General features: G+C 61.7%; 99 protein-coding genes and 1 pseudogene (1 of these 100 only partly in view). 32 read left to right on the top strand and 68 right to left on the bottom strand.

Going from position 1 to position 115343, the window contains the following annotated elements; genetic code table 11:
• Together V1283_RS13610 and V1283_RS13605 are read left to right on the top strand one after the other, a co-directional pair.
• A protein-coding gene (locus V1283_RS13610; RefSeq protein ID WP_334386992.1) for an ABC-F family ATP-binding cassette domain-containing protein crosses the window boundary here: on the top strand, window positions 1–1348 show its 3' portion. The gene continues 467 nt to the left of window position 1, outside the view; the window shows 1348 of its 1815 coding nt (coding positions 468–1815); its start codon lies off the left edge, out of view; it ends in the stop codon at window positions 1346–1348.
• 109 nt (window positions 1349–1457) lie between these two features.
• On the top strand, window positions 1458–2540 hold the full coding sequence (locus V1283_RS13605; protein ID WP_334386991.1) for a D-TA family PLP-dependent enzyme: 1083 nt from the start codon (window positions 1458–1460) through the stop codon (window positions 2538–2540).
• Between the two features lie 89 nt (window positions 2541–2629).
• Here the strand turns inward: V1283_RS13605 and V1283_RS13600 are convergent, their stop codons facing one another.
• The 8 genes from V1283_RS13600 to V1283_RS13565 form a co-directional block, all read right to left on the bottom strand.
• Window positions 2630–3865 (bottom strand): TIGR03862 family flavoprotein, encoded by a 1236-nt coding sequence (locus V1283_RS13600; RefSeq protein ID WP_334386990.1) that lies wholly within the window; start codon window positions 3863–3865, stop codon window positions 2630–2632.
• A gap of 123 nt (window positions 3866–3988) precedes the next feature.
• Window positions 3989–4906: an SDR family NAD(P)-dependent oxidoreductase gene (locus V1283_RS13595; protein ID WP_334386989.1), complete on the bottom strand. Its 918-nt coding sequence runs from the start codon at window positions 4904–4906 to the stop codon at window positions 3989–3991.
• A 234-nt stretch (window positions 4907–5140) separates the two neighbouring features.
• Window positions 5141–5620, bottom strand: coding sequence for a MaoC family dehydratase (locus V1283_RS13590; protein WP_334386988.1), 480 nt, complete (start codon window positions 5618–5620; stop codon window positions 5141–5143).
• A 3-nt stretch (window positions 5621–5623) separates the two neighbouring features.
• The gene (locus V1283_RS13585; RefSeq protein ID WP_334386987.1) at window positions 5624–7354 is read right to left on the bottom strand and encodes an AMP-binding protein; all 1731 of its coding nucleotides are present in this window, start codon (window positions 7352–7354) and stop codon (window positions 5624–5626) included.
• A 10-nt stretch (window positions 7355–7364) separates the two neighbouring features.
• Window positions 7365–8252: a 3-hydroxyisobutyrate dehydrogenase gene (gene mmsB, locus V1283_RS13580; protein WP_334386986.1), complete on the bottom strand. Its 888-nt coding sequence runs from the start codon at window positions 8250–8252 to the stop codon at window positions 7365–7367.
• Window positions 8253–8285: 33 nt separating this feature from the next.
• The gene (locus V1283_RS13575; RefSeq protein ID WP_334386985.1) at window positions 8286–9368 is read right to left on the bottom strand and encodes an enoyl-CoA hydratase/isomerase family protein; all 1083 of its coding nucleotides are present in this window, start codon (window positions 9366–9368) and stop codon (window positions 8286–8288) included.
• The gene (locus V1283_RS13570) at window positions 9365–10510 is read right to left on the bottom strand and encodes an isobutyryl-CoA dehydrogenase (RefSeq protein WP_334386984.1); all 1146 of its coding nucleotides are present in this window, start codon (window positions 10508–10510) and stop codon (window positions 9365–9367) included. Before V1283_RS13570 ends, V1283_RS13575 begins: the two co-directional genes overlap by 4 nt.
• Before the next feature lie 26 nt (window positions 10511–10536).
• The gene (locus V1283_RS13565) at window positions 10537–12033 is read right to left on the bottom strand and encodes a CoA-acylating methylmalonate-semialdehyde dehydrogenase (RefSeq protein WP_334386983.1); all 1497 of its coding nucleotides are present in this window, start codon (window positions 12031–12033) and stop codon (window positions 10537–10539) included.
• 101 nt (window positions 12034–12134) lie between these two features.
• Here V1283_RS13565 and V1283_RS13560 point away from each other — a divergent pair, with 101 nt between their 5' ends.
• Complete coding sequence (locus tag V1283_RS13560; protein WP_334386982.1) at window positions 12135–13076, top strand: LysR family transcriptional regulator; 942 nt, start codon at window positions 12135–12137, stop codon at window positions 13074–13076.
• Window positions 13077–13103: 27 nt separating this feature from the next.
• Here V1283_RS13560 and V1283_RS13555 read toward each other — a convergent pair whose 3' ends face one another.
• Entirely contained in the window at window positions 13104–14273 is a 1170-nt protein-coding gene (locus tag V1283_RS13555; RefSeq protein ID WP_334386981.1) for an acyl-CoA dehydrogenase family protein, read from the bottom strand.
• 94 nt (window positions 14274–14367) lie between these two features.
• Here V1283_RS13555 and V1283_RS13550 point away from each other — a divergent pair, with 94 nt between their 5' ends.
• Window positions 14368–15273, top strand: coding sequence for a LysR substrate-binding domain-containing protein (locus tag V1283_RS13550; RefSeq protein WP_334386980.1), 906 nt, complete (start codon window positions 14368–14370; stop codon window positions 15271–15273).
• 46 nt (window positions 15274–15319) lie between these two features.
• On the opposite strand, the gene V1283_RS13545 is transcribed toward V1283_RS13550, so the two are convergent.
• Window positions 15320–15940 carry a TetR/AcrR family transcriptional regulator gene (locus V1283_RS13545; RefSeq protein WP_334386979.1) on the bottom strand — a complete coding sequence of 207 codons (621 nt, stop codon included), beginning with the start codon at window positions 15938–15940 and terminating at the stop codon, window positions 15320–15322.
• Window positions 15941–16001: 61 nt separating this feature from the next.
• The gene (locus tag V1283_RS13540) at window positions 16002–16556 is read right to left on the bottom strand and encodes a PaaI family thioesterase (protein WP_334386978.1); all 555 of its coding nucleotides are present in this window, start codon (window positions 16554–16556) and stop codon (window positions 16002–16004) included.
• A 91-nt stretch (window positions 16557–16647) separates the two neighbouring features.
• Between V1283_RS13540 and V1283_RS13535 the strand changes: the two genes are divergently transcribed.
• The 5 genes from V1283_RS13535 to V1283_RS13515 all read left to right on the top strand — a co-directional run bounded on the left by V1283_RS13535 (window position 16648) and on the right by V1283_RS13515 (window position 23385).
• The gene (locus V1283_RS13535) at window positions 16648–18969 is read left to right on the top strand and encodes a molybdopterin-dependent oxidoreductase (RefSeq protein WP_334386977.1); all 2322 of its coding nucleotides are present in this window, start codon (window positions 16648–16650) and stop codon (window positions 18967–18969) included.
• Window positions 18970–19161: 192 nt separating this feature from the next.
• Window positions 19162–19932, top strand: a complete 771-nt coding sequence (locus V1283_RS13530; protein WP_334386976.1) for an enoyl-CoA hydratase — start codon at window positions 19162–19164, stop codon at window positions 19930–19932.
• A 12-nt stretch (window positions 19933–19944) separates the two neighbouring features.
• Window positions 19945–21636, top strand: coding sequence for an FAD-dependent monooxygenase (locus V1283_RS13525; protein WP_334386975.1), 1692 nt, complete (start codon window positions 19945–19947; stop codon window positions 21634–21636).
• Window positions 21633–21818, top strand: a complete 186-nt coding sequence (locus V1283_RS13520; protein WP_334386974.1) for a hypothetical protein — start codon at window positions 21633–21635, stop codon at window positions 21816–21818. The genes V1283_RS13525 and V1283_RS13520 overlap by 4 nt, the downstream gene beginning before the upstream one ends.
• Before the next feature lie 286 nt (window positions 21819–22104).
• The gene (locus V1283_RS13515) at window positions 22105–23385 is read left to right on the top strand and encodes an MFS transporter (RefSeq protein ID WP_334386973.1); all 1281 of its coding nucleotides are present in this window, start codon (window positions 22105–22107) and stop codon (window positions 23383–23385) included.
• Window positions 23386–23479: 94 nt separating this feature from the next.
• Here the strand turns inward: V1283_RS13515 and V1283_RS13510 are convergent, their stop codons facing one another.
• Both V1283_RS13510 and V1283_RS13505 read right to left on the bottom strand, forming a co-directional pair.
• Complete coding sequence (locus tag V1283_RS13510; RefSeq protein ID WP_334386972.1) at window positions 23480–25039, bottom strand: acyl-CoA carboxylase subunit beta; 1560 nt, start codon at window positions 25037–25039, stop codon at window positions 23480–23482.
• Entirely contained in the window at window positions 24969–25943 is a 975-nt protein-coding gene (locus V1283_RS13505) for an IclR family transcriptional regulator (RefSeq protein WP_334386971.1), read from the bottom strand. Before V1283_RS13505 ends, V1283_RS13510 begins: the two co-directional genes overlap by 71 nt.
• Before the next feature lie 133 nt (window positions 25944–26076).
• Between V1283_RS13505 and V1283_RS13500 the strand changes: the two genes are divergently transcribed.
• From V1283_RS13500 to glsA, 4 genes are all read left to right on the top strand, one after another.
• Window positions 26077–26298, top strand: a complete 222-nt coding sequence (locus V1283_RS13500; RefSeq protein WP_214487217.1) for an acetyl-CoA carboxylase biotin carboxyl carrier protein subunit — start codon at window positions 26077–26079, stop codon at window positions 26296–26298.
• Window positions 26299–26469: 171 nt separating this feature from the next.
• Window positions 26470–27633 (top strand): TAXI family TRAP transporter solute-binding subunit, encoded by a 1164-nt coding sequence (locus V1283_RS13495; RefSeq protein ID WP_334386970.1) that lies wholly within the window; start codon window positions 26470–26472, stop codon window positions 27631–27633.
• A gap of 51 nt (window positions 27634–27684) precedes the next feature.
• A complete protein-coding gene (locus tag V1283_RS13490; protein WP_334386969.1) occupies window positions 27685–29748 on the top strand; it encodes a TRAP transporter permease in 2064 nt (687 codons plus the stop codon).
• A 22-nt stretch (window positions 29749–29770) separates the two neighbouring features.
• Window positions 29771–31630, top strand: a complete 1860-nt coding sequence (glsA, locus tag V1283_RS13485) for a glutaminase A (RefSeq protein ID WP_334386968.1) — start codon at window positions 29771–29773, stop codon at window positions 31628–31630.
• 156 nt (window positions 31631–31786) lie between these two features.
• Here glsA and V1283_RS13480 read toward each other — a convergent pair whose 3' ends face one another.
• On the bottom strand, window positions 31787–34117 hold the full coding sequence (locus V1283_RS13480) for a Tex family protein (RefSeq protein WP_334386967.1): 2331 nt from the start codon (window positions 34115–34117) through the stop codon (window positions 31787–31789).
• Between the two features lie 226 nt (window positions 34118–34343).
• Here V1283_RS13480 and V1283_RS13475 point away from each other — a divergent pair, with 226 nt between their 5' ends.
• Window positions 34344–35600 carry an Hsp70 family protein gene (locus tag V1283_RS13475; protein ID WP_334386966.1) on the top strand — a complete coding sequence of 419 codons (1257 nt, stop codon included), beginning with the start codon at window positions 34344–34346 and terminating at the stop codon, window positions 35598–35600.
• A 2-nt stretch (window positions 35601–35602) separates the two neighbouring features.
• On the opposite strand, the gene V1283_RS13470 is transcribed toward V1283_RS13475, so the two are convergent.
• From V1283_RS13470 to V1283_RS13400, 15 genes are all read right to left on the bottom strand, one after another.
• Window positions 35603–36058: a YybH family protein gene (locus tag V1283_RS13470; protein ID WP_334386965.1), complete on the bottom strand. Its 456-nt coding sequence runs from the start codon at window positions 36056–36058 to the stop codon at window positions 35603–35605.
• 30 nt (window positions 36059–36088) lie between these two features.
• Window positions 36089–36616 (bottom strand): carboxymuconolactone decarboxylase family protein, encoded by a 528-nt coding sequence (locus V1283_RS13465; RefSeq protein ID WP_334386964.1) that lies wholly within the window; start codon window positions 36614–36616, stop codon window positions 36089–36091.
• A gap of 526 nt (window positions 36617–37142) precedes the next feature.
• Window positions 37143–37499, bottom strand: a complete 357-nt coding sequence (locus V1283_RS13460; RefSeq protein ID WP_334386963.1) for a Zn-ribbon domain-containing OB-fold protein — start codon at window positions 37497–37499, stop codon at window positions 37143–37145.
• Window positions 37496–38632 (bottom strand): thiolase family protein, encoded by a 1137-nt coding sequence (locus tag V1283_RS13455; RefSeq protein WP_334386962.1) that lies wholly within the window; start codon window positions 38630–38632, stop codon window positions 37496–37498. Before V1283_RS13455 ends, V1283_RS13460 begins: the two co-directional genes overlap by 4 nt.
• A gap of 136 nt (window positions 38633–38768) precedes the next feature.
• A complete protein-coding gene (locus V1283_RS13450) occupies window positions 38769–39935 on the bottom strand; it encodes an acyl-CoA dehydrogenase family protein (RefSeq protein ID WP_334386961.1) in 1167 nt (388 codons plus the stop codon).
• 11 nt (window positions 39936–39946) lie between these two features.
• The gene (locus V1283_RS13445) at window positions 39947–41149 is read right to left on the bottom strand and encodes a CaiB/BaiF CoA transferase family protein (RefSeq protein ID WP_334386960.1); all 1203 of its coding nucleotides are present in this window, start codon (window positions 41147–41149) and stop codon (window positions 39947–39949) included.
• Between the two features lie 123 nt (window positions 41150–41272).
• Window positions 41273–41473, bottom strand: coding sequence for a hypothetical protein (locus tag V1283_RS13440; protein ID WP_334386959.1), 201 nt, complete (start codon window positions 41471–41473; stop codon window positions 41273–41275).
• A 147-nt stretch (window positions 41474–41620) separates the two neighbouring features.
• Window positions 41621–42790 (bottom strand): acetyl-CoA acetyltransferase, encoded by a 1170-nt coding sequence (locus V1283_RS13435; RefSeq protein WP_334386958.1) that lies wholly within the window; start codon window positions 42788–42790, stop codon window positions 41621–41623.
• A 38-nt stretch (window positions 42791–42828) separates the two neighbouring features.
• On the bottom strand, window positions 42829–43485 hold the full coding sequence (gene eda / locus V1283_RS13430; RefSeq protein ID WP_334386957.1) for a bifunctional 4-hydroxy-2-oxoglutarate aldolase/2-dehydro-3-deoxy-phosphogluconate aldolase: 657 nt from the start codon (window positions 43483–43485) through the stop codon (window positions 42829–42831).
• The gene (locus tag V1283_RS13425) at window positions 43482–44426 is read right to left on the bottom strand and encodes a sugar kinase (protein ID WP_334386956.1); all 945 of its coding nucleotides are present in this window, start codon (window positions 44424–44426) and stop codon (window positions 43482–43484) included. The genes eda and V1283_RS13425 overlap by 4 nt, the downstream gene beginning before the upstream one ends.
• A gap of 33 nt (window positions 44427–44459) precedes the next feature.
• Window positions 44460–45446, bottom strand: a complete 987-nt coding sequence (gene denD, locus V1283_RS13420) for a D-erythronate dehydrogenase (protein WP_334386955.1) — start codon at window positions 45444–45446, stop codon at window positions 44460–44462.
• 108 nt (window positions 45447–45554) lie between these two features.
• Window positions 45555–46490 (bottom strand): carbohydrate ABC transporter permease, encoded by a 936-nt coding sequence (locus V1283_RS13415; RefSeq protein ID WP_334386954.1) that lies wholly within the window; start codon window positions 46488–46490, stop codon window positions 45555–45557.
• Entirely contained in the window at window positions 46483–47442 is a 960-nt protein-coding gene (locus tag V1283_RS13410) for a carbohydrate ABC transporter permease (protein ID WP_334386953.1), read from the bottom strand. The genes V1283_RS13415 and V1283_RS13410 overlap by 8 nt, the downstream gene beginning before the upstream one ends.
• A gap of 66 nt (window positions 47443–47508) precedes the next feature.
• Window positions 47509–48828 carry an ABC transporter substrate-binding protein gene (locus tag V1283_RS13405; protein WP_334386952.1) on the bottom strand — a complete coding sequence of 440 codons (1320 nt, stop codon included), beginning with the start codon at window positions 48826–48828 and terminating at the stop codon, window positions 47509–47511.
• A gap of 41 nt (window positions 48829–48869) precedes the next feature.
• Entirely contained in the window at window positions 48870–49937 is a 1068-nt protein-coding gene (locus V1283_RS13400; RefSeq protein WP_334386951.1) for an ABC transporter ATP-binding protein, read from the bottom strand.
• A 195-nt stretch (window positions 49938–50132) separates the two neighbouring features.
• Between V1283_RS13400 and V1283_RS13395 the strand changes: the two genes are divergently transcribed.
• The 8 genes from V1283_RS13395 to V1283_RS13360 all read left to right on the top strand — a co-directional run bounded on the left by V1283_RS13395 (window position 50133) and on the right by V1283_RS13360 (window position 57768).
• The gene (locus tag V1283_RS13395; protein ID WP_334386950.1) at window positions 50133–51164 is read left to right on the top strand and encodes a LacI family DNA-binding transcriptional regulator; all 1032 of its coding nucleotides are present in this window, start codon (window positions 50133–50135) and stop codon (window positions 51162–51164) included.
• 184 nt (window positions 51165–51348) lie between these two features.
• Entirely contained in the window at window positions 51349–53169 is a 1821-nt protein-coding gene (locus V1283_RS13390; RefSeq protein WP_334386949.1) for an IlvD/Edd family dehydratase, read from the top strand.
• Window positions 53170–53285: 116 nt separating this feature from the next.
• The gene (locus tag V1283_RS13385; protein ID WP_334386948.1) at window positions 53286–53993 is read left to right on the top strand and encodes an SDR family oxidoreductase; all 708 of its coding nucleotides are present in this window, start codon (window positions 53286–53288) and stop codon (window positions 53991–53993) included.
• A 26-nt stretch (window positions 53994–54019) separates the two neighbouring features.
• Window positions 54020–54766: an SDR family NAD(P)-dependent oxidoreductase gene (locus V1283_RS13380; RefSeq protein WP_334386947.1), complete on the top strand. Its 747-nt coding sequence runs from the start codon at window positions 54020–54022 to the stop codon at window positions 54764–54766.
• A 7-nt stretch (window positions 54767–54773) separates the two neighbouring features.
• On the top strand, window positions 54774–55166 hold the full coding sequence (locus V1283_RS13375; protein WP_334386946.1) for a GFA family protein: 393 nt from the start codon (window positions 54774–54776) through the stop codon (window positions 55164–55166).
• Between the two features lie 50 nt (window positions 55167–55216).
• Complete coding sequence (locus V1283_RS13370) at window positions 55217–55897, top strand: site-2 protease family protein (RefSeq protein ID WP_334386945.1); 681 nt, start codon at window positions 55217–55219, stop codon at window positions 55895–55897.
• Between the two features lie 65 nt (window positions 55898–55962).
• Entirely contained in the window at window positions 55963–56373 is a 411-nt protein-coding gene (locus V1283_RS13365) for a hypothetical protein (RefSeq protein WP_334393047.1), read from the top strand.
• 174 nt (window positions 56374–56547) lie between these two features.
• On the top strand, window positions 56548–57768 hold the full coding sequence (locus V1283_RS13360) for an ABC transporter substrate-binding protein (RefSeq protein ID WP_334386944.1): 1221 nt from the start codon (window positions 56548–56550) through the stop codon (window positions 57766–57768).
• A 100-nt stretch (window positions 57769–57868) separates the two neighbouring features.
• Here the strand turns inward: V1283_RS13360 and V1283_RS13355 are convergent, their stop codons facing one another.
• The 7 genes from V1283_RS13355 to V1283_RS13325 all read right to left on the bottom strand — a co-directional run bounded on the left by V1283_RS13355 (window position 57869) and on the right by V1283_RS13325 (window position 64498).
• The gene (locus V1283_RS13355; protein WP_334386943.1) at window positions 57869–58615 is read right to left on the bottom strand and encodes a TonB family protein; all 747 of its coding nucleotides are present in this window, start codon (window positions 58613–58615) and stop codon (window positions 57869–57871) included.
• Between the two features lie 17 nt (window positions 58616–58632).
• Window positions 58633–59103: a TonB system transport protein ExbD gene (gene exbD / locus V1283_RS13350; RefSeq protein ID WP_334386942.1), complete on the bottom strand. Its 471-nt coding sequence runs from the start codon at window positions 59101–59103 to the stop codon at window positions 58633–58635.
• A gap of 3 nt (window positions 59104–59106) precedes the next feature.
• Entirely contained in the window at window positions 59107–60117 is a 1011-nt protein-coding gene (exbB, locus tag V1283_RS13345; protein ID WP_334386941.1) for a tonB-system energizer ExbB, read from the bottom strand.
• Complete coding sequence (locus tag V1283_RS13340) at window positions 60114–60803, bottom strand: Fe2+-dependent dioxygenase (RefSeq protein WP_334386940.1); 690 nt, start codon at window positions 60801–60803, stop codon at window positions 60114–60116. Before V1283_RS13340 ends, exbB begins: the two co-directional genes overlap by 4 nt.
• Window positions 60804–60828: 25 nt before the next feature.
• Entirely contained in the window at window positions 60829–63396 is a 2568-nt protein-coding gene (locus V1283_RS13335) for a TonB-dependent receptor (RefSeq protein WP_334386939.1), read from the bottom strand.
• Window positions 63397–63668: 272 nt separating this feature from the next.
• Window positions 63669–63908: a hypothetical protein gene (locus V1283_RS13330; RefSeq protein WP_334386938.1), complete on the bottom strand. Its 240-nt coding sequence runs from the start codon at window positions 63906–63908 to the stop codon at window positions 63669–63671.
• 128 nt (window positions 63909–64036) lie between these two features.
• Window positions 64037–64498, bottom strand: coding sequence for a MarR family winged helix-turn-helix transcriptional regulator (locus tag V1283_RS13325; RefSeq protein ID WP_334386937.1), 462 nt, complete (start codon window positions 64496–64498; stop codon window positions 64037–64039).
• Between the two features lie 164 nt (window positions 64499–64662).
• Here V1283_RS13325 and V1283_RS13320 point away from each other — a divergent pair, with 164 nt between their 5' ends.
• Both V1283_RS13320 and V1283_RS13315 read left to right on the top strand, forming a co-directional pair.
• Window positions 64663–65838: an efflux RND transporter periplasmic adaptor subunit gene (locus tag V1283_RS13320; protein ID WP_334386936.1), complete on the top strand. Its 1176-nt coding sequence runs from the start codon at window positions 64663–64665 to the stop codon at window positions 65836–65838.
• Window positions 65835–68981 carry a multidrug efflux RND transporter permease subunit gene (locus tag V1283_RS13315; RefSeq protein WP_334386935.1) on the top strand — a complete coding sequence of 1049 codons (3147 nt, stop codon included), beginning with the start codon at window positions 65835–65837 and terminating at the stop codon, window positions 68979–68981. Before V1283_RS13320 ends, V1283_RS13315 begins: the two co-directional genes overlap by 4 nt.
• Window positions 68982–69078: 97 nt before the next feature.
• On the opposite strand, the gene V1283_RS13310 is transcribed toward V1283_RS13315, so the two are convergent.
• The gene (locus V1283_RS13310; RefSeq protein WP_334386934.1) at window positions 69079–71367 is read right to left on the bottom strand and encodes an arylsulfatase; all 2289 of its coding nucleotides are present in this window, start codon (window positions 71365–71367) and stop codon (window positions 69079–69081) included.
• Window positions 71368–71506: 139 nt separating this feature from the next.
• Here V1283_RS13310 and V1283_RS13305 point away from each other — a divergent pair, with 139 nt between their 5' ends.
• Complete coding sequence (locus tag V1283_RS13305; protein WP_334386933.1) at window positions 71507–72181, top strand: TetR/AcrR family transcriptional regulator; 675 nt, start codon at window positions 71507–71509, stop codon at window positions 72179–72181.
• A gap of 95 nt (window positions 72182–72276) precedes the next feature.
• On the opposite strand, the gene V1283_RS13300 is transcribed toward V1283_RS13305, so the two are convergent.
• The 9 genes from V1283_RS13300 to V1283_RS13260 form a co-directional block, all read right to left on the bottom strand.
• Complete coding sequence (locus V1283_RS13300) at window positions 72277–72996, bottom strand: ABC transporter ATP-binding protein (RefSeq protein WP_334386932.1); 720 nt, start codon at window positions 72994–72996, stop codon at window positions 72277–72279.
• Entirely contained in the window at window positions 72993–73760 is a 768-nt protein-coding gene (locus V1283_RS13295; protein ID WP_334386931.1) for an ABC transporter ATP-binding protein, read from the bottom strand. The genes V1283_RS13300 and V1283_RS13295 overlap by 4 nt, the downstream gene beginning before the upstream one ends.
• Window positions 73750–74733, bottom strand: coding sequence for a branched-chain amino acid ABC transporter permease (locus tag V1283_RS13290; RefSeq protein WP_334386930.1), 984 nt, complete (start codon window positions 74731–74733; stop codon window positions 73750–73752). The genes V1283_RS13295 and V1283_RS13290 overlap by 11 nt, the downstream gene beginning before the upstream one ends.
• Window positions 74733–75596 carry a branched-chain amino acid ABC transporter permease gene (locus V1283_RS13285; RefSeq protein WP_334386929.1) on the bottom strand — a complete coding sequence of 288 codons (864 nt, stop codon included), beginning with the start codon at window positions 75594–75596 and terminating at the stop codon, window positions 74733–74735. Before V1283_RS13285 ends, V1283_RS13290 begins: the two co-directional genes overlap by 1 nt.
• 84 nt (window positions 75597–75680) lie before the next feature.
• Window positions 75681–76937, bottom strand: coding sequence for an ABC transporter substrate-binding protein (locus V1283_RS13280; RefSeq protein ID WP_334386928.1), 1257 nt, complete (start codon window positions 76935–76937; stop codon window positions 75681–75683).
• A gap of 1407 nt (window positions 76938–78344) precedes the next feature.
• The gene (locus tag V1283_RS13275; RefSeq protein ID WP_334386927.1) at window positions 78345–78827 is read right to left on the bottom strand and encodes a PepSY domain-containing protein; all 483 of its coding nucleotides are present in this window, start codon (window positions 78825–78827) and stop codon (window positions 78345–78347) included.
• A gap of 466 nt (window positions 78828–79293) precedes the next feature.
• On the bottom strand, window positions 79294–80181 hold the full coding sequence (locus tag V1283_RS13270) for a thiamine pyrophosphate-dependent enzyme (RefSeq protein ID WP_334386926.1): 888 nt from the start codon (window positions 80179–80181) through the stop codon (window positions 79294–79296).
• Window positions 80182–80307: 126 nt separating this feature from the next.
• On the bottom strand, window positions 80308–82005 hold the full coding sequence (locus V1283_RS13265; protein WP_334386925.1) for a 2-oxoacid:acceptor oxidoreductase family protein: 1698 nt from the start codon (window positions 82003–82005) through the stop codon (window positions 80308–80310).
• A 24-nt stretch (window positions 82006–82029) separates the two neighbouring features.
• Window positions 82030–82584: a flavodoxin domain-containing protein gene (locus tag V1283_RS13260; protein WP_334386924.1), complete on the bottom strand. Its 555-nt coding sequence runs from the start codon at window positions 82582–82584 to the stop codon at window positions 82030–82032.
• A 172-nt stretch (window positions 82585–82756) separates the two neighbouring features.
• On the opposite strand from V1283_RS13260, the pseudogene V1283_RS13255 reads away from it, so the two are divergent.
• Both V1283_RS13255 and V1283_RS13250 read left to right on the top strand, forming a co-directional pair.
• A pseudogene (locus V1283_RS13255) lies at window positions 82757–82894 on the top strand (helix-turn-helix domain-containing protein); the annotation flags it as partial.
• A 167-nt stretch (window positions 82895–83061) separates the two neighbouring features.
• The gene (locus V1283_RS13250; RefSeq protein WP_334386923.1) at window positions 83062–83400 is read left to right on the top strand and encodes a LysR substrate-binding domain-containing protein; all 339 of its coding nucleotides are present in this window, start codon (window positions 83062–83064) and stop codon (window positions 83398–83400) included.
• A gap of 54 nt (window positions 83401–83454) precedes the next feature.
• On the opposite strand, the gene V1283_RS13245 is transcribed toward V1283_RS13250, so the two are convergent.
• From V1283_RS13245 to V1283_RS13175, 15 genes are all read right to left on the bottom strand, one after another.
• A complete protein-coding gene (locus V1283_RS13245; protein ID WP_334386922.1) occupies window positions 83455–84165 on the bottom strand; it encodes a sensor histidine kinase in 711 nt (236 codons plus the stop codon).
• Window positions 84166–84286: 121 nt separating this feature from the next.
• Entirely contained in the window at window positions 84287–84412 is a 126-nt protein-coding gene (locus V1283_RS13240) for a hypothetical protein (protein WP_334386921.1), read from the bottom strand.
• Between the two features lie 1016 nt (window positions 84413–85428).
• Entirely contained in the window at window positions 85429–86904 is a 1476-nt protein-coding gene (locus V1283_RS13235; RefSeq protein ID WP_334386920.1) for a catalase, read from the bottom strand.
• Window positions 86905–87078: 174 nt separating this feature from the next.
• The gene (locus tag V1283_RS13230) at window positions 87079–87657 is read right to left on the bottom strand and encodes an NADPH-dependent FMN reductase (RefSeq protein ID WP_334386919.1); all 579 of its coding nucleotides are present in this window, start codon (window positions 87655–87657) and stop codon (window positions 87079–87081) included.
• 88 nt (window positions 87658–87745) lie between these two features.
• Window positions 87746–89038: a c-type cytochrome gene (locus V1283_RS13225; RefSeq protein ID WP_334386918.1), complete on the bottom strand. Its 1293-nt coding sequence runs from the start codon at window positions 89036–89038 to the stop codon at window positions 87746–87748.
• Window positions 89035–91185, bottom strand: coding sequence for a xanthine dehydrogenase family protein molybdopterin-binding subunit (locus V1283_RS13220; RefSeq protein WP_334386917.1), 2151 nt, complete (start codon window positions 91183–91185; stop codon window positions 89035–89037). The genes V1283_RS13225 and V1283_RS13220 overlap by 4 nt, the downstream gene beginning before the upstream one ends.
• On the bottom strand, window positions 91182–91634 hold the full coding sequence (locus tag V1283_RS13215; protein ID WP_334386916.1) for a (2Fe-2S)-binding protein: 453 nt from the start codon (window positions 91632–91634) through the stop codon (window positions 91182–91184). The genes V1283_RS13220 and V1283_RS13215 overlap by 4 nt, the downstream gene beginning before the upstream one ends.
• Before the next feature lie 48 nt (window positions 91635–91682).
• Window positions 91683–92909, bottom strand: a complete 1227-nt coding sequence (locus tag V1283_RS13210) for a CaiB/BaiF CoA transferase family protein (protein WP_334386915.1) — start codon at window positions 92907–92909, stop codon at window positions 91683–91685.
• Window positions 92910–92919: 10 nt separating this feature from the next.
• Window positions 92920–93855, bottom strand: coding sequence for an alpha/beta fold hydrolase (locus V1283_RS13205; RefSeq protein ID WP_334386914.1), 936 nt, complete (start codon window positions 93853–93855; stop codon window positions 92920–92922).
• Between the two features lie 29 nt (window positions 93856–93884).
• A complete protein-coding gene (locus V1283_RS13200; protein WP_334386913.1) occupies window positions 93885–94730 on the bottom strand; it encodes an enoyl-CoA hydratase-related protein in 846 nt (281 codons plus the stop codon).
• Window positions 94731–94764: 34 nt separating this feature from the next.
• Entirely contained in the window at window positions 94765–96003 is a 1239-nt protein-coding gene (locus tag V1283_RS13195; RefSeq protein WP_334386912.1) for an acyl-CoA dehydrogenase family protein, read from the bottom strand.
• A gap of 86 nt (window positions 96004–96089) precedes the next feature.
• Window positions 96090–97058 carry a 3-hydroxyacyl-CoA dehydrogenase NAD-binding domain-containing protein gene (locus V1283_RS13190; RefSeq protein WP_334386911.1) on the bottom strand — a complete coding sequence of 323 codons (969 nt, stop codon included), beginning with the start codon at window positions 97056–97058 and terminating at the stop codon, window positions 96090–96092.
• A gap of 21 nt (window positions 97059–97079) precedes the next feature.
• Complete coding sequence (locus V1283_RS13185; RefSeq protein WP_334386910.1) at window positions 97080–97898, bottom strand: 3-hydroxyacyl-CoA dehydrogenase; 819 nt, start codon at window positions 97896–97898, stop codon at window positions 97080–97082.
• A 636-nt stretch (window positions 97899–98534) separates the two neighbouring features.
• Entirely contained in the window at window positions 98535–99440 is a 906-nt protein-coding gene (locus tag V1283_RS13180; RefSeq protein WP_334386909.1) for a helix-turn-helix domain-containing protein, read from the bottom strand.
• A gap of 359 nt (window positions 99441–99799) precedes the next feature.
• Window positions 99800–101221 (bottom strand): aldehyde dehydrogenase family protein, encoded by a 1422-nt coding sequence (locus V1283_RS13175; RefSeq protein WP_334386908.1) that lies wholly within the window; start codon window positions 101219–101221, stop codon window positions 99800–99802.
• Between the two features lie 146 nt (window positions 101222–101367).
• Here V1283_RS13175 and V1283_RS13170 point away from each other — a divergent pair, with 146 nt between their 5' ends.
• Both V1283_RS13170 and V1283_RS13165 read left to right on the top strand, forming a co-directional pair.
• Complete coding sequence (locus tag V1283_RS13170; RefSeq protein ID WP_334386907.1) at window positions 101368–102219, top strand: LysR family transcriptional regulator; 852 nt, start codon at window positions 101368–101370, stop codon at window positions 102217–102219.
• A 126-nt stretch (window positions 102220–102345) separates the two neighbouring features.
• Entirely contained in the window at window positions 102346–103431 is a 1086-nt protein-coding gene (locus tag V1283_RS13165; RefSeq protein WP_334386906.1) for an IS5 family transposase, read from the top strand.
• A gap of 669 nt (window positions 103432–104100) precedes the next feature.
• Here the strand turns inward: V1283_RS13165 and V1283_RS13160 are convergent.
• The 6 genes from V1283_RS13160 to V1283_RS13135 form a co-directional block, all read right to left on the bottom strand.
• The gene (locus tag V1283_RS13160; protein ID WP_334386905.1) at window positions 104101–105594 is read right to left on the bottom strand and encodes an ATP-dependent helicase; all 1494 of its coding nucleotides are present in this window, start codon (window positions 105592–105594) and stop codon (window positions 104101–104103) included.
• A complete protein-coding gene (locus V1283_RS13155; RefSeq protein WP_334386904.1) occupies window positions 105591–106973 on the bottom strand; it encodes an ATP-dependent nuclease in 1383 nt (460 codons plus the stop codon). Before V1283_RS13155 ends, V1283_RS13160 begins: the two co-directional genes overlap by 4 nt.
• A gap of 185 nt (window positions 106974–107158) precedes the next feature.
• Window positions 107159–108291 (bottom strand): IS3 family transposase gene (locus tag V1283_RS13150; RefSeq protein ID WP_334386903.1). Its coding sequence is split into 2 segments (ribosomal slippage): window positions 107159–108036 and window positions 108036–108291, totalling 1134 coding nucleotides; the frame shifts between segments, so codons are not numbered across the junction.
• Window positions 108292–108356: 65 nt separating this feature from the next.
• On the bottom strand, window positions 108357–108638 hold the full coding sequence (locus tag V1283_RS13145; RefSeq protein ID WP_334386902.1) for an AAA family ATPase: 282 nt from the start codon (window positions 108636–108638) through the stop codon (window positions 108357–108359).
• A gap of 218 nt (window positions 108639–108856) precedes the next feature.
• Window positions 108857–109084 carry a hypothetical protein gene (locus V1283_RS13140; RefSeq protein ID WP_334386901.1) on the bottom strand — a complete coding sequence of 76 codons (228 nt, stop codon included), beginning with the start codon at window positions 109082–109084 and terminating at the stop codon, window positions 108857–108859.
• A gap of 33 nt (window positions 109085–109117) precedes the next feature.
• Window positions 109118–109690, bottom strand: coding sequence for a site-specific integrase (locus tag V1283_RS13135; RefSeq protein ID WP_334386900.1), 573 nt, complete (start codon window positions 109688–109690; stop codon window positions 109118–109120).
• A 418-nt stretch (window positions 109691–110108) separates the two neighbouring features.
• Between V1283_RS13135 and V1283_RS13130 the strand changes: the two genes are divergently transcribed.
• From V1283_RS13130 to V1283_RS13120, 3 genes are all read left to right on the top strand, one after another.
• On the top strand, window positions 110109–111434 hold the full coding sequence (locus tag V1283_RS13130; RefSeq protein ID WP_334386899.1) for a hypothetical protein: 1326 nt from the start codon (window positions 110109–110111) through the stop codon (window positions 111432–111434).
• A gap of 10 nt (window positions 111435–111444) precedes the next feature.
• Window positions 111445–112434, top strand: a complete 990-nt coding sequence (locus V1283_RS13125; RefSeq protein ID WP_334386898.1) for a hypothetical protein — start codon at window positions 111445–111447, stop codon at window positions 112432–112434.
• A 117-nt stretch (window positions 112435–112551) separates the two neighbouring features.
• A complete protein-coding gene (locus tag V1283_RS13120; protein WP_334386897.1) occupies window positions 112552–113022 on the top strand; it encodes a hypothetical protein in 471 nt (156 codons plus the stop codon).
• Window positions 113023–113157: 135 nt separating this feature from the next.
• Here the strand turns inward: V1283_RS13120 and V1283_RS13115 are convergent, their stop codons facing one another.
• Window positions 113158–113793 (bottom strand): hypothetical protein, encoded by a 636-nt coding sequence (locus V1283_RS13115; RefSeq protein WP_334386896.1) that lies wholly within the window; start codon window positions 113791–113793, stop codon window positions 113158–113160.
• Between the last annotated feature and the right edge of the window lie 1550 nt (window positions 113794–115343).

Below are 115343 nucleotides of genomic sequence, written 5' to 3'. Positions count from 1 at the left end.
ATGGCTGGAAGGCGAACTGGAAAGCCGCCGTTGCCCGCTTGTTATCATCAGCCATGATCGCCGTTTCCTCTCCAACCTGTCGCGCGCGACCGCCTGGCTCGACCGCGGCCAGATCCGGCAGATCGACCGCGGTTTTTCGGCGTTCGAGGCCTGGCGCGACGAGGTGCTGGCGGAAGAAGAACGCGATCAGCACAAGCTCGACCGCAAGATCGTCAACGAGGAACACTGGCTACGCTACGGCGTCTCCGGCCGCCGCAAGCGCAACGTCAAGCGGCTCGGCAATCTGCACGCACTGCGCGACCAGCGCCGCAATTATCGCGGCGCGACCGGCAACGCCAATCTCGCCGCCGCCGAAGCCGATAAATCCGGCAAGCTTGTCATCGAGGCCAAGAACCTCGCCAAGGCCTTTGGCGAGCGCAAGATCGTCGAGGGCTTCTCGACCCGCGTTCAGCGCGGCGACCGGATCGGCATTGTAGGCCCAAATGGCGCCGGCAAGACAACGCTGGTTCATCTCCTGATCGGCAACGATCCGCCTGATAGCGGCACCATCCGGCTCGGCGCCAATATCGAGATGGCGACGCTGGACCAGCACCGCGAAAGCCTCGATCCCAAATCAACGCTGGCCGAGGCGCTCACCGGCGGGCGCGGCGACCATGTCATGGTCGGCGGCCGGCCGAAGCACGTCGTCAGCTACATGAAGGACTTTCTGTTCGCACAGGAACAGATGCGCACGCCGCTCGAAGTGCTCTCCGGCGGCGAGCGCGGCCGACTGATGCTGGCGCGCGCGCTGGCAAAGCCGTCCAACCTGCTGGTGCTGGACGAGCCGACCAACGATCTCGATCTCGAAACCCTCGACGTGCTCGAGGAAATGCTCGGCGACTACGAGGGCACCGTGATCCTGATCAGCCACGACCGCGACTTTCTCGACCGCGTCGTCACGTCCGTGATTGTGCCCGAAGGCAACGGCCGCTGGATCGAATATGCCGGCGGCTACACCGACATGCTGGCGCAGCGCGGCGAGGATCTCGCGCGCGAGGCACCACAGGCGTCGGCGGCCGTCGAAGAGAAGAGAGAAACCAAGGCTACCGCGCCCTCCGCAGCGCCAAAGCGGCGGCTGAACTTCAGCGAGAAGCATGCGCTGGAAACCCTGCCGAAGACGATGGCGAAACTGCAGGCCGAGATTGCCAAACAGCAGAAGCTGCTTGACGATCCCGACCTCTACGCCAAGGATCGCAAGAAATTCGACGCGGCCTCGGCTGCGATCGCAAAGGCGCAGGAAGAACTCGCGGCCGCAGAGGATCGGTGGCTGGAGCTTGAAGTGCTGCGGGAAGAGATAGAGCAGGCATAGGCATTTCAACGTCATTGCGAGGAGCGAAGCAATCCATCCATCCGTTATGCCGAAGCATGGATTGCTTCGCTTCGCTCGAAATGACGAAAGCACGACTGGAGCCAACTTGATGACCACCCTCCTCGCCGCCAAAATCGCCCGCGAATACGGCACGCCCTGCGCCGTGATCGACATGGACCGTGTCGAGCGCAACATCGCGCGCATCCAGGTGGCCTGCGATACCGCAGGCGTCGCCAACCGGCCGCATATCAAGACCCACAAGAGCCCTTTGCTGGCTCAGATGCAGGTCGCGGCCGGCGCGAAGGGCATCACCTGCCAGAAGATCGGCGAGGCCGAAGTGATGGCGGAAGCCGGCATCGACGACATCCTCATCAGCTACAACCTGATCGGCGAGGAAAAAATGGCCCGCCTCGCCGCGCTGCAGGCCAAGGCCAACATGACGGTCGCCGCCGACAATTCGACCGTGATTGCGGGACTGCCGCAGGCGGCCGCAGCTTCGGGCCGTCCGCTGTCGGTCGTGGTCGAATGCGACACGGGGCGCAAGCGCGCCGGCGTCGAGACCCCCGGCGAGGCCATTGCCCTCGCCCGCGAGATCGCTGGCTCCAAGGGGCTGAAGTTTGCGGGCTTCATGCTGTACCCGACCGAGACCGGCTGGACCGAGGCGCAGAAGTTCTTTGACGAAGCGCTGGCCGGCGTTCGCGCGCACGGGCTCGATGCGACGATGGTTTCGACCGGCGGTTCGCCCAACCTGAAGAATCTTGGAAAACTCAAGGGCGCGACCGAGCATCGGCCCGGCACCTATATCTACAACGACCGCATGCAGGTCGCGGCCGGCGTCGCCAGCTGGGACGATTGCGCGCTCAACATCTATTCCACCGTGGTCAGCCGCGCCGGTCCGGACCGTGGCATCCTCGACGCCGGCTCCAAGACGCTGACATCCGATACCGGCGGCGGGTTGGAGGGCCATGGGCTGATTTTGGAGCATCCCGAGGCAAAAATTGCGCGCTTTGCGGAAGAGCACGGCTTCCTCGATCTCGCCCGCAGCAACACGCGGCCCGTCGTCGGCGACGTCGTGCGGATCGTGCCGAACCATGTCTGCGTCGTCGTCAACATGATGGACGAAGTGGTGATGGTGCGGGGCGACGAAATCATCGGCACGCTGCCAGTGGCGGCGCGGGGGAAGCTGCGCTAACGGTTTGTAGGGTGGGCAAAGGCGCTTTGCGCCGCGCCCACCATCAAGGGCGGCGCAAGCAGTGGTGGGCACGCTTCGCTTTGTCCACCCTACGATTTCGAGAGCCACTTCAACACGCCGCGCCCCGCGGCTGCTCCAGTCGCGAACGACGCCTGCAGGAGATAGCCGCCGGTTGGCGCCTCCCAATCCAGCATCTCGCCGGCGGCAAACACGCCGTGCACGCGGCGGAGCATGAAGTCGCTGTCGAGTTCGCTGAACGCTATTCCGCCCGCGGTCGAGATCGCGCGGGCGATCGGCGCGACACCGGTTAGTTCGATCGGGACCGCGTTGATGAGCTTTGCGAGATCGGCCGGCGACATCGATGCCAGCGAAGCGCCGGATGCCCGGGCTGCTTCCTGCAGCAAGCCGATCGCCACCGGAGAGAGATTCACGGCCTTGCGCAGAAAGTTGGACAGGGATTGCTTTCCCTTGGGCGCTGACACTTTCACGGTGAGGTCATCGATGTCGAGATCGGGCCGCAGCGTGACGTGCAGTATTGCCGACCCCGGCTTGTCGATCGCCTCGCGCAACTCGGCGGACAGCGCGTAGATCGCACCACCCTCGATGCCCGAGCGCGTCACGATGGCCTCGCCACGAACATTGTGCGAGCCAAAGTTCAACGCGATGCCCTTGAGCGGCTGGCCCTGAAATCTGTCTCGAAATATGTCCGACCAGCTTACCGCAAAGCCGCAATTGGCCGGCCTGAGCCGGGATATCTGCACACCTTTCGCGGCGAGCGTATCGACCCAGGCCCCATCGGAGCCCAACCGCGGCCAGCTAGCGCCGCCAAGGGCCAGCACGACAGCGCTCGGCTTGATAGCGCGCGCGCCGACCGGCGTTTCGAAGCAGAGGCAGTCCTGCTCATCCCAGCCAATCCAGCGGTGACGTAGCGCCAATTTTACGCCCATCGAGTCCAGCCGCCGCAGCCACGCCCTCAGCAAGGGCGATGCCTTGAAGGCCTTTGGAAATACCCGGCCGCTGGAACCGACAAACGTTTCCTGTCCCAGCGCTTCGCTCCAGTCGCGCAAGCCGCTCGGCGGAAACGCCTCGATGGCAGCCTTCAGATGCGGCATCGCCTCGCGGTAGCGGGCAAGAAAAGTGGGCAGCGGCTCGCTATGCGTGAGGTTTAGCCCGCCTCGCCCGGCCATCAGGAACTTGCGGCCGGCGGATGGCATCGCGTCATAGACGGTGACATGTGCGCCACTTTCCGCGAGTACTTCAGCCGCTGTCAGGCCGGCGGGGCCAGCGCCGATGACGACGACTCGAGCTTTGGCTTGGTGCGACATCAACAAAGGTCTACGTCATTCCGGGGCACGCGTCTTCGCGTGAACCCGGAATCTCGAGATTCCACAATGTGCAATTGCACATTGGGGTTCGATGCTTTGCATCGCCCCGGAATGACAACAAAGTCAGAGCTTGATCCCCGCCCTGGCCGCAGCCTGCGCGACATATTTCTGCGTCTGCTCGAACGCGCCCTGCAGCGCCTTGGCCTTCGACACGTCGTCGATCTCGGCAAAATGCGCCGCAATCGCATCCGGCGTCCAGTCGGACTGGGCCAGGTTGATGCCCTCGGTCTCGATGATCTTGATCACCGCGAATGAACCCGCGCCCGCGCCCATGATGGTGCGGGTCGGCGCATCCTCGCTGAGCAGGAATTCCACCGCGGGCGTAATCGCCTCGGGGCGCATCAAGGCCAGCGCCTGTGGTGGCAGCAGCTCTTCGGTCATCCGGGTCGCCGCGGTCGGCGAGATCGTGTTGACGCGGATGTTGTTCTTGCGGCCTTCCTCGGCCAGCACGTTCATCAGGCCGACCATGCCGGCTTTGGCGGCGCCGTAATTGGCCTGGCCGAAATTGCCGAACAGGCCCGACGACGAGGTGGTGACGACGATGCGGCCGTAATTGCGCTCGCGCATGCCGGCCCACACCGCCTTGCAGCAGTAAAAAGTGCCGACCAGATGGACGTCGAGCACCTTTGCGAAATCGGCGACTTCCATTTTTGTAAACGACTTGTCGCGCAGGATACCGGCGTTGGCGCACAACAGATCGACGCTTCCCCATTCCCTGGTGGCGCGCTCGACCATGGCGGTGACCTGTTCGAAGTTCGAAACATCCGCGCCGTCGGCCATGGCCGTGCCGCCCGCTTTGCGAATTTCCTCGACCACGGTTTCGGCAGGGGTCAGCGACCCGCCGGTGCCATCGCGCGCACCGCCGAAATCGTTGACCACCACCTTGGCGCCGCGGCTTGCCAGCCCCAGCGCATGCGCCCGTCCAAGACCATTGCCCGCGCCGGTGACGATTGCGACGCGTCCGTCAAACCTGATTGCCATGAGTGGGATTCCTGGTTCTTCTTCCTTCTCCCCTTGTGGGAGAAGGTGGCGCAAAGCGCCGGATGAGGGGTTGTCTCGGCTGACGTGCTTGCGGAGAGAACCCCTCACCCGTCGCCGAACTGCGTTCGGCGCCACCCTCTCCCACAAGGGGGGAGGGGAACACCGAGCCCGCGATTGACAGGTTTTGAGCAGCGATGGATTGCCGGGTCAAGCCCGGCAACGGCGAACGAGAGGTCAGTTAAAGTAAATTAATCCGATCCAGTCGGCGACCAAAGCGGGCTTTTCCTCGCCCTCGATCTCGACGGTGACGTTGGTACGCGACTGCAGCTCCTTTGGCTTGCGCAGCTTGGCTTCCATCAGCGTGAAGCGGCCGCGGACGCGCGAGCCGGCGCGCACCGGCGAGAGGAAGCGCAGCTTGTCAAAGCCGTAATTGACACCCATCGCCGTGCCTTCGATGACTGGCATCACCTCGTAGGACATGATGCTCATCAGCGACATCGTCAGAAAGCCGTGCGCGATCGTGTTGCCGAACGCGGTTTCCTTTTTCGCGCGCTCCGGATCGACATGGATGAACTGATGATCCTCGATCACGTCGGCATAGACGTTGATCCGGCTCTGGTCGATCAGGTGCCAGGACGACACCCCGATCTCCTTGCCGACCATGGCCTGATACGCCTCAAACGAGACCGGCGGCTTCTTCCAGACTTCATTCATTCGCTAACTCTCCAGCCCGGCGGTCCGCACCTTCTGCAGCTCCGGGAATTCTTCTTCGCGGAATTCCGATCCGCGCAGCGCATCGCCTCTGACATTATCATGCTCGAGGCGACGCAACTGGACGCGGCGGATCTTTCCGGAGATCGTCTTCGGCAACTCCGTCACCAGCTCGATCTTGCGGATGCGCTTGAACGGCGCGAGCCTTGTGTGCAGGTGCCTGAAGATCGAGAGCGCGGTTTCCGGCGAACGTTCCACACCCGACACCAGCAGTACATAGGCCTTCGGGATCGCGAGCCGGATCGGATCCGGGCTCGGCACGACGGCCGCTTCGGCCACCGATTCATGCTCCAGCAACACGCTTTCCAGCTCGAACGGGCTGATGCGGTAGTCGGAGGACTTGAAGACGTCATCCGAGCGGCCGACGAAGGTGAGATAGCCCTCGTCGTCGGCAAACACGACGTCGCCGCTGCGATAGAGATCGCCATCCGCGCCGCTCAGCTTGCCATCCTCGCCCTGATAGCCCTGCATCAGGCCCGCCGGCCGATCGGCGCCGAGCACCAGCGTCACCTCGCCTTCCTTGGTGACGTGGCCGTCATTGTCGGTGATCTGCACGCGGTAGCCGGGCAGCGGGCGGCCCATCGAACCGACCTTGACCTTCTGGCCCGGCGAATTGCCGGCGAGCGCGGTGGTTTCGGTTTGGCCGTAACCGTCGCGGATGGTCAGGCCCCACGCCGCCTTCACCTGATCGATCACTTCGGGATTGAGCGGCTCGCCCGCACCGCAGACCTCTCGCAGGCTGACCTTGAAATCCGCAAGCCGCTCCTGAATGAACAGCCGCCACACCGTCGGCGGCGCGCACAGCGTGGTGACGCCGCAGCGGCCAACGGTCGCGAGCAGCGACTTGGCATCGAAGCGCGGCTGGTTGACGACGAAAACGGTGGCGCCGGCATTCCACGGCGCGAAGAGGCAGCTCCAGGCGTGCTTGGCCCAGCCCGGCGAGGAAATATTCAGATGCACGTCGCCCGGCTGCAGCCCGAGCCAGAACATCGTCGACAGCGCCCCGACGGGATAGCTGCGCTGGCTGTGCCGCACCAGTTTTGGTTTTGCGGTCGTGCCCGAGGTGAAATAGAGCAGCATCGGATCGTCGGCGTTGGTCGGACCGTCAGGCGCAAAGGAATCCGAGGCGCTCGCTGCCTGTTCGAACGGCAGCCAGCCCTCATGGGCTGCCGATGCACCGACCACGATACGCACCAGATTGTCGCTGCCGAGGCCTGCAAACTTCGCGACCTGATCCTGCGAAGCCACCACCACCCTCGCCTTGCCGCGATCGAGCCGGTCGCGCAATTCGTCGGCGGTCAGAAGCGTGGTGGCGGGGATCACGACCACGCCAAGCTTCATCGCCGCCAGCATGGTCTCCCACAGCGGCACGACATTGCCGAGCAGCAGCAACAGATGATCGCCGCGCCTCAGCCCCTGCGCACGCAGGAAGTTCGCGACCTGATTGGAACGGGCCGAGAGTGCCGCAAAGGAAAGTTTTGTCTCTTTGTGGCCGGCATCGACGATCCAGAGTGCCGCACGGTCCCGGCTGTCGGGATTGCGGGCAAGTTCGGCATCGAACCAGTCCAGCGCCCAGTTGAACGGGGCCGGGTCCGGCCAGCGAAATCCCTTTACGGCCGCATCGTAATCGGTGCGGTGCTTGAGCAGAAAGGCGCGCGCGTCCTGAAAACTCGTCATCAGGTCTCCGTTATTTCCCGGCAAGGCTCCTAACGTGCTGGATAATACCGGAAAAATCCACCCCGCCATGGCCGGCAGCGTCGAACGCCTTGTAGATCTCCTGCGCGTGTTTGCCCAGCGGCGTCACCGCGCCGGCGGCGTTGGCCGCATCCTGCGCCAGCGTCAGGTCCTTCACCATCAAATTGGACGCAAAGCCGGGCTTGTAGCCGTTGTTCGCCGGCGAAGCCGGAACCGGGCCCGGCACCGGGCAGTAGGACGTCAGCGCCCAGCATTGGCCGGAAGAGGTGGAGGCGACGTCGAACAGCGCCTGATGCGACAGGCCCAATTTCTCCGCGAGCGCAAAGGCCTCGCCGACCCCGATCATGGAAATGCCCAAAATCATGTTGTTGCAGATCTTGGCCGCCTGCCCCGCGCCGGCGCCGCCGCAATGCACGATCTTCTTGCCCATGTTCTCCAGCACGGGCTCGGCCGCCGCAAAGGCCTTGTCCTCGCCGCCGCACATGAAAGTGAGCGTTGCGCCCTTGGCGCCGCCGGTTCCGCCCGACACGGGAGCGTCGACCGAGAGTGCGCCATGCTTGGCAGCGAGCGCATGCGCCTGCTTGGCGCTTTCGACGTCAATGGTCGAGCAATCGATAATCAGCGTACCCTTGGTCATCGCCGGGATCACCTCGTTCCAGACCGACAGAACATGCTTGCCCGCCGGCAGCATGGTGATGACGGCGTCAGCGCCCTTGACGGATGCGACCGAACTCTCGGCGATCGCGGCGCCGTCCGCCTTGGCCTGATCGCGCGAGGCCGCCACCAGATCGAACGCGGTGACCTTGTGGCCGGCCTTGACCAGATTGGCCGCCATCGGCCCGCCCATGTTGCCGAGGCCAATGAATGCGATATTTGCCATCTCGAATCCTCCGCTAAGACTTTTCTGTTTTGATCAGGGAAATTTCAGTTCGTCCGCGCCGATCTCGGCGAAATACGGCGCGACCATTTGCGGCGTCACGTCTTCGATCCGCGGGGGCGACCATTTTGGATTGCGGTCCTTGTCGATGACCGCAGCGCGCACGCCCTCGCGAAAATCGTCGCTGGCGAAGACTTCCAGCGCGGCGCGATATTCCCGCACCAGGCATTCCTCCAGCGACTTCGACGTTCGCGCCAGCCGCAACAGCTTCAGCGTCACCACCATGCCGCGCGGCGACTTCTCGTTCAGCGTCTTCAATGTCGCCTGCGCAAAGTCGGAACTATCGCGCTGCAATGCCCCGACGATGTCTTCCATGCGATCGTGGGAAAACAACGCATCGATCTTCGCCTGCATCGCCGCAACCGGCCCGGCCGTCTCCCCGCTCGAAAAGCCGTCAACCAGCCTCCTGATGTCAGCCGATGTTGCGCCGGACGCGACTTTCGTCAGCGCCTCGCGCAAGGCCGGCAGCTTTGAGGACGACACTACCGCGTCGGCAAACTTTGCATGGATCGCGTCCGGGCCGTTCATGGTCTGCCCGGTCAATCCAAAATAAGTGCCGATCTCGCCCGGCGAATGCGACAGCAGCCAGGTGCCGCCGACATCCGGAAAGAAGCCGAGGCCGACTTCGGGCATCGCGAGCTTCGTCTTCTCGGTCACGACACGATGGCTAGAGTGCGCCGACAACCCGACGCCGCCGCCCATCACGATGCCATCCATCAAGGCGACATACGGCTTCGGGAATTTCTTGATCCGGGCGTTGAGGATGTATTCCTCGCGCCACAGGATCTTGCCGAGATCGCCCTTGACCTTCGAGCTTTCCCAGAGTGCGCGGATGTCGCCACCGGCGCAAAGGCCGCGCTCGCCCGCGCCTTCCAGAAGGATCACGGCTACCGCAGGATCGGCCTCGAACGCATCGAGCGCCCTGTCGACGTCGCGAAACATCTCCAGCGTCACGGCATTGATCGCCTTGGGACGATTGAGTCTGATGACGCCGCAGGCGCCTTCGCGCTGCGCGATAAGGTCACCTTCGATCAGCGCGGCTGCGGCAGTCGCCGTCATCGCGCGCCCTCGATCAGCTTGCGCGACACGATCAGCCGCATGATCTCGTTGGTCCCTTCCAGGATCTGGTGCACGCGCAGATCGCGCACGATCTTCTCGATGCCGTATTCGCTGAGGTAACCGTAGCCGCCGTGCAGCTGCAGCGCCTGGTTGGCGACCTCGAAGCCGACGTCTGTGCCAAAACGCTTGGCCATCGCGCACAGCATAGTGGCGTCCGCATCCTTGCGGTCGAGAGCTGCGGCGGCACGCCAGACAAAGGTTCGCGCCGCCTCCAGTTCGGTTGCCATGTCGGCGAGGCGAAACTGCAGCGCCTGGAATTCATCGAGGCGCTTGCCGAAGGCTTTGCGTTCCTTCATGTAGGCCAGCGATTTTTCCAGCGCGCTTTGCGCGCCGCCGAGCGAACAGGCCGCGATATTGATGCGGCCGCCATCGAGCCCGGCCATCGCGATCTTGAAGCCGATGCCCTCGTCGCCCAGACGGTTTTCGACCGGCACGCGGGCGTTCTCAAAAATCACCGCACGGGTCGGCTGCGCGTTCCAGCCCATTTTGCGCTCATTGGCGCCGAACGAAACGCCCGGCGTCTTGCCATCGATGACGAGCGTTGAAACTCCGCCGGGCCCGTCACCACCGGTGCGCACCATCGCCACCAGCAGGTCGGTGCCACCGGCTCCTGAAATGAACTGCTTCTGGCCGTTCAAGACGTAATGATCGCCCTCACGCACCGCGCGGGTCCGCAGCGCCGCCGCATCCGAGCCTGCGCCCGGCTCGGTGAGGCAGTAGCTTGCGATCAGATCCATCGTGCAAAGCTTCGGCAACCACTTTTGCCGCTGGGTGTCGTTGCCATAGGCATCGATCATCCACGACGCCATGTTGTGGATCGAGATGAAAGCCGACACGGTCGGGCACCCTGTCGCCAGGGCCTCGAAGATCAGCGCCGCGTCGAAGCGGGTCATCGCCGATCCGCCGACGTCGTCCTTGATGTAGATGCCGCCCATTCCGAGCGTGGCAGCTTCCCGCATCACGTCGACCGGGAAATGCTTCTCCTCGTCCCAGCGCAGCGCATGCGGCGCGATCTTCTCCGCGGCGAATTCGCGCGCCATGTCGCGAACCGCCATTTGGTCCTCATTGAGAGCGAACTGCATCTCCGCGCGCCCCGGGCTGTGACGCGTCAGTTCATCGTCGGAATCGAGAACTCCGCGCCCTCCTTGACGCCGGACGGCCAGCGCGAGGTGACCGTCTTGGTCTTGGTGTAGAAGCGGATCGAATCCGGGCCGTGCTGATTGAGATCGCCGAAGCCGGACTTCTTCCAGCCGCCGAAGGTGTAGTACGCGATCGGCACCGGGATCGGCACGTTGATGCCGACCATGCCGACATTCACCTTGGCGGCAAAGTCGCGTGCGGCGTCGCCGTCGCGGGTGAAGATCGCGACACCGTTGCCGTAGTCATGGTCCGACGGCAGCGCCAGCGCTTCCTTGTAATCGTGGGCACGCACCACTGACAGCACCGGGCCAAAGATCTCTTCCTTGTAAATTCGCATGTCCTTGGTGACGTTGTCGAACAGCGAACCGCCGAGATAGAATCCCTTCTCGTAGCCCTGCATCTTGAAGCCACGGCCGTCGACAGCGAGCGTCGCGCCTTCCTTGATACCGATATCGATATAGCTCTTCACCTTCTCGACCGCTTCGCGCGTCACCAGCGGGCCGTAATCGGCGGACGGATCGACCGAGGTGCCGATCTTGAGCGACTCCACGCGCGGGATCAGCTTTTCCATCAGGCGGTCGGCGGCCGTCTTGCCGACAGGCACCGCGACCGAAATTGCCATGCAACGCTCGCCGGCCGAGCCGTAGCCGGCGCCGATCAGCGCATCGACGGTCTGGTCCATGTCGGCGTCGGGCATCACGATGGCGTGGTTCTTGGCGCCGCCAAAACACTGGCAGCGCTTGCCCGTTTGCGCGGCGCGCTCGTAGATGTACTGCGCGATCGGCGTCGAGCCGACAAAGCCGATCGCCTTGATGTCGGGATCGTCGAGAATGGCGTCGACGGCTTCCTTGTCGCCGTTGACGACGTTGAGCACGCCGGGCGGCAGCCCCGCCTCGATCATCAATTGGGCCAGCATCATCGGCACGCCGGGATCGCGCTCCGAGGGTTTCAGGATGAAGGCATTGCCGCAGGCGATCGCGGGCGCGAATTTCCACATCGGAATCATGGCCGGGAAATTGAACGGCGTGATGCCGGCGACAACGCCCAAGGGTTGCCGCATCGAATAAATGTCGATGCCGGGGCCGGCGCCTTCGGTGTACTCGCCTTTCATCAAATGCGGAATGCCGCAGGCGAATTCGACGACTTCGAGGCCGCGCTGGATGTCGCCCTTGGCGTCGGGAACGGTCTTGCCGTGTTCGCGCGCCAGCACATCGGCCAGCTTGTCGTAGTCGCGCTGCGCTAGTTCGAGGAATTTCATCATCACGCGCGCACGGCGCTGCGGATTGGTGTTGGCCCACTCGGCCTGGGCGTCCCTGGCGTTCTCGACGGCAGCGCGAACCTCGGCCTTGGACGCGAGCGCCACCTTGGCCTGGACGTCGCCCGTCATCGGCTCGAAAACGTCGGCCGTCCGCCCGGACGTGCCCTTGACCTCTTTGCCACCGATGAAATGTCCGATTGAGCGCATGAATTTTCTCCCTGAAGTCTCGGCTGGATCCCTTTGGAGCCCTTTTTGACCTGCATTTCTTAGGATACAAGTCCGATATATTGCACCTTAGATGTGCGGAAATGCTGGATCAAGGCACCAAGACCATCGACTGGGATGACTTCCGTTTCGTGCTGGCGATCGTCCGCGGCGGATCGGTTTCCGCTGCCGCCAAGCAGCTTGCGGTCGATCATGCCACCGTAATCCGGCGTGTCGACCGCCTGGAACGGCATCTGTCAGCAAAACTGTTTGATCGCCGTAAGACCGGCTACCTCCTGACCGAAGCCGGCCAGCGCGTCGCCGACAGCGCGGAGGCGATGGAATCCACCATTGTCGCCAATCAGGAGGCGGTTGGCGGCTCGCGCGCCCAGCTCACCGGCACGGTCCGGATCGGCGCACCCGACGGGTTCGGCAGCCACTTTCTGGCCTCGCGGCTTCTGAAATTCACCGAGCGGTATCCCGATCTCGATTTGCAGCTCGTCGCCACCGCTAGGCTGTTCAGCCTGTCGAAGCGCGAGGCAGATATTGCGATAAGCCTGACGATGCCGAAGGAAGGCCGGATCGTCGGCCGCAAGCTGCTCGACTACAGCCTCGGGCTTTACGCCGCGCCCGCCTATCTCGACCGCGCGCCAAAGATCACAAGCCGTGGCGACCTGCCCGGGCATCGCTTCGTCGGCTATATCGAAGAACTGCTGTTCACGCCGGAACTGGACTACCTGCCGCAGGTCTCACCAAAAATCTCCGCCAAATTCCGCAGCGCCAATCTGATCGCGCAGCTCAACGCCACCATTGCCGGTTTTGGCATTGCCGTGCTGCCGCATTTCATGGCGACGGCGCATCCGGAACTACGGCCGGTATTGCCGGACGAAATCAGGATTTCGCGCACCTTCTGGATGCTGATGCACGCCGACAGCAAGGATCTGGCGCGAATTCGCGCGGTCGCCGATTACATCCACGAGACGGTGGAGCGCGAACGCGCGCTGTTTGGGGGACGCTTGGCCGGGCCTGCCTCATCCTCAGCGTGACGCGGGCGGACCTCTCCACAGTCATTCTCAAATACGCGGGGTGCCTGCTTCCAGTCCCAGCGTCAGGCGCCCGGCGACGGTATAGCTGTTCGGACTCATTGCCACATGCTTGGTGGCGGCATGGACGTCACGAACCGAGCGTTCCAGCGTACCGGTTTCGAAGATGGCCGCGGTACCGGCATCGGCCGCGATCGCATCGACAATCCGGACCGCGGTTTCGGCTGCGTTGGAGCAAGCGGCACGAAAGAAGGCGCGCGCCTGCAAAAGGCGATCGCCTCCGACGTCGGTCGCCGCCATGAGCTCCGCCATGGCGTCAACCAGATACGCGCGCGCGGCTCGCAGCACTGTCTCTGCACGCCCCACCATGCCTTGAACCGCCTCGCGGTCACGCATCAGCATGGTGCTGCCCTGGCGTGCTTTCTTCCCGGCAAGCTCGATGAAAGTATCGATCGCTCCCCGCGCGATCCCAAGCGGAACGACAGAAACGGTCCAGGCAAATGCCGACAGGCCAGGCAGGCGGTAGAGCAGCGCCGGGTGCGTCGGCTTGAGATCGGTCAGAGGATGCGTGTGGTCAATCGGCACAAACGTGTCGTGGACCTCGAAATCGCAGCTGCCGGTGCCTCGCAGGCCGGACACGAACCAGGTGTCGTGAATCTGGACCTCCGACTTGGCGAAATAGCAGCAGACCGGCGGCTCATCCCGGCCGTCAGCGGTCTTGACACCAGCCAGTCCCATGAACCGGGTCGCGTGATGAGATCCGCTGCCGAAGGGCCAGCGCCCGCTGACGCGATAGCCTCCCTCCGCACGTTCCGCTGTCCCGATCGCCCCGGTTGCGCTGACGATGAACGCGTGCGGGTCGGCGAACCAGTCGCGGGCCACCCTCTCCGGCAAGTAGCCACCGATCCGGCTCATCCCGCCGCCATTCCCGACCAGCCAGCCAAGCGAGCCGTCAAGTGCGGAGGCGGCCTCGACAACGGTCATGAAATCGAACGGCGATAGCTCCGGTCCTCCCAGTGTCTTCGGCAGGTACAGCCGGAAAAGCCCCGCCTTGGCCAGCGCCCCGAATACCTGATCGGGTATCCTTCGCTGTTCGTCGAAAGCATGTCGCTGTTGCCTGATGAGCGGCGCCAGCTGCTCGATGGCCGCCAGATATTCCGAGACACCGCCTTGAGCTGTCACGAGCACGCGCGTCTCCATTATTTCTTCCGCCGGCATCCTAGAGAGCAGAGTTTGGTGCGGCAAATTCGAAGAATTCAGGTGCAGATGAAATCAATTCATCTAGAATGCCGACATGCGCAAATTGCCGCCGCTCACCGAACTGCGTGCGTTTGAGGCAGCCGCTCGCCATCTCAGTTTCAGGCTGGCCGCTGCCGAGCTGGGCGTCACTCCGACCGCGATCAGCCATCAGTTGAAATTGCTGGAGCGTCACTGCGGGCAATCCTTGTTTCGACGCCGGCCGCGGCCGCTGGCACTCACGCGGGCGGGCCAACAGCTCTTTCCCGTTGTTCGCGACGGCTTCGAGACTTTCGCCGAGGCGTTGAGCAAGATACGCAGCGGCGGCGCCAGCGGACGGCTGAGCTTGACGGCGACCAATGCTTTCACCGCACGATGGCTCGTGCCGCGGTTGCCCAATTGGCGTGAAATTTATCCGCGGCTGAAACTCGACATCATTGGTACCGACGCGGTGATCGATCTCGAGGCTGGCGATGCCGATGTTGCAATCCGCTACGCCCGCAAACCTCCGACGGTCGGCCCCTCCTTCGAGCTGTTTCGCGACGAGTTTTACGCCGTAGCGAGCCCCAAGCTGGTTGGCGATTTGCGGCGATCGCTCAGTCCAGCGGAGCTCGGCCGGCTTCCTCTGATCGAAGCCGAGTGGCCGCCAGCCGATTCCGATGCGCCGCGATGGCAACGCTGGCTGCGTGTGGCCAGTCGTCGCCATCGATCTGTGCCAGACACTGCCACGCTTCCCAGCCTAAGCTTTCGCGAGGAGTTGCACGCCATCGAAGCCGCCATTGCGGGCCAGGGCATCGCAATCTGCAGTAATATCCTGGTGAGGCCAGAGCTGGCGAGCGGCGCCCTTGTGCCCGTTTCCCGGATCAAGCTGCCGGGCTACGGCTTCTACATCGTACATCGCGCGGAGCACCCGAAGATGGATTTGATCAAGTCGTTCATCAACTGGGCCCGGGCGGCCGGCTAGCCGGCGCGATGACGCCGCGGCGAACGCAACCCGGTACGATCTACGATCAATTCACCTTCGCTCGCGCCTTCGTTGCAACCGGCTTCGTGGCCGCCGCTCGTCCCAGCACCGCCTCGCGGCCGGAGGCGAGAATTTCGTCGGAAAGTTCACCGCTGCCCGCAACGCGCGACATCACCAGGGTACCCATCATGGTCGCCAGCGCGCCCATCGCCTGCTTGCGGGCCGTCTTTCGCGGCACATCCGGAATCTGATCGGCCATCACATCGATCAACTGTTCCAGCTTGGCGGAAAAGGCCCTGCGGGTCTTTGCGCTTTCGCGGGCAATCTCGGCGCCGAGCGTGGGAACCGCGCAACCGCGGCCGGGATCGTCGCGGTGCACCGCGGAGACGTAGGAATCGACGATCGTCGACAGCCGCTTTTCCGGCGGCGTTTCAGCGGCGAGCTTGCGCCAATGCTCGACCGCGCGATCCATCGCATAGCCAAAGGCCTCGATCACCAGCGCCTCGCGGGAATCGAAATGGGCATAGAAGCCGCCATGGGTCAGGCCAGCCTCTTTCATCAGATCGGCGACGCCGATACCATGTGCGCCCTTTTCGCGAAGCCGCACCGAGGCCTTCTTGACGATCCGCGCGTGGGTCTCCTGCTTGTGCTCTTTCGAATAACGCATCGACCATCCCATTAAATGTCTGCAGTCATATAATAGCAGTTGCGCGGGCGAAAAGCTGCATCTATTTCGCTTTTTCACCGCCGATCATCGTAAATGTCGCAGTCGCGTGCACTGCAAGATTGCCCGCGCCGTCGCGGACGAAGCCTTCGGCATAGCTGGTCTGACGGCCGAGTTTTACCACTTTGCCTTCCGCCGAGATTTTGCCGGATCGCACCGACAGCGGCCGCAGATAGGTCAGCTTGAGGTCGAGCGTGACCGAGGTCTGCCCGGCCGGCTGCATGGTGGCAATGGCGCAACCCATGGCGGTATCCAGCAGCGCCGCGGCGGTCGCGCCGTGAAGCAGGCCGATGGTATTTTCCAGGCTCTCGTCCGGATCGAGTTCCATCACGATTCGGCCGGCTTCCGCGATGCGCATCTCAAGGCCGATCAATCGGGCCATCGGCGGCGGTGGCAGGATGCCGTCGCGGATCGCGCACATGATCTCCAGCCCGGACTTGCCTGCGGCCGCCTTCGCCACCGGACCCGGCGCCTGCCACTCCACCACCCGATGCCGCCGCGTGTCGAAGGAAAACAGATCGGGAATTTCCGGGGCTCGTTGGGCGCTGCCCGCCGTCATGATCGCTCTCCTTTGACGGCCCGTGGCGGCCGGTTGATTGAATGATAGTCATCATATATACTGATCCGGTCCAACAATGGAAGAGATGGCCATGCCGAGTCCCGACTGGCGGAAGACCGCCTGTAATCTCTGCTATGTCAATTGCGGCCTCGAAGTGCTGGTCGAAAATGACCGCATCTCGAAAGTGCGCGGCGACCGCGACAACCCGAAATCCAAAGGTTATCTCTGCAACAAGGCCGCACGCATTCCCTTCTATGCACATCACCGTGATCGCCTGACCACGCCGCTGCGCCGGCGCGCCGATGGCGGCTTCGACGCGATTGACTGGGACACCGCGATTACCGAGATCGCCGCAAAATTGCACGACGTGGTCGATCGCCATGGCGGCAAGAGCCTTGCGCTCTATGGCGGCGGTGGCCAGGGCAATCATGCCGGCGGCGCCTATGCCACGGCGCTCCTGCGCGCGCTCGGCTCCCGCCATGTCTTCAACGCGCTGTCGCAGGAGAAGACCGGTGATTTCTGGGTCAACGGCCACATGTTCGGCAGCCAGACCTGCCACACCGCCGAGGACGTGCACCACTGCGACCTGCTGTTCGTGATCGGCGCCAATCCCTGGATCGCCCACGGCTTTCCCAATGCGCGCGACCATCTCAACGACATCCGCAAGGATCCAAGCCGCAAGATGATCGTGATCGATCCCCGCCGTTCCGAGACCGCCGAGCGCGCCGATCTGCATCTCGCGGGCCGTCCCGGCACTGATGCCTTCCTGCTGAGCGCGATCCTCGCGCGGCTGATCCGGCGCGACGCGGTGGACCACGCATTCATCGAGCAGCACACCAGAGGCTATGCGGAGGTCAGGGACGCGCTGCTGCGGATTCCGGTCGAACAATGGGCCGATGCCGCCGACATCCCGCTCCAGCAGATCGAGCAATGCGTCGACATGATCGTTGCGGCGAAAGCGATGACCGTCCGCGTCGAGCTCGGCATTCAGCAGGGCGTCAACTCGACGCTCAATTCGTATCTCGAAAAATTGCTGATCATGCTGACCGGCAGTTTTGGCCGCAAAGGCACCAACCAGCTGCACAGCTGGCTGGTACCGCTGTGGGGTAACTCGCCGAACCAGCGCTTTGCCGCTGCCGATATCGAGGTGATCGGCGGACTGTTGCCGCCCAATCTGTTTCCTGATGCGGTGCTGTCCGATCATCTCGACCGCCTGCGCGCGGCATGGATCGACAGTTCCAATCCCGCCAATACCGCCTCGAACACCGCGCGGGTCGAAACCGCGCTACGCGCGCTCGACCTCGTCGTTGTGGTCGACGTGGCCATGACCGAGACGGCGCGGCTGGCGCATTACGTACTGCCGGCCTCTTCGCAATATGAGAAGACCGAATTCACGCTCTTCAACTTCGAATTCCCGAGAAACTATTTCCATGTGCGCGCCGGCGTGGTCGCGCCCCTTGAGGGCACTCTGCCGGAGCCGGAAATCTATACGCGACTGAGCCGCGCGCTCGGCCTCCTGCCCGGCGATAACGCGCTGGCGCCTTTGCGCGAAGCCGCCTTCCGTTCCCGGCCGGCCTTCGCCGCGGAACTGCGCGCCTTCATGGGCGCCAATCCGCAGCTGGCAGCGCTCGGCGCGCTCGTGCTCTATAACACGCTGGGCGCCACCCTGCCCGACGGCACGGCCGCCGCCGCGCCCTTGTGGCAGGCCGCGCATCTCTGCGCAAAACGTTCGCCCCAGGCTGTGCGCCGCGCGCTCGATGCGGGCCGTGACGTTCCGGACGAGATGCTCGGCGAAGTGCTGTTCGACGCCATCGTGGGATCGCGCAACGGCGCCGCCTTCACCGAGCACGATTACGACGAGGTATGGTCGCTGGTCTCGCATCCCGACCGCAAGGTTCACCTTTCGATCGCGCCGATGCTGGAATGGCTCGGCAAACTCGATCCAACGAACGCCATCCCTCGCGGCGACTATCCCTTCGTGCTCGCCGCCGGACAGCGGCGCATGTTCAACGCCAACCAGATCTTTCGCGATCCCGCCTGGCGCCGCGACGATCCCGATGGCGCGCTGCTCATCAGCGCCGCCGATCTGGCATCGCTCGGCGCGGAAGACGGCGAATGGATCGCGGTGCAATCCGCCGGCGGCCGCGTGGTCGCGCGCTGCAAGCGCGACGACAGCATGCGCAGCGGCCAGCTTGCGCTGCCGCACGGCTACGGCCAGGACTATCCGGCCGCCGACGGCGAACGGCTGAACAACGGCCCTCGCGTCAATGTGCTGACCGAGAGCGGGAACCGCGATCCTATCGCCGGCACGCCGTACCACAAGCACGTCCCGGTGCGGCTGGAGCGGCTGGCGGCAGCGGAAGCCGCGGCCTATGAGGCGGCCTCGCGGCGAATCCATCGCGCGCCAGCCTAGAGCCCCGTTCCGATTCCATCGGAACGGGGCTCTAGATTTTTGATTTGACGCGTTTTCTTAGCGCGAACCGGTCTCCACTTCGCTGGAAAACGCTGCAGGGAACTCTGCGCCCGCGACCCTTGACAAGACCAGTCCTTGCCAAGGAAGTGGCACTCTCAGCGCACGCCCGCCCAAGGGAGCCACAACGACAACATGGAAATGCTCAATTCCCATTGCGGCATCGACCGCGACGGCAGAGGTGTCGTTCGCCTCTCGATCTGCAATGCAGGCACCCTCAACATCCTCTCCTCCGCCGTCACCGATGGTGTGCGCGAAGGGTTCGAGAAGCTCGCCGGCGACAGGGACATCCGCGCGGTCATCCTGGCCGGCCAGAGCGAGAAGAGCATGATCGGCGGCGCCGACATCAAGGAGATGGCGAAGCTCGACCATAAATCTGCGGAGGCCTTCATCACGCGGCTGCGCGACCTCTGCGAAGCCGTGCGTAATTTTCCGGCGCCGGTGATCGCGCGGCTGCCCGGCTGGTGCCTCGGCGGCGGACTGGAAGTCGCCGCCGCCTGCGATTTCCGGATTGCGGCCCATGATGCCAAGTTCGGCATGCCGGAGGTGCGTGTCGGCATCCCCTCGGTGATCCACGCCGCCCTGCTGCCGCGGCTGATCGGCTGGGGCCGCGCCCGCTGGCTGGTGATGACGGCGGAGAACATCGACGCGCCCACCGCGCTCGCCTGGGGGCTGGTCGATGTCGTGGCGAAGGAAGGCGGACTCGATGCCGCGGTCGAGCATACGGTCAACGCGCTGCTCGAATGCGGGCCCGAAGCGCTGCGCGCGCAAAAGGCGCTGCTGCGGCAATGGGAGGAACTGCCGCTGACCGAATCCGTCAACTTAAGCGTCGGCGTGTTCGGAAAGTCCTTCCTGACCGGCGAGCCGCAGCCGCTGATGCAGGGGTTTCTCGACCGCAAGAAATAGACGGAGGGAGACATGAGACCTGCCGGCAAGGGAGAGCTGGAATCGCTCTATTTCGACTATCCGCGGTTTGCTGCGCGTCGCGTTGCGGAACTCGACGGCGCCGCGGCAAGGCATCCGGTATTGATCGTGGGCGCCGGCCCGATCGGCATGACGGCGGCGCTGGTGCTGGCGCGGTACGGCATCAAGAGCGTGCTGATCGAACGCAAGGACACATTTAATGACGGCAGCCGCGCGATCTGCATCGCGCGGCCCAGCATGCACATTCTGGAGCGGGTCGGCGCGGTCGCGCCGTTTGTCGAAAAGGCGCTCGGCTGGCGGTTCGGCCGCAGCTACTATCGCGGCGAGCAGATTTTCCGGCTGGAGATGCCGCAACCGCCGGGCGAAAAATACCTGCCGATGTACAATCTGCAGCAGCAGTACATCGAAAAATTCCTGCACGATGCGGTCGCGACCAGCGACCTCATCGACATGCGCTGGCAGAGCGAGTTGTCGGCCATCGAGCTCCACAACGATGGCGTATCGGCTCGGATTTCATCGCCGGAGGGCGATTACCGGCTCGACGCCGACTATGTGCTCGCCGCCGATGGGGCGCGCTCGCCGATCCGCTCCATGCTCGGACTGCGGTTGAAAGGCGACAATTATGAAGGCCGGTATGTGATCGCGGATATCCGCATGGATCACGATTTTCCGACCGAGCGCCGCGCCTTTTTCGAGCCGGCCGGCAATCCCGGCGGCACGGTGCTGATCCACAAGCAGCCGGACGATATCTGGCGCGTGGATTACCAGCTCCGCGAAGGCGAAAGCGAACAAGATGCCTTGAAAGAGGAAAATCTCCGGGCGCGCGTCGGCGCCATCCTTGCCGATGTCGGCCACACCAAACCATGGGAGCTGGAATGGTGGAGCGTCTACTCCGCCAACACGCTCTGCCTCGATGACTACCGGCACGGCCGCGTGTTCTTCATCGGCGATGCCGCGCATATCGTGCCGATCTTCGGTGTGCGCGGGCTTAACAATGGCCTGGCGGATGCCGAGAACATCGGCTGGAAGCTGGCGCTCGTGCTCCATGGCAAGGCGAACGAGCGGCTGCTCGACAGCTATTCGCCGGAGCGGCGCGGCGCCACGCTCGATGTCTTCGCCAACGCCACCAAGAGCACGCGCTTCATGACGCCGCCGACCCGCGGATGGCGATTGGCGCGCGAGGCCGCGCTGTCGCTCAGTTTGAAGCACGCATTTCCGCGCGGGCTCGCCAACCCGCGGCAGATGCAGCCCTATACCTATTCGGAAAGCCCGCTGACGCCCTACGCCGAACGCAATGCTGAATTTGCCGGCGGCGCCCCTTGCGGCAACGTCGCGCCGAACGCCAGGCTCATCGACGGCAGCTATCTATTGGATCGCGCCGGCAGCGGCATGACGGCGATCCTGTTCTGCGAAGGGCAACCCACCCGCGAACAGGCAGCGCTGCTCGCGCAGCTGGGCCGAATCGACAAGCGCTTCGTTCCGGTGCTGGTCTCGTCAGGCGGTTCGGCCTCCGACGCGAAAACCATCGCGGACCGGGATGGCGAAATCGCCCGCCTGTTCGCGGCAGCGCCCGGCACGCTCTATCTGTTGCGGCCCGACCTGCACATTGCCGGGCGATGGAAGGCCGTCGTTCCCGGCGAGATCCTGAAAACCGCAGGCCTTTGCCTGGGAAGCGAGACGCCATGAGCGCCATGCCGTTCGAAGACTTCGAGACCGCCTATGAGACGCTGGCGACCGCGATCGATCAGGCGGGACCTGCGCGCGAAGCGCTGTTCCTGACCCGGCTTGCGCTGGTGCTCGCCCAAAAACTCGGCGACGTCGCGGCCTTCAGGACGGCCATCGAGACCGCGCTCGATGGGCTGGAATAGCGACCTTTCGCGACAATTTTTACCTCAGGGCGCCGATCGATCAATTGCTCTCATGCGAAAGGCAAGAATTTCTCATGGGATGATCGATTGCGGTTTTTTGCAGTGCGTAATATTACAGGTGTAATCTAAATTCCGTAGTTGATCCGCACGCGCATCGGTCCTGGCGCCGGCACTCCTCCGTCATGTCCTGAAATGAGGGAAGTATGACATTCAAGTCAGACTTCCAACACGTCAGAATGCCTAAGCCAAACCGGCGAATCTTCCCTCTGGAATCTTCTGAGGCTCAATGATCTCGAACTGGCTGTCAGCCACCCTCGCCCGCCGCAACATCCATTACGGTTGGGTGATGGTCGCCGTGACCTTCCTCACCGCCCTGATTTCCGCCGGCACGGTCGGCGCGCCCGGCGTCTTCATCGTACCCCTGCAGAAGGAATTCGGCTGGACCACGGCGGAGATTTCCTCGGCGCTGTCGATCCGCTTCATCCTGTTCGGGCTGATGGCCCCCTTCGCCGCCGCGCTGATGAACCGCTACGGCCTGCGCAATGTGACGCTGTTGGCGCTGCTGATCGTCGTATCCGGTCTCGTCGCATCGCTGGCGATGACGCAGGTCTGGCAGCTGATGCTGCTGTGGGGCGTGGTGATCGGGCTCGGCACCGGCATGACGGCGCTGGTGCTGGGCGCCACGATCGCCGCGCGATGGTTTGCGGCGCGGCGCGGTCTTGTGGTCGGCATCCTCACCGCGAGCGTTGCGACCGGGCAGCTTGCCTTCCTGCCGCTATTGGCGAGCCTCACCGATCGCTATGGCTGGCGGATCGCGCTGGCGCTGGTCTGCGTGATGCTGGGCGTCGCCGCCTTCGCCGTGCTGATGGTCATGCGTGACCGGCCGAGCGATGTTGGCTTGCGGCCGTTCGGCGACGAAGGCACCGAACCGCTGCCGGCGCCACCGCCGAACACCATGCCGATCATGGCGGCCGCGCTCGGCACCCTGCGCGACGCCTCGAAGTCGGGCGTGTTCTGGATCCTGTTCGCCACTTTCTTCATCTGCGGCGCCAGCACCAACGGCCTGATCCAGGTGCATCTGATCCCGATGTGCCTCGATTTCGGCATTCCGCAGGTGCAGGCGGCAAGCCTGCTCGCGGCGATGGGCATTTTCGATTTCGTGGGCACCATCGCCTCCGGCTGGCTGTCGGACCGTTACGACAACCGCTGGCTCCTGTTCTGGTATTACGGGTTGCGCGGCCTGTCGCTGTTGTTCCTGCCGTTCACCGATTTCTCGTTCTACGGCCTGTCGCTGTTTGCGATGTTCTATGGCCTGGACTGGATCGCAACGGTGCCGCCGACCGTGCGGCTCACTGCACAACGCTTCGGCCCCGAGCGCGCCAATCTGGTGTTCGGCTGGATTTTTGCCGGCCATCAGTTGGGTGCGGGTGTCGCGGCGTTCGGTGCTGGCCTGTCGCGGACGCTTCTTGCGACCTACCTGCCGGCCTTTTTCGTTGCAGGCGCGCTCTGCGTGGTGGCGGCGCTGATCGTGCTGGCGATCTCGCGGCCGAAGCCGGTCGCGGCGTGATCTAGCCTGTCATTCCGGGATGGTGCGTTAGCACCAGACCCGGAATCTCGAGATTCCGGGTTCGATGCTTCGCATCGCCCCGGAATGACGTTAGTCACGGCCGTGTCGACATGTTCGTTGGCGGCCCCACATTCCGAATCGGTTCCGCCAGCCGCGCGAACTCGCACAACAGCGAACGCGTCTTGCGGGGATCGATCACCTCCTCGACCCAGAACTTTTCAGCCGAGCGGAACGGCGAGCGCAGCTTGTTGAGGCGATCCTCGATCTCTTTCAGCTTCAAGGCCGGATCATCCGCGGCGTCGATGTCGGCGCGGTAGGCCGCCTCGATGCCGCCTTCCAGCGGCAGCGAGCCCCAATAGGCCGACGGCCAGGCGTAGCGCATCGAATAGCGGTTGGCCGGCTGGTGCACGACACCGGCCACGCCGAACGCGTTGCGTACGATGATGGTGCACCAGGGCACGGTCGACTGGTTGACCGCCGCCATCGCGCGCACGCCGTGACGGATGGTCGCCGACTTCTCAGCCTCGAGCCCGATCATGAAGCCGGGGCAATCCATTAGGTAGACGACGGGAAGATGGAAGGTTTCCGCAAAATCGACCCAGCGCACCACCTTCTGGCAGGCCTCCGCCGTCCACGACCCGCCATAGTGGAAGGGATCGCTCGCCAAGAGCAGCACTGCGCGGCCTTCGAGCCGGGCAAGCCCGGTGATAACAGGGCGGCCGAAATTGGCGTTGACCTCGAAGAACGAGCCCTTGTCGACGACGGCGTCGATGATCGGACGCATCTTGTAGACCTGGCGGCGATTGCGCGGCACCGCCTTCAACAGCGATTCTTCCGCGCGCTCGGGATCGTCGGTGCAGGGTGTGGTCGGCGGCACGTCGTACACCGATGACGGCAGATAGGACAGAAAACGCCTGGCGCGCTCGAACGCCTCCTCCTCGCTGTCGACGGCATCGTCGACGCCGCCGGCGCGGGTCTGGATCTCGGCGCCGCCAAGTTCCTGCTTCGTCAGGTCCTGGCCGAGGCGCTTCACGACCGGGGGACCTGCGACAAACATCGCGGAATTCCGGGTCATGACTGAATAATGGCTGGCGGCAAGCCGCGCCGCGCCAAGGCCCGCGACCGAACCGAGCCCGAGGGCCACCACGGGCACGCGTGCCATGTTCGCGATCGTGAACCAGTACCAGCGTGTGCCGCCAACCCCGCCGGGCAGATTGGCAGCCCCGCGCGTCTCGATCGTCTTCACCGAGCCGCCGCCGCCCGAACCTTCGATCACACGGATGATCGGCAGGCGAAAATCATGCGCCATCTCCTCGGCCATCAGCGGCTTGGCGGAAATCGAGGCGTCAGCCGAACCGCCGCGCACGGTGAAATCGTCGCCGACCACCACCACGGTGCGGCCATCGATCTTGCCGCGGCCGAACACGCAGTTGGCCGGCGTCAATTGCTTGAGTTCGCTGTTTTCGTCGTATTCGGCGCTACCGGAAATCGCGCCGATCTCATGGAAGGAATTCTTGTCGATCAGTCCGTCGATGCGCTCACGAACCGTGAGCCGGCCCTGGTCATGCTGACGCCTGACCTTGTCAACGCCTCCCATCTCGCGCGCGAACGCTTCGCGCCGAGCGAGCTCGTCGAGCTCCGGCTTCCAGTTCATTCGTATCCTCCGTCTTGATGATCTTGTTGTTATGGGTCGATACCGGTAGCGGCTTTCTTTCGATGCGGTTGGTGAAGATGTCGCCCTCGGCGCCTTCGAGCAGGCTGCCGAGCGCCGCACCGAGCTGGAGCATCTGCGGCGCCACTTCCCTGTGCAACCGCTTCTCATCGAACATCGCCGAAAGAAGACCGATCGTCGCAACAACGAAGGTCTGATATTGCGGCGACCACACCGGCACCGCGCAACCGTTGATATGCGGGCTCCAGGTGCCACAGCCGACGACATAGCCGTGTTCGCGCAAATGGCGACGGTTGTCGTCGATGCGCGATTTCAACAATCCCGAGTTTCCCGGGATCTCGCGCTCCATTTCGGCGATCAAGGCGTCGCCGATTTCGGTATCGAGGGCTGCCGTGTAGGCAAAGCCGGCCGCGGTGCTCGTCATCGAGATGCGGCTGCCGGTGCCTTCGTGCAGGCCGAGCGCATTCGCTGCCCGCGCGAATTCGAGATAGACCAGATGGAAGCGATCGGGAATCACGAAGCCAACAGTGCCCGGCAATTGATCGGCGACGTCCTGCAACCGCAGCCTGATCAGGTTGCGAAGCTGCAGCCCCTTCATCATCGAGGTGCTCATCGCCACCGCGCTTGGACCGATACGGTATTTCTGGTCGCGCGGCAGATAGACGAGCTGGCCCATCCGCGTCAGCGTGTGCGTGAGCCGCGATACCGTTGAGCGCGGCAGACCACAGCGGCTGGAAATTTCCAGATTGCCCAGTCGCGCTTCATGACCCTCGAAGCAGCGCAAGACGTCGAACGCTCGCGACACCACCTGGATCACATCACCCTCGCCTGCGAGATCGCTGGCGAGCATTCCCTGCTTGCTAAGCCGTTCCGAGCGTCTTCCCATGTTTTATGGCTCCATTCCGCCCTGCGGAATAAAATTCCACTTGCAGAACAAACTACCTCAGGCAATCTGCGGCCACAACAAAAAGCCGTTCACGAGGACACCAGTCCGTCAGACGGTCCCCGGGAGAGCGGAAATGCCAGACATCAAGATCGTCACCGAAGTCGCCGGCCGCGTGTGCGCGCTGCCCGTCACAACCGGCGGCAATGTCGGCGACGGCGACGAGATCGCTTTCGTCGAAGCAATGAAGATGGAAATTCCGGTCACGTCGACGACGGCAGGAAGGATCAAGGCCATCCTGGTCAAGCTCGACGACGTCATCGCTGAAGGACAGGTCGTTGCGATCATCGAAGCTTAACCGGATCACGTTATAGCCTTGCTTGATAGACTTGCTTGCGATGAATTCCGCGACAATCTGTCCAGCTTAGATGTTGACGTATGCGCACCTAACGTTGCCATCACAAGCAGCCAATGACATGATCAACGCCAACGAGTGAATTCGCGTCGCGAACCATCTGAGGGGAAAACTATGATTCATCGGTTGAAGGCGGTTGCGCCAATCGCCCTTGCCGGCATTTCGCTGCTGGCCTTACCGGCGGCATCCGCCGAAGACGTAAAACTGCCGCCGACCATGGTCGTCACCGCCTATGACACCGGCACCGCAGGCTTCAACATCGCCGTCGGCGTCGGCAAGATGATGAAGGACAAATACGGCACCGATGTCCGCGTACTGCCGGCCGGCAACGACGTGGCGCGACTGGCGCCGCTGCGCGCCAAGCGCGCGGCCATGTCCGCGATGGGTTCCGGCACCTATTTCGCCCAGGAAGGCGTGTTCGAGTTCGGGACCAAGGAATGGGGTCCGCAACCCCTGCAGCTCGTGCTGTCCGTGGTCGATTGCAACGCCGGCTCGCTCGGCGTCGCCCGCGATACCGGCGTGACCGAGATCAAACAGCTCAAAGGCAAGCGCGTGGGCTTCGTGGTCGGCTCGCCGGCACTGAACCAGAATGCGCTCGCGGTCCTGGCCTTCGGCGACCTCAAGCAAAGCGACGTCAAGGTCGTCGAGTTCTCGAGCTATGGTGCGATGTGGAAGGGCATGGTCAACAACGATGTCGATGCCGCCTTCGCCACCACCATCACCGGCCCGGCGAAAGAACTCGAGACATCGCCGCGCGGCATCATCTGGCCGCCGCTGCCTCCCGGCGACAAGGCCGGGTGGGAACGGGTAAAAAAGGTTGGCTCGTTCTTCTTCCCTCACGTCGCGACCTGCGGCGCCGGCATCTCCAAGGACAAGCCGGTCGAGCTCGGCAACTACCCCTACCCGATCTTTACGTCCTATGGATCGCTGCCCGCCGACGAGGTCTACGCCATCACCAAGGCGATGATCACGGGCTACGACGCTTATAAGGATTCCGCACCGGGCGCGACCGGTCTTGCGGTCGATCGGCAGACCAAGAACTGGGTGGTCCCGGTGCACCCGGGCGCCGCGAGGGCGATGAAGGAAGCCGGTCAGTGGACCGACGCACAGGAAGCCTACAACAAGGAATTGCTGAAGCGCCAGGAAGTGCTGGCCGCGGCATGGGCAGGTTACAGCAAGAACAGCCCGCCTTCGGATGACAAGGCGTTTCTTGACGGCTGGATGAAGGCGCGCGCTGCGGCGCTGAGCAAGGCCAACATGCCGAACGGGTTTGAATAGCACCGCCGCTATTCACTCGGATCGAATGCGAACACCGTCTCGGGGGAAATAATGTCACCTTCTGCGAGCGATAGCGTAATCGCGCCGGCACAACGAATTGAGTTCGACGATCCGCATGCCAACATGCAGGAAGCCGAAGTCACGCGCGTGCGCTCGTTGCGCGGGGCGTGGCGTTGGGCGCTGGTGGTTGCGACCGCAGTAACCATCCTGCTGTGCATCAACCAGCAATTCTCGCTGCGCTTCTTCATCGGCTACACCCAGCTCAACACCGAGTATTTCTACCTCCTGATCGCGCTGATGCTGCCGTTCACGTTCCTGATCTTTCCGGGAACCGAGAACGCGCCGCTGGATCGAATTCCCTGGTATGACATCCTGCTTTTTGTCGCCACTTTCGCCTGCGCCATTCTCCTGATGCGCAGCGTCCGCAAGGCGGCCGAGGCCGGCTGGGAATTTGGCGGCGCGCCGACGAACGTGATCGTGGCCGGCGTCATCATGTGGGTGGTGCTGATGGAGGCGTTGCGGCGCACCGGCGGCTGGAGCCTGCTGCTGAGCGTACTGCCGTTTACGGTGTATCCGTTGTTTGCCGACGCGAAATGGCTGGGGCCGTTTCGCGGCACCGAATCGACACTCGAACAGGCGACCTCCTATCACGTGCTGTCGGGCGAAAGCCTGCTCGGCATTCCGATCCAGGCCTTCGCCGACACCGTGATCGGCTTTCTGGTGTTCGGCACCGCGCTGATGATGACGGGCGCCGGAAAATTCTTCATCAATATCGCCTTTGCGCTGTGCGGCACCTTCCGGGGCGGCGCGGCAAAAGTCTGCATCTTCGCCTCCGGCCTGCTCGGCATGATGTCCGGCTCAATCATCTCCAACGTGCTGACTGCCGGCACCATGACCATTCCCGTCATGAAGAAGAGCGGCTTCCGCGCTTCCTATGCCGGCGCGATCGAGGCCTGCGCCTCGACCGGCGCGGTGCTGGCGCCGCCGGTGATGGGCGCGACCGCGTTCGTGATCGCCCAGTTCCTCAACATCAGCTACGCCGATGTCGCCATGGCCGCGATCATTCCGGCCGTGCTGTATTATGTCGGCCTGTTCATGCAGGTGGATTCCTATGCCGCACGCCACGGTCTGAAGGGCATTCCGCGCGCCGAGCTGCCGAAGGTCTGGGACACCATCAAGGAAGGTTGGTACTACATCTTCGTCATCGCGCTGCTGATCGTGATGCTGCTGTATTTCAAGCGCGAGAGCCACGCGCCGTTTTACGCGACCGCGCTGCTGCTGGTGCTGAACCAGGTGTTCTCCAAGGAAACGCGCTGGACGCTTGCGACCATCAGCAAGTTCCTCGAGGTCAACGGCCGCACCTTCGTCGAACTGGTCGGCATCCTGGCCGGCTGCGGCCTCCTGATCGGCGCGTTTTCGATGACCGGCGTCGTCTCCAGCCTCGCCAACGACCTGTTGCGCATCGCCGGCGACAATCCGTTCCTGCTGCTCGGCATGTGCGCATTCACCAGCCTCATTCTCGGGCTCGGGCTGACCACGACCGCCTGCTACATCTTCCTTGCCATTCTGGTGGCGCCGGCTTTGGAAAAGCTCGGCCTCAACCGCATGGCCGTGCACATGTTCATCTTCTACTGGGGCATGCTGTCCTCGATCACGCCGCCGGTTGCGATCGCTTCCTTTGCCGCGGCCGGCATCGCCGGCTCGCCGGCGATGAAGACGGGATGGGAATCGATGTGGGTCGGCAGCATCATCTATTTCATTCCGTTCTTCTTCGTGCTGAACCCGGCGCTGGTGCTACAGGGAGACAGCCCGTATCTGGAAGGGCTCGGACTGATGGCGCTGGCGGGCTTTGGCACACTGTTCATCTGCGGCGGCATCCAGGGCTATCAGGCGTTTGTCGGCGATCTCAGAGGCACAGGCGCGCTGGAGTGGCCGCTGCGGGTATTGCTCGTAATCGGGGGATTCGTGGTGGCGACGCCCGGTGGCGGCATCATGCCGCTGTCGCAATGGCAGGTCACCTCTCTTGGATTGGCGATCCTGATCCCGACCGTCCTGCTCTCGCTCTTCCTGATACGGCGCCAGACCCTGGTGCCGGACCAGTTGCGCGCACCCTGATTGCGTTGCACAACAGGAGGCGATGAAACAATCGCCTCCTCCGCTTAACGCCGGCCCCACTGCCTGGACCAGCTCGAAGCCGCCCTTGCTGCGGTTCCTGAATGCGTGCCACGCCGATTTCACGATGGAAACCAGCGGCGCGGTGGCCGATTACATCCCCGAACTCGGCAAGGCCGATCCTGCCCATTTTGGCATCAGCCTCGCCACCCTTGACGGCCATGTCTATGAGGTCGGCGACACCCAGATCCCGTTCACCATCCAGTCGATGTCAAAACCGTTCGTGTTCGCGCTGGCGCTGGACACGCTCGGTGCGCCACGGGTCGAAAGCGCGATCGGCGTCGAACCGTCGGGCGATCCCTTCAACTCGATTCGCCTCAACGCCGAAAACCATCCCTTCAACCCGATGGTCAATGCCGGCGCGATCGCCTGCTCCGGCCTGATCCACGAGGCCAAGGGCGAGGCCGCATTCGACTATATCAGGCAGGCGCTGGGCCGGTTTGCCGGGCGCGAGCTCGACGTCGACGACGCCGTTTTTGCCTCCGAAAGCACGACCGGCGACCGCAATCGGGCGATCGGCTATTTGCTGCGCACCAACGCCGTGATCAAGGACAATGTGGCGTCCGTGCTGGAGGTCTATTTCCGGCAATGCGCCATCCTGGTGACGGCGCGCGATATCGCGGTCATGGCGGCCACCCTGGCCAATCGCGGCATCAATCCCGTGACCGGCGAACAGGTGCTCACGCCTTACGCCATCTCGCGCACGCTCTCCGTCATGACCAGTTCCGGCATGTACGATTACGCCGGCGAATGGATCTACCGGATCGGCATTCCCGCCAAGAGCGGCGTCGGCGGCGGCATCCTCGCGGCACTGCCGGCGCGGCTCGGGCTCGGCAGCTATTCGCCGAAACTCGACAAGCACGGCAACAGCGTACGCGGCATCAAGGTCTGCGAGGCGCTGTCATCGCACTACGACCTGCATATGCTCAACCGCAGCGACGACGCCCGCAACAGCATCATCGCCGATTACGACATCGGCAACAGCCCGTCACGGCGCGTGCGGCGTGCGCAGGAACAGAACATCCTCGCCGCCCACCACGAGGACGTTCGCGTGATCGAACTGGTGGGCACGCTGTCGTTCTCCAACGTCGATTACGTCTCGCGCCAGCTCGCGGCCAAGCCGCGGCCGCAGCTCGTCATCTTCGACCTGCGCCGCGTCACGGCCATGACCCGTGCCGGCACCCGCCTGCTCGCCGAGGAATTCCGCGAACTGGCGGCCCATCATGTCACCGTGGTCCTGTCCGGCATCAGGCGGTCGTCTCCGGAATGGAAGATGATCGGGAAATGGACGGAAGGCCTCAGCAACATCCGCAACTACTATTTGCTCGATGCCGCCATCGAATGGGCGGAAGACCAGGTGGTCTATCGCTACGGTGGCGCGATCGACTTCTTCGAGGCGACCGAACTTTCAGAACAGGCGCTGCTGGCGGGACTGACGGACGAGGAGCTGACCGATCTCGCCTCGCTCGCTTCGATCCGGACCTATCAGGCGAGCGAAAAGATCATCGCGTCCGGCGATCCTGCAACTTCCGTGTTCTTTCTCAGGAGCGGCGTGGTGCATGTCACCCTGCCCGACGGCATACGCCTGGCGACGCTGACGGCCGGAATGCCGTTCGGCGAGATGGCGCTGTTGGAGCCACACCGCTCCGCCGACGTGTTCGCCGACATGGCCGCGACCTCGTACGAAATCCCGCTCCGCGATTTCGAACGCTTCCGAAAGCAGCATCCGCGCGCCGGCGAGCGGATCATGCGCAATCTCGCGCAATTGCTGGCCGATCGCCTGATCCTGGCGAATGCCAAGCTGAATTTGCTGACGCCGAGTTAGTCGCGGGCCACATGGTTCGAGACGCACGGCGTCGCCGTGCTCCTCACCATGAGGGTCAAAGAACCGTATCCCGGATTCGTCCCCTGCCAGAGCTCATCCTGAAGAGCATCACAAAGCGATGCGTCTCGAAGCATAAAGCCCCGACGCCTGCTCTGCCTAACCCGCCTTGCCCCGTCCGTTCTTTTCGGCCGCACGGCGCAGGGCCTCGGCCAATGCGCCGCCCTGATCCTGCGCCTTAGGCGCAGACGACGTCATCGAGGCCTTCGAATATTCTCGCATCTTGGTTTCCGACAGCTTGGGGCCCTTGGCGCCGACCTCGTCATCCAGCCGCAGCGTCAGCGCGATGCGCTTGCGGGCGACCTCGACCTCCAGCACCTTGACCTTGACGATGTCGCCCGGCTTCACCACCTCGCGCGGGTCCTTGATAAAGGTTTTTGACATCGCCGAGATGTGCACCAGGCCGTCCTGGTGCACGCCGATATCGACGAAGGCGCCGAACGCCGCGACGTTCGTCACCGTGCCTTCCAGGATCATGCCGCGCTTGAGGTCCTTGATCTCCTCGACGCCTTCCTTGAACACCGCGGCCTTGAACGCCGGGCGCGGATCGCGGCCGGGCTTTTCCAGCTCGCGCAGGATGTCGGTCACCGTGGGCAGACCAAACGTGTCGTCGACAAAGGCCTGCGGCTTCAACTGACGCACGATCTCGGCATTGCCGATCAGCGCCTTGATGTCGCTCTTGGCTGCGGTGAGTATCCGCCGCACCACAGGATAGGCTTCCGGATGCACACCGGACGAATCAAGCGGGTCTTCACCACCGTTGATGCGCAGGAATCCTGCGCATTGCTCGAATGCTTTCGGTCCCAGCCGCGGCACTTCCTTCAAGGCCTTGCGCGATTTGAACGGCCCGTTGGCGTCGCGATGCTGCACGATGCTTTGCGCCAGCCCCGCGCCGATACCCGACACCCGCGCCAGCAGCGGCGCGGAAGCCGTGTTGGCATCGACGCCGACGGCGTTGACGCAGTCTTCGACCACGGCATCGAGCGAGCGCGCCAATTTGGTTTCGCCGAGGTCATGCTGATATTGCCCGACGCCGATCGCCTTCGGGTCGATCTTGACCAGTTCGGCCAGCGGATCCTGCAGGCGCCGCGCGATCGACACCGCGCCGCGCAAGGTGACGTCGAGCTCCGGCAATTCCTCGGACGCAAAGGCCGAGGCGGAGTAGACCGACGCGCCCGCTTCGGACACCACGATCTTCGACATCTTCAGGTCCGGCAGCAGCTTGACCAGTTCGGTCGCCAGCTTGTCGGTCTCGCGCGAGGCGGTGCCGTTGCCGATCGCAATCAGGTCGACGCGGTGCGCGACCGCGAGCTTGCCCAGCGTCGCCAGCGTCGCGTCCCACTGCCGTTGCGGTTCGTGCGGATAGACCGTGCTCGTCGCCACCACCTTGCCGGTGGCGTCGACGACGGCGACCTTGACGCCGGAGCGGTAGCCGGGATCGAGCCCCATGGTCACGCGCGCGCCGGCCGGCGCCGCCAGCAGCAGGTCGCGCAAATTCGAGGCGAACACCCGCACGCCCTCGGTCTCCGCCGCCGTCCACAACCGCATCCGCAAATCGATGTTGAGATGCACCTGGATCTTGGTTTTCCACGCCCAGCGCGCTGTCTCCATCAGCCAGCGGTCGCCTGGCCGGCCCTGATCGGTGATGGCGAAGCGCTGCATGATTTTCAGTTCATACGCGCTCGGCACGTTGGCGACCGGGACTAGCGCATCGGGCAGCATCTGCAGCTCGAGGATTTCTTCCTTCTCGCCCCGAAACAGCGCGAGAATGCGGTGCGAGGGCAGCTTGTGCAGGGCTCCGTTGTAGTCGAAATAGTCCTTGAACTTCTCGCCTTCGGTCTTCTTGCCCTTGCGCACGGTCGATGTCATCACCCCGTTCGACCACATTTCTTCGCGCAAGCGCCCGATCAGATCGGCATCCTCGGCAAAGCGCTCCACCAGGATCGCACGCGCGCCTTCGAGCGCCGCGGCGACGTCCGCCACCTGCTTCTCGGCGTCGACGAAGCTCGCGGCCACGGCCTGCGGATCGTTCTGCGGTTGCGTCAGCAACAGCTCGGATAATGGTTCGAGCCCGGCTTCCTTGGCGATTTCGGCCTTGGTGCGGCGCTTCGGCTTGAACGGCAGGTAGATGTCTTCCAGACGCCCCTTGCTGTCGGCCGCCATGATCGCCGCTTCCAGCGCGGCGTCGAGCTTGCCCTGCTCGCGCACCGAGTTGAGGATGGTGACCCGGCGCTCCTCGAGTTCGCGCAAATAAGTCAGCCGCTCTTCCAGTGTGCGCAATTGCGCGTCGTCGAGCCCGCCGGTGATTTCCTTGCGATAGCGCGCCACGAACGGCACGGTGGCGCCGCCGTCGAGCAATTCGACTGTCGCCGAGATCTGCTGTTCGCGAACGCCGAGTTCTTCCGCGATCTGTCGATTGATATTTGCCACGCGACCTCTTTCCAAAGCCGTTTTGCGGCGGGAGGACCAGCCGCGAGGACGGAGCTTATGGACCATCTCGGATTGATTTGCCAACCCGCCGCACGAAACAAATTGATCTGTGGATGGCCTTAACCGAGCAAATCAATATGTGCGAACAACCAATTGGGATGACACGAGATAAAGGTGGATCGATGGCGTTGTAGTGTGTAAACGGACGCTCCCCTTGGGAGCATCCATGTCCGTCTGCGGCCTTGATTTCGGAACGTCGAACACGACGCTTGGCACCATCGAAGGCCGGGCGCCGATTCTGGTGGCGCTGGAGGCGGCCCAGACCACTATACCCAGCGCGATGTTCTACGAGACCGACGGCGGCGTCTTGATCGGCCGCAGGGCCGTGGAAGCCTATGTTGAAGGCGCGCCCGGACGCCTGATGCGAAGCCTCAAGTCAGTGCTCGGAACCTCGCTGATCGACGAAACCACCCGGCTCGGACGCGCACGGGTCAGCTTTCGCGACGTGATCGCCTATTACCTCGGCGCGGTCAAACGCCGCGCGGAACAGGCCACCGGCCATGAACTGCGTAACGTTGTCCACGGCCGGCCGGTGCACTTCGTCGACAATGCGCCGGACGCCGATCGCAAGGCGGAGGATACCTTAAGGACAATTGCGCGGGGGATCGGTTTTGACGAGGTCACGTTTCAGTTCGAACCGATCGCCGCGGCCCTGGACTATGAGCGACAGATCACATCGGAGGAAGTCGCACTGATCGCCGATATCGGCGGCGGCACCTCCGACTTTTCGATCGTGCGCCTGGGGCCCGGCCGCCACGACAAGGCCGATCGCGCCGCCGATATTCTCGCCAATGACGGCGTTCGCATCGGCGGCACCGATTTCGACCGTCAGCTCAGCCTCGGCGTGATCATGCCGCTGTTCGGATTCCGCAGCGCCATGAAGCGTCCCGGGCTTGACGTGCCGTCGAGCTATTTTCACGACCTCGCGACCTGGTCGAGCATCAACCGCATGTATGAGCCCCGCGTGATGGCCGATATCCGCCAGGTCCGGCAGGAGGCCCGCGAGCCGGAACTTCTCGACCGGCTGATACGCGTGGTGCACGAACAGCGCGGCCATACGCTGGCGATGGAAGTCGAAGAGGCCAAGATCGCCCTGTCCGAGAAGCGCCGGGCGGACATTCCGCTGGAGTGGGTTACCCCCGGTCTCGGTGCTGATATCAGCCGCCCCGATCTCGTCAGCCATACAAAGCAGTTGGCCGATCGCATCGCGGCGCGTATCAACAACTGCCTTGTCCAAGCAGGGCTGGCCGCCGGCGATATCGACGCCGTGTTCCTGACCGGCGGCTCCGTGAAGCTCGCCCACGTCCGGACGGCGATTACCAAAGCCGTACCGTCGGCCCGCATCGTCGAGGGTGACATTTTCGGCGCTGTCGGCAAAGGATTGACGCTGGAGGCGCTGCGACGATACGGGCCGCGAGACTGAGATCATCTCACAAGGGTTGTTGTAAGTCTGGCAGATGGCTCGTGTTGCGATTCCAGCCGGTTAGCGTGGCGGTGGACGAGACGCCACTCGCCTGCTTCGCGGCGGAAAACATGCGTAACCCGGTTGGACCACCCCGTTGTGCCGTCTACGCTTGCGACGCGCTGCCCCTCGAAGGTCTCGATGTCGGTAACATAGAACATCTCCGGCGTGATGATCGTCGAGATATTCTCGTGACGTACGCTTCCGCCTTTGAACTGGGCGCCGGCCCAGTCCCAACGGAGCGAAACCGCCTCCCATCCCTTTTCGTAACCGCCCCACCCATAGAAGCTGGTTGCCTCGGACGTGTGCGAATAAAGATCCTTGATTGCCGAGACGTCACCGTTCGCGACCATGGCCATCGCCGCATGCAACCGAGCGATGGCTGCACGTACCGAAGATTCGAGTTCCTCGTCGATCACGATATCACTCTGACCCACGCGACAAATCCGTCAGCCCACCACTTCCGTTACCGGCTGCAGGTCGATGGCAAACGTCTCCAGGAACTTCGACGTCATGATGTAGAAGCCGACCGAAAGCTGCAGTTCGACCAATGCAGCCGTGGTCAATTTGGCGGCAATGGCGTTGAACGTCGCGTCAGTCGGCTTGTGAAGTTTGACGATCTCGTCGGTGAAGGCGAGCGCGGCGCGCTGCACATCATTGAAGCAGGTCGCCACCTGCCAGTGCTCCAGCGCCTCGTTCTGCTCGTCGGTGACGCCGACGTTCTTGCCGATCCGCTTGTGGGCGACGATTTCGTAGGGCGCCTCGCAGAGAATGCCGGTGCGGGTGATGGCGAGTTCGCGCACAATCGGGTCGAGTTCGCCCTTGTGCCTGATGGCACCGCCGAGTCGGCAGTATTGTTCGAGATAGCTCGGCGAATGCGCCATCATCCGGAAGATGTTCGCATTGCGGTTTTTGCCCAGCAATTCGCGGGTGCGCTCGTTGTGCTTGGCGGGATCGCTGTATTCGACGCGGGCCATTGATCACCTTGGGGTTTGGAGATTTTCTGATTTGTTGACAGGGAGATCATGCACCGCAGCAGAAAGCTGATCAACTGTCGAAAGGTCGCTGCCTCAGGTTCGGGCCTGCGCCCAAGCCGCTAGACTCGCGCCAAAAAACTCCCTCTCTCGTGCACAAACCGGCTACGAGCGAGCCAAATTGCCGCCTCAATGCTGGTCGATTCTCGGGACTGTCGATATTCGCTGAGTGGGGACTCAAAAGAGCGAATACTCGTCGCGGGGCGTTCCGAGTAAAAACCAACCGAGCCATCAAGCCTTTGCGGGCATTGATGACTCATGCCCAAGTCTAGGGAGTTAGGCATGAAGGAAGCCACCAAAAAGGCGGCCTCGGAAGCGCTTGCGCAGATGATGGCGGTAACAGCAATGCTCGTTATCGCCAGCGTCGTGTTCTACTGGCACTGAATGTTGACGCGTCGAAGCACTCAGATTTCACCTGTTCCGCGTAATTCTGGGTTGCTTCGTAGCGTGAGCATTTTGCGTCTGAGATTCATGTTTTCTCGAAATACGGAACCAGCCTTCCCGCAAACGGCCGATAGCTTACGGTGACCTTGTCACCGATCGCGAGATCGCTGTCGCCGTGGGCCATCATGCGAAAGCCCTCCGCCGCATCGACCAGCACGATATTGTAGGGAACATGCGCGCGCGTCTCTGGCGTCGCGGCGCGACAAACCAGCGAGGTCGCGTAGACCATCGCGGTTCCACTGGCACGCTTCTCCATCGGATCCGGCGCACCGCAGGCGGCGCAGAAACGGCGATGGAAATATTGCGCGGCTCCGCACGCGCCGCAGGATTGATAGACGATGCCCTCGGCGCCCTTGGTCCAGTCGGCGAGTTTGTCGGTCATCGCACCCGCTCCAGAAACATGCTGACGTGCGACGACAGCACGCCACCGTCGCCATGCAACAGCGCGACCGAGGCATCGCGGACCTGCCGGGGTCCGGCGCGCTCCGTCATCTGCAAATGCGTTTCCACCAGATGCGCCATCGCGCCGCCGACGCCGCAATGGCCGTAGCTCAAAAGCCCGCCATGGGTGTTGAGGGGCATAGCCCCCTCGCGGCCAAAATGCCCTGCGCGCACCCGCGCGGCCGCCTCGCCGCGCCCGGCAAGGCCGAGGTCTTCCAGCAGCATGGCCAGCGTGACGGTGAAGCTGTCGTAGACCGCGGCGTAACGCACGTCCGATATCGCGACGCCCGACGCGGCCTTCGCCTTGGCGATCGCAATCTCGGCGCCGAGTTTGCTCAATGCGGGCGCGGCTGTGACGTGCTGATGGGTGTGCGCCTGCGCGCAGCCGCGCACGCGAATGCCAGTCGCGGAGGTCGGCTCGCGGCTGATCACGAACGCCGCGCCGCCGTCGGACACCGGGCAGCAATCCAGCAGCTTGAGCGGCATCGCCACTGGTTTTGAAGCCATCACGTCGGCGACGGTGATGGGTTCATGGAACTGTGCGCCGGGATGGGTCAAGGCGTGGGCGCGCATCAACACCGCGAATTCGGCGAGATCTTCCTGGGTGACGCCATATTCATGCATGTAGCGCGACGTGACGAGGCCGTAATAGGCAGGGATCGTCGGCCCCAAGGTCACCTCGTAATCGGGGTGACCGACCTGCGCCAGCGCCTGGATCGAGGCGTCGCGGCTCTGCCCGGTGAGACGGTTTTCGCCGCCGACCACCAGCACATGCTTTGCCACGCCGGCGTCGACCAGATGATGCGCCAGCATGGTCATGGCGAGCCCGGTAGCGCCGCCGACCTGTACGGCGTGGGCATAGGATGGCTGAATGCCGAAATGCTCGGCGAACACGGTGGCCAGCATGATGTGCGGCGACACCGTCGAATAGCCGCAGAGAATGCCGTCGATCTCGGATCGCTTCAGCCCGGCATCGGCAATCGCAAGCTCGGCCGCCTTGCTCATGAGATCGAGCGAGGACGATCCTTCATGCTTGCCGTAGGACGTCAACCCGACGCCGGTGATAAAGCTCATGACAATACCCTCACCGTCATTCCGGGGCGCGTCGAAGACGCGAACCCGGAATCTCGAGGTTCCGCAATGTGCAATTGCACATTGGGGTTCGATGCTTCGCATCGCCCCGGAACGACGTTAGATCGCCTTCGCATCCTCAATACGACTTCGGCAGACCGAGCACCTTCTCGGCGATGAAACTGAGAATGAGCTGCGGGCTGATCGGCGCGATGCGCGGGATCAGGGATTCCCGCAGATAACGCTCGACATGATATTCCTTGGCGTAACCAAAGCCGCCATGCGTCATGACAGCCTGCTCGCAGGCGTGGAAGCCGGCTTCCGCGGCGAGATACTTTGCAGCATTGGCCGCCGGGCCGCATGGCATGCCCTGATCGTATTGCCAGCCCGCGCGCAGCACCATCATCCACGCGGCTTCCAGCTCCATCCAGTTCTTCGCCAGCGGATGCTGGATGCCCTGATTCATGCCGATCGGGCGGTTGAAGACGATGCGGTTCTTGGCGTAGGCCGACGCCCTCGACAGCGCGATCTGGCCGAGGCCCACCGCTTCCGCCGCGATCAGGATGCGCTCGGGATTCATGCCGTGCAGGATATATTCGAAGCCGCGGCCTTCCTCGCCCAGGCGATCCTCGACGGGGATTTCGAAGTTCTCGAAGAACAATTCGTTGGAATCGACGGGCTTGCGACCCATCTTTTCGATCTCATGCACGGTGACGCGCTGCTTGTCGAAATCAGTATAGAACAGGCTCAAGCCCTGCGTCGGCGTCTTCACCTCTTCCAGCGGCGTGGTGCGCGCCAGCAGCAGAATCTTGCTGGCGACCTGCGCGGTCGAAATCCAGACCTTCTGGCCATTGACGACGTATTTGTCGCCCTTGCGCACCGCGCGAGTTTTCAACTGCGTGGTGTTGAGCCCGGTGTTGGGTTCGGTCACCGCAAAGCAGGACTTGTCGCGACCGTCGATGATCGGCGGCAACATGCGGGTGCACTGTTCCTTGGTACCAAAGACAACAACGGGGTTGAGCCCGAACACGTTCATATGCACGGCTGACGCGCCGGACATGCCGGCGCCCGACTCCGCAATCGTCCGCATCATGATCGCGGCGTCGGTGATACCGAGCCCGGATCCGCCATATTCCTCGGGGATGCAGATGCCGAGCCAGCCGGCGTCCGCCAGCGCACGGTGGAAGTCAGCCGGATAGCCGCCCTCCTTGTCCTTCTTCAGCCAATAGGCATCGTCGAAACGCGAACAGATTTTTCCGACCGCGTCGCGGATCGATTCCTGGTTGGCCGACAGCGCAAAATCCATCTATCCCGTCCTTACGTGTTTGACGCGGGCCTGGTGACGCCATCGCGAACCAGCGCTGCGATCTCATCCGGCGAAAGCCCGGCTTCGCGGAGGATTTCCGCGCTGTGCTCGCTCAGGCGCGGCGCCAGCCGCTTCGTTTCGACCGGCGTTTCGGAAAATCGGACGGAAGGCCTCATGTTGCGGATGCGGCCCTCGGTCGGATGATCGACGACCGGGAAGAAATTTGTCGCGGCGATGTGGGGATCGCCGAGCAGGCTTTCGAGATCATGCATCGGCATCACGGGCACATCCGCCTTCTCCAGGATAGCGGTCCACTCGGCCGTGGTCTTGGTCTCGAGGATGCGTGCCAGTTCGGCGTAGACCACGTCGATATTGATGGCGCGGCCGGCGAAGGTCGCAAATTTCGGGTGGACGCGAAGGTCGTCACGGCCGGTGGCATCGAAGAAATTCTGCCACTGCTTGTCGTTGTAGACGATCACGCAGATATAGCCGTCCGAGGTCTTGTACGGCCGCCGGTCGGGCGACAGATGACGGGCGTAGCCGCCCTTGTCGAGCGGCGGCTCGTAGGTGAGACCGCCCATGTGGTCGCCCATCACGAAGCCCGCCATGGTCTCGAACATCGGGATATCGACGCGCTGACCGCGGCCGGTGCGGTCGCGGTCGACCAGGCTGGCACAGATCGCGCCCACCGCGGTGAGCCCGACGATACGGTCGACGAGCGCGTTGGGAACATAGCGCGGCACGCCGTCGGCGGTCTGCGCCATCAGCGCCGGCAGAGCCGTCGCGCCCTGGATCAGATCGTCATAGGCGGGTTTTGCCGCATAGGGCCCGTCCTGGCCGAAGCCGAACACGCCGGCATAGATCAGGCGCGGATTGACGTTCGACACCACGTCATAGCCGAGGTTCAGCCGCGCCATCGCCTGCGGGCGCACATTATAGACCAGCACGTCGGCGGACTTGATCAGTCGCAGCACGGCCTCGCGCCCGGCGGGCTTCTTCAGATCGAGGCAGATCGAGCGCTTGTTGCGGTTGGTGTTGAGGAACACCGGCCCCATGCCGGGATGACGGGTCGGCCCGATCTGCCGCGTCACATCGCCATCGTGCGATTCAACCTTGATGACATCGGCGCCGTAATCGCCGAGCATCTGGGTGGCGTAGGGCCCCATCAGCACGGTCGTCATGTCGATGACCTTGATGCCCTCTAAAGGTCCCATGGATCAGCCTGCTCCCCGCTATGCGGGCCATCTGGCCTCGCATTGTTGTGAGAACCAAGTAACGGCAGGCACTTGCGAAGATCAAGGCGCGCCCAGCGTATGGGCGTATGCGCGCGATGGCGGCTATTTCTTCGGCCTGGCGTCGCGTTCCCGAGTCAGGCGCTCCAGCTCTTCGTTCTGCTGGCTGAGGCGGTCGGCGATGCGGGACTCGTTCCGTTCGCCGGAAGCAGCAGCAGCCTGTTCGATCAACTGACGGATGTTGTCTTCCAGAATCCTGATCCGATCGTTGAGTTCTGCCAATGACAACGAACTCTCGTTGCTCATGATGCGCGCTCCGGAAATGGCTACCGCAGGCTAGCAAGATATGTAGGCCGGGCAAAGCGAAGCGTGCCCACCAGCTTCATCGACGGCAATAAATGGTGGGCACGGCGCAAATGCGCCTTTGCCCACCCTACGATAGCACTTTTGCGGCTACTTCGCAGGCTCCAGCACGGAAACGTAATTCGCCACCGCCGCGCCGCCCATGTTGAAGATACCGGCGAGCTTGGCGTTCTTGAGCTGCATGCCCTCGGGCGCCTGGCCGACGAGCTGCATCGCGCTCATCACGTGCATGGAGACGCCGGTGGCGCCGATCGGATGGCCCTTGGACTTGAGGCCACCGGACGGGTTGACCGGCAGCTTGCCGTCCTTCTGGGTCCAGCCTTCCTTGATGGCGCGGGCGCCCTGCCCGCGCGGCGTCAGGCCCATCGCTTCATACTCGATCAGTTCGGCGACGGTGAAGCAGTCGTGGGTTTCGACAAAGGAGAGGTCGGAGAGCTGCACGCCCCCCTGCGCCAGCGCGCGCTGCCAGGCCACCGTGCAGCCTTCGAACTGCAGAATGTCGCGCTTGGACATCGGCAGGAAATCCTGCGCGTGCGCGGTGGCGCGGAAGTTCACCGCCTTGCCCATGGTCTTCGCGGTTTCCGAATCCGTCAGCACCAGCGCCGCCGCGCCATCCGACACCAGCGAACAGTCGGTGCGCTTCAGGGGGCCAGCAACGTAGGGGTTTTTCTCGCTCTCGGCGCGGCAGAATTCAAAGCCAAAATCCTTGCGCATCTGCGCATAGGGGTTGGCGACGCCGTTCTTGTGGTTCTTGGCGGCGATCATCGCCAGCGCGTCCGACTGGTCGCCATATTTCTGGAAATAGCTTTGCGCGATCTTTCCGAACACGCCGGCAAAGCCGCCGACGGTGTCGCCATCCTCGGGCAGATAGGAGGCCTTGAGGAGGTACTTCCCGATCTCCGGGCCCGGCGTCCGCGTCATCTGCTCGACCCCGACCACCAGCACGATTTTTGCCGCCCCCGCGGCAATCGCCCGGATGCCCTGATGCACCGCCGCCGAACCGGTGGCGCAGGCATTCTCGACCCGCGTGGTCGGCTTGAAGCGCAGTTTGGGGTCGGCCTGCAGCACCAGCGAGGCCGTAAAATCCTGCGGCGAGAAGCCGGCGTTGAAATGCCCAAGCACGATCTCGTCGACGTCTTCGGCGGAAATACCGGCATCGGCCAGCGCATCGGTCGCGACCTTCACCACCAGGCTCTCGACGGTTTCCGCGTCGAACTTGCCGAATGGCGTGTGCGCCCACCCCACGATGCTGGCTGTCATGGTCGTTCTCCCTGTTCCGGTTCGGGTCGGTTTGTAACCTATCTTGGTGCCGCTTTCAGCGATTTCATCGCCCGCTCGCACATGGCGGTTATGCCGGCCCAGTTGCCGGACCTGATATCGGCGGCTGGACACAGCCAGGAACCGCCCACCGCCACCACATTCGGCTCGGCCAGCCAGGTCGCGGCATTGGCCTCGCCGATGCCGCCGGTCGGGCACACCCTGATATTCGGAAACGGGCCGGCCAACGCCCGAAGTGCCTTGATACCGCCGGCCTGCTCGGCCGGAAAGAATTTCACGAGATCGAAGCCGGCCGCCAGCGCCTGCATCAGCTCGGAAGCTGTCGCGATCCCCGGCGCGAACGGCAGGTCGCTTGCTGCGGCAGCCTTCAAGAGCTCCGGCGTCGCGCCGGGGCTGATGCCGAATTTGGCTCCGAGCGCCGTCGCCCTCGCCAGATCGTCGGCGTTCAAAATCGTGCCGATGCCGACAATGGCTTCCGGCACCTCCGCGATCATGGCCTTGGCGGCGTCTGCGGCGACCGGCGTTCGCAGGGTAACCTCCAGCACGTGCACCCCGCCGGCGACCAGCGCGCGGGCCAGCGGTACCGCATCCTCCACCCGCTCGATGGTGAGCACGGGGATCACCGTGGCGGATTTGAAGATGGCGGCGAGTTGTTCCTGCCTTGTGGCTGCGGTCATGGCGATGCCTTGCGAGAATTGATGTGGTTCGGGATGAGGCCGGGCGGCATCTCCGCGCGCGGGATGATTGCGCCGGGATGACATACCACAACGCCGGCCAGACGATGCCCGGCACGGGCCGCCTCGATCGGATCGGCGCCCACGAGACGCGCGGCCACGTAGGCGGCCGCAAAACTGTCACCAGCCGCCGTCGTATCGACGATGGGCGCCTCCACCGGCTTCGCCTTGATCGGATAAGGAACGCCTTCCAGGCGCACGATGCTCGCCGGCTCCGAAAGCTTCAACACGACCTCGGGCCCGGGAATCCGCGCCAGCAAGGTTTCGTTGGATACGCCCGGATAGAGCGGCAGCAAATCCTCGGTGGAAGCCAGCACTATATCTGCCGCGGCAAAGGCCTCCTGAAAGACGGCACGCGCGACGTCGAGATCGGGCCAGCCGCGGGCGCGGAAATTGGTGTCGAAAGCGAAACGTGCCCCATTTTCGCGCGCGTGCCTGAGAGCCGCGAACAGCCGCGCTCTTCCCTCCGCGCCGTACAGCGAGAGCGTGATCGCCGACAGATAGATCACGTCATAGCCAGCCAGCGCATCGAGGATCTCCGGCGTCTGCGGCAAATCCATCAGGCTGCGCGCGGCGGCGCTGTCGCGCCAGTGAAAGAAGCGGCGCTCGCCCTGGTCGTCGGTCTGGATCATGTAGAGGCCCGGAAGCTTGCCCGGCAACCGCGCCACCCGGCTGATCCCGACCCCCTCCGCCGCCCAGCCTGCGATCATCTCATCGCTGAGGCTGTCGTCGCCGAGCGCGGTGACATAATCGGCGCCGACGCCGAGCCGGGCGAGATAGACGGCGGTGTTGAGCGTATCGCCGCCATAGCCACGCGAAAACAGGCCACCATCAGCCTGCTTCAGCTCGACCATGCATTCGCCGATGCAGGCTACCTTGCTCATGACCGCATCCGCGTGAAGAAACGTGAAGCCACGTTAGCCTGCGAACTTGCCGCCAAGCTCATCCTCGATGTGAATCCGGATGATGTCGTCAAACGTCTTCTCGGCGGTGGTGAAGCCGAGCTTGAGCGCGCGGTCGGCGACGAAGTCGCGCGGCCAGCCGGAGACGATGCCGATGATGGTTGGATCTGGCACCCGCTTGATACGCGCGGTGACGTTCTTGCCGGCGACGCGGTCGAGGGCTGCGATCTGTTCGCCGACGGTCACCGACATGCCGGGCATGCTCAGGTTGCGCCGCGGCCCCATCGCGTCGAGGTCCATGGTGCCGGCGTGGACCAGAAAGCCGACCGCCGATTTCGGCGAGGCGTGCCAGTGCCGCACGTCCTCGGAGACCGGCAGCACGGCCTCCTCACCCGCCAGCGGCTCGCGGATGATGTTGGAGAAGAAGCCGGAAGCCGCCTTGTTCGGCTTGCCCGGGCGCACGCAGATCGTCGGTAGACGGATCGAGATGCCGTCGAGCAGGCCCTTGCGGGTGTAATCGTTGATCAGCAGTTCGCAGATCGACTTCTGCGTGCCGTAGCTCGTTAGCGGCGTATGGAAGAATTCGTCGCCGATCTTTTCCGGGAATGGCGCGCCGAACACCGCGATCGAGGAGGTAAACACCAGGCGCGGCTTGTAGCCGCCGCTGGCGTGGCGGATGGCATCGATCAGATATCGCGTGCCGTCGAGATTGATCCGGTAGCCCTTGTCGAACTCGGCCTCGGCCTCGCCGGACACGATGGCGGCGAGATGAAAGATCACCTCCGGCCGGCCAGCTATCAGCGGGCCCGCCGCGCCCGCATCGGCGAAATCGGAGGCTACGACCTCGATCGGGATCGACGCATTGGCGGGCTTGGCTGGCGTCACCAAGTCCTGCAACGTCATGCGGGTGATGTCGTGCTTGCCGAGGCGGCCGTCGCGCAGCAGCCGCTCGGTCAGCTTGCGGCCCACCATGCCGGCGGCGCCCAGAATCAGAATGTGCAAGACCCGTCTCCTTTTGAACCCTTTTATAGCGTTTTCAGGCGAAGTGGGAATCGGTTCGCGTGAAGAAAACGCGTCAAGAGATAATGTCCGACACGGGCCTCAAAGCGCTCACTCCTTCACGGCTCCCGTCATGGCCGACACATAATGCTCGACGAAGAAGGCGTAAAGGATGACCAGTGGCAGCGAGCCAGCGAGCGCACCCGCCATCAGCGAGCCCCAGCGATAGACGTCGCCATCGACGAACTCGTTGACGATCGCGACCGGCACCGTCTTGTTGGAGGTGGATTGCAGGAACGTCAGCGCGTAGATGAACTCGTTCCAGCAAAGCGTGAAGCAGAAGATAAACGCCGAGATCAAGCCGGGGACCGCCAGCGGAAGCACGATCTTGATCAAAATCTGCCAGCGGCTGGCGCCATCGATCAGGGCGCACTCTTCCAGTTCGAACGGGATGGTCTTGAAGTAGCCCATCAAGAGCCAGGTCGAGAACGGGATGAGGATGGTCGGATAGGTCAGGATCAGCGCCATCGGCGAGTCGAACAGGCCGTACTGGAACACGACGGTCGCAAGCGGAATGAACAGGATCGAGGGCGGCACCAGATAGGAAAGGAAGATCAGGCCGCCGACCCAATGCGCGCCACGATAGCGCAACCGCACGATGGCATAGGCTGCCAGCACGCTGGCGAAAATCGACAGGACGGTGGCCCCGACCGCGACATACATCGTGTTCCAAAGCCAGTGCGGATAGTAGCTCTCGAACAGCAACTTGTGGATATGCTTGAAGGTCGGATTCCAGGTCCAGAACGGATTATATGTCTCGAGGTCGATCAGTTGCTCGTCCGGTTTGATCGCCGTCAGTCCCATCCAGTAGAACGGAAACAGCAGAACGAACACGATGATCGACAGCGGCAGATAGAGCGTCACCATCCGGCGCGGCACCGACTGCAGATAGCTCATGCCCTCGCTGTGATCGTCCTTGGCAACGGTCGGCGCCGAGCCATGCAGGACGGCCTTGAGATCGATCCGCGAGGTGGGAAGATCAGTCATTGTTTTCACCCTGCTGCCACTTGCGACGCTGCAGCCCGAACCAGGAAACCATGATCGCGGCGAGCAGGAACGGGATCATCGCGCTCGAGATCGCCGCGCCCTCGCCGAGCTGGCCGGCAATGATGGCGCGCTGATACGACAATGTCGCCATCAGGTGCGTTGCGTTGACCGGACCACCCCGCGTCATCGCCCAGATCAACTGGAAGTCGGTGAAGGTGAACAGCACGGAGAACGTCATCACGACCGCAATGATTGGCGTCAGCAACGGATAGGTGATGAAGCGGAACATCTCCCACTTCGACGCGCCATCAAGCGTCGCGGCTTCGTAGAGCGACGGTTGCACGGTCTGCAGGCCGGCGAGCAGCGTGATGGCGACGAATGGCACGCCGCGCCAGATGTTGGCGAAGATCACGCAGATGCGGGCCCAGGTCGAATCGCCGAGAAAATTGATGTTCTGGGTGATCAGGCCGAGATGCTTCAGCGACCATGAGATGATCGAGAACTGCGAATCGAAAATCCACCAGAACGCCAGCGCCGACAACACGGTCGGCACGATGAAGGGAATCAGCACCAGCGCCCGCAGCATCGCCTTGAACGGCATGTTCTCGTTCAACAGCAGCGCCAGATAGAGGCCGATCGCAAACTTGATCGCACTTGCGATGAAAGTGTAGAGCAGCGTGTTGAAGACCGAGAGCCAGAAGATGGAATCATCCCACAGCCATTCGTAATTCTCGACCCCGATGAATGTGCCGGGCCGGCCGATCTTGGCGTCGGTGAACGAAATCCAGATGCCCAGCCCCAGCGGATAGGCCAGGAAGAAGATCAGGAACCCCATCGCCGGCAGCATGAACCAGAAACCGAGCCAGTTGCGGTTGGTCTTGATCTGGTCCCACGTGGTGGCTTCGCGGATCTGCGGCTTGGCTATCCGTGGTTGGAGCGCGATGTCAGCCATGGGTGGTGTCCCGAATTAACTGTTGTTGGAGCGGACGGCGATCGACCGCCGTCCGCTCCGGTTCCATCAACGATAGATGCGCTTCAACTGCCGTTCGGCTTCGGCCATGGCGGTCTTGGCATCCTTGGCGCCGGTGCAGTAGTTGGCAAACATATCGACCACGATGAAGTCGGCAATCGCGGTCGCCGCCTTTTCACCGACCTTGCCGATGCCTGACGCCGGAAGCGCGCGCTTGCTGGCCTGAGCAAACACCGCGTTCTTCGGATCCGCCGTCCATACCGGTGCCGAGTCGTAGGCATTGAGCGTTTGGGTCAGATAGCCGCGCGCGCCCGAAAGCCACTTCTCGTAGTTTTCCTTTTCCAGCATGAACGCGACAAAGGCCTTCGCGGCGTTCGGATACTTCGTGAAGTTGAACGCCAGGATCGGAACCGCGAGCTGCAGTTCAGTCGGTTTTCCGACCGGGCCGACCGGCCACAGCGCGTGATAGGTATCCTCGGTAAGATCCTTCATCTTCGGATCGTCTTTGGCGGCGACATAGATCGAGATACCGTTGGCGGTGCAGTAGAGCTCACCTGCCAGGAACGCCTTGTTGTTGGAGCCGTCATTCCAGGACGCGGTGCCGGGAATGAATGCGTCGGAAAGCTCCTTGCAATATTCCAGCGCCTTCTGCGTTTCCGGCGAGTTGATGATGACTTTGTCGTCCTTGTCGACGGTATAGGCGCCATGCCCCCAAAGCACCCAGTGCAGCCATCCGTTGGCGTCGCCGGTGGCATGACCGAGCGCGAAGCCCGCCGGAGTGTTGTTCGCCTTCAACGCCTTGCACATCGCGAGGAAGCCCGGGAAGTCCTTGGGGAATTCCTTGAATCCGGCCTTGTCGACCGCCGACTTGCGGTAAGTCATGTAGCCGCCGATGGTGGCGACGGGGATGCCGAGCCAGTCATTGCCCAGCATACAGGTCTTGGCGGCAGCATCGGTCCATCCGCCGTATTTCTTGCCGAGATAGTCGGCGACGTCGTTCATCTTGAGAACTTTGGTCGGGAACAACTGCGGCAACGTGTGCAGACCCCAGGCGAGATCGATGCCCGAGCCGGTGTTGGCGGCAACGGACGCCTTCGGCTGCACGTCCTCGAAGGATTCGGAGAAAACGTTCATTTCGGTGCCGGTCGCGGTCTTGAAGGCAGCGACCATGGCGTTGAACGCGTCGTCTTCCGCCGGCACGAAGCGCTTCCAGCGCATCACGGTCAGCTTGGCGCCGGGCTCGGCCTTCCACGGCGAGGCTTGTGCCCAGGCCTTTGCAAAGTCGAACAACGCCGGCCCCGTAAGCGCACCGGTTGCCGCAAGCGCGGTGCCGCCCTTAAGCAGGGTACGGCGGGTAAAATCCTGCATAGTCCATCCTCCCGTTGATTTATAATTTTGACGTTATTTTTTTAGGCGTTCAGTCGTTTCCCGGTCTGCTCGTCGAACAGATGCACGAGCGCCGGGTCTGGCTTCAGCCGGACCTTGTCGCCCGGGTTGAATTGATGACGTTCGCGAAATACCGCGACGACCTGCTCGCCGCCGAGCTTGGCGAACACTTGCGTTTCCGAGCCAGTCGGCTCGACCACGACGATCTCGGCTTCGGCGCCGTCATCGGCGATGGTGAAATGTTCGGGACGGACGCCATACACGGCGGGCCGCCCTTCCGAATTGGCCGGCGCCGACTTTAGCGGCAGCTTGACGCCATTCGGTCCCTCAAAGCCGGCGCTGCCGTTCGACTTCACCTGGCCCTTGAGGAAGTTCATCGCCGGCGAGCCGATGAAGCCCGCCACGAACTGGTTGGCCGGGCTGTCGTAGAGTTCGAGCGGGGTGCCCATCTGCTCGACAACGCCGTCATGCATCACCACGATCTTGTCGGCCATGGTCATGGCTTCGATCTGGTCGTGCGTGACGTAGACGGTGGTGGTCTTCAGCCGTTGATGCAGTTCCTTGATTTCGGTGCGCATCGCGACGCGCAGCTTGGCGTCGAGGTTGGAAAGCGGCTCGTCGAACAAAAACACCTGCGGATCGCGCACAATGGCGCGACCCATGGCGACGCGCTGGCGCTGGCCGCCCGACAATTGCCGGGGATAGCGCTCGAGCAGCGGCGTCAGCGCCAGGATTTCGGCGGCGCGCTTCACCCCGTTGGAGATTTCGTCAGCCTTCGCGCCGCGCAGCTTGAGCGAGAAGCCCATATTGTCGGCGACGGTCATGTGCGGATAGAGCGCGTAGTTCTGGAACACCATCGCAATGTCGCGCTCTTTCGGCTGGACATTGTTGACGACGCGATCGCCGATCGAAATCGTGCCTGAGGTGATGTTTTCGAGGCCGGCAAGCATCCGCAGCAAGGTCGACTTGCCGCAGCCGGAGGGGCCGACCAGCACGACAAACTCGCCATCGTCGATCGGAATCGACACGCCGTGCAAAACTTCAAAATTGCCGAACGACTTTCGCACGTCGCGAATCTGTACCGACGACATCGAACTCTCTCCCCTCATTTTTTCTGTTTTTGGCGCCACAGGTGGACGGCGGCGCCCTGCTGTCTTTTTCGACTCTAATGCCGGAAGCCGAATTCAACGGTCATTATCATCTGCAGTTTGTCGGCTTTTAGCAATCCGATGGTAGCGCTGTCAATAATTGTTCAAACGTCTAATCCGTTGTGATATGAGCGCAGGATGGGACGAAAACAGACAAAGTCTGGCAAAATCCGCCTCACCGAGGTCGCCAAGCTCGCCGGCGTCAGCCCAATCACAGCATCGCGTTTTTTCAGGAACCCCGAAGCGCTGTCGGTGAGCAAGCGGGAGCGCGTCGATAGCGCCGTCAAGGAACTGGGTTACGTCCCCAATCTCGCCGCGCGCGCGCTGGCCTCGCACCGCACCGAAGTCATCGGCGTCGTCATCCCCTCCCTCACCAACAACGTATTCGCCGATGTGTTGCGAGGCATCTACGATTCTTCCGAAGGCAGCCGCTACACCATTCAGCTTGCCAATACCCGCTACAGCATCCTGCAGGAGGAAAAGCTGCTGCGCCTGTTCCGGGCGCAGAAGCCCGCGGGATTGATTGTCACCGGCATCAACCAGACCGCGGAATCGCGCACCATCCTGGAGTCCATGAATTGCCCGGTCACGCAGATCATGGAGATCGGCGATAGTCCGGTCGACATGATGGTTGGCTTCTCGCATTACGACGCAGCTTTTGCGGCAATTTCGCACATCCTCGAACAAGGACGCCGCCGCATCGGATTTCTCGGCGCGCGAATGGATCCTCGCGTGCAGCGGCGGTTCGAAGGGTATCGGGATGCCATGAAAGCGGCCTCGCTGTTCGACCCTACCCTCGTCGTCACCACTTCCGTGCCGACCACCGTGACACTTGGCGGGACGCTGTTCGCGGATCTTCTTGCGCAGAGGCCCGACATCGACGCCGTGTTCTGCGTCAACGACGATCTTGCGCTCGGCGTCCTGTTCGAATGCCAGCGCCGGCAGATAGCCGTTCCCCGCGATCTGGCCATTGTCGGCTTCAACGACCTGGAATTCACCGCCTCCGCGGTCCCCGCGCTCACCAGCGTGCGCACCAATCGCTATGAAATGGGCCGGCATGCTGTCACCATGGTGATCGACGCGATCGAAGGCCGTCGTCCGCAGGAGCCGGTTATCGACCTCGGTTTTCAGTTGATGGTCCGCGAAAGTTCGATGCCGCAAAGCATGTGATGATCGCCATCTCCGGAAGGGATCGCGTGCGGACAGAAAATGGTAGCGCTATCTTTTGAGCCGAATTAGGATCGGATGGCTCAGACGGGAGAAGGCAAGCGCGTTGCAGCGGATGAAATTCTTGGCATGGTGCATCGCTGCCGTGATTTAAGCCGCCCATGAGTTTGCAGTGCGGGAGGACCCAATGAAAAACGATGACAACAAGACTGCCACCAATGGCAAGGGCCGGAAGCTACGTTCCCTCGAGTGGTTCAACAACCCGCATAACCCGGGAATGACGGCGCTCTATCTCGAGCGCTATCTGAATTACGGCCTGACCCGAGAGGAATTGCAATCCGGCAAGCCGATCATCGGCATCGCCCAGACCGGCAACGACCTGTCGCCGTGCAACCGCCACCACCTCGAACTGGCGCACCGGGTGCGCGAAGGCATCCGCGCGGCCGGCGGCATCGCCATGGAATTTCCGACGCATCCGATCCAGGAAACCGGCAAGCGGCCGACCGCGGCGCTCGACCGCAACCTCGCCTATCTCGGCCTCGTCGAAATCCTGTTCGGCTATCCGCTCGATGGCGTGGTGCTCACCACCGGCTGCGACAAGACGACGCCCGCCTGCCTGATGGCGGCGGCGACCGTCAATCTGCCCGCGATCGTGCTCTCGGGCGGCCCGATGCTGAACGGCTGGTTCAACGGCGAGCGCACCGGTTCGGGCACCATCGTCTGGAAAGCCCGCGAGCGGCTTGCCGCCGGCGAGATCGACTACAACGAGTTCATCGAAATCGTGGCCTCCTCGGCCCCGTCGGTCGGCCATTGCAACACCATGGGCACCGCCTCGACCATGAATTCGCTTGCGGAAGCGCTCGGCATGTCGCTGCCGGGCTGTGCGGCGATCCCGGCGCCCTATCGCGAGCGCGGCCAGATCGCCTACGAGACGGGAAAGCGGATCGTGGAGATGGTCTGGGAGGATCTCAAACCTTCCGACATCCTGACCCGCAAGGCGTTCGAGAACTGCATCGTGGTGAATTCGGCGATCGGCGGCTCGACCAACGCGCCGATCCACATCAACGCGCTGGCGCGGCATATCGGCGTCGAGCTCTCGATCGACGACTGGCAGAAACACGGCCATGACATCCCGCTATTGGTGAACATGCAGCCGGCCGGCTTCTATCTTGGCGAGGAATATCACCGCGCCGGCGGCGTGCCGGCGGTGGTGCGCGAATTGATGGCGCACAAGCGCATCCATGAGGACGCCGCGACGGTCAACGGCCGCTCCATGGGCGAGAACTGCCGCGAGGCGCCCAAGCCCGACGGCGATGTGATCTGGAGCTACGACAAGCCGCTGGTAAAGGATGCCGGCTTCCTGGTGCTGCGCGGCAATCTGTTTGATTCCGCAATCATGAAGACCAGCGTGATCTCCAAGGAATTCCGCGACCGCTATTTGATCAATCCCAAAGACCTGAATGCGTTCGAAGGACGCGCCATCGTGTTCGAGGGGCCTGAGGATTATCACAACCGGATCGACGATCCCTCGCTCAACATCGACGAGCACTGCGTGCTGTTCATCCGCGGCGCCGGGCCGATCGGCTATCCCGGCGGCGCCGAGGTGGTGAACATGCAGCCGCCGGCGGCGCTGATCAAACGCGGTATCCTCTCGCTGCCCTGCATCGGCGACGGAAGGCAGTCCGGCACCTCGGGTTCACCCTCGATCCTCAACGCCTCGCCGGAGGCCGCCGCCGACGGCGGGCTTGCGATCCTGAGGACCGGCGACAAGGTCCGCATCGACCTCAACAAGGGCGACGCCAATATCCTGATCACGAGCGACGAATTGAAGAAGCGTCGCGCCGAGTTGAAGGCCAAGGGCGGCTTCGCCTACCCCGCCAACCAGACGCCGTGGCAGGAGCTCTATCGCTCGACCGTCGGCCAGCAGGCCACCGGTGCCTGCATGGAGCTCGCCACGCGCTATCAGAATATTGCGGGCACGGTCGGCGTGGCGCGGGACAATCATTAGCTGATTGCCGTCATTGCGAGCGCAGCGAAGCAATCCACCGTGCCGCATCGCGAGAATGGATTGCTTGGTCGCTTCGCTCCTCGCAATGACGAGAGGGAAACAAGGAGAAGAAAAAAATGTCAGATCGGCTGAAGGGAAAGCGCGCCGTTGTCACCGCCGCGGCGGCGGGCATCGGGCGTGCATGCGCAATCGCATTCGCGCGCGAAGGCGCCACGGTGATCGCCACCGACATCAATGAAAGCGGCATCGCCGAGACGGCACGGCTCGACGTTCGCAGCACCGCCGAGGTCGACGCCTTCGCCAAGCGCATTGGAAAGATCGACATCCTGCTCAACGCGGCGGGCTTCGTGCACCACGGAACCATCCTGGACTGTTCGGAACAAGACTGGGACTTCTCGTTCGACCTCAACGTCAAATCCATGCACCGGACCATCAGGGCGTTTCTGCCGGCGATGCTGGCGGGCGGAGGCGGCAGCATCGTCAACATCTCGTCCTGCGCGGCGTTGAGGCCACCGGCCAACCGTTATGTCTACAGTGCGTCCAAGGCTGCGGTTTCACTGCTCACGCGCGCGATTGCGCTCGACTTCATCACTCAGGGCATCCGCTGCAACAGCATCTGCCCCGGCACCGTGGAGACACCCTCGATGCTCGACCGCGCCGCGGCCGTCGGCCCGCAGGGCAAAGAGATGTTCGTCGCCCGCCAGAAGATGGGGCGGCTGGGCACCGCAGACGAAATCGCGGCCATGGCGGTCTATCTTGCGAGCGACGAAGCCGCGTTCACCACCGGCGTCGACCTCGTCGTCGATGGCGGCTACATGCTCTGACGTCCACGCAATCAAAGGCTTCCAGCATGAACAAGATCGATTTGAATGGGCGTTGCGCCGTCGTCACCGGCGGCGCGCAGGGTTTTGGGCGCGCGATTGCCGAGCGCTTCGTCGCATCGGGTGCGAAGGTCGCGATCTGGGATCACGACCTTCCATTTGCCGAAAAGACCGCCAGGGAAATCGGTCCGGCGGTCTCCGCCTTCAAGGTCGACGTCTCCGACCTCGCCGCTGTCGAGAAGACCCGCGACGAGACGCTGAAGGCGCTCGGCAAGATCGATATCCTCGTCAACAATGCGGGCATCGCCGGCGTCAACAAGACGGTGTGGGAAACCGACCTCGATGAATGGCACAAGGTGTTGCGCATCAATCTCGACGGCCCCTTCATCTGCTGCAAGGCTGTGGTGCCGACGATGCTGACGCAGAAATACGGCCGTATCGTCAACATCGCCTCGATCGCCGGCAAGGAAGGCAACCCCAACGCCGCGCATTATTCGGCCTCGAAAGCCGGCCTGATCGCGCTGACCAAGTCGCTCGGCAAGGAACTCGCGCAGCACGACATCCTAGTCAACGCGGTGACGCCGGCGGCGGCGAAGACCGCGATCTTCGACCAGCTGACGCAGCAGCACATCGATTTCATGCTGTCGAAAATTCCGAAGGGCCGTTTTGTGCTGGTGGAAGAACTCGCGGCGATGGTGGCTTGGCTGGCATCAGAGGATTGCGCATTCTCGACCGGCGCCGTATTCGACATTTCCGGCGGCCGGGCGACCTATTGAGATGGGCATGATCCGGGAAGGCGGATGTTTCTGCGGAGCGGTCCGGTTCAAGGCCGAGGGCGAGCCGCTCAATGTCCGCATCTGCCACTGCCGCAACTGCCAGAAGGCGATGGGTTCGCCGTTCTTTGCCCGCGCGCTGTTCGATCAGCCGGCGCTTTCCGTCGAGGGCGATACCGCGCGTTTCCCCTCCTCGGAAGCGCTCGACCGGGTGTTCTGCAAGGTTTGCGGCACACGGCTGTTTTCCCGCCGGACCAACGGTACCGTGGTGGGCGTTGCGCTGGCCGCCTTCGACGACCGCAACGCCTTTGCACCGACCGAGCACATCTGGGTATCGGCAAAGATGGCCTGGGTCCGGCTCGACGACGGTTTACCGCAATATCAGGAGACGGTTCCCCAGTAACGCAGGCATGCTAGGTTGGCGGCCTCGACGCGCAAACCGGGACAGACCGCTTGAACATCTCGCTGTACGACATTTCGGTCTGGGTGCTCCCCCTTGTGATCGCGATTACTTTCCACGAGGCCGCCCACGGCTTTGTGGCCTATCGGCTTGGGGACAACACCGCCTGGCAGCTCGGCCGGGTCAGCTTCAATCCCCTCAAGCATATCGATCCGTTTGGGACTGTGATTCTGCCGGGCCTGCTACTGCTTTCGCATTCGCCCTTCCTGTTCGGTTACGCCAAGCCGGTCCCGGTGAATTTCCGGAACCTGAATCATCCCCGGCTCGACATGGTCTGGGTGGCGCTGGCCGGACCCGCCATCAACATCGTCCTGGCGACGATCGTGGCGTTTGCCTTCCATGCCCTGCCTTTGGTGCCGGCAGACGCCGCCAAATGGACGGCGGACAACCTCAAAAATGCTTTCCTGATCAATATCGTGCTCGCAATCTTCAACATGATGCCGATCCCGCCGCTGGACGGCGGCCGGGTCGCCGTCGGGCTGCTGCCGCGGGTGCTGGCATACCCGCTGTCGCGGCTGGAACCCTACGGGATGCTGATCCTGATCGGCCTTCTGATCCTGCTTCCTGTCATCGGCGCGCAGCTCGGCCTAAATCTTGATGTTATTTCGGCGATACTTCGGACACTGACCGGATATGTGATCAGCGCGCTTCTCTTCATCACCGGCAACGCCTAAACTTCAGATAGAAACAGCATACAGGGAAGAACCGACCCCGGGCCATGGCGACAAAAGCTGCCGATATGTTGATTGCACGCCGCGCCGATACCCGTGCGAGGGCAGATTTCGCAACCTGGAAAATGCTGGCCAAGCTCAACGGGTTCTCCGCCCTGCCCGCCGAAGCCCAGCGCTTTCTGGAAAGCTACCGGCAGCTGCTGGCGAGAATGACCGAGGCGGAGGCCTCCGAGGCCACCATCCTGCTCATGTACAAGAGCTATTATGCCGAGATGGGCGGCTCCGGAACGCCCCCCGAAATTCCCTCGCGCGCGAGCGAGCCGGCCACCGATACCGGCAATGTCACCGCGTTCCGGCGGCCGCCCCCGCGGCCCAAAGCCGCCGCGTCCGGCCCGGCGACAAAACCAAGGCTTCCGGTGGCGCTGATCTTTGCCTGCCTCGCCGTGGTCTATGTCGGCATCCGCTACTACTGGCGCTGACGCTTCTCGCAGCACTTCGTTAGATACCCACACATTCGCGTTTTTCGAATTGGCCGCGCGGCGGAATATTCCGCGCGCGAGCGGTTTGCCGCAGCGGCTAGGCGGCCGAAGCAAGGCCGGGCATACTATTCTCACTGGTTTCAAGCAAAACGTTCAAAAAATCCTGGAGGATAAATGAAGCGATCCATTGCAGCCTTGGTGATGACCACGAGCCTGGTGCTTGCCAGCGGCGCGTTTGCGCAAACGCTCGACAAGGTCGTCAAGGTCGGAAGTCTCGGCGACCAGTCCGGCCTTTACGCTGATATCGGCGGCCCCGGCTCGGCCGTCGCTGCGCAGATGGCGATCGAGGATTCCGGGCTTCTTGCCAAAGGCTGGAAGATCGACGTGATCTCGGCCGATCACCAGAACAAGCCCGACGTCGGCACCAATATCGGCAAGCAGTGGGTCGACGTCGAGAAGGTCGACGTGTTCGTCGACCTCGCAAGCTCCGGTGTCGGCCTCGCCATTGCCAACCTCGCCAAGGAAAAGAACGTCGTCAACCTGAACTCCGGCTCGGCGTCATCAGATCTCACCGGCGCGCAGTGCTCGCCGAACACCATCCATTGGGTCTACGACACCTGGATGCTCGCCAACGGCACCGGCAAGGCGCTGGTGAAATCCGGCGGCGATACCTGGTTCTTCCTCACCGCAGACTACGCCTTCGGTCATGCGCTCGAACGCGATACGGCTGCAGTCGTCGTCGCCAATGGCGGCAAGGTGCTCGGCGGCGTCAAGCATCCGCTCAACAACGCCGACTTCTCGTCGTTCCTGCTGCAGGCGCAAAGCTCGAAGGCCAAGATCATCGGGCTTGCGAACGCCGGCGGCGACACCACCAATTCGATCAAGCAGGCGGCAGAGTTCGGTATCGTCGCCGGCGGGCAGAAGCTCGCGGGCATGCTGATGTTCATCACCGACGTTCATTCGCTCGGACTGAAGGTCGCGCAGGGGCTGAACTTCACCGAGACCTTCTACTGGGACATGAACGACCAGACCCGCGCCTTCACCAAGCGCTTCAACGAAAAATACAAGAAGAATCCGCCGACCATGGTGCAGGCCGGCGTCTACTCCTCCTTGATCCACTACTTCAAGGCGCTGGAAGCACTCGGCGGCAATCCGCATGACGGCCGCGCGGTGGTCGCCAAGATGAAGGAAATGCCGACCGACGATCCGCTGTTCGGTAAGGGCTCGATCCGCGCCGATGGCCGCAAGATCCACCCGGCCTATCTGTTCGAGGTAAAGAAGCCGGCGGATTCGAAATATCCGTGGGACTACTACAACCTCGTCGCCACCATCCCAGCGGCGGAAGCCTTCATCCCGCTGGAGAAGAGCGTCTGTCCGATGCTGAAGAAGACCTGAGGATCGCGATCTTCGGATGATGCCAACTCCCTCCTCTTCCGGTCCGGGAGAGGGTCAAGTACGCATGGCCACGCCGCGCAGAAAGGAAACGCAAAAGGCTTCAGCCCTTGTTCTTGACGCGGAAGATCACCGGCAGGGTGAAGCTCAGCCCCTCATCCGCGACCAGCGGCGGAGGCGCCGGCACGGGGTCGGAGCGGCGCACCATCGCGAGCGCCGCGTCGTCAAACACCTTGTCGCCCGAGCCTTTTTCGATGTCGACGGAAAGCACGTGGCCGAGCCGGTCGAGCGTGAAGCGGATATAGATCTCCGCGGTCTTTTGCTGGCGCTCTTTCGGATAACGCTTGTGCCGGTCGAGATGCTGGAACAGTTCGGTCTGCCAATTCGCCCGCTCGCGGCGCGCCTTCTCGATGGAGGCCGGCGTCGCGGTTGCCTCGGCCGCCACAGATTCGGTCGATGCCTGGGTCTGCACTGCAGCAACCTTCGGATCGTCTTCCTTCGGCTTCTTCGACTCGTTCGGTGTTACCTCGCGGTCCGCCTCCTCGGTCTCGGTCGGCTTGTCCTGCGGCAGCTCGGATTCCTTGACCTCGGCCTTCTGCTCGGCGAGCTGGGGCGAAGCCTGGGAAGCGTCGCTGTCGGGCCCCGGCGGCAGGTCTGTCTGCTCGCGCTGGACTGCGGCCTGCTCGTAGCCGACCTCGATGCCGGTGTCGCCGATGGAGTTTTGCGGTTCGTCGGTCTGCAGATAGGCGAGCGCCAGCGCCGCCCCGCCGACGTGAAGCAAAAGCGCGCCGACGGCTCCGAACACCCAGAGCCGCAGCGGTGCCTTTTGTCCGGCATCCAAGTCCGACATGTCTTACTCGCCGTCGCTCAGGGCTTCGAATTGTCGGTTGCCGCAGGCGGGGTCGTGCTGCCTGGAACCCCCTCCAGCGCGGTCAGTTTGAGCATCTTGTAGCCGCCGTTGCGCAGAATTTCGAGCACGTCCATCAATTCGCCGTAGGGCACGCCGCGGTCGGCACGTATGAAGATGAATTGATCCTTTTTGACGTCAGGCATCGCATCGAGCGAGCGGACCAGATCGACCCGCTTGACGAAATTTTCCCCGATCGCGATCGCGAGGTCAGGCTTGATGCTGACATAGGTCGGCTTGTCCGGCTTCTTTTGCGGGGTCGCTGTGGACGTCGGCAGGTCAATCGGCAGATCGACGGTCGACAATGGCGCCGCCACCATGAAGATGATCAGGAGGACCAGCATGACGTCGATGAACGGCGTGACATTGATCTCGTGTGACTCCGAGAAATCACTGTCGTCATCGTCATGTTCTGCGATCGACGCGCCCATCGTCTACTCCGCTGCCCCACGGACGTGCTGGCCGCTAACATGGGTGCGGTCGAGATCGCGCGACAGGAGCCGGCCCGCGGCGCCCGAGGCACGGCTGACCAGTTCCAGGTAGCCTTTGGTGACGCGCGCAAAGTGATTGTAGATGATGACGGCAGGGATCGCGGCGACCAGACCCAGGGCGGTGGCGAGCAGCGCTTCGGCGATGCCGGGCGCCACCACAGCAAGATTCGTGGTTTGCGATTTCGAGATGCCGATGAAGCTGTTCATGATGCCCCACACCGTGCCGAACAGTCCGACGAACGGCGATGTCGCGCCGATCGTCGCCAACAGGCCCATGCCGAACCGGATCCGTCGTGCCTCGGCGCGCACGATTTCTGCAAAGCTCGAAGCGGCGCGTTCCTTGATACCGGCATCGCTTGAAATGCCCGCCGACAGCCGCGCCTCGCGCATCGCTGCCGCCAGGAAGGACGCCAGCACGCTGCCCTTGGCGCCGAGCGCGAATTGCGCTTCAGCCAGCGACCGCGCATCGCCGATCTTGACGAGCGCGCCGCGCAGCCTGCGCCGGATTACCGTCATCTCGACCATCTTGCCGAGGAAGATGGTCCAGGTCACGAGCGAAGCGAAGGCGAGACCGATCATCACCGATTTGACGATGATGTCCGCATTCCAGAACATCAGCCACGGCGACAATTCGGACATCGCCGCCTTGCCAAGCTTGGCTACCTTGTTCTCGCCTTCGGCCGGTGCGGCGGCAGGCGTCGCCGGTGCAAGCGGGGACGGCGTGGCCTGCGCAGGCAACGTGGCTTGAGGGGATGTGGCTTGAGGGGGCGCTGATTGAGGGAGTGTGGACTGGGCCGGCGGTTGCTGAGCTGCGGGCGCTTGTTGGGCAATGGGCGCGGAAGGTACAGCGGGAGCCGCGCCCTGCTGGGCCGACAGCGGCGCCGCCAGCGACAGCGTCGCCAGCGCTGAAATCACCGTAAATGCCATCGCGCGAGAAAGAGACATGTTCTTCATACTTCGGCCCAGTAGCGGATCAGGTTGTGATAGATGCCGGTCAATTTGACCGTTTCAGGGTCGTCTCGCCCCAGTCGCTCCACCAAGGCCTGGATCGAGGTATCGAGATCAAAGATCAGACTGCGGGCGTGGTCATCCCGTACCATGCTCTGCAGCCAGAAAAAAGACGCCACCCGCATACCTCGTGTGACGGGCGTGACCAGATGCAAACTAGACGCAGGATAAAGCACGAGGTCCCCGGCCGCGAGCTTGATTTCGTGGGAACCATAGAGATCCTCGACCACCAGCTCGCCCCCATCATACTCGTCCGGCTCCGACAGAAACAGCGTCACCGACAGGTCGGTCCGGATCCGCAAGCCCGTGAGGCGATCTCCCCTCACCGCGTTGTCGACATGGAGGCCGAAATGGTGCCCGCCGGAGGCCACGTAGCGATTAAATAGCGGCGGAAAGATCTGCAGCGGGATCGCCGCCGAGATGAATCTCGGGCTGGCGGTCAGCGCCGAAAGCACGCGATTGCCGAGCGTGCGCGCGACCTCGCTGTCCGGCGGAAGCTGCTCGTTGCGCTTGACCAGGGCCGATTGCGCGCCGGCGGTGGAACGGCCGTCCTCCCAGTCGGAGGCGTCCATGATGCGGCGGAAATCCGCCACATCTGCCTTGCTCAGTACCTCAGGGATGCAAATCAGCATGCCACCTGCACCCCCTGGAATTTGTCTAGAACCGCGCCGAGATCACCATGCTCACGCTGCGGCCCGGCGCGACGAACACGAACGGCGTCGCGCTTTGATAGAGCGCATCGTAGTAGAGCTTGTTGGTGATATTGGCGACGAACAGTTTTGCCGTCCAGTTCTTGTCGATCTTGGCTTCCACGAAGGTATCGAAGCGCCAGAAGCTCGGGATCGACGTGCCCTGGTTCGCAGCGAGGAACGTTCCGCCGTACATCTCGGAGCGGTACACGGCCTGAGCGCCGATCTCCCAGACGTCCGTAAGCTGATACTTGCTCAGCAGGCTGAACGACTGATGCGCGACGTTGGCGAGCTTCAGCCCGACATTGGTCGGGAACAGCAGCGGCTGCGGCGACGGGACCAGTGATTTCGTCACCTCCGACTGCATCAGCACCAGGCCGCCGAACACGCTCCATTTGTCGGTGATCTTGCCGCCGATGCCGAGGTCGATGCCCCGGATACGATAGGCCGCGCCCGCGGAGATGCAGGACACTGTGCCCGTTGTGTTGGCAGGATAGGGACACGTTGCCGTCGCAGCACCTGCATTGGCAATATTTTGTGACTCGCGCGCGTTTTCCTTCTCGGTCTGGAATAACGCCGCGGTCAGCAGCAGCCGCCGGTCGAACAGCTCCCATTTGGTGCCGATTTCGATCGCCTTGTTCTTTTCAGGCCCGAAGATTTGATTGGGATTGCCGTTCAGCGATGGCGCCAGCCCGCCATATTGGGCGCTGGTGCCGTCAAACTCGGCGCCGACCGGATTGGAGGAGGTCGCATAGGCAGCATAGACGCTTGCGATCGGCATCGGCTTGAGGACGATACCGAGGTTGAAGTTCGGCAGCCCGTAATTCTGTTCCTGGTTGTTCCAGACGTTCGGCACGCCATTCTTCGTACCAAAGCCGGCGGCCTTGATGTTGTAGTCATCATAGCGAATGCCGCCATTGAGGATGACGAAGTCGTTGTAATTGGAGGTGTTGATGACATACGCGCTGGTGGTGTCGATGGCGATCTTGGTCGGCAGGCCGGCCAACTGCGGATTGCCGCCAGTGTTCGCAAAGGTGAATTGCGGATAGTAGATGCTGGCTCCGACGATGTTACCGCCGGGATTTCCGCCCGGCAGCGCTTCGGAACTGAGGCCCGCAAATTTGTCGATGCTGGCGATCTCGCGCGAAACTTCGACGCCGCCCGTCGTCGTGTTCTTCCAGCCGCCAATGTAGGATTTGTAAATCGCCTCGGTCTGGTTGGCGATGTTTTCGGTAACCTGATAGCGGCTCTGCGGATTGAGGCTGAGGGTCTTGCCGTTATCGACCGGGGCTTCCGGAAGCGTTCCGATGTAATCGAGAACCGAACGCTGGAATCTGGTCTTGTTGCTCAGCGTCAGATCGGGGGTAATCGAGACCTCGCCGCCGACCGTGCCGATGTCCTGCTTGATGCTGTAATAGTCGCGGTTGACGAGGCCGTAGAAATTGTTGCGGCTGACGCCGAAATCAGGATACGGGCCGCCTGCCTTGGTCGGGTAGAAATTGCCCGGACCCGGATTGGGCGAACCGGGCCGATAGTACGGCACGCCGAAATCGGGCAGTCCGTGCAGGTTGGTGTGAATGTAGTTCGCGTAAAGCTTCACGGTGTCGAGCGGGGTCCACTTCGCCGCAACGAAGCCGCCGTCGCGGTCGTCCTTGATGTAGTCGCGGCCGGCGACGCCTGCATCCTGGAACAGGCCACCGGCACGAATCGCCAGCGTCGGGCTGATCACCTGGTTGACGTCGAGCACGACCCGCTTGGTGTGGTCGGTGCCGAACGTGGTGTCCATATTGTAGAAGCTCTTCTCGGCCGTCGCCTGCTTGGTGACGATGTTGATCGCGCCGCCGGTGGTGCCGCGGCCCGCAAATGTCGAGCCCGGGCCACGCAGGATTTCGACCTGCTCGGTGAAGAAGTTTTCGCGAACGCTGACGCCGGCATCGCGCATGCCGTCGAGGAAGATGTCGTTGCGGGCATCGAAGCCGCGGATGAAGAACCGGTCGCCGAAAGCATTGCCGCCCTCGCCGGTGCCGAGCGTCACGCCAGCCGTGTTCAGCACGGCCGATTTCAGCGTGGTCGAATTCTGGTCCGCCAGCACGTCCTTGGTCAGCACCGTGATCGATTTCGGCGTGTTGACGATCGGCTCGGGAAACTTGCCTGACGCCTGCACCCGGGTGGCCATGTAGGGCGCGTTCGGATTGGCGTAGGGATCGCGATCTGCGGGCAGTCCGCCCGCATTGGGAAACGGCACGGCGGCGACCTGCGCCGGCTGCGTGCGGCGCGCGGCACGGCGCAACGCAGTCCGGGCGCGGACCTGGTCCGGCGAAGGTTTCGACGCAGCAGGACGCGGGCGAGCGACCGGGGCATCGACCGTCACCGGCGGGAGGTTGGGTTGCTGCGCTTCGGCGCCGGAAAACGACGCCACCGCAATGAGGCCCGCAACGGCGGAAACCTTCTTGCCGGAATTGTTTTCAACCGTCTGACCGACCGAGTTGACCGCCACCTCGAAACGTAGCGACCTCGGTGCTTTTGCTTTGTTCATGACGCGCCCCAGAATGAATTTTCGGCTCGTGCGCATATTTGTCGCGCGACGATCCGTCCCATTGGGTGCTATCGGGCGAAGAAATTCGGGTCAATGTGATTACGGCAACACCTCGTTTGATTCCAACGAGTTGAAAGAGATTCTAATCTACAGTTTGAAAGCGTTCTAAACTGTAGTTTGAAATGGTTCTAAAGTTACTTTGTAAACGTTCTAAAGAGATGAAAGAAACGCCGTAAAATCGGGCATAAGTTGCACCGTCACTTTCGCGACCATCAATCTGTGCTCGGCGGCTTCATCAGCGAAAACAATTCATCGACCGTCGATTGCGCGACCTGACGGACGCGATCGGTGTTGTCCATGCCGGTGATGTTGACTCCCTTCACGACGGCTTTGATCTCATCGCGGAAGTCGGTGAGGAAGCGCAAGGGATCGGGCGAATCGTTCGCGACGCGCGCGATCAGTCCCGTGATCAGAATCTGGCACGCCATCATGCGTCCGTTCAGTTCGTCCATCATGCACTCCGATTTCGCGACGTGGTGAGCGCGATATGGACGACATCCAATCGCGTTTCAACCGTTTCGAATTTGGGCTACTCAAACTGGACGAGGTCAGGCTGCCGTCGAGAGGCGATCGCCCGGCGCTACTTGGCGACGATCGTATCCGAAGCCTCGCCGAGACCCTTGAGGCGTTCCTTGACGTCGACCAGCGTGTCGAGGCTCGCCTGGATCGCTTCGTCCGGAATATCGCGGAGCACATCCGATGCAATCGCGTCGCGCAGACTGTCGAGGTCGTCGACAAGCTGACGGCCGCCCTCGGTCAGGAACAGGCGGTTGGCGCGACGGTCTTTAGGATCGGGCCGACGCTCCAGCAGTCCGTGTTCGACCAGGCGATCGAGCAAACGCACAAGCGAAATCGGCTGCAGTTCCAGCACATCGGCAAGATCGACCTGCGAAAGCCCCTCCTGCTGCCGCAGGCGAAACAGCACGATCCACTGTGCGCGCGTCGTGCCACGTCCCTTGGCGCGATTGTCGATGTAATTGCGCAGCAGCCGCGAACTCTCGACGAGTTGGGCGATCAACCTGCGTTTCAAATCGAGCGTCATTTGAATAAGATGGTCCGCTGAGTGGCGGCCCCAAACCTTTCCAATTGTTTAGGATTCCTCAAGTTATAGTGTGTTTACACATTAAGTGCACGCATATTATATCGGGCTTCGCAGGGAACTGTTTTGATCACCCATTACTTGTCTTCCGAACCCAAGAAGCTTGCATGTCGAAGTCGCGCACAATCCGTTGGGTGTTGCTGGCCGCATTGGTCGCGGGGCTCGGCTATTTCGGGTGGCTGCGTTTCCACGGCGACGAGCGTGCCGCACTGGCCGAGAATGCCCGGAAGCGTGCACCGGCCGCGATTGCTGTCCCCGTAAAAATCGCCCCGGTCGAAAAAGCCGATTTTCCGGTCTATCTGACCGGCCTTGGAACGGTGCAAGGCTTCAACACCGTCGTGGTCCGGACCCGCGTCGATGGCCAGATCAACCGGATCGCTTTCCAGGAAGGCAAATTCGTCAAAGAGGGCGATACGCTGGTCGAGATCGATCCGCGGCCGTTCCAGGCAGCCCTCGATCAGGCCAAGGCCAAGAAGGCCCAGGACGAAGCCAATCTCGCCAACGCCAATCTCGACTTGCAGCGCTACACCAAGCTCGGTGAATTTGCCACGCGGCAGCAGACCGATACCCAGCGTTCGACCGTTGCGCAGCTGACGGCACAGATTGCGGCCGACGCGGCGTTGATTGAGAATGCACAAACTCAGCTCGATTACGCCACCGTTAAGGCGCCGATCTCGGGCGTCGCCGGCCTGCGCCTGGTCGACGTCGGCAACATCGTCAATGCCGCGACGCAGACCGGCATCGTGACAATCGCCCAGATCGAGCCGATCGCGGTGATCTTCACTGCGCCGGAAGACCAGTTGCCGGAGATCAAGGCTGCGCTCAACGCCTCCCCGCCAAAGGTGATCGCGCTTTCCACCGACGGCAAGCGCGTGCTGTCGACAGGCACGCTGGCGCTGATCAACAACCAGGTCGACACCACGAGCGGCACCATCCGGCTGAAGGCGGTGTTCGACAACAAGGACCATGCGCTGTGGCCAGGTCAATCGGTTTCCACGCGCCTGCTGATCAAGACCCTGAAGGACGCGACCGTCGTTGCCGACGATGCGGTCCAGCACGGACCGGACGGCCTTTATGCGTATGCCGTCAATACGGAAAACAAGGCCGAGCTGCGCAAGATCAAGGTGACGAATTCGATCGACGGCCGCTCGGTGGTCGATGAGGGTCTGTCGCCGGGGCAGCAGGTGATCACGTCCGGCCAATATAAAGTGCAGCCCGGTGCGCTGGTAAGCACGGCGGTTGCGAGTTCGGATGCAGGCTCACCGAAGGCCAGCCAGCAATGAGCGACGGTATCTCCGCGCCCTTCATTCGCTATCCGATCGGCACCTCGCTGATGATGGCCGGCATTCTGTTCGTCGGCCTCGTCGCCTATCCGCTGCTGCCGGTGGCGCCCCTGCCGCAAGTCGACTTCCCAACTATTCAGGTTTCCGCCAGCTTGCCAGGGGGCAGTCCGGAGACCATGGCGTCCTCGGTAGCGCAGCCGCTGGAGCGTCAGCTCGCGCAAATTCCCGGCATCGCGCAGATGACCTCGACCAGCTATCTCGGCACCGCGGCGGTAACGATTCAATTCGACCTGAACCGCTCCATTGATGGCGCCGCCAACGATGTGCAGGCCGCGATCAACGCCGCTGGCGGCCAGTTGCCGAAAAACCTCCCCTCGCCGCCGACCTATCGCAAGGTCAACCCGGCGGACTCGCCGATCCTGCTGCTGTCGGCGACTTCTGACACGCTGCCGCTGACCACCGTCAGCGATGCCGTCGATGCCCAGCTCGCCCAACAAATCAGCCAGATCTCCGGCGTTGCCCAGGTCACGATCGGTGGACAACAGAAGCCCGCGATCCGGGTCCAGATCGACCCGGCCAAGCTCGTCGCCAAGGGTCTGTCGCTGGAGGACGTGCGCGCTCAGATCGCGATCACCACCGTCGACAGCCCGAAGGGTAATATCGACGGCGACACTCGCGCCTACACCATCTACGCCAACGATCAGTTGCTGGATTCCAAGGACTGGAACGACGTCATTGTCGCCTACCGCAACGGCGGCCCCTTGCGGATCCGCGACATCGGTCAGGCCGTCACCGGCCCGGAAGACGCCAAGCAGGCGGCCTGGGCCAATGGCAAGCGCGGCGTGTTTCTTGTCGTATTCAAGCAGCCCGGCGCCAACGTCATCGAGACCGTCGACAAGATCAAGGCGGCACTGCCGCGGCTGGTCGCCGCGATCCCGCCTGCGATCAAGATTGAGGTCATCAGCGACCGCACCCAGACCATCCGGGCCGCCGTCGAAGACGTACAGTTCACCTTGCTCCTGACCATCGCGCTGGTCGTGATGGTCATCTTCGTCTTTCTGCGCAGTTTCTGGGCCACCGTAATCCCGACCGTAACGGTGCCGCTGGCCCTGCTCGGCGCCTGCGCGCTGATGTGGGTGTTCGGCTATACGCTCGACAATCTGTCGCTGATGGCATTGACGATCGCCGTCGGCTTCGTGGTCGACGACGCCATCGTGATGCTGGAAAACATCACGCGCTATATCGAGGAAGGCGAAAAGCCGCTGGCCGCGGCCTTCAAGGGCGCCAAGGAAATCGGCTTCACCATTGTTTCGATTTCGATTTCGCTGGTTGCCGTGCTGATCCCGCTGCTATTGATGGGCGGAATCATCGGCCGCTTGTTCCGTGAATTCGCCGTCACGCTGGCGATGACGATTTTCGTCTCGATGGTGGTTTCGCTGACGCTGACGCCGATGATGGCCTCGCGCTTCCTGCGTGCACATGGCGAAACCAAGCACGGCCGGTTCTATCAATGGAGCGAGCGCGCCTTCGATGCCATGCTTCGCGCCTATGAGCGCGGCCTCGATCTGGCGCTGCGCTGGAAATTCACGACGCTGATGATATTCTTCGCGACGCTCGGATTGTCCGTCTATCTGTTCGTGATCATCCCGAAAGGCTTCTTCCCGCAGCAGGACGTCGGCCTGATCACCGCGACATCGGAGGCCAACCAGGATATTTCCTTTGCCGACATGAAGCGGCATCAGGAGGAACTCGGCAAGATCGTCATGGCCGACCCCGATGTGGCAACGATCGCCATGAATATCGGTGGCAGCGGCCGGGCCGTTAACAACGGCAATATGTTCATCACGCTCAAGCCGCGCAACCAGCGCAACGCTTCCGCCCAGCAGATCATTGCCCGGCTGCGTCCCAAGCTCGAGAAGGTCGAGGGCGCCCGGCTGTTCATGCAGGCGGCACAAGACGTGCGGCTCGGCGGCCGGCCGACGCGCACCCAGTTCGAGTTCACGCTTCAGGATGCCGACCTTGGTGAACTGAACCAATGGGCTCCAAAAATCCTGGCGAAGATGCAGACGCTGCCGGAGCTGCGCGACGTCGCGACCGACCAGCAGACCAAAGGCACCACGCTTGAGCTGAAGATCAATCGCGACACCGCCTCGCGCTATGGCATCCAGCCGCAACTGATCGACGACACGCTGTACGACGCCTTCGGCCAGCGCCAGGTGACGCAGTATTTCACGCAGCTCAACAGCTATCACGTGATCCTCGAGGTGCTGCCGGAATTGCAGGGCAATCTCGATACCCTGAACAAGATCTACGTGAAGTCACCGACCACGGGCGACCAGGTGCCGCTGTCAACGTTCGCGACCTGGACCAGCGTGCCGGTGCGGCCATTGTCGATCAGCCACCAGGGCCAGTTCCCGGCGATCACCATCAGCTTCAACCTCGCCCAAGGCGTAGCACTGGGTCAGGCGACCGACGCCGTACAGAAGGCGATGGTCGAACTCGGTGCGCCCTCGACGCTCAATTCAAGCTTCCAGGGCACCGCGCAGGCGTTCCAGCAATCGCTCGGCACCGTACCGCTGTTGATTCTCGCCGCACTCGTGGTCGTGTACCTGATCCTGGGTATTCTCTACGAAAGCTACATCCACCCGATCACCATCCTGTCCACGCTGCCCTCCGCCGGCGTCGGCGCGTTGGCGATCCTGATGTTCTTCGGGTTCGACTTCAGCCTGATCGCATTGATCGGCATCATATTGCTTATCGGCATCGTGAAGAAGAACGGCATCATGATGGTCGACTTCGCCATCTCGGCCGAGCGCGACGAGCATCTGGAGCCCGAGGCAGCGATCCGCCAGGCGGCGCTATTGCGGTTCCGCCCGATCATGATGACGACGATGGCGGCGATGCTGGGCGGCGTACCCTTGATGCTCGGCACCGGCACTGGATCGGAAATCCGCCAGCCGCTCGGCTACGCCATGGTCGGTGGCCTCATCGTCAGCCAGGCGCTGACGCTGTTCACGACGCCGGTGGTCTATCTCTATCTCGACCGGCTCGCGAACAGGTTCGCCGGCTGGGGCCGGTCGGGCGATGCCGATCATGGGGCGCATTCAGATGCGGAACGCTCCGTCAAGCAAGCCGCCGAGTGACCTCGCTTCGTCATTGCGAGCGAAGCGAAGCAATCCTGAGCCTCCTGCAGAGAAATGGATTGCTTCGTCGCAAGGGCTCCTCGCAATGACGGGGGACTTACTGCCGCGCCATCTCCGCCGCACCAACGCCCTCGCCGTCGAGCTTCTGGTCGTCATGCATGTCGACCGTCACCTTCAGCAATTGCCCGGTGAATTCGAACGGCGCCTCGTAGTGCGAGACCGGGCTGGAACGATCGCGGCCGATGTCGAGGCCGGACCACGAGATGAAGTTATTGAAGGCAGACTGGGTCTGGATCGAACCGGCCGCCTCGCCGTCGATCAGGAGCGTATAGGCCGTCACGCCGGTGCGGGAGCCCTTGGCCGGCGGCTCCTCGCGCACCAGGCGCTCGACATGCACGCCGAGCCGGTGTGCGCCTGCGGGCACCTTGCGGTTCGAGCTCACGATCTCATGGCCGCCGCCGATATTGAGGTCGTGCACCAGCAAGCCGTCCTTGATGTAGAGGCTGTAGCCTGACGTCGCATCGCCGTGGGCGATCAGCACGCCCCTGGCGCCCTGCTCGCCGATCTCGACATGGGCCTCGATGGTGTAGCTGCGGCTGCGTACGTCGGGTGCGACATCGGTCGGCACGTGTCCCATGCCGACGTGAAAGGTGAACTTGTTGCGTGCGCCGTGGAAGCGCGCGGCGTTTTCCGCAAAGCGCGGGCCGAACCGGTCGTCGAGCGGCAGCACATTGTGCTTCTCGGCCTCGCTCCACCACAGTTTTATCATTTCAGCCAAACGCTCGGGCTGCTTTTCGGCGAGATCGTCGGTTTCCGAAAAATCCTTCGCCAAGTGAAACAGCTCCCATTTGTCGTTCTCGAACGGCGTGCCTGAGGGATGGAAGGAAACCACCTTCCAGCCGTCCTGCCAGATCCCGCGATGCCCGAACATCTCGAAATATTGCGGCGAAGACTTTGACGGCGCGGCTGGATCGGCAATCGAGCGCGCAAAGCTCTCGCCTTCAATCGGCATCTGCGCGACGCCGCCGATTTCGGCCGGCGGCGCGATGCCGATCAGGTCGAGCAAGGTCGGCGTCAGGTCGCAGGCGTGAACGAATTGGTGGCGCACCTCGCCTTTGGCGGCGATTTTCTTCGGCCAGGTCATGACGAAGGGATCGCGGATGCCGCCGCCATGAGTGTTCTGCTTGTAGCGGCGCAGCGGCGTGTTCGAGGCCATTGCCCAGCCGTGCGGAAAGTTACTGTGCGAATCCGGTCCCCCGATGTCGTCGATCCGGCGCAGCTTTTCCGCGATCGGTTCGGGCCGGAAATTATACGGGCCCATCGCGTTGACGAAGCCAAACGGCCCGCCCTCTTGGCTCGCGCCATTATCCGACAGGATCAGGATCAGCGTATTGTCGCGGATGCCGGCCGTGTCGAGAAAGCCGATCAGCCGCGCCAGATGCTGGTCGGCATGGTCGAGCATGCCGGCGAAGGCGGCCTGCAATCGCGTGAACACGCGCTTTTCGTCGGCGCTGTGCTCTTCCCATGCCTTCACGCCGTCATTGCGTGCGGGCAATCGGGTTTCCTGCGGCACGATGCCCATCGCCTTCTGCCGCGCCATCCGCTGCTCGCGCTCGACGTCCCAGCCATGGGCGAACGTCTCGTCATAGCTCTTGATGATGTCGGCTGGCGCCTGATGCGGCGCGTGGCAGGCGCCGAGCGCGACCCAGGTCAGCCACGGGAGATCGGGCCGGTCTGCGGTGTGATCGGCGATGAAGCGGATCGACTGGTCGATCAGGTCGGACGTCAGGTGATAGCCATCCGCATACGTCCCGGGTGCGTCGATATGGGTGTTGTCGGAAACGAGCTCCGGCGCGAACTGATCGGTTTCGGCATCGAGGAAGCCATAGAATCGATCAAAGCCGCGGCCGAGCGGCCAGCCGTCGAACGGCCCGGTGGCGCCGCTTTCGGTCAAAGGCGTGACATGCCATTTGCCGACCATGTAGTTGCGGTAGCCGTGCGGCCGCAGTATTTCCGCCAGCGTCCCCGCCTCGCGCGCGATCTTGCCGCGATAGCCGGGATAGCCGCTATCGAAATTGGCGAGACAGCCGACGCCGACCGAATGATGGTTGCGCCCGGTGAGCAGCGCCGCGCGCGTCGTCGAGCACATCGCCGTGGTGTGGAAGCCCGAATAGCGCAGGCCTTCGGCGGCGAGCCTGTCAATGGTCGGCGTCCTGATCGCCGAGCCGTAGCAGCCGAAATCGGAAAAGCCGACATCGTCGAACAAGACGACCAGGATGTTCGGCGCGCCTGCCGGCGGCTTCGGCGCTGACGGCCACCAGGGTTTTGAACCGGCCACCGTCTTGCCGATCGTGCCGCCGAACGGTTTTGCGCTGCCTGCCGCCATGCTTTCCTCCCGCTTTTTGGAGCGACCGCGGTTGACCCACGGGTTCGCCGGGGTTCAAGGCAACGCGCCGCCTGCGCATTGCCAAAAACCATAATCCGAATTACCATTATGATTATTTCAGACGGAGACGCAAGTTCCGATGCAGCGGCCGCCCGAACTCGATCTCCCCGGCGTGACCCCGTCACGGCAACAGCGCAGCCGCGAGACCACCGCCGCGCTGCTTCAGGCCGGCGCGGAGATGTTGCGCACCCACAGCCTCGCGGAATTGTCGATCGAGGCGCTGTGCCGGCAGGTCGGCGCCACCGTCGGCGCGTTCTACAGCCGGTTTGAGAGCAAGGACGCCTATTTCAATGCGCTGATGGCGCTTGCGGCGCGTGATGGCGAAAGCAGGCTGTCGCGGATGAAGGACGACAAGCGGCTGGCGGATACCGATCTCGCCGAGCTCAGCCGTCTCCTCGTCCGCGGGACCACCGGCTGGATCCGCAACCATGAAGGCGTGCTGCGCGCAGCACTTCAGCACGACGACACGAGGCCGGACCGCTGGTCCACCTTCAAGGGGCTGGCCCGCGCCAATGTGGCAGGCGCCACGCCGATCCTGCTCGGCGCCATGGGCCGGGGCAACAAGGCGGCGAAGACACGCGCCATCGCCTTCGGCTTTCAGGTCGTGCTGGGAACGCTGGTCAACGCCATCCTCAACGATCCCGGGCCGCTATCCATTCACGACCAGGAAATGGAAGAGCGGCTCGGCAATTGCCTGCTGCTGTTGCTGCAGGCGGAGATGGCCGAAAACGATTCACGCAAGCGCAAACGTTAGTTCGCAGGATGGGTAGAGCGCAGCGAAACCGATCAACCGCCGTCGCGGCAACAATGATAGGTTTCGCTTCGCTCTACCCATCCTACATTCTTCCCTCACCCGGTCCCGAGATAAGCTTTCTGCACCTGCGGATCCTGGGCCAGCGCCGCGGCGGTGCCAGACAAGACGCTCTTGCCAACCTGCAACACCGTCGCAAAGTCCGAGACTTCCAGCGCCAGTTCGATCGACTGCTCGGCAAGCAGGATCGTCAGCCCTTCCCCATGCAGCCGTCCAAAAGTCTCGTACATGGACTCCACGACCGCGGGCGCGAGCCCGAGCGACGGTTCGTCCAGCATCAGGAGTTTTGGATCGCTCATCAGAGCGCGTCCGACCGCCAGCATCTGTCGCTCGCCGCCGGACATGGTGCCCGCCCGCTGGCTGCGGCGCTCCTTCAATTTCGGAAACACCTCATAGACGCGTTCCAGCAGCGTCGCCGCACGCGCCTTGTCGCGCAGCGGCGTCGCGCCGAGCAGCAGATTGTTTTCTACGCTCTGCTGCACGAACAGCCGCCAGCCTTCCGGCGACAGCGCGAGCCCCTTGCGCACGATCGCAAACGCGCTCTGGCCGCCGATCTCCTCGCCATTGAAGCGGATCGACCCGGCATGCACGGGGATGAGACCCGCGATCGCATTGAGCACCGTGGTCTTGCCGCCACCATTGGAGCCGAGCAACGCCACCACACTGCCCTTCGGCACCTGGAGCGACACGTCGGAGACGCCGATCAGGTCGCCGTAGCGAACTTCGAGATTCTCGATGCGGAGCAAGTGCTCGCTCATGTCGCCGGTCCGCCCATCAACTCGATCGGCGTATGGCCCGCGGCCGCCTTGGCGGCGCGGGTGCCGAGATAGGCCGCGATGACGGCAGGATTGGCCGTGACCTCGCGCGGGCTGCCGCGGGCGATCTCCTTGCCCTGGTGGAACACCACCACCCGGCTCGCCAGCGACATGATGACTTCCATGATGTGCTCGACAATGACGAGCGTGATGCCGGAGCGGTGGATGTCGCGCACCAGGTCGATCGCGAGCTTCACCTCCTGCTGGGTAAGGCCGGCCATGGCTTCGTCGAGCAGAAGCACTTTTGGTTCAGTCGCCAGCGCACGCGCGATCTCCAGCCGCTTGCGGCCGGGCGTGCCGAGCGATCGCGCCGGTGCGTCCGCCAGCCGGCTCATTCCGACGCGCTCCAGCACGGCGCGCGCCCTGGTCTCGGCCTGTGCGCGATGCGGCGTACGCAGGAACGCGCCGATCATCACATTCTCCAACACCGTCATGCCTTCGAAGGTCTGCGGCACCTGGAAGGTGCGTGCCAGGCCGAGCCGCGCCCTCGCCTCCGGCGTCATGCCGGTGATGTCATGGCCTTCGAACAGCACCTTGCCCGAGGTCGAAACGAGATCGCCAGTGAGGCAATTGAAGAAGGTCGACTTGCCGGCGCCGTTCGGCCCGATCAGGCCGAGGATGTCGCCCTGCTCCAGCGTCACGCTGGCTGCATCGACCGCCTTGAAGCTGCCGAAGGCCTTTGTGACGTCGCGCGCTTCAAGGAGCATGTGAGGCTCCTTTCGCTACAGCGGCAGGCTTGCGCCTGGCCCACAGCCGGTTGATCAAGGCCAGAATGCCGCCCGGCTGGAACCGGGCGATGATCACGATGATGGCGCCGTAAACGACGAACGTAAGGCCCGCGCCCTTGCCGCCGAGCAGATTGTTGGAAATCTCCTCCAGCGGCACCAGGATCGCCGCTCCCACCAGCGGCCCGAATAACAGACCGGCGCCGCCCAGCGCCGCCATGATCAGCATTTTCACCGAGATCAGGATACCGAGGCCGGACTCGGGATCGATGAACCCGAACATCATCGAATAGAGCGCCCCGGCGACGCTGGTGAGGCCAGCACTGAGCATGAACGCATAAAGCTTGGTGCGGCTTGCGGGCGCGCCCAGCGAACGCGCGGCGCGCTCGGAATCCTTGATCGCACGCAGATAAAATCCCATCCGGCTGTTGGTCATCCACCAGGTGATGCCGAGCGTGATGAGGAGAACGCCCAGGAACAGGTAGTAATAAGGCAGCGCCGAGATGAAGGAGAGATCGAACACGGTACGCGGCACGGTCGGGCCGCTGAGGCCGACGGCGGCGCCGAGAACTTCCACGTTGGTAACGATCAGGCGCGCGAGTTCGGCGACCGCAATCGTCGCCATGCTGAAATAATGCCCGGACAGGCGCAGCGTCGGCACGCCGATCACGGCGGCGATCAGGACGGCGGCGGCGATGCCGACGGGAATGCCGACCAGAGGTGGCAGCCCGAAATGCGAATAAGCCGCCATCGAGGCATAGGCACCGCAGCCGAAGAACACGACATGCCCGACCGACACCTGCCCGGCATAGCCGCCGATGATATTCCAGGCTGAAGCCGCAATCGCGTAGAGCAGGATCAGCGCGCCGAGCCGCTGCTGGAATGGCGTCGTGAACACCAGCGGATAGAGGATGATGAGCGCGAGCGCGACCGTAGGCCAGATGAAACGCCGCATCACATCTTGCCCATCAGGCCTTGTGGCCGGAACCAGAGAAAACACAGGAACAGCGAATACACCACGATGTCCTTGTAGACCGCGCCGATCCAGTAAGCCGAAACGGATTCGATCACGCCGATCAGAAGCCCGGCCACCAGCGCGCCGGGCACGCTGCCGAAACCGCCCAGCGACACCGTGACGAAGGCGACGATGCCGAGCGTCTCGCCGACAGTCGGTGCGACATAGAAGAACGTCGCGATTAGCGCGCCAGCCAGCCCGGTGGCGCCGGCGGCAATCGCCCAGGCAATCGCCTGCATGCTGTCGGGACGGATGCCCATCAACTGTGCCGCGGTGGCGTCCTCGGCGACCGCAAGCATCTTCGAGCCGAGTGACGTTCGCGTCAGCAAGAGATGCAGCCCCAGCGTCACCAGCAGCGCCACCACCCCGGCCAGCAGGCGCGACGCCTGCAACTTGATGCCGAGCACGTCATAGGTGCCGCCGACCAGATTTTCCGGCAGTGTCAGGAAGTTGGCGCCGAAACCCCAGAACACGGAGTAACGCAGCAGCAGCGCGAGTCCGAAGGTGCCGAGAATCTGGGCCAGCATCGGCCCCTTCATCACGCTGCGGATCAGACCGAAATAGACTGTTATGCCGAGCGTCGCCAGAACCAGCGCCGCTACCGGCGCGCCGACGAACGGTCCGACGCCGAGCACCGTCCACACCACGAACGCGACATACATGCCGAGCATGACGAAATCGCCGTGGGCAAAGTTGACGATGTTCATCATGCCCCAGATCAAGGTGAGGCCGGACGAGAACAGCGCGTAGACCGCGCCGAGCAACAGCCCGCCGACGATCACCTGAACGAGAATGGAGGACATGACAGCGACTTGCGGTTTGCATCAGCGATGGCGGGCGCAGCGAAATCAAAAAGGGCGAGACTGACGCCCCGCCCTTGAGACGCGCTACCAGCCCTTGTAGGGAAAGACGGGCGCCGTCTTGGCCAGTTGCTTCGGCCAGACCGGAACGTAGTTCTCGCCGTCCTGCAGCTGGATCACCAGTCCCGCGGCAAGCACGTTCTGGCCCTTGTCGTCGAACTTCACGCCCTTGTAGCCCATGATCAACTGATCGGGCTTGAGGTCGGTGGCCTTCAGCGCCGCCTGGATCTTGGCGGGATCGGTCGAGCCGGCGCGGTCGATCGCCTCGACCAGCACGAAGAAGCCCTGCATCTGGCGCGCCGCCGTGTCGTCGAGATCGTCCCCACCGCTCTTCTTCTTGTAGATCTCGTTGATCAGGAAGGTCGGCGACCCCGCGGCACCAATCGCAAAGGAGGAGCGATTGAAGATGCCCTGAATCTGCTTTCCGACGGCCTTGAGCGTCGAGGGATCGGAGAAGCCGGCATTGTCGGCGATCATCATCGGCGGCTTGTAGTCCAGCGCCTGGAACGTCTTGGCGTAGAGGATGGCGTCCGACGTGTAGCTGATCATGATCACCACATCCGGCTTCTTTTCCTTGAGCTGCAGCACCTGGCTCTGCACGTCGGTGGTGTTGGCCGAATAGGCGATGTCCTGGGCGACGGGGAGCCCGTTCTCCTTGAACAGGCCAGTGATGACGTTCGCAACCGAGGTGCCGTATTCGGTGTTTTCGTGCACAAGGGCGATGTTGTCGACCTTCTGTCCGCCCGCCTTCATCTCCTTGAGGAAGTCGAGATAGATTTTGGCGAAATCTCCGGCCACCGGCGTTGTCCGGAAGAACCATTTGAAACCGCGCTCGGTGAGATTGGCTGCGACCGACTCGCCGTTCACAAAGGGAATGCTGTATTTCTCGGCAATGGCGCTAGCGGTCAGCGTGATACCGGACTGATAGGCGCCAGTCAGCGCAACCACTTTCTCCTCGGTGATCAGGCGAAGCGCCTGGTTCTGCCCGGTGGCGGGGCTGCCCTGGTTATCGGCGAAGACCACTTCGACCTTGGCGCCGCCGAGGCCCTTGAGGCCTGCATTCTTCGTCACCGGCAGATTGCCGAGCGCAGGATTGCCACTGTTGATGATCTCGACCGCGGTTTCGATCGCCGCCTTGCCGTGCACGCCGGCGCTGGCCGCGTTGCCGCTCAAGGGAAAGATCGCGCCGATCTTGACCGTCTTGTCCTGAGCCGCGGCCGCGCTTGCCAGCGCAACCGAGATCGCAGCGGCGGAAAGCAGCCCTATGACATGATTCAATTTCATTTGAAAATCTCCCCCAATGCCGGGCTTCTTTGAGCCCTGGATATGCGGCCGGCTTAACAGCCACCGCTATCTTGTTGTTCTTTAGGCATTCAGCATTGCATGGCCGATTGGTATCGGCAAGTTGCCGCCCAGGGCAGCACAGCTCTCGCGACAGACGGCAGAAAATCAAAAGCCGTGCTTGCGATTTAATCGGGCGCCTGCCGTGCATCCGGCTCGCCCGCGTCGACAAGGTTTTACCGCAAACCAAAGCCGCAACAGCCGAACTTGCCGCAATCGAATGTCGGTGCCCTCGCCGCTATGCGCACGGCCCCCAAGCAGACAAACGGCACCGGCCCAAGCCGGCCCTTAGCCCGAAAATGCCCCTCCTTCCGCGCTTGCCAAGGCCCGGACCGAGCGAGTAGAACGACGCACCAGCGAAAGCGGTGATTTGCAAAATCCCGCTCCAGCCGATTGCCCGGACATCCATATAAGCCATTGATGTCATTGAGCAATTCTTGGGGAATGGTGTAACGGTAGCACAACAGCTTTTGTGCTAAGCCTTTGAAATCTCTCACCTGGTTTTGCAAACTCCCTATATTTTGATCCGGCTATTTCCGGCCACTTCTGAGACGTTTGCAAAACTCCTGCCGTGGCCCATCGCAGCACGCTCGCCGCGACCCTACGTCCGACGTATCGGTCACGCCGCATTTTAGTCCCGCGTTGCCCAGCGGGGTGGACCGAGAGTCCCAGTTCGTTGCGATTTCAATGCGGCGTTCTCGGCGAGAACGCCTCGCTGCAGCACTCGGATCTTTTGGTGCGCGTGCGGGGGGCTGGGTGAGCGGTCGGAGGTTCGAGTCAGTGGTCCGCTACATCGCTCACACTACCTTGGGGGTCCTGCCTTCTTTTTGGCGGACAGCGTAACTCGCTACGCGGCATCTTCAAATTTACCAAGAACCGCCGTTCGTGCGCTACCAGCGTACGTTTGAGCTATCCGCTTAGTAGGTTTAAATCCCAACCGTCTCAAATTGTTGTTCGAGATAGCCGCGTGAAAAGCGGCAGAAGGCGGCACGCACCTAAGCGTCGTATTCAGCTTGGAAGTCGGGAAATTCCGCAATCCGTGCAAGGGCCATTCCGACATTTTGCAGCCTTCCGGATGATTGAGACCATTAGGGAATTTCTCTTTGTCGGAATGGCGACTACCACCCTTCGGCCCGATCCATCACGAGCCAGCTTTGGGTAGCTCCGGCAAACGAGAGGCAAAATTGATCCGCCTTTTGAATAGAGCGCAATGGCCGCTTTGCGCCAGAAGCCGCCGTTCTGATAGGACGCGACCCGAGTCTGTTCGACTGCGACGCGCGATACGTGCTTTGTCACCCGTGGATTCACTAATCGCCCAAACCTTGGCAGATTCATTGAGTGTCGGTTCCGTCAATGCTCCTTTGAACGACGTGGAAACGTTTCTAGGTTGTTGGCGCTGGGCGGCTCGAGCATAACCTGCCTGAGGTTGGTGCCCGACAGAACCACGATCACAAAGTTCAGCTTGCCAGCTTCGCTCATCAGTCCGCCACTGAGCGCCTTTCCTGACGTGTTTTCCTCAGCTACAGAGACTGCATCTGCAAGCTCGTGCCGGACAGATTGCATGGCTATCAAGTTGAGGCGATCCTCCAGGTTCAACTCACTCATGGGTAATACTATAGCATTGCCTGCAACCTGTCCTGTCCTAGCGTCGATCGTATCTTCCCAGACACGGTCCTCCCGAAACGCCTTGACGCGATAAACGGGTGAGCCGGAGCCGCCATCAAAGCTGACATCCACGATCCTCGAACCGGGATGAAGGCTGCCGGCTATCTTCAGCGCCTGGCGCAGTGATACTTCCGCGCCTCGGAACAACTCAAGTTCACGGCTTATCACCTCGTCGGTAAGTCCACCGCCATTTGCATCCTGTTCCTGGCCGCGTTGACGCTTTCCGACATGGCGCCGGCGTAGGCGGGTGTACAGATCAGCAGCAATAGTAGGGCTACGAATGGTTGTTTCTTTGACATTGGCACGCTCATTTAGATCGTCCAGGACGGTTAGTTGAGGAGCAGCGCTGGCAGGATAATACCGTTGTAGCCGTAAAAGAACCTCGTGTTGACATCCGAGCGTTGCACTTTATCACCGCGGCCTTGCAGGAGATGATTCAAAGGAAACGGCGTTGAGCCACGCACTCACTCCACGAGCATCTTTTATAAGATCGAGTGGAGCAATCTACTGATCCCGCGTATCGCGCGATGTGCTCCTGGCTGCCCCAGTATTAACCGCAGGCATAATGCGATCCGATCGTATCTAAAGGACGATATTGTCGGTGTGACGATGATGCCGCCGCGTTGGATTTCACTCACGCCAGTTCCTTCCAGTACTTGCTCACATCATACCTCCTCACCTCCTCCACGCAGGTCGTTTCCACGCCTTGCCGCGGAATTAGCCGGTCATAGAAGTGCGGAATGTCTCCGCGTTGATAAAGAATGCCACAGGCGATGCGATCCTGAACCTGCGTAGCGAGCGCCTTCGCCTGCTGCAGGTTGCTCGGGTCGTGACCATCGGCATTTGCATCGAAGTACTTGTTCAGCAGATATTCGTGCGTCGCGAAGTGATTGTAAGTCGGACACGCCTGCAGCATCTCGACAAAGGCAAAGCCGCGGTGCTGAATCGCGGCCTTGAGAATGCGGGTCATCAACTTGATGTCACCGCTAAAGCCACGAGCAACGAAGGTGGGATTGAGCGAGAAGATCAACTCCATGCTGGCCAACGTATGCTCGGGAATCCCGTTGGGACTTGTGTTCATCGACTGGCCCTGCGGCGTGAGCGAACTCGCCTGCCCGGTCGTCAGCCCGTAGTTCGTATTGTTGTGCAGGACAAATGTGATGGGATAATTGCTCCTCACGCCATGGATCAAATGCCCGATACCCTCCGAGAAGGTCGCGCCGTCCCCGGCGAAGGCGATGACCGGAATCCTCATGTTTGCAAGCTTCGCGCCTGCTGCAAACGGGATGACGCGGCCATGGAGCCCATGGAAGCGGTAGCCCTCGATCTTGTCAGATCCGTTGCCGTTACAACCGACATCGTAGCAAAGGCAAACCTGCCATGGATGCAAATTCAGTTCTACCAGCGCATACTTCACGGCCGTCCAAATGCCATAGTTGCCGCAGCCGTCACACCAGATGCATTTGGTTTCCGAATAGTATTCGGAAAGAGCGGGCGGGCGGGTCTGCAGAGCGACATTCATGACGGGGTACCTGCACGCACGCGATCGGGAACATTCTGTTCGCCTTCAGAAGCGCTCGCGCATCTCTCCATGACCGATGCAAGAAGTTCATCGTAGAAAAACGGCCGGCCGTCGTACTTGAGAATTCTATCCGGGATATCCATGCCGCATTCCATCCTGATGAGCATGCCCAACTGCCCCTGATAGTTCTGCTCCACCAGGACGATGCGTTTCGACCGCATGGCCAATCTCCGAAGTTCGTCGGTGCGGAGCGGCCAGAGATAGGTGTAGTGCAAATAAGCGATCTTCCGCGCCTCGCAGTTCGTCGCTGCACATCACGTCTTGCAATACGTCGCCGGTGCTCCCCCAGCCGATCGCGAGCAACTCGATTTCGTCGCCTGTATCCATCCAGTCGGTGGTCGTTGCGCTGCGACCGCAGATACTCAAATGAGGCGCGGGAAACCCGGCTTTTAATCCGTGGAACTTCTTCAATCGCTTTTCCATTTGCGACTTGGTGTTGAGGCTGGACTCATCCACCGCGCCCATGGAATTGTGTTCGTCGCCCTGGGCGCAATAGGTCGCCGCCTCGCTGCCGGGAAGCCATCGCAACGAAACGCCGCTCTTGGCGTGCGGATCAAATCGATCAGACGATTTCAGCAATTTCAGCTTTTCGGGATCGACGACGAGCCTGCCACGATCAATTTCGGCCGTTTCCAGGTCGTAAGGCTGTTGCGTGTAGAGCGCCTCGGCGATCTGCTTGTCGGTGAGGACAATGACACTGATTTGATACTGCTCGGCCAGATTGAATGCGACCGGCATCAAATCGAAGGCATCCTGGCTGTTGCTGACCGAGATTACGCAGCGCGTGAATTCACCGGCAGAGCAGTTCGCGGCCTGCAACAGACCGCTTTGAGCCGTCCAGGTCGGCAGGCCCGTCGCCGGACCCGGCCGTTGCGCCAACACAAACACCGTCGGGTTCTCGATCATGGCATTCAGCGACAGTGTCTCGCTCATGAGATCGAATCCGACACCGGAGGTGGCGGTGAGCGCGCGGGTTCCCATGTACATCGCCCCACTCACGATCTGCGCGGCCGTGATTTCGTCTTCTGCCTGCTTGACCACCATATGAGTCTTGTTTTCGAGCTCGGCAACGAATGACAACAGAGGGCTTGAGGGCGTCATCGGGTAGCCGGCATAGAGCCGCACCCCCGCGTGAACCGCGCCGAGCCCCATTGCTTGACTGCCGGTAATCAAGAGGTGGCCGGCGAAATCCGTGTCAGGCGGCGGCAACGCGACGGAGATCCTCCCCTGCTCCGGATCGACAAAGGAAAATCCCTCATCGATGCATCGCATGTTGAGTTCGAGTAGCGCTTTCTTCTTCGCGAACTTCTCTCCGACGAGAGACTTGAGGGCATCGAGGTCCTGGTCCAGCATGGACCAGACAAAGGCGGTCAGCAGCACGTTCGACAGGATTGCTCTTGCGCCAAGCCGATCAAGAATGTCATCAACTGGGAAATAGATGACGCGAAGACTTCGCTCCGCGATGAGTTTTTGATGGTGCTCCGGAAACTGCCACCCGGGCGTCACGTGCAGAACGATCCCCCCCGGTTTAAGTTCCTCCATATTCAGTTCGAGTCCGTGGTGATTGAGTGCGATAAGCACATTCACCTTGGTTTCGGTGCTGCGGATGCGTTGATTCGAGATGTCCAGCTGATAGCTCGCGTGCCCGCCCTTGATGAGAGAGGGATACTCGCGGTAGCCGAACACGCAATATCCGGATCTTTTGAGACCTTTGGCGATAATCGCGCCAATGGAGTTTACTCCCTGTCCGGACGCGCCGACCATTTTTAGGGATATCCGGGGCATCGCCTAACACCGATCTATCTGCGTCGAAGCGTCCACCAACTGTTTGCCCCAAACTCTTACCGACTCCTCCTGACCGTAGGGTTCATCCGTGATTTTGAGCGTTGGAACAATGAGCCGGCCATGATGGACCTTGACGTAGCGCTCCAAATGATCCGCCGCTCGCGCCGTGTAGAGGTATCGATGGTCTCCAAGTCCGATGCACGCACACGGTTTTCCGGCCAAATCCAGAGTCTTCGCCGTGTCATCATGGAGCAGAACCCACATGTGTGGATTCAGCTGCCCCTCGACGCTCCCTGTATTCCAGGTCGACGAGGCGAGCAGGAGAACATCTCCGCTCAGCAAATCCAGTGGCTTCATCTTCTCGGCCCTCGTTGCCTCGATCTCCCAGCCTGGGGTGATGCTCCTCAAGGAATCGGTCAAAGCATCCACTACGTACTCCGTGTGACCACTCGTCGAGGCAAAGACGATATGGAGAACTCGACGCTGAACGAGGTGCGGCGCGGCATTCGCGGTTTTGTTCACGAGTTTACCTCCGCTTGCACCCTTGACCGGCTTCATTTGCCGCGCTCTCGATATGCGGACTTGGTCAGCGTTTGAGCGCGACGACCGTACCGCCAATACTTGTCTCGATATTGAATGAGAGTGCCGTCGGTGGAATGGTTGTGCTTCTAACTCCACTTTTTGAGAAAGACGACGCTTTCGTCCCCGTTGGAGCAGTCGCGAACTAAAGATGGAAAACGTGAGGTCCGCCGAGTATCTTTCGGTCTTCGTTGAAGTCTGCCGCCTTGGCAGCTTCTCGGCCGTTGCGCGCCGGCGGTCCGTGACGCACTCCTCGATCGTACGACAGATCGACGCGCTCGAAGCGGGTTTGGGCGTGCCGCTATCGACCCGTTCTACCCGCGCGTTGGTATCAACCAGTGCTGGTGAATTGGTATTGTGGCGGGCGCAACCGACGAAGCTGGCCCCGCATGAGATGCGAATGGTCGCAAGCCGCATTATCTCGACAGATCTGGCCGTCCGAATTCAATCGCAGCATTGGCAGACCATCGCTTGCTCGGTAAGATGCATTGCTCGGATGCGCTGGGCTGGTCCCGTGTGCTTGGAAAATCGAACCAACAGCTCACCGGTGTCCGGGATGTGTTCCGATGCGACGACTTCGAAGCACTACGAGGGGCAGCGTTGTCCGGTTTTGGCATTGCGCTTTTGCCAAGCTGGGTCGTCGGGCAGGACATAGCGGCTAGCTCATTGAGACGTCTGCTGGAGACAGCGGTTGACGCAGGTGGCGAAACGGGTGGAATTTATGTGCTGAGGGCGCTTGCAGAACCTCCCGCAAAGGTGACAGCGTTCATTGCTTCGTTGCGAAACATAGTTTGATTGCCGCCGATCTGGGATAGGGTCAACGATACAGCGGTGGGGGCCCCGACTGACCTACCCTGACGCCTCCAACCGCCGAGGGCGGCGCAACTTCCTCCGCTTCAACTGAACAACATGAGTAGCGCCTGCGGCACGTTGCTCCGCCTCGGTCAATGAGAAGGTCAGAAGGAAAGATGCCCCTTCGGCGCTGCGAGACGCATGAACACGCCCGCCCAAACTGCCGGTCAACTCTTCGACGATCGTTAGCTCTCGGGCGCGCCGGATGAGATCAGGTGCCGAGCCGTTGTCAGAGACCCCGCACTTTACGACGTTGCCAGCAAGCATCAACTTCACTAGCGCTTCTGGATGTCTGTCGTCAAATTGTGCATGTCGTCCTACATTGGTCAGCAGTTCGGAGACAATCAACCCGAGCTTCCAGCAACGCTCCCCTTCAAGCATCAGATCTTCCGCTGAAAACGAGACTCGTATACCCAGGCGGTCCATCCGATATTTTGTCATGGAGAAGCTGAGCCGCTGAAGGTACGTCGCGGCATTGCTGAGGCACTTCCGATCCGGCATTCGCAGCGCCCGGTGAACATCGGCGCATTGATGCAGGAGGTCAACGACGTCGAGAAGCGCGCTCTTGACCGCCACGCTATCCGACTGCATCGCTTTGACTGAAGCCGTGCATATGACACAAGTGAGGTCGTTATTTATTCGGTGGTTCAATTCGCGAAGAAACAATGATCCATCGGGATTCGGCAATTGTGCGATTTGCTCTGTCATTTCGTGCTCCAAGGATCGTTCTCTCTCGTCAAAAATGACACCAAGCGTTCGCCACGATTTCGTTCGGGTCGCAATGCCATTCCCGACAGCTCGCGCAATGAATCGCTTCGGACGTGAGCATTCATAGCTCGACGCCGCGACGCTCCAATTCGGCTTCGATCGCGTCAAAGAGGATCTCGGCTGGTATCACTGCAAGATTGGTCCAGAGGATGACCGAAGCGCGCGCGGCGATTAGGTATTCGGTCATGCAAGACTGCTCCTAATGCGAGAACTCGGTTAGCTCGCGTGCGTTAATTGAACGCGACGCCAAATAGAAGCCGGATTTTCGACTCCTCTTGATACAGCAGACGATAACGGATGCACTTCGGACGATCTTGTACGTAGCTGATTTAGTTAGATGGTTGATGCGCACTTCCGCGTGTACCCAGCAGAACTCTGTCATCTTTCCAATTCCTGTCGATTGAGCGCGCTTCAATTCAAGGGCGATGACGACGCAGTTCGCCTGGGTGGCCTAACCTTTGCGCTTATTTGACCCCTATCAACCCACCCAAATTGGCAACAGCCCCGCCAATTTCTGTTCGCCGATTTGTAAGGGGCCCCCTGGCCATGCGCCACAGTCGAGCGGTCCTTGCTACGCCGCGTTTGATTTGCAGGGTTGAGTGATTGATAGGAGCTGGCGGTCTGTCTTGCCTCGGCAGGGCCACAGCTTCAACAGTCGACCGATCCGGCGCTTTGTCAGACAGTAGCGGAATCGACGATGGGATCGTCGGGGGGCCATGATAAACGGGAGGTGTAATGGTTAGCTGACTGGTATCCAGAATGATCTTCTCCGGCCATTTGTGCGCAGACTTGATCCGGATGACCGCTCTATCGAGGGCGATCGACTGATCAGGGAACATCGCCGGCGGCTTTGGCAGAAGCCAGCCGAGGATGAACAACAAGACCGTAAGCGTGCCTCCGACGAAGATAAGGTAGCGAGCTAGAGGCAACGCTCATCGCTCCGGAAAATCGAGCAATTTCGATTCACCTGCTCGCTCGACGAAGGCGCGGGAGTGACGGACGCTGGTCTTACTTTGATCAGGAACGCAACGAAGCACAGCACCCCGATGGCGAATGTCGTTAGGCTCAATACGCCCCTCATATCAGCTCCTGTGCCTTTCCATTTCGCGGCGATGCCGCCGACCCCACTCCTTGACACGTCGCGTCGCGACGATCCGACAGGAACGGTACGGTGGGTGGTGACCGACGGCGCGGAGGGCGGGCCTACTCCGCCGCGATCACGTTCGATTTCAAATCGATGCCCAGCGCCTTCGCGACGCCCGCGCCGTAAGCCGGATCTGCCTTGGCGCAGTTGGCGGCATGGCGCTCCTGAATGTGCCTTGCAGCGGCGCCGACCTGGCGAGCCGTGTTGTCGAACAGCATTTGCTGCTGGGCAGGAGCCATCTTGCGAAAAAGGTTACCTGGCTGCTGGTAGTGATCATCGTCGACACGATGGTCCCAGTGCGCGGCCGCGCCTTCGAGCACCAGCGGCGGCTCGCTAAGCTGCGGCTGGTCGATCCACTCGCCCCGGCTATTGGGGAAGTAGGTGGGAGTTCCGCCGAGATTGCCGTCAGTGCGCATGGCGCCGTCGCGATGATAGCTGTGGGACGGGCATTTCGGTGCGTTGACGGGGATGTGGTGGTGATTGACACCCAGCCGATAGCGCTGCGCATCTCCGTAGGAGAAGAGCCGGCCCTGCAGCATCTTATCCGGTGAGTAGCCGATGCCCGGCACGATGTTGGCAGGGGAAAACGCTGCCTGTTCGACTTCGGCGAAGACGTTTTCGGGGTTCCGGTTGAGTTCGAAATAACCGACCTCGATCAGCGGAAAGTCACCCTTTGGCCATACCTTGGTCAGGTCGAAAGGATTGAATGGGAATGCCTTCGCCTGCGCGTCCGTCATCACCTGGATGAACAGAGTCCAGCGCGGGAAGTTGCCGGCCTCGATATTTTCGAACAAATCGCGCTGATGGCTCTCGCGATCCTTGCCGACGAGGGCCTCGGCTTCAGCGTCCGTCAGATTCTGGATGCCCTGCTGGGTACGGAAGTGGAATTTGACCCAGATGCGCTCGTTTGCGGCATTAAGAAAGCTGTACGCGTGGCTGCCGAAGCCATGCATGTGACGCAAGCTTTTCGGAATGCCGCGATCGCTCATGACGATCGTGACTTGGTGCAGCGCTTCAGGCAGCAGCGTCCAAAAGTCCCAGTTGTTGTCGGCGCTACGCATGCCGGTGCGCGGATCGCGCTTGATGGCATGATTGAGGTCGGGAAAGCGCAGCGGATCGCGGAAGAAAAACACCGGCGTGTTGTTGCCGACGGCATCCCAGTTGCCCTCTTCAGTATAGAACTTCAGGGCAAAGCCGCGGATATCGCGCTCGGCGTCAGCGGCGCCGCGCTCGCCCGCGACGGTCGAGAAGCGGGCGAACATCGGGGTCTGCTTGCCGATCTCGGAGAAAATCCTGGCCTTGGTGTAGCGCGTGATGTCGTGCGTGACGGTGAAGGTGCCGTGGGCGCCGGAGCCCTTGGCGTGCATGCGGCGCTCGGGGATCACTTCGCGGGCGAAATGGGCAAGCTTCTCGATCAGCCAGACATCCTGCAGCAGCCCCGGACCGCGCGGCCCCGCGGTCTGAATGTTGAAATTGTCTGTGACCGGGGTGCCCGATGCATGGGCCAACGGCGGTCGTTTGGATTGGTCGTTCATGACGAGGCTCCGGTGGAAAGAGTTGGGCGTGCCGGGTGCTCAATGCTTCATCGAGAATGAGAGCTGTCCTGTTGAGCTCGAACAGCTTCGCAAAGCCTGCATTCAATATGTCTTCTCGCTGCCAGGCGCGATTGAACGCTGCTGCGGAATTAACGAGAATCGTGCTCAAAACTGTCATCGATGGCTATGAGATCGGAACGTCGCGGCCCAATTCGCAAACGCCTGCATGAAGTCCTGCAGGAATTTGCGAGTACCATCGTTGATGAGCTTGCCGTGTTCATCGAACAGCTTGTCGGCATGACCGACGTAGGCTTCGGGCTGCTGCATGGTCGGCACGTTCAGAAACACGAGCGACTGCCTGAGATGATGATTGGCGCCGAAGGCCCCTATCGCGCTCGGCGAGCCGCTGACGATCGCAGCGGGCTTGCAGTCCCAGACGCTTCTTCCATAGGGTCTGGAACCAACATCCAGTGCATTCTTGAGGACCGCCGGCACCGACCGATTATATTCAGGCGTAACGAACAGCACTGCATCAGCGGCCTTGACGCGTTGACGGAACGCAGTCCATGGCGCGGGCGGAGGGTCGATCAACCGCTCAAGGTCTTGATTGTAGAAAGGCAGTTGCCCGATCTCGACGACCTCGGGTTTCATAGACGATGGCGCCACCGACATCAGTGCATTTGCCAGCATCCCGCTGAACGACGACTTCCGCAGGCTTCCAACCAACACGCACACATTCGTCGGCTTATCCACGATCATTCTCCATCACGATGTTTCCGTTCGAAGCGCATTCGGCTCGTTTCATTCATAAGTTTAAAACCCGGTAAGGCAGCAATCGGCCTCAATTGCGAGAGGCACGAACGGCGGCCGCCGTGACGTTGCCTCGCCTGCCGCTGAAATGCCCGATGACGTAGTTGCTGACCGCGGCGATCTCTTCGTCGGAATATGCGCCGGCGAATGGAGGCATCGTGTTGTGGCCACCAAGCGATCCGATCTTGATGCCTTCAAGTACGGCGCGGACAACATTTGTGCCGGCGGGGTCGTTCACGCTGCGAGAGCCGCGAAGTCCTGCACTGTCGGTCTGCTGACCATTGCCGTCCCAACCGTGGCAGCTCACGCACGCCGAAGCAAATACCTGGAAGCCGGCACTCTCGTCGTGGTCCGCTCCAGGCGACCACGCCTTGGCGCCGTTCAACGTGCCCGGATCATGGACGACCCGGGCGGCGAGTTCGGATCGTTGTGCCGGAATGGTCCTCAGATATCGGGTCAACGCTGCGATGTCTTCGGAGGAGAGATGACGAAGACTGAGATCGATCGCTTCTCCCATTCCTCCTCCGGCGCTGCCGCGCCCCGGCGCGTGCCCTAAAGACAGATACTGCTCTATTTCTGCGTCGGACCAAGCGCCTATGCCGGTTTCACTGTCAGAAGTGATGTTGTAGGCCTTCCACCCGTCGACGACCGCTCCGGCGTATTTCCTGCCGCTCTTCAACGCGAACATCCGATTGCGGGGGGTGTGGCATTCGCCGCAGTGCGCGAGCGCCTCAGCAAGATACGATCCGCGATTCCATGCTGCGTCGTGGGCCGCAGAAGGCTCCCATGGTCGGGTCGGCACAAACAGGAGCTTCCAGGCTCTCAGCACGTACCGCTGGTTGAATGGGAAGACGAGCGTGTTGTCGGTATTTCGCAGCGACACCGGTCGCACAGTTGAAAGGTAGGCACGGATGGCAAGGACGTCGTCGGTCGAAAGAAGGGCGTACGACGTGTACGGGAAGGCAGGATAGAGATCCTCTCCATTCCTCCCGATCCCCCTATGCAGGGCCCTCACGAATTCCGCGTCGCTCCATTGGCCAATCCCTGTTTTCCGGTCCGGCGTGATGTTGGTCGAATAGATCGTTCCAAACGGAAGTTTGAAGGCGCGCCCGCCGGCAAACGGTTGGCCGCCGGGAGCGGTGTGGCAGGCGGCACAATCGGCTGCTTTTGTCAGATACTCCCCTTTCGCGACGAGTGCAGATCCAGTTGGTTGCGCGTGCGTAGCCTGGACCGCTTCGATCGAGGCGGGCCAAAAGAAAAAGCATGCGGCCGAAATCGCGGCGACGACACCGAGAGCGCATACGGTGATAAGGATTCGCTTCATGCGTTCCCCCGTTTGGAAAGCAGTCTCCGATCGATCGGCAGCCGACGGATGCGGACACCGGTCGCTGCGAAGATTGCATTGCCGAGCGCCGGGGCCGCAGACACCGTTCCCACCTCGCCGAGGCCGCCGGGGTTCTCGTTGCTTTCCATAAGGTGAACCTCGATCGGCGGCGTCTCGTTGATGCGAAGTTGTCTATAGTCGTTGAAGTTACCCTGTTCGACCCGTCCTTCGCTGAAGTTAATGCCGTTGAACAGGGAGGCAGACAGTCCGAAAAGGACGCCTCCCTCGATCTGCGCTCGAATGGTGTCGGGATTGATCTGGATACCGCAGTCGACGGCTGCCACGATCTTCTCCAGCGAAATTTCGCCCGAGGGAGCCACGGCGACTTCGACGACGACGGCGGCGTAGGTTCCAAAATTCTGATGCAGTGATACCCCGCGCCCGGACCTCGGTTCCGGCGACCTGCTCCAGCCGGCGGCGTCGGCAACCTTGTTCAGGACTGCCATTGCGCGCGGATTGCCGCCGAGCAATGCGCGCCTGTAAGCAATCGGATCCTGTCCTGCGGCATGCGCCAGCTCGTCCAGGAAGCTCTCGACGACGAACACATTGTGCGTAGGGCCGACGCCGCGCCACCAGTTCAACTTGACCGGCGGATCGTGCCTTATCCAATCGACCCGAATAACTGGTAACGCATAGGGGCTGTCCCAGGCCCCTTCGACGGCATCCTTGTCGAGCTTTCCTTCCGGCCAACCGCCTTCGTCGAAGTAGCGTCTGACCGTTCCCGACGTGGTGCGGTGGGTCCAGACCGAGGGTCGCCCATGTTCGTCCAAACCTGCTGCGAGCCTGTCGAGATAGCAGGGGCGGAAGCGATCGTGCCGGATATCCTGCTCGCGCGTCCAAATGATCTTCAGAGGGTAAGGGACCTGCTTGGCGAAACGGACGGCCTGCTCGATCGTATCCGCCTGAAGCCTTCGCCCAAATCCGCCTCCGACGAGATGATTGCGCAAGGTCACCTTATCGACCGGAAGTCCGGTGATCCTGGCCGCATGCTTCTGGGCCACCACGGGCGTCTGTGTGCCGACCCAGATGTCGCAGCCGTCAGGCCGAACATGGACGGTCGTATTGATCGGCTCCATCGTTGCGTGAGCCAGAAATGGAAGCTCGTATTCAGCTGTCACTCGCTTCTTTGCATTCTTGAGCCTGGCCTCGACGTCGCCGCGTTCGAGCGCCTTGATCGGCGTCCCCTCACCGGCCGCTTTCGCGACCTCGGCCCGGATCGACGCAGTGGTAAGCTTTGCGTTCGGTCCCAGATCCCAATCGACATTCAGTGCTTCGACACCGGCACGGGCGGCCCAATAGTGTTCGCCGACGACTGCGACCGCGTCGTCGATGCGCAGGACATCGATTACGCCAGGGATCGTCCGCGCATCGGTTTCGTCGACCGATCTGATCTTGCCTCCGTCGACGGGGCTCATCACCACAGCCGCAGTCTTCATTCCGTCAACCGTCACGTCGATCCCGTAGACGGCGCTTCCGTTCACCTTCGCCGGCGTATCGATGCGAGGTTGGGATTTGCCGATGATCTTGAAATCTCCGGGCGACTTGAGCTTCGAACGTTCGGGTATCGGCAGGGTCGCAGCCAATTCAGCGACCTCTCCGTATCTTAGCACGCGGCCCGTCGACAAATGCAGGACCGTGCCGTCCTTCGTGGAGCATTCGTCCGAATGCACTCCCCAGGTCTGCGCCGCCGCGGCCGCGAGCATGGATCGCGCAGCGGCTCCCGCCTGCCGCAGAGGGGTCCAAAATCCCCGGATCGAGGTAGACCCGCCCGTCAACTGGGCCTTGAAGAGAGGCTGCGCGTAAAGCGATGCGTCGGGCGGAGCGGCAATCGCAACGATCTGATCGAGACGTACGTCGAGTTCCTCGGCCAACAAAGCCGCTTCCGCGGTGTAGATGCCCTGACCCATCTCGACGCTCGGCATCACCAGCGATATGCCTCCCTCCTGCGAGATGCGGACGAAACCGCCGATTGCGCTCAGACCTGTCGCTTCGGACGTCGCGGCTCTGGCTCTGGCGCTACAGGCGAAGGCGACCATGAGGCCGCCTACGATCAACTTGCGACGGGAAATCGACAGGTGCCCGGTCATGTGCGGGAGGCCGACTTGATCGCGGCGCGTATGCGGACGTAGGTCGCGCAACGGCAGATGTTTCCGGCCATTGCAGCATCGATTTCAGCATCATCGGGACAAGGATTTCGCTCGATAAGAGCCGCCGCGCTCATGATCTGACCCGACTGGCAGTAGCCGCATTGGACCACCTCCAGTTCGAGCCATGCCTCTTGGATCCTGCGCCCGCTCTCCTTTTGCGCGATGCCCTCGATCGTCGTCACTTCGCGAGAGCCGACATTTGCCGCCGGCAACATGCAGGATCGAACGGGACGACCGTCCACATGTACGGTACAAGCGCCGCATTGCGCGATTCCGCATCCGAATTTGGTGCCCTTAAGGTTCAGAAGGTCGCGCAGAACCCAGAGTAATGGCATGTCATCGGGAGCCTGCACGGCATAGCCGCGCCCGTTGATGTTGAGCGATATCATCTGTCCTCTCCGTCGATGCGGATGGAGCATTGCGACAGCGTTGTCGTGCTAGGCCGCATGTTCCTTTGGCTTACGAATGGCACCGCTCGCACGCAAACCATCGATCTCGGTCGCGCTGAATCCGAGTTGCCGGAGGACCTCGTCGTTGTGCTCTCCGATCTTCGGGGCGCGCTGCGCCGGCACTTTGGCGACGCCGTGCACCTGAAGCGGGCTCGAGATGGTGGATGTCAGCTTGCCGCCGGCACCATTGAGCGGAACGATGATGTCGTTCGCCTGGAGCTGGGGATCTTTGATCACCTCTTGCGGCCCACGCACGGCTCCGAACGTCACGTGAACGCCGTTGAAGACCTCGTACCAATGCGCCATCGGCTCGCCACAGAATATCTTGTCGAGGATCGCCGTGAGCTCCGGCATATTCGCCACCAGCTTGGCGGGATCGGAGAAACGCGGATCAGTCAGAAGGTCCGGGCGGCCGATAGCCTTGGCGACGGCTGCCAGTTTGTCGGGCGTGATGAGGAGAACGAACCAGGTGTCATCCTTGGCGCGCCAGACGTTCATTGCCGCATTCACAGGGTTCTTGCGATCGTGCAGTCCGAAGAATTTCGCACCGCACAGCGCGGCCTGGATCGAGACGCTGGCGGACCACACGCCTTCGGCAAGAAGGGAGGTCGTGACGTGCGCACCCTCCCCCGTGCGCTCGCGGCGATACAAGGCAGTGACGATCGCCGAATAGAGTCCGACGGCGGTGGCGTTATCGCCGCTGCCGGCCACCGGCCAGGTTGGCGGCGCACCGGCATCGCGCGTCATCGACAGCAGCCCGCTGCGTGCCCAATATGACGTAATGTCGAAGCCGGGGAGATTCGCGTCGGGGCCCTTGTCGCCGAAACCGGTGATGTCGGCATAGATCAGTCGCGAATTCCACAGCACCACATCCTGATATTCGAGCTTCAATCGTGCGCGTGCCGGGTGCGGCGTGTTGACGATGAGCACGTCAGCCCACTTGACGAGTTTTTCAAGGACCTGATGTGCGCTCGGGGATTTCAGATCAAGAGCGATGCCGCGCTTGTTGCGATTGGCGAGGTGCCAGGGATAGGCATCCTCGGCGACCGGCTGCGGCGGCAGGTGGTTCGCAATTCGCCACAGGTCGCCCTTCGGCGGCTCGACTTTGATGACGTCGGCACCGAAGTCGGACAGAATCACGGCAGCGCTCGGGCCGGCGATAAAGCTAGCGAGATCCACCACCTTGAGTCCAGAAAAGATGTTGGCGTTCGGCATATTGGTCTCCTTAGAGTTGAAGTTCGGGCGCGATTGAAACGCGGCGGTGATCGTCGTTCAACTTTTCCAGTGTTCGGGAAATCCAGCCGAGCAGGCGGGTTTGAACGTCGCGCCGGTTGATCTCGTTCAGCATCTCGTGGCGGCCGCCCGGATAGATATCGACGGAGACGTTGCGCAACCCCGCGTCCCGGTAGCGGCAGATCAAGGTGTGAAGCCCGCGGCGCTGCTGCCCGACCGGGTCTTCGCTTCCGGAGAACAGATAGAGCGGCAGATCGCCGCGGATCCGGCGGAGTGCGGCCGGATCGGCCAACCGCGGCGCGGCGCCGAGAAAGGACCTAAGCGCCTCGGGGCGCAGTTCAGCGAAGCAAAGGGGGTCTGCCATGAACGCATCGACGATCGCCTGATCGCGGCACAGCCAGTCGAAACGCGTGCGCGCCGGCTCGAAGGCGGCGTTGAGGAGGTCGCTGCCAGCGGTCTCCAGGAGCGCGGTCCGGGCCAGGCCCTCAAGCGCTCCCGATCCCGAGAGGATCAAACCATCAATCTCGTGGCTGTGGTCGATGACGTATCTTTGCGCGGCAAAGGACCCCATGCCGTGCCCCAGCAGGAGCAGCGGCAGGCCGGGATTTTCCTCTCTGGCGAGCTCGCTCAGGCGGACCATGTCTTGGACGAGAAGTTCAAAGCCGCCCCTGCCTAATTCTCCCAATTGCGAGTGGACCGAGAGGCCGTGCCCGCGATGGTCGTTGGCGTAGACGATGAGACCTGCCGCAACGAGCGCATCGACGGTGCCGCCGTAACGCCCCATGTGTTCGCCCAACCCGTGAGCGATCTGAACAACAGCGCGGGCCGGGCCACGGTTGCCCCAGCGGGCGCACGCGATGCACAGTCCGTCTGAACTGGTCAGCCGGAATCGCTCTGTCGAAACTGGGGTGGGAGAAGGGGTTACCATGGCAAGTGTCCGGTCTCGCTCGCGCAAATTCACCGTCCCTGAAACTGCGGTGCGCGTTTCTCGAGGAAGGCGGAAGTGCCTTCCTTCTCGTCTTCGGTTGCCGCGCAAATGCCGAAGTAGGAGGCTTCGAGCGCAAACCCCTCGGCCTGGCTGATGTCCATCCCCTTGTTGGCTGCTTCCAGAGAGAACTTCACGGCGATCGGCGCGTTGGCCGCGATCTGCTTCAGAATCGCCTCGGCACGAGCGATAAGACTGGCCGCGGGGACAACTTCGTTGACGAGGCCAATGCGATAGGCCTCCTGCGCGGCAATCGTCTCGCCGGTTAAGATCAGTTGCAACGCACGACCCTTGCCGACCAGACGCGGCAGGCGTTGCGTGCCGCCCCCGCCGGGCAACAGGCCCAGCTTGACTTCGGGCTGGCCAAATTTGGCGTGCTCCGCCGCAATCCTCATCGTACAGGCCATTGCCGTCTCGCAACCGCCGCCGAGTGCAAAACCGTTGATCGCCGCGACGACCGGCTTGCCGAGATTTTCGACAAGATCGAGCACCCCCTGCCCCAACCGGCTGGATTCCTCCGCGTTATAGGCATCGACATGCGCGAGTTCACTGATGTCAGCGCCGGCGATGAAAGCCTTGTCGCCGGTGCCGGTCAGGATCACGCCGTGCACCGACGCATCGGCCTTCGCATCCTCAAAGGCGGCCTGCAAATCGGTCCATGTCGGCGTGTTGAGCGCGTTCAGCACCTTGGGTCGATTGACCGTCACATAGGCGATCGAACCCTTTTTCTCGTACTTCACGTTCGCGAGGGCCAATGCCGCCCTTGGCAAAAGGTTGGATGTTTTTATAGACGATGCAGCTGGCGAAACCATCATCATATCTCCTAGATGGGAGCGGCCGGCCCCCGGGATCTCACACGAAGGCGCCGTGACCCGTGATGGCTTTGCCGATGATCAGATTTTGCATCTGATACGTACCTTCGTAGGAATACAGCGCTTCCGCATCAGAGAAGAAACGCGCGAGGTTGTAGTCGGCGACAATGCCGTTGCCGCCCAGGACCTCGCGGCCCCATGCGACCGTCTCGCGCGATTTCGCCGTACAGAACGACTTCGCCAGCGCGGCATGATGGTCGTCAAGCTTACCTTCATCATCGAGCTGCGCGAGGCGAAGCATCAGGCACTGGCACGCGGTCAGATTGCCAAGCATCTTGGCCAAGAGATCCTGAATCAGCTGAAAGGAAGCGATCGGCTTGCCGAATTGCAGCCGCTCCTGGGCGTATTTGAGGGTTGCCTCGTATGCACCCATCTGGATGCCGGTTGACGCCCAACCCACCATGTACCGCGTCATCCTCAGCACCCGAGCCGTGTCACGGAAAGAGTTCCCGCCCAGCAGGCGGTTCGCTTCGGGCACACGTACGTCTTTGAGGGTGATCTGGCCATTCTGGACCACCTTGAGCGCAATCTTGTGCTCGATCTTCTCAACGCTGAAGCCCGGTGTCGACTTGTTCTCGACGATGAAACCCTTGACCTGTTTGTCCGCGAGATCGCGCGCCCAGATGATCGAAAGGTCGCACCAAGTCGAGTTGCCGATCCACCGCTTCTGGCCATTGAGAATCCAGGTGTCGCCCTCGCGCTTGGCGGTCGTGGTCAACCCGCCGCTCGCTCCCGAACCGACCAGCGGCTCGGTCAGCCCGAAACATCCGATCTTTTCGTATCGGGCCATTTGCGGCAGCCATTTCTGCTTCTGCTCCTCGGAGCCGTCGAGATAGATCGAGCCCATCGCGAGGCCGCTATGAACGCCCCAGAACGTGCAGATCGAAGCATCGACGCGCGCGATCTCCATCGTGACGAAGCCGTACAGCTTTTGGCTGCCGCCGGCGCAGCCGTAACCCTGGTAGCCGAGCCCGCCGATGCCGATTTCCTTGAATGATGGCAGCAGCTCGAACGGAAACGCGTCATTGGACCAGTACTTGTTGATGATCGGCTGGACCTTGGCCTGCATATAGGTCCGCACCTTCGTGACGACCGCTTTCTCCTGGGGTGTGAGGAGCTCGATCAGCTGATAGAAGTCGCCATTCGGTGCGGGCACCGGCTTTGGTGTGGCGGCCTTGCTTGCTGCGGTGGGCTTGGTTGCTGAGGTTGCAGTGGACATTAAAGACTCCTTTGGCTGCGGCCTCGAGGCCGAAAAATTGAAGGATGTGTCGGATGGGTGCTCGATCGCGCCGACGGCGCCTGGTCTCAGGCGACCGGCTCCGGCGACTTCTTTTGGCTGGACCCGGCAAACTTGTTCCGTAGCTCGATGAGGCCAAGCAGGACTTCGTCACGCTCCACTGCGAGCTCTTGAATGCTGCGCGATCCGGCTTCGGCATGAACGCTGGCGATCAGCTTCTTTTGCACGTCCGGAGTCAGCACCGGCGAGCCGAGCGTCTTCCACCACGCCGTCATCGGGCCGGTGAACTGCTGAAAGAAGTGCTCGATGCCGCCCGGACCGCCGCCCAGATGATTGAGCACCATGTTGCCCATGATGCCCCAGCGCAGTCCCGGGCCCCAGCTCAGGGCCGTGTCGACGTCAGCAGCGCTCACCACACCCTCGGCAACGAGGTAGACCTCACGCGCGAGTGCTGCTTGCAAGCGGTTGGCAACGTGGCCCGGCATCTCCTGGTTGAGGCGCACCGTCCGTTGCCCGATCGAGGTGTAAAATTCCGCTGCGCGCTGGATCGTCGCTTCCGAGGTCTTGGCGCCGCCTACGATCTCGACCAGCGGAATCAGGTGCGGCGGATCGAACGGATGGGCGATGACACAGCGCTCGGGATGGGATGCAGCGCCCTTCTGGATTTCGCTCATCGTGAGCCCCGACGAGCTCGATGCGATAATCACGTCGGGCGGCAGTAACTGGTCGAGCTGCCCATAGAGCTTCTGCTTGAAATCGATCCGCTCGGGCCCGTTCTCCTGGACGAGGTCGACACCGGCGAGCGCCTGCGCGAGGTCGGCCGAAAACTTCAGATTCGACTGTGAGGCTCCCGCCGACAGGCCCAAGCGCTTGAGCGCCGGCCAGGCGGTCTCCACGAACTTCCGGAGCGAAGCTTCCGCGCTCGGCGCGATGTCGGTTGCGACGACTTGTAGTCCTTTGGCAAGATATAGCGCGGTCCAGCTCGCACCGATCACGCCGGTGCCGATGATGCCGATGCGTCCAATAGACTTGGTCATGTCATGTCTCCAATGCGATCGTCAGACTTCGGCGTAGGCGATGCCTGTGAGATTGCCTTGTGCTTCGAGGACATTTCGTTCACTCGATCCATCGAGCCGTGCGGAGAAGATTGAGCCGGCGAAATCGGTGACGAACATGCGGTCGTGTGGGATGTCGAGCGCGATACCGATCCCCTCCATGAGGTGGGTCACCACGATCTCCGGCTCGGCAGGTCTGTTGTCGATCGAAGCCCGGTTCACCGTGTTGCCGCGCGGAGGATCACCGCGGTCGGTCCAGTAGAGAACACGGTTCTTGTGGTCGAGCTCGAGATCGATCGGCTCCGGCAGGGCGTCGTAGAAGATCTCGATGTCGGTCCGGGTCGTTGCAGTCTGACCGGCGGGAATCTCGACATTGGCACGGGAGATGCGGCCGAGCCCGGCATTGTCTGGGCCTTTTTGGCTCCAGTAGATCTTCTGATGCTTCGGATCGATCGCCAGCCCAACACACCATCGTGTCGCATCCCGGCTATCGGCTTCGCCGCGCCCGGTCTCAATGAGCGTCTCAAGCTTCGAGCCGTCGATATTGCAGCGCATGACGCGCATGCCCTCGCGGTCGCACCAATAGAGCTTTCCACTCTTCTTATCGAGGATGATCTGCTTCGGACTGTGGGTGCTTCCCAGCGCGACGATTGTCTTGCGATTCTTGCCGTCGATGTCGGCGCGCTCGACCGAGCCGTCGTTCAGGCTCGGGATGCCCATATTGGTCCAATAGATGTAACCAGCCGCGGCATCGACGACGATGCCGTCAGGCAAATGGCAATCCGACACGATCGTCTTGCGGTCAGAACCGTCCGTATTCATGGAGTGAATACGGCCAGCGTTCAGCTCAAGGACAAAAAGGCGCGGGATAGCCCTCGCGATAGCGTCTTGAGAAGATTTCAATAACGGCCTCGACATGTCGTACCTCTTTCATCTTTTGCGATCTGGATCGTGTTGGCTCAAAACTCGACCGTGGTTATGCCGCGCAACCCCATGATCATCTTTGACGGGGCTGTTGTTGCTGGAACGGTTCTGCTTCTAACTCCACTTCTGAAGAGCACGATGCTTTCGCCTCTCTGCGAACAACCGCAAACCAGGTCGAGCGCAGCGTTGGAAATGTTCGTGCAACCGCTGGCGGAACTCCAACGCCACGGTCCGGCAATCCTGAACTTCGGCTCAGCGTTGGATTGGGGCGCGCCAATCCACCTGATTTGCCAGTCAGGGCTGTGTTGTAAGTAAAGTTCACTCGCGGCTCTGGAGATCTTTTCGGCGGCGTGCTTGTCGGTATCGCAGGCCGGTTCGAACTGTTGCGAGAGACCCGCAGGATCGCATCGAAGTCGATGGAGTGCCCGGCGTATGCGCGTGGCCCAACGTGAGGTCGTTCGGATCGCTGGACCACGCTCGATGTTACCCGATCCGCCTTTTTTAAGCGGTCATGATAACTACGGTGCGCACCTGCTATCGCTGGAGAATCCGACGCCACGCGCCGGGACTTACGCCGACCGCCTGTCTGAAAACTCGCGTTAGGTGACTTTGGTCGCTGAAACCGCACTCGGTGGCCACATCTGATAGCGACAGCCCGCCATCGCGCAGCTTTTCCTTGGATAGGGCGACGCGCTGCTCGATTAGCCACTTGTGCGGCGCCACTCCCAGCGTGCGACGGAAGGCGTGCGAGAAATAACCCGCTGACAGGCCACACTCTCGCGCCACCTCCTTAAGAGGCACACCGCGCTTGATGTTGGCAAGGAGAACTTCCCTTGCGCGTCGCTCCTGCCATGGCGCGAGCCCACCCCGGACCAGCCGCGACATTGGCCGCATGCCTCCATAGGTCTGAGCGACATGCGCCCCGACTGCCAGCAGGACGTGGTCGAGAAACAACGGGTTGGCTTGGTCGGGATGGCTGAGCGCTGGCAGCAGTAAGCTCCCCAGGCCGGAAATCGTGATGTCGTTGACGCCCGCGCCGGGCTTATAGCTCAAATCGCGAATTCGTGGCGCGTTGGCGTCGTCCGCGATCGCGTCCAGCGCCGCACGCGGCAGATAAAAAATCAGAGCGTGAAAGGCCTTGTCGGGAAAAGCGGTGGGATCTCGCTTCAGATCATGGAGGCAACTCTCGCCAGCCCGCAAGTCGCACACCGACACTCGTCGGCCATCCTCCCAATATTCGCGATTGCGCGAATCGCGGAGGTGCCAACTGACAATAAAAGCATCTTCCCGCGGAATCGGACCGCGCTTTTCCCGCAACGGATTATCACATCGAATCTCCGTGACCGCTATATCAGCTGTGCGCAAGGCCCGGGTAACGATCGCGGGTCCGCTTTCGACTCGCAATACCCCACCAAGCCGTTGTCCATAAGCCTCGGTCATCGCTCAACCAATCGCTCAAAAGGAATAAACTGTTGATCCGCATTTTGTAGCTCCCTGGATCTGACGTCGCGACTGGCATCGGAAACGGTCGTCGTCGATAAGGCCGTTCCGTCACATGAGCGTCAACTGTCAATCCGGTGGCGACAATCCCACACTTGTTCAAGTAATTCTTGAACGAACGTGATCCCGGCTGTCCGAATATGCTCTTTTAGGGCGCGGGCTTATTAACACGCCAAGCGCGGATGGATGCGAGCTAGAGCGAGTTTTGTTGACGTCGATTTCGTAGGTCGTTGCTGTCCATGAGCTGTCTATTTCAGGCCGGCTGACCTTGGCGCCGGCAATGTTGACGATTTGACATGTCAGACGGGGTTTAGGCCGAGCAGGGATTTCGGCTCAAGAAATGCCTCCATTCCGAAGTCGCCGTATTCGCGGCCGATGCCGGATTGCTTGAAGCCGCCAAAGGGTGCCATCGGCTCGTGCGCCAGCGTGTTGATCAGCACGCGACCAGCGACGATCCGATCGGCCACCCGTCGCGCACGAGCCACGTCGCCGGACAGCACGTACGCTTGCAGGCCGTAGACTGTGTCGTTGGCGATAGCAATCGCCTCTTCGTCTTCTTCATAGGGAATGATCGACAGCACCGGCCCGAAGATTTCCTCGCGCGCAATGGTCATGTCATTGCGGACGTTGGTGAACAGCGTCGGCCGCACGAACCAGCCGTCGAGCCCGTCCGGCCTACCCTCGCCGCCGGCAAGCAGCGTGCCCTCGTCGATACCGATACGGACATAACGTTGAACGCGATCCCATTGTTTCTGGCTGACCATCGGGCCGACAGTCGTTTCCGGATCGCGCGGATCACCGGTTTTGACCTTTCCGACCGCCGCCTTCGCAAGCTCTTCCACCTCGCCGAGGCGGCTCCGTGGCACGAGGACGCGTGTGCCGGCGATGCAGGCCTGTCCGCTGTTCATGAAGCCCGCACCGAGGGCCAACGGAATCGCCTGCGCCAGATTGGCATCGTCCAGAATGACGGTGGGAGACTTGCCGCCAAGTTCGAGCGTGATCCTCTTCATCGTTTCCGCGCCGGCCCGCAGGATTGCCTTGCCGACTGCGGTCGAACCGGTGAAGGAAATCTTCGCGACATCGGGATGGTTGGTGATCTCGGTGCCGACCACCTCACCCCGGCCGGTGACGATGTTGAACACGCCGGCTGGCAATCCGGCCTCATGCAGTGCTTCGGTTACCACCTGCGTCTGGATCGCGCTCATCTCGCTTGGCTTGACGACCGCCGTGCAACCAGCAGCGATTGCAGCAGCGAGCTTGCCGCAAATGAAGCCGGCATCGCTGTTCCAGGGCGTGATGAGACCGGCGACGCCCAAGGGCTCCATCGTCACCTCGGCCGTGCCGACGCGACGCGTAAAGCGATAGTCCTCCAGAACCCGTGCCATATCGAGCAGGACATCTGCCGGGTGGTCAGCCATAAAGCCGGCACGCGAGACGGGCGCGCCATACTCTTCGACGATTGCTTCCAGCAGTTGCTCGCGACGCGCCTTGATGGCGGCGTGCATCCGCCGCAACAGGGCGATGCGATCGGTCCTGCTCGTGCGCGCGAAGGCCGGGAAGGCGCGTTTGGCGGCGGCGATAGCGGCGCGTGTATCCTGCTCGTCAGCGAGGCGCACCTGGCCGATGACCTTCGTCGTCGCAGGGTTGTGGAGGTCGAACAGTTCGGTCCCGTGCGGTGTGACGAAGCTGCCGTTGATATAGATCTTGTCGATGAAGCGCATGGCACTCTCTCCCAGAGAACGGTGGATGAACCGTGAGATAGGGCACTGTCGTTGGCCTGATAAGATGTATAATTCCGCATGATCTGGTGCAGGAATCCGGACAATGAGGTCATCGGGACTGATCGAACTGGACGCGGTGCTGACGGTTGGCGCGCCACCGCGGCTTCCGAGCGGCCGCTACCGAACTCGGCATGTCGCGCTCGGCGTTGAGCCATGCCATCGCCGCGCTGGAGGCAAAACTCGGCGTGCGCCTGTTCCACCGAACGACCCGAAGTGTCTCGCTGACCGAGGCCGGCGAGCAGTTCGTTTCCGGCGTTGCGCCAGCGCTGGGCCAGATCAGGGAAGCGATGGCGCGGGCGGGAAGCCATCGAGACACGCCGGCCGGCACACTGCGCATCAATACATCGGCGGGCGCGGCACGGCAGATGGAGCCGCTGGTGTTCGAGTATCTGCGCCGATATCCCGACATGACGGTCGACATCGTCACTGAGGGACGACTGGTCGACATTGTCGTCGATGGGTTCGACGCCGGCGTGCGCCTGGCTGAACTGGTGCCGCAAGACATGATCGCCGTGCCGCTGGGGCCCGATCAACGGTTCGCAGTTGTCGGATCGCCCGCCTATTTCAAGCAGCATCCGAAGCCGCGCACGCCTGCCGATCTCTCAAGGCACCGCTGTATCCGCAGCCGACTGCCCAGCGGTGGCATCTATCGTTGGGAGTTCGAGCGCCACGGCGAAGTGCTGGCGATCGACGGTGAAGGACCGCTGATCCTCGACGAGCCCAATTTAATGCTGGCGGCGGCGCGGGCCGGGTTCGGCCTCGCCTATCTCACCGAATGGAATGTCGCGGCCGACCTCGCGGCCGGCGCGCTGGTTCGCGTGCTGGATGAATGGACACCGCCCTTTCGAGGCCTGTCGCTCTATTATCCCGGACGTCGGCATGTACCCGCCGCCTTGCGCGCCATGATCGACCTGATCCGGGAAAAGGCAGTGATGTGAAAGTTTTGTTGGCGCTGCCCGACGCGTGATCAAATCGGAATTCCACTAGCAGTTTGCTGAAGAACCCCCTCGCCACTGAGGAGGCTTGATGATTCACTTTATCATCTCGAATCAGTGGAGGCGACCATGCGCGGCAGGTTTACGGATCAGGGCGGCCTGTTTTCGCACATCGCGCCGGAAAAGCGTGTGCCAGCGAACCATCCGCTGCGGAAGGTGCGGGAACTTGTCCGGGATGTTTTGAGTGATTTGAACCGCAGCCTTGGGAGGCTCTATGCCAGCGAGGGACGTCCTTCGATCCCTCCGGAGCAATTGCTGAGCGCCTTGCTGCTGCAGGTGTTCTACGGCATCCGCTCGGAACGCCAGTTGATGGAGCAACTGGACTACAATCTTTTGTATCGCTGGTTCGTGGGGCTGTCGCCGGACGATCCGGTCTGGGACCCGACCACCTTCACCAAGAACCGGGAGCGGCTGCAGAACGGCGATGTGTTCACGAAGTTCATGACCAGGCTTCTGAACCATTCTCAGGTCAAATCGCTATTGTCGGACGAGCATTTTTCGGTGGACGGAACGCTGATCGAAGCCTGGGCTTCGCAGAAGAGTTTTCGCCCTAAGGACGGCAGCGGCGATGACGATGATGGCGCCAACTTCCACGGCCAGAAGCGCAAGAACGACACCCATGCGAGTACCAGCGACCCGGACAGCAGGCTTTATCGCAAGGCGGCCGGACGGGAGGCCAAGCTTTGCTATATGGGCCACGCCACCATGGAGAACCGGCATGGGCTGGCGGTGGCCGGCAGGGTCACGCATGCCAATGGCACCGCCGAACGCCGGGCTTCGGAGACCATGCTGAAGGCGAGGCGCAAAGCCGCAGGCCGCCGCATCACGGCCGGTGAGGACAAGGCGTACGATACGGCCGATCATGTCGCCAATCTTCGCGCCATCGGCGTGACGCCGCATGTGACACAGAACCAGGCCGTCACCAAAACCGGCAAGACCCGCCACAGCGCCATCGACGAACGAACCACGCGGCATCCGGGGTACGACATGTCGCAATCGCGCCGGGCGATGGTCGAGTGCATTTTCGGATGGGGCAAGCAGCATGGCACCATGCGCAAGACCAAGCATCGGGGCATCGCTCGCGTCGCCGCCGACTTCCTGCTCAATCTGATCGCCTATAACCTGATCCGCATTCCAAAACTGCTTGCCGCTTAGCTACCCCGCGTCAGGGGGCCTCCAACACTAGGCTAGAAAATTACATCCAACTCCGCCGCGCCGCCCCAACGACGACCGGCCAGAATAAGAAAACTCTCCGTTTCATGGTTTTTCAGCATACTGCTAGAGCGTAAGGCCCAGATCGCGACCGATTTTGAGAAGCAAATTGCCAGCCTGGTCGAACAAGAGACTAGGACAGTTGATGCGATCCTCGGCGGACTTCGTGCTGCGTGATTGTCATAGGCGTGCCAGTGACAGAATCGGGGCAGAATAGACCAGAGCTTCAATGACTTGTGAGCCCGGTGAGGCGTACAACTTCCCTCAGCGCGTCCAAGTTCGCATGCGCTTGGGCGGGATAGCACAGGCTCATGATTAGCCCTGTTGTAGAGCCTATGTGTTGCCACCAATGGACGGTCTCATGCAGATAAGTTGAATAAGCGAGGATGGTCTCGCCATCCACCACTCCTGCGGGGTATACGCCCGAGGGAACGGCATCCAGTAATTGATGGATCCTTGGACTCAGCCTGAGAACGAACTGCAGAGTATTGTATAGTCCGTGCGCGTTAAGGCACGCGGCGAAGGTCGCCGGGGCTTCCAAAACAGCCTCACGCGAATTTATCAAATCGGGATCTGGCTTGGGTAGTTTGGTCATTGTGATTCTTGCGAGATTCAAACGATAAAAAGCGGACTGGGGTTGTCAGCCGAAATGACGAGCATCAACTCACTCTTTGCCCGACTGAGCGCAACATAGAGCAAGCAGCGAGCATCTGGCTTGTCTGGAAACGCCTTGGCATCGCATGGCAACACGATGACGCTCTCGCATTCAAGGCCCTTCGCCTTGTGAATGTTACTAATGGCCCGATCGGGCGGCTGGGGACGGGCGTACGCACGACGATGAGCCAAGTCGGCCAAACCATCCGCTGGACTCTCAAATTGGCCCAGGCGAACAGCGTCCCAAAACTCGCCATGACAATCGAACCGAACATTCGCAAAGTGCGGCTCCGATTGGGTAAACTCATGCAGCCGAGCGAGCATTCTAGCGGCACCTTTGTGATCAGGGGCTTCTAGCACCAGTTTCGCGAGTTCCTGGATCATGGCGGGCTTACCTCGCGTCTTCTTCGAGCAGCGGTCAATAATCTCCTCTCCCAATCGCCTCCCAAATTCAGAGGGGCTGAAACCAACGGCGACCGCGTCCATGAACTTCATTATTGCTGCCGCGATCTCTGTGGGGCCAGTGGCCTGCTCAAGCTGCTGAGCGAAAGTCTCCAGTGCTGAGCGCGTATGCCCCTCCCACAGTAAGATCCGGCGATCGAAGAAGCTTCTCAATGCGCGGGCAGTGTCATTGTAACGCGTCAGCACGAGCAGCGAAGATTGCCTTTTCTCGAACGCGTCAATGGGTCGACGGTCATGTTGTCCGAGACGATAATCAAACTTTTTCTGAGCAATGTTCGTCGCACTTACAACCTTCACGCTGGGTGGCGCGGTCCGCAGATCCACCTTGCCGCCATTCTTAAGGGCCTCTCGGGCTTTTAGCGTCCACTTTCCAAGTTCTGGACAGCCCTGCGTCCAGCGATGCGGATGATCTAGCTTATCAACCCTGTCTGCAGATCCAACCAGGCCGTCCCATGAATATGGGTTGGCTTCCTTGAATATCTTCTGCATGGGGTCCGCGAAGACTCGCAGCCGTGCGCCATTGCCGTGCAAAGACATCGCAATCGCGTGCTGGTCTGCATTGGAATCCTGATGCTCGTCGCAAATCACAATCGGATAGCGTTTGGCGACGGCCCGGCCGATCATGGGATATTGTTGAAGCAACCGCGCAACCTTTCCCGCCAATTGCGCATAGCCATCCGGCCGTTGCCGCACCCATATCATGGGATCGGCGGTAACGCCGATTCCAGCATGATAAGCGGTGGCAACCTGTGCAACGAGACTATCAATCGTCCTGATCTCGACGTGCGCGCCGATACCCCGGGTTCGCTCCGCAAAGACAGAGCAAGCCGCGTGCGTGTGGGTCAGAATGAGGACCCTCTCGCGATTATTCCCGGCGACCTCCCCTACGTAATCGGCGCCTTGATGCGTCTTCCCGCAACCTGCGGGCGCCTCAACGACGACAAGCCCGGCATCTGATCTGAGTGCTTGTCGAACGGAATCGTCGCTCACAAAGCGATGTCCGTGATTTGTGGAAGCGCCACAGCCCTGCGGACAGCATTCGCGAATGGAAGAAGCTGTTCCTTGAGGTTCGGCCATAGATCAAACGTGAAGACCTTGGCCGCCAGCTCCTGGCCTCCGTTAAGGGTCTTGAACCAATCCCGCGCATGAGACTCGAAGTGCTTCTTTTCGCTTTCCTTGCCCTCAGGAACTGTACCAGTAGCGGCTTCGATGATGAGCTGCCGCAGGTTTGCTCCGGCTTCTTCCCGAAGGACAGCGAAATCCTTGCTTTCGGCGCCCAAGCGCTCCTGCAAGCTCCGGAGACGCTTCCCTGTTTTCTCGCCGGTCGGGTCCTGGATGAAAGCTTCAAGCTCGGCTTCCTGCACCAGCTTTATGATGTTTTCTTCCAGGCAGCCGGTGGGCCAGCGAAAGAGCAGCTTTCCCAAACTTTCTTCCAACTTCTTCCATCGCGTCGGATGCTTGCCCTTCTCGTCGTCAGCGAATCCACCGAAACTCAGCCCGCCATCTGCAAGCGCCTCAAGCAAACCTAATGTCGTCTCGTGTCCGCAGCCATCAACTATGTGGATGCCTGCTTGCTCGAGAGGACTTCCAAGAGCACCCAGCAGTAGAGTGGTTGCGAATCCAACTTCAGTGACGCCCTCACAGACGATGGCAAGTCGGGACAGGAAGGCCTCGGGATCTCGCGCGCGTTGCTGCGCGACTTTTGCGCCATCAAGTTTGCCAATGTTGCCCGCATGATCCACGTACCAAAGCGTTGAGTTCGCCGCTGCAGAAATTGCGGCGGCACTATGCGTGGTAACGAAGGCCTGCGACTTGCTTGATCCCAGCTTTCCTACCAGCACACGCTGTCGGTAAGGCTCCAGGCCACGTTCGATTTCATCCACCAATGTAATGGGCGTAGCGCCCTGCGTTTGCTCGGCTATGGCTAAGGCGGACAAGCGGCGGGTTCCGGCTCCCCAGCTGCTAAGGGGTAATGGCACGCCATCGCGCTGGGCCGTCAATCCGATGAGGGCCATAACCGAGATGCCGGGAGCACCTGTTATCGAAAGGTCGAGGTCTGTTGGCAGCGATTTCTTGGCAAAGGCGTCGCTGAGCGTGGAGAGCGCGGTTTTGCTATCGTCAGTGAGAGCATCAACGACGTTGGTTTCTGCGAGTTTGCTGCTTAGCCTGGATCTCAGCGTCTTATCGGACAGCAATCGGTCCAGCGCAGAGCCCTGAACAAAACGCAAGTCCCGGTCGTTGCGATCATCGCTGCTCAAACGGACCGGACCTAGCTGGCGTCGTAGCGCCAGTGACATGCTTTCGGAGGTGCCATCTGGCTGCTTCACTTCAAAGATCAGGTCGAGTTCAGGGGTGCCGGTTACCTGCATCCAGTAGACCGGCTCGTTGTGGGCTTTGGCACCGTCTCCGTCGATGTTGGGGACGATTGGCTTCTCGCCGTCCCAATCCCACGGCCATGCAGCCTTCAGCAGATTATTGATCTTGCTGTCGTCGAGAGCCGGTTCCGGTTGTCTGAACAGATTCTCCGCGTCGATAAGTGGAGCCTCTGCCGGGGTTAGGCCGCCGCGCGGAGCGGCGGAAGGTTGAAGTAGGCTTGATCCGGGGTCATGTCGTCAAGACTCGAATGAGGACGTCGGCCGTTGTAAAAATCGAGATACCGGCCGATCGAATGTCGCGCCTCGCCGACGGTTTCGTAGGCCCGCAGATAGACCTCCTCGTATTTGACGCTGCGCCATAGCCGTTCGACGAACACATTGTCCCGCCAAGCCCCTTTGCCGTCCATGCTGATCGCGATACCATTGCTGGCGAGCAAGCCGGTGAACGCCGCGCCGGTGAACTGCGAGCCCTGATCGGTGTTGAAGATGTCCGGCTTGCCGTGACGGGCCATCGCATCCTCCAGCGTCTCGACGCAGAACGCCGCCTCCATGGTAATCGATACGCGCCATGACAGCACACGGCGGCTGAACCAGTCGAGCACCACGGCGAGATAGACGAAGCCGTGTGCCATCGGGATGTACGTGATGTCCATCGCCCACACCTGGTTGGCCCGCTCGATCGCCAGACCGCGCAGCAGATACGGATGGATCTTGTGCCCCGGTTCGGGCTTGGTGGTGCGCGGACGGCGATAGAGCGCCTCTATCCCCATCCGCCGCATCAGCGTCTTCACATGACGGCGGCCGATCTTGCACCCCTGCAAAGCCAGCAGGCCTCGCAACATACGCGAACCGGCGAAGGGATACTCCAGGTGCAGCCGATCCAGATGCCGCATGATCGCGAGGTCGGCGGACAACACCGGACGCGGCAGATAATAAACACTGCCGCGGCTGATCTTCAAAACTTCCGCCTGCTTGGTGATCGACAGATCATGTCCACGGTCGATCATCGCTTTGCGCTCAGCAATCCCGCCTTGGTGAGCGCTCCTTCTAAAAAATCGTTCTCCAGCGTCAGCTCCCCGATCTTGGCATGCAGCGACTTCACATCGACTGCAGGTGCTGCCGGCGGCCCGCCCCCAGGTCCGAAAACCTCCGAAGCATTGCCCTCAAGCTGCGATTTCCACGCCGTAATCTGATTGGGGTGAACGTCGAAATGCTCAGCCAGTTGGGCTATCGTCCGGTCGCCCTTGATGGCTGCCAGCGCCACCTTCGCCTTGAAGGCCGCTGAGTGATTCCGGCGGGCTCGTCTGCTCATGGTCTCTCCTGATTCGCAGGCCTATCGTGCCCGCCGTCAGGCAGAAACTCCACTTATCGTCCCGTTCAGATTTCCGGAACCGGCTCTTCGGGTAGCGAAAGGACTGCGTCGATAATGAAGCCGTTTTCTTCCTGCCGATCATCGTAATCAGTATCGGGCACGACGTTTGGATTGGTGGGACTCAGCAGAAGTGCGATAGCGTCGAGAATGGTTGTCTTGCCGACATCCCCACCTCCAAGAATGAGATTTAGTCCCGAAGCGGGCAGCCAGGTCATCGACTTGATAGAGCGAAACCTTTGGATCGAAAGCCTGCGGATGGTGGGAGCGGAGACAGTATCTGAGGGCATATGAACGACTTCATTGCAATTGATCGGTGCGACTCAATAGACGCCACGGTTGTGATTATAAGCGGCAAACGCATGAAGCGATATCGGTCAAGAGTATGCAAGCGGGTGCATACGCTAGAATCGGCATTGGGGAGTGCGCCTACGCGCAAAAAGGCGAGCCGCTACCGGCTCGTAAGAGGAGCCCCTCCGGGCTCTAAGCGCGTGCCCAGCTTGGCCCGCTAAACTTCAGTGTCCCTAGATTCTATAACATCGATCGTAGCCGGATTAACCCGGATTGCAGGCTCGGCTGAAATCACCGGCTTGACCTGGCGGACGGATTTCGGACGCCGTACGTTGATGGCCGAGGCATCGAGAGTATTCTTGATGTGCGCGGCATAGAACTTCTCGATCATCTCAACGCTGGTGCGGCAGTTTTTGGCGATCTGATAGATGTCTGCCCGCTCCATCAGCCTCATGCAAATATAGGTGTGCCGCAGGCTTTAGGCCGTGCGCGGCTTCGCATCACGGTCAAGCTTCAGCGTACTCTCCGCCAGCAGCCGATTGAACAGCTTAATGTGGTTGCCCGGAAACACCGGGTCGGTCGGCTGCGGATATTGCGGGGGAGCGGCAGGGCGAGGATTTCTCGCACGCTCGCGCGCCTTCCCTTGCGGGACGTACTTTGGACGGCTGAGCAAACGCTCATAAGGAAGCACCGCGCTCGGCGTACTCTTGCAATAGCCTACCCCGCGCTTTCCTCGCACTTCGATTTCCAGAATTTTCTCGCCGCGACGCCCCTCCTCCACGATCGTTATGTCGCGATGCTGCAAGTTCTTGGCTTCATCAGGCCGCAGGCCAGTGTTCCCAAGAAAGAGGACGTAGTCATGCAATTGGTCGGCGTTCCAGCGGTGATGCGGAAGGCTCGCCCTCGCATGCTCACGCGTCGCCGTATACAGTTGCTTGTATTCTTCCGGGCTGAACCAGGGGCGATGCACCACCTTGCCCTGCGACTTGTAGGGAGGTGAGAAGTCTAGGAGGTGCGCCAGCCATTCGTGACGAATGCCCTTCTTCGCCATACTGAACTAATCCACGAACCTGCTACGGAGCGTCGCCGGCTTTCCTGCTGCCGCCAGTTGAGTGCGGGGGGTCTGGACCCTAAGGGGGTCCCAAACCCCATCCCCGCACCAATTTGAGGAACACGTCCGCGAGGGCGCAAGCTTATCAGTTGGTGGGGAGACGGTCGTGGCCTGGACAAGCGCCTTTGACCAACGATCGCACATCAACCACCATGTTGGCCCGCATGGGCGCCGGCTCATGGTGGTGACGCATTCTTGATGCACCACAGGCGGTTGTTTCAAGGCTTCGTGATGGCCGACGCTGGATAGTTGTTCGCCCGCGCGAGAATAATTCATAAATCTCCTCTGAACTTATCTACGCAGCACGAGCAGCGGGGGCGCTGTTCAATTGGTCCAAAAACCTTACGGAATTCTGATGATGCCCTCAAACAATGCTCTCTCCCCGCAAGCCCTACCGCCGCGCTCATCTGCTTCAACGCTGTTGTCGAAAGGCGTCACCCGCCTCGAAGGCACGTTGAAATTTACCACCGCGATCCTCGCCCTCGCCGCCGGCGTCTATACCTTTCTCGGCGTACGCGAATTATTGAACGGCAGCCCGGGCATGGTGCTGTTTGCCGCGGTGATCTATTCGGTCGCAGTATCCGTCGGCATCTACGCGTTCTGGGTATTCCTGATGAATTTTATGCCGCACGTGAGCTTTCGCAGCGGCCGCGGCCTGATGTTCGGCTGCTTGCTGCTGGGCTCGCTGATGATCGTGGCGATGTCGTCGTGGCTCAACGCCTCGGCGCTAGCCGGCGCGGCTGCGATCCAGCAACATCTCGCGATCACCGTACAAGACTATACCCGCGATCTCGATACCACCAACACCAACGCCATCGCAGCCCAGGGACTGTTGCCGGATATTCAATTGGCATCGTCGCGCTTTGCAAAACTGGCCGACGCCGAGCGCGCCGGTTCGCTGACTGGTACCGCCGGATCCGGTACCGTGGTGCAGCTTTTGACGCAAATGTCCGGGCAGCTCGATAGTCTCGGTCAGCAGGTCCAGGCTTCGGACAAACGTGTCTCGGCCTTGTACGAGCAGGGCAGCAAAAGTCTCGCCAAGATGCGCGAATTGATAAGCGATCGCGGGCCGATTGCGGCCCGCAGCGACGCATTGGCGACCGAGTCGCTGACGCTCATGGGCGTGATCGCCAATCTGCAGCAGACTTCTGTGGCGCCCGCGGTCAAGCGCGCGGCGGCGTCGCTGTCGTCGAGCTTCATTGCGCCTTCCGCGGGAGGCCGCACATCCGATCTGGCGGATCGTCAGACCGCGGTTGTCGGCAAGGTGGAAAGCTCGATTGCCGCACAGGCGGCGTCGCTCTCGGACGCCGCAGACAAGATCCTGGCAATGCCGAAGGTCGAACCGATCAGGTTTCAGACGCTGTCGCCCGCCGAAGCAGTATTGCGTTACGCCGGCGATTTCATCCCGAGCTGGGCCGGCGCGATCTCGATCGATCTGATGCCGGCAGTGCTGGTGCTGATCCTTTGCGTGGTTCACGCCGCGATCAGGCGCGAAGGGCTTCCGGCGTTCACGGCCTCTGACATGACCGCGGGCGAATTGGTCGCGGCGCTGCAAATGGCGCGCGAGGTCGGGGAAGCGCAGCCCAGAGCGCCGGCCGAATTAAAGCCGCAGCGCGAAAGCGGTGCCGAGCCGACGGTAGACGAAAACGTTACCGCGCTGCCGGCGGCGCGCCACACCAAATAGCGGCATCGCCGTGTCGCAATCCTTTACCATGCAGCAACGCTTTCATGCCTGGCTGTTGGAACAATGGGAAGAAACAGTATTGCGCTGGATTTTCCGCAGTGCGGTTCTGGTCGCGCTCAGCGTGCTCGCCGTCGACCTCGCCAGCATCAACGGATGGATCATCTATCCCGACCCGGCGGTAGCGCCGGTGGAGATTAGAGAAGATTCCCCCGCGCTGAATCTTCCCAGGCTAGTGCCGTCGATCTTCGGACCTTTGTTGCCGGACGGCGGCAAGCACCTCGTGCCGCTGCCGCTGCCGGAGGGCGCCTTGGCAAAACCCATGACGTTCGAGCTGGTCGGCGGCGGCCGATTGATGGCAAGTGGCACCATCACGCCGGGAGTTTCGCAAAGCTTTGCGGTGGAGGCCGAACGGCACGGCGAATACATCAGGACCGTGGTGCTGAATTCGCCCGGCGGCTCGGTGACCGATGCGCTGGCGATGGGGCGGCTCATTCGCGAAAAAAGATTCGCGACTGAAGTTGAAGCGGGAAAATATTGTGTGTCATCGTGTCCCTTGGTGTTTGCCGGTGGCGTCGATCGACGCGCCGGCGAAAAGGCCACGATCGGGGTGCATCAGATGACAGTGATGCGCCCGGCCTCGAACGGCCCTCCCCGTGATGAGATGAGCGTTGCGCAAGATATCTCCGCGCGCTGCCAGCGCTATCCGGCGGCCGCAAACTGCCACACGTCTACTACGACCCGCTTCGCCTCTGCCTCTATCTGCCCGGCTCCGGTGAATGGGACGGCCACATGCGAATCGACACGACGTTCGTGCCGTGGACAGCGACATGGCTCTACTATTTCGAAGAGTGGCTTGATTCCGATGACTGGAAGGGCGGCGGCGAACATCCCGATCCTGGAGAAGCCGAAACCTACAATCGCCGAACGCGGCGGCGGTTTCGCTGACGATTTTTGGTCTAGTTCGCTAAACGCAACTGCGTTCGTCGGGCGGCAGTCCTAATCGAACCCGTCTCCGCCGAAAGTCTCCCCAAAACGGGAATATTCGCGGAAATGGACGGAGACTTTTGGCGATTTCCGCCTCATGTCCGGCAAAGCGGGAGTCCGGAGACGAAAGCGAATGCGCGAAAAGCCGGGATTTCCGGCCCATTCTAGCGTCTCTTCGGGAGCCCGGCCTAACGCCGGAATGCCTGGCTGGCGACGCAGTCATGTTCGCACCGGTCTCCAGCCAAATTCCCTGCAAACAGGGAATTTTTCAGGGAATTCCGCAAAATTCAGCCCTGAAAACATCACCACTATGCGAGAAACCCCTCAGTCGCAGCGATTTCTTTCAAGATTCCCTGCCGAAATGATCAGGGAAAATATTCTCAAGAACAGGGATTTTGGCACGCAAAACAGGGAAATCGGATGGAGAAGGGGAGAAGGTTCCATTAGTAAGCGCCATCAGAATCGACCACGGCTGCCAAAACTCGCACCCGTGGCTGGAGGATCGCGCAAAACCGGCGGGCTCTCACCGACCCTGCCACCAATCGGCGACCCGCGTCCGCTTGGACTGGCGCTCAAGCTTCCTTTGGTGGCCGGTTCGCAATGAGCGGCGTTCCTATGGCCTTGACGTCCGGACGCGACTGCTACCTTGAACGACGAATTTCGCATGCAGCGGGCCATAACCGTACGCGCTATTGCTCAGCGATTGTTACTTTGATTGCCGCCGGTATTGGCGGCGGCGTTAGATCCGCGCGCCGCACAGACCGCAAATAATCGCCGTGGAAATCAGGGCAGCTGCTGTCAGCCCGGCCGACCATGCTCGATTGGCAATCGAGACCTTGACGCTATGCGCGATCATTACGCCCCGCAATCCGGATGCGAGATGTCCCAGGATGAAAAAGACGCCCAGCGCGTAATGCGGCAACAGGCGGATATTCCAGGCGCCTTGAATGAGTCCGTCCGGCGCGCCCGAGGCCCAGGCCCAATCGGATTCGATTTTGTAGACGATACGCGCCGCAATCAGCCCCGAATTCAAATGTGCAAGAAGGAAGGCCGCCAGATAGGCGCCAGAACCGATCTGGAAAATGCGATAGACATCCGTGCGAAGACTGCTCCAGAGCCATGCCAGCCGCACGCCGCTCGCCGCCTGGAACAGTAGCAATAGCACCAGCACGGGCTCAATAAGCGGGGCGCGATACACGGCGCGGCCCGTTTTCATGATTTCGGCGTGGATTTCCAGCCAGCCCAAACAGATGTTGGTAAGATGAAACAGGACATGGCAGGTAATCAAGGCGGCCGATACGCCATGCGCGATCTGGCACGCCGCGGTCGAGTGCGTCCTTCGCTCCGGTGCAAGCTGATCCCCGCCGAACCACACATATAGAACCCGCCGCCAGCCATATCGCGATCCAGATGGCGACATCAGATAATTGAAGCGCCAGCAAATTCAAAACATAGCCACACGCTACCCCGACGAAAACAAAGAGCGGTGGCGCGGCGATGCTGTAAGCCAGACGGCGTGCCCGTAGATCCGATTGCGATGGTTGCTGCGATGGTTGCGGAGCACAGGTCTACCAATAGGCGGATGTTAGTCCCGACAGAGGCACCGCAAATGCGAGGACAAGCCGGATCGCGGCACCCGCGATGCGAACGGCAGATAATGAGCCGCCAGATGGCGAAACCGCAACATGGAATGCTTGCAGCAAAAAAGGATAGACCATCGCCACTGCTGCCGGGAACAGGCCAATTATTTTGCGTTTGAGCGCATCGGATGGTTCATGCGTGATGACTGCGCACCGCGCCTTGCAGCACATGCGCCGTGACGAAAGCCGAACCGGTGTGATGATGCGGCGGATTGCTGACCCCGGGGATAGTCCACCACCACGGCGACGATGTTCTTGCCCAGAATATTGGGAATCGGATTGTTCAAGGCGGGGATGCGTGGCGGGTACTGTGCCAGCGCCGCGTTCGAACTTCTTTGATGGCAGTTCTTACTGTTTGCCGGAGGGATTCAGCCGTTGTGGTTTCGAAAGTATTCCCGCGCGGAAAACCAGTAAGGGGCAGCCCCGACGATTTGCATTTCCGCCGCCGCAGCGTCGCTTGGGGCTGAGACCCATTTGCGGATACTTGAAACGCCGGGGTTATCATGATGCCATCGCATGATATTGGAGAAGGTCGGGAACCTTGAGGTGATCGATGTAGCACTTGTGACTGCAGTAGGCGATCTGCGTCGCGACATCTCGTAGGTAGCTCTCTCCAATTGACTCACAGCACAGCGCACAGAACGATTGCGTGCGGGGTGTCCTGCCATTCACCAAGACGAATTTCATGTGCCGTGTCCAAGTTCGAACAACACCTTGTGTGCGGGTTCTCTGATAGCAAGACTCAAATTCGCGGCCTGATATTCCCAAGCTCGCAAGTTGCTTAGAACGCAGCAGGCATTCTCGGGACTGGTCATTCCAAGAAACGGTTTGCGCTTCGCAATCGGACCGCTGGATGTGCTGCTGCCAAGGCGCCGGCCCGTCTCCAGGCAGATTCCCTGCAAACAGGGAAACGCGCGAGGTCCGACAAAGGCCATTTCCAGACTCATGCACCGCAGCATAGAACGTACTGCTGAGTTCTCACTCGGAGGAACTCAACTCGGCGCGTTTCTTGTCGGCGAGACCGATTTCGGAGGAACGCCTGCGACGATCGCTAGACGTTACTAATCAGATTTCAGCGCCAAGTTACGGCGGCGATCCAATTGCGCGGCAATTTCGCGGTGGCGATTACCGACCGTGTTAGCGAAATCCGTCGGCATCGGTAACGCGCGCTTCAACCCGAGTTGAGTTCCTCAAGCGGAATTTAAATGGGGCGGGCGCGATCTCTTCCCTACATCGACAGCCTGCTGCATCCGCATCGGATGCAGCAAGCCGATAGCTCGCGGTC

The sequence above is a fragment of the Bradyrhizobium sp. AZCC 2262 genome, from assembly GCF_036924535.1.
Classification (GTDB): Bacteria; Pseudomonadota; Alphaproteobacteria; order Rhizobiales; family Xanthobacteraceae; genus Bradyrhizobium.
This window is presented reverse-complemented; position numbering and strand designations above follow the sequence as displayed.

Bases quoted from the DNA above. Each gene is read 5' to 3' on its own strand.
- V1283_RS13185 (WP_334386910.1), bottom strand. From the start codon at position 97,898: ATGAATACGGACGGTTCTGACCGCAAGACGATCGTGTCGGATTGCCAT.
- V1283_RS13195 (WP_334386912.1), bottom strand. From the start codon at position 96,003: ATGTCCACTGCAACCTCAGCAACCAAGCCCACCGCAGCAAGCAAGGCC.
- V1283_RS13545 (WP_334386979.1), bottom strand. From the start codon at position 15,940: ATGCGTTATTCGAAAGAGCACAAGCAGGAGACCCACGCGCGGATCGTC.
- V1283_RS13120 (WP_334386897.1), top strand. From the start codon at position 112,552: ATGCGCGAAAAGCCGGGATTTCCGGCCCATTCTAGCGTCTCTTCGGGA.
- V1283_RS13455 (WP_334386962.1), bottom strand. From the start codon at position 38,632: ATGAGCTTTATCACCGGCGTCGGGTTGACGTCCTACGGCAAGCATGAA.
- V1283_RS13395 (WP_334386950.1), top strand. From the start codon at position 50,133: ATGGGACGAAAACAGACAAAGTCTGGCAAAATCCGCCTCACCGAGGTC.
- V1283_RS13140 (WP_334386901.1), bottom strand. From the start codon at position 109,084: ATGGAGCGGGCAGACATCTATCAGATCGCCAAAAACTGCCGCACCAGC.
- V1283_RS13265 (WP_334386925.1), bottom strand. From the start codon at position 82,005: ATGGTCGGCGCGTCCGGACAGGGAGTAAACTCCATTGGCGCGATTATC.
- V1283_RS13215 (WP_334386916.1), bottom strand. From the start codon at position 91,634: ATGATATCGCTCAACATCAACGGGCGCGGCTATGCCGTGCAGGCTCCC.
- V1283_RS13425 (WP_334386956.1), bottom strand. From the start codon at position 44,426: ATGAGCAAGGTAGCCTGCATCGGCGAATGCATGGTCGAGCTGAAGCAG.
- V1283_RS13445 (WP_334386960.1), bottom strand. From the start codon at position 41,149: ATGGGACCTTTAGAGGGCATCAAGGTCATCGACATGACGACCGTGCTG.
- V1283_RS13180 (WP_334386909.1), bottom strand. From the start codon at position 99,440: ATGACCGAGGCTTATGGACAACGGCTTGGTGGGGTATTGCGAGTCGAA.
- V1283_RS13280 (WP_334386928.1), bottom strand. From the start codon at position 76,937: ATGAAATTGAATCATGTCATAGGGCTGCTTTCCGCCGCTGCGATCTCG.
- V1283_RS13440 (WP_334386959.1), bottom strand. From the start codon at position 41,473: ATGAGCAACGAGAGTTCGTTGTCATTGGCAGAACTCAACGATCGGATC.
- V1283_RS13295 (WP_334386931.1), bottom strand. From the start codon at position 73,760: ATGCTCCTTGAAGCGCGCGACGTCACAAAGGCCTTCGGCAGCTTCAAG.
- V1283_RS13460 (WP_334386963.1), bottom strand. From the start codon at position 37,499: ATGACCGACAAACTCGCCGACTGGACCAAGGGCGCCGAGGGCATCGTC.
- V1283_RS13555 (WP_334386981.1), bottom strand. From the start codon at position 14,273: ATGGAGACGCGCGTGCTCGTGACAGCTCAAGGCGGTGTCTCGGAATAT.
- V1283_RS13315 (WP_334386935.1), top strand. From the start codon at position 65,835: ATGAGCGACGGTATCTCCGCGCCCTTCATTCGCTATCCGATCGGCACC.
- V1283_RS13325 (WP_334386937.1), bottom strand. From the start codon at position 64,498: ATGACGCTCGATTTGAAACGCAGGTTGATCGCCCAACTCGTCGAGAGT.
- V1283_RS13410 (WP_334386953.1), bottom strand. From the start codon at position 47,442: ATGGCTGACATCGCGCTCCAACCACGGATAGCCAAGCCGCAGATCCGC.
- V1283_RS13590 (WP_334386988.1), bottom strand. From the start codon at position 5,620: ATGAATGAAGTCTGGAAGAAGCCGCCGGTCTCGTTTGAGGCGTATCAG.
- V1283_RS13465 (WP_334386964.1), bottom strand. From the start codon at position 36,616: ATGGCCCGCGTCGAATACAGCGATCCCGCCAAGCACAACGAGCGCACC.
- V1283_RS13570 (WP_334386984.1), bottom strand. From the start codon at position 10,510: ATGCAGTTCGCTCTCAATGAGGACCAAATGGCGGTTCGCGACATGGCG.
- V1283_RS13175 (WP_334386908.1), bottom strand. From the start codon at position 101,221: ATGCGCTTCATCGACAAGATCTATATCAACGGCAGCTTCGTCACACCG.
- V1283_RS13505 (WP_334386971.1), bottom strand. From the start codon at position 25,943: ATGGGAAGACGCTCGGAACGGCTTAGCAAGCAGGGAATGCTCGCCAGC.
- V1283_RS13210 (WP_334386915.1), bottom strand. From the start codon at position 92,909: ATGCCGAACGCCAACATCTTTTCTGGACTCAAGGTGGTGGATCTCGCT.
- V1283_RS13300 (WP_334386932.1), bottom strand. From the start codon at position 72,996: ATGAGCGAGCACTTGCTCCGCATCGAGAATCTCGAAGTTCGCTACGGC.
- V1283_RS13560 (WP_334386982.1), top strand. From the start codon at position 12,135: ATGCTGGATCAAGGCACCAAGACCATCGACTGGGATGACTTCCGTTTC.
- V1283_RS13260 (WP_334386924.1), bottom strand. From the start codon at position 82,584: ATGAAGCCGGTCAAGGGTGCAAGCGGAGGTAAACTCGTGAACAAAACC.
- V1283_RS13530 (WP_334386976.1), top strand. From the start codon at position 19,162: ATGGAAATGCTCAATTCCCATTGCGGCATCGACCGCGACGGCAGAGGT.
- V1283_RS13585 (WP_334386987.1), bottom strand. From the start codon at position 7,354: ATGACGAGTTTTCAGGACGCGCGCGCCTTTCTGCTCAAGCACCGCACC.
- V1283_RS13605 (WP_334386991.1), top strand. From the start codon at position 1,458: ATGACCACCCTCCTCGCCGCCAAAATCGCCCGCGAATACGGCACGCCC.
- V1283_RS13565 (WP_334386983.1), bottom strand. From the start codon at position 12,033: ATGCGCTCAATCGGACATTTCATCGGTGGCAAAGAGGTCAAGGGCACG.
- V1283_RS13235 (WP_334386920.1), bottom strand. From the start codon at position 86,904: ATGAACGACCAATCCAAACGACCGCCGTTGGCCCATGCATCGGGCACC.
- V1283_RS13520 (WP_334386974.1), top strand. From the start codon at position 21,633: ATGAGCGCCATGCCGTTCGAAGACTTCGAGACCGCCTATGAGACGCTG.
- V1283_RS13220 (WP_334386917.1), bottom strand. From the start codon at position 91,185: ATGACCGGGCACCTGTCGATTTCCCGTCGCAAGTTGATCGTAGGCGGC.
- V1283_RS13535 (WP_334386977.1), top strand. From the start codon at position 16,648: ATGCCGAGTCCCGACTGGCGGAAGACCGCCTGTAATCTCTGCTATGTC.
- V1283_RS13380 (WP_334386947.1), top strand. From the start codon at position 54,020: ATGAACAAGATCGATTTGAATGGGCGTTGCGCCGTCGTCACCGGCGGC.
- V1283_RS13435 (WP_334386958.1), bottom strand. From the start codon at position 42,790: ATGACAGCCAGCATCGTGGGGTGGGCGCACACGCCATTCGGCAAGTTC.
- V1283_RS13595 (WP_334386989.1), bottom strand. From the start codon at position 4,906: ATGGCAATCAGGTTTGACGGACGCGTCGCAATCGTCACCGGCGCGGGC.
- V1283_RS13145 (WP_334386902.1), bottom strand. From the start codon at position 108,638: ATGCCCTCAGATACTGTCTCCGCTCCCACCATCCGCAGGCTTTCGATC.
- V1283_RS13225 (WP_334386918.1), bottom strand. From the start codon at position 89,038: ATGAAGCGAATCCTTATCACCGTATGCGCTCTCGGTGTCGTCGCCGCG.
- V1283_RS13540 (WP_334386978.1), bottom strand. From the start codon at position 16,556: ATGACGGCGGGCAGCGCCCAACGAGCCCCGGAAATTCCCGATCTGTTT.
- V1283_RS13340 (WP_334386940.1), bottom strand. From the start codon at position 60,803: ATGCTGATTTGCATCCCTGAGGTACTGAGCAAGGCAGATGTGGCGGAT.
- V1283_RS13450 (WP_334386961.1), bottom strand. From the start codon at position 39,935: ATGGATTTTGCGCTGTCGGCCAACCAGGAATCGATCCGCGACGCGGTC.
- V1283_RS13130 (WP_334386899.1), top strand. From the start codon at position 110,109: ATGCCCTCAAACAATGCTCTCTCCCCGCAAGCCCTACCGCCGCGCTCA.
- V1283_RS13240 (WP_334386921.1), bottom strand. From the start codon at position 84,412: ATGACCGAATACCTAATCGCCGCGCGCGCTTCGGTCATCCTCTGGACC.
- V1283_RS13165 (WP_334386906.1), top strand. From the start codon at position 102,346: ATGCGCGGCAGGTTTACGGATCAGGGCGGCCTGTTTTCGCACATCGCG.
- exbB (WP_334386941.1), bottom strand. From the start codon at position 60,117: ATGAAGAACATGTCTCTTTCTCGCGCGATGGCATTTACGGTGATTTCA.
- V1283_RS13365 (WP_334393047.1), top strand. From the start codon at position 55,963: ATGTTGATTGCACGCCGCGCCGATACCCGTGCGAGGGCAGATTTCGCA.
- V1283_RS13310 (WP_334386934.1), bottom strand. From the start codon at position 71,367: ATGGCGGCAGGCAGCGCAAAACCGTTCGGCGGCACGATCGGCAAGACG.
- eda (WP_334386957.1), bottom strand. From the start codon at position 43,485: ATGACCGCAGCCACAAGGCAGGAACAACTCGCCGCCATCTTCAAATCC.
- V1283_RS13375 (WP_334386946.1), top strand. From the start codon at position 54,774: ATGATCCGGGAAGGCGGATGTTTCTGCGGAGCGGTCCGGTTCAAGGCC.
- exbD (WP_334386942.1), bottom strand. From the start codon at position 59,103: ATGGGCGCGTCGATCGCAGAACATGACGATGACGACAGTGATTTCTCG.
- V1283_RS13390 (WP_334386949.1), top strand. From the start codon at position 51,349: ATGAAAAACGATGACAACAAGACTGCCACCAATGGCAAGGGCCGGAAG.
- V1283_RS13320 (WP_334386936.1), top strand. From the start codon at position 64,663: ATGTCGAAGTCGCGCACAATCCGTTGGGTGTTGCTGGCCGCATTGGTC.
- V1283_RS13510 (WP_334386972.1), bottom strand. From the start codon at position 25,039: ATGAACTGGAAGCCGGAGCTCGACGAGCTCGCTCGGCGCGAAGCGTTC.
- V1283_RS13200 (WP_334386913.1), bottom strand. From the start codon at position 94,730: ATGATGATGGTTTCGCCAGCTGCATCGTCTATAAAAACATCCAACCTT.
- V1283_RS13415 (WP_334386954.1), bottom strand. From the start codon at position 46,490: ATGACTGATCTTCCCACCTCGCGGATCGATCTCAAGGCCGTCCTGCAT.
- V1283_RS13270 (WP_334386926.1), bottom strand. From the start codon at position 80,181: ATGAATGTCGCTCTGCAGACCCGCCCGCCCGCTCTTTCCGAATACTAT.
- V1283_RS13305 (WP_334386933.1), top strand. From the start codon at position 71,507: ATGCAGCGGCCGCCCGAACTCGATCTCCCCGGCGTGACCCCGTCACGG.
- V1283_RS13475 (WP_334386966.1), top strand. From the start codon at position 34,344: ATGTCCGTCTGCGGCCTTGATTTCGGAACGTCGAACACGACGCTTGGC.
- V1283_RS13400 (WP_334386951.1), bottom strand. From the start codon at position 49,937: ATGTCGTCGGTACAGATTCGCGACGTGCGAAAGTCGTTCGGCAATTTT.
- V1283_RS13500 (WP_214487217.1), top strand. From the start codon at position 26,077: ATGCCAGACATCAAGATCGTCACCGAAGTCGCCGGCCGCGTGTGCGCG.
- V1283_RS13550 (WP_334386980.1), top strand. From the start codon at position 14,368: ATGCGCAAATTGCCGCCGCTCACCGAACTGCGTGCGTTTGAGGCAGCC.
- V1283_RS13190 (WP_334386911.1), bottom strand. From the start codon at position 97,058: ATGACCAAGTCTATTGGACGCATCGGCATCATCGGCACCGGCGTGATC.
- V1283_RS13245 (WP_334386922.1), bottom strand. From the start codon at position 84,165: ATGACAGAGCAAATCGCACAATTGCCGAATCCCGATGGATCATTGTTT.
- V1283_RS13405 (WP_334386952.1), bottom strand. From the start codon at position 48,828: ATGCAGGATTTTACCCGCCGTACCCTGCTTAAGGGCGGCACCGCGCTT.
- V1283_RS13285 (WP_334386929.1), bottom strand. From the start codon at position 75,596: ATGTCCTCCATTCTCGTTCAGGTGATCGTCGGCGGGCTGTTGCTCGGC.
- V1283_RS13205 (WP_334386914.1), bottom strand. From the start codon at position 93,855: ATGGTAACCCCTTCTCCCACCCCAGTTTCGACAGAGCGATTCCGGCTG.
- V1283_RS13385 (WP_334386948.1), top strand. From the start codon at position 53,286: ATGTCAGATCGGCTGAAGGGAAAGCGCGCCGTTGTCACCGCCGCGGCG.
- V1283_RS13135 (WP_334386900.1), bottom strand. From the start codon at position 109,690: ATGGCGAAGAAGGGCATTCGTCACGAATGGCTGGCGCACCTCCTAGAC.
- V1283_RS13490 (WP_334386969.1), top strand. From the start codon at position 27,685: ATGTCACCTTCTGCGAGCGATAGCGTAATCGCGCCGGCACAACGAATT.
- V1283_RS13360 (WP_334386944.1), top strand. From the start codon at position 56,548: ATGAAGCGATCCATTGCAGCCTTGGTGATGACCACGAGCCTGGTGCTT.
- V1283_RS13495 (WP_334386970.1), top strand. From the start codon at position 26,470: ATGATTCATCGGTTGAAGGCGGTTGCGCCAATCGCCCTTGCCGGCATT.
- V1283_RS13600 (WP_334386990.1), bottom strand. From the start codon at position 3,865: ATGTCGCACCAAGCCAAAGCTCGAGTCGTCGTCATCGGCGCTGGCCCC.
- V1283_RS13515 (WP_334386973.1), top strand. From the start codon at position 22,105: ATGATCTCGAACTGGCTGTCAGCCACCCTCGCCCGCCGCAACATCCAT.
- glsA (WP_334386968.1), top strand. From the start codon at position 29,771: ATGAAACAATCGCCTCCTCCGCTTAACGCCGGCCCCACTGCCTGGACC.
- V1283_RS13155 (WP_334386904.1), bottom strand. From the start codon at position 106,973: ATGCAGGTAACCGGCACCCCTGAACTCGACCTGATCTTTGAAGTGAAG.
- V1283_RS13335 (WP_334386939.1), bottom strand. From the start codon at position 63,396: ATGAACAAAGCAAAAGCACCGAGGTCGCTACGTTTCGAGGTGGCGGTC.
- V1283_RS13355 (WP_334386943.1), bottom strand. From the start codon at position 58,615: ATGTCGGACTTGGATGCCGGACAAAAGGCACCGCTGCGGCTCTGGGTG.
- mmsB (WP_334386986.1), bottom strand. From the start codon at position 8,252: ATGGCAAATATCGCATTCATTGGCCTCGGCAACATGGGCGGGCCGATG.
- V1283_RS13575 (WP_334386985.1), bottom strand. From the start codon at position 9,368: ATGACGGCGACTGCCGCAGCCGCGCTGATCGAAGGTGACCTTATCGCG.
- V1283_RS13290 (WP_334386930.1), bottom strand. From the start codon at position 74,733: ATGCGGCGTTTCATCTGGCCTACGGTCGCGCTCGCGCTCATCATCCTC.
- V1283_RS13330 (WP_334386938.1), bottom strand. From the start codon at position 63,908: ATGGACGAACTGAACGGACGCATGATGGCGTGCCAGATTCTGATCACG.
- V1283_RS13525 (WP_334386975.1), top strand. From the start codon at position 19,945: ATGAGACCTGCCGGCAAGGGAGAGCTGGAATCGCTCTATTTCGACTAT.